This is a genomic window from Erwinia phyllosphaerae (assembly GCF_019132875.1).
Taxonomy (GTDB): Bacteria; Pseudomonadota; Gammaproteobacteria; order Enterobacterales; family Enterobacteriaceae; genus Erwinia; species Erwinia phyllosphaerae.
The window spans coordinates 517,907-633,249 of record NZ_JAHSPF010000001.1 but is presented as its reverse complement, the minus strand read 5'-3'; the positions used below and the strand labels follow the sequence as shown (position 1 = coordinate 633,249).

General features: G+C 55.0%; 77 protein-coding genes, 1 tRNA gene and 4 pseudogenes (2 of these 82 running past the window's edge). 48 read left to right on the top strand and 34 right to left on the bottom strand.

What is annotated here, in order from left to right:
• Together KUE00_RS02660 and rcsC are read left to right on the top strand one after the other, a co-directional pair.
• Positions 1-281 carry the 3' end of a hypothetical protein gene (locus tag KUE00_RS02660; protein ID WP_246757934.1) on the top strand. Its footprint begins 283 nt before the window's first position, so 281 of the gene's 564 nt are visible here — the last part of the coding sequence; the start codon falls outside the window, past its left edge; the stop codon is at positions 279-281.
• A 217-nt stretch (positions 282-498) separates the two neighbouring features.
• Positions 499-3,351 carry a two-component system sensor histidine kinase RcsC gene (rcsC, locus tag KUE00_RS02655; RefSeq protein WP_246757933.1) on the top strand — a complete coding sequence of 951 codons (2,853 nt, stop codon included), beginning with the start codon at positions 499-501 and terminating at the stop codon, positions 3,349-3,351.
• A 203-nt stretch (positions 3,352-3,554) separates the two neighbouring features.
• Here the strand turns inward: rcsC and rcsB are convergent, their stop codons facing one another.
• Together rcsB and rcsD are read right to left on the bottom strand one after the other, a co-directional pair.
• Positions 3,555-4,205: a response regulator transcription factor RcsB gene (gene rcsB / locus KUE00_RS02650; protein ID WP_034938033.1), complete on the bottom strand. Its 651-nt coding sequence runs from the start codon at positions 4,203-4,205 to the stop codon at positions 3,555-3,557.
• A 1-nt stretch (position 4,206) separates the two neighbouring features.
• Positions 4,207-6,855: a phosphotransferase RcsD gene (gene rcsD, locus KUE00_RS02645; protein WP_246757932.1), complete on the bottom strand. Its 2,649-nt coding sequence runs from the start codon at positions 6,853-6,855 to the stop codon at positions 4,207-4,209.
• Between the two features lie 1,008 nt (positions 6,856-7,863).
• Here rcsD and KUE00_RS02640 point away from each other — a divergent pair.
• The 9 genes from KUE00_RS02640 (at position 7,864) to KUE00_RS02600 (ending at position 41,194) form a co-directional block, all read left to right on the top strand.
• The gene (locus tag KUE00_RS02640) at positions 7,864-26,643 is read left to right on the top strand and encodes an Ig-like domain-containing protein (RefSeq protein ID WP_246757931.1); all 18,780 of its coding nucleotides are present in this window, start codon (positions 7,864-7,866) and stop codon (positions 26,641-26,643) included.
• A gap of 556 nt (positions 26,644-27,199) precedes the next feature.
• A complete protein-coding gene (locus tag KUE00_RS02635) occupies positions 27,200-30,895 on the top strand; it encodes an Ig-like domain-containing protein (RefSeq protein WP_246757930.1) in 3,696 nt (1,231 codons plus the stop codon).
• 75 nt (positions 30,896-30,970) lie between these two features.
• A complete protein-coding gene (locus tag KUE00_RS02630; RefSeq protein ID WP_246757929.1) occupies positions 30,971-32,329 on the top strand; it encodes a TolC family outer membrane protein in 1,359 nt (452 codons plus the stop codon).
• 17 nt (positions 32,330-32,346) lie between these two features.
• Complete coding sequence (locus KUE00_RS02625; protein WP_246757928.1) at positions 32,347-34,497, top strand: type I secretion system permease/ATPase; 2,151 nt, start codon at positions 32,347-32,349, stop codon at positions 34,495-34,497.
• A complete protein-coding gene (locus KUE00_RS02620) occupies positions 34,494-35,663 on the top strand; it encodes an HlyD family type I secretion periplasmic adaptor subunit (protein ID WP_246757927.1) in 1,170 nt (389 codons plus the stop codon). Before KUE00_RS02625 ends, KUE00_RS02620 begins: the two co-directional genes overlap by 4 nt.
• A gap of 562 nt (positions 35,664-36,225) precedes the next feature.
• On the top strand, positions 36,226-37,332 hold the full coding sequence (ompC, locus tag KUE00_RS02615) for a porin OmpC (protein ID WP_246757926.1): 1,107 nt from the start codon (positions 36,226-36,228) through the stop codon (positions 37,330-37,332).
• Positions 37,333-37,669: 337 nt separating this feature from the next.
• Positions 37,670-38,716, top strand: a complete 1,047-nt coding sequence (gene apbE, locus KUE00_RS02610; RefSeq protein ID WP_246757925.1) for an FAD:protein FMN transferase ApbE — start codon at positions 37,670-37,672, stop codon at positions 38,714-38,716.
• Between the two features lie 105 nt (positions 38,717-38,821).
• Entirely contained in the window at positions 38,822-39,466 is a 645-nt protein-coding gene (gene alkB / locus KUE00_RS02605) for a DNA oxidative demethylase AlkB (protein ID WP_246757924.1), read from the top strand.
• Positions 39,467-39,544: 78 nt separating this feature from the next.
• The gene (locus tag KUE00_RS02600; RefSeq protein WP_246757923.1) at positions 39,545-41,194 is read left to right on the top strand and encodes a multidrug ABC transporter permease/ATP-binding protein; all 1,650 of its coding nucleotides are present in this window, start codon (positions 39,545-39,547) and stop codon (positions 41,192-41,194) included.
• A 138-nt stretch (positions 41,195-41,332) separates the two neighbouring features.
• Here the strand turns inward: KUE00_RS02600 and KUE00_RS02595 are convergent, their stop codons facing one another.
• From KUE00_RS02595 to KUE00_RS02585, 3 genes are all read right to left on the bottom strand, one after another.
• On the bottom strand, positions 41,333-42,097 hold the full coding sequence (locus KUE00_RS02595; RefSeq protein WP_246757922.1) for a 4'-phosphopantetheinyl transferase family protein: 765 nt from the start codon (positions 42,095-42,097) through the stop codon (positions 41,333-41,335).
• A gap of 68 nt (positions 42,098-42,165) precedes the next feature.
• Positions 42,166-42,372, bottom strand: coding sequence for a hypothetical protein (locus KUE00_RS02590; protein ID WP_246757921.1), 207 nt, complete (start codon positions 42,370-42,372; stop codon positions 42,166-42,168).
• A gap of 367 nt (positions 42,373-42,739) precedes the next feature.
• Positions 42,740-43,954: a sugar transporter gene (locus KUE00_RS02585; protein WP_246757920.1), complete on the bottom strand. Its 1,215-nt coding sequence runs from the start codon at positions 43,952-43,954 to the stop codon at positions 42,740-42,742.
• 485 nt (positions 43,955-44,439) lie between these two features.
• Between KUE00_RS02585 and KUE00_RS02580 the strand changes: the two genes are divergently transcribed.
• Genes KUE00_RS02580 through KUE00_RS02565 form a run of 4 tightly spaced genes read left to right on the top strand, consistent with a single transcriptional unit; the run spans position 44,440 to position 49,337 of the window.
• Positions 44,440-45,336, top strand: a complete 897-nt coding sequence (locus tag KUE00_RS02580; protein ID WP_246757919.1) for an ABC transporter substrate-binding protein — start codon at positions 44,440-44,442, stop codon at positions 45,334-45,336.
• On the top strand, positions 45,333-46,256 hold the full coding sequence (locus tag KUE00_RS02575; RefSeq protein ID WP_246757918.1) for an amino acid ABC transporter permease: 924 nt from the start codon (positions 45,333-45,335) through the stop codon (positions 46,254-46,256). Before KUE00_RS02580 ends, KUE00_RS02575 begins: the two co-directional genes overlap by 4 nt.
• Positions 46,249-47,010, top strand: a complete 762-nt coding sequence (locus KUE00_RS02570; protein WP_246757917.1) for an amino acid ABC transporter ATP-binding protein — start codon at positions 46,249-46,251, stop codon at positions 47,008-47,010. Before KUE00_RS02575 ends, KUE00_RS02570 begins: the two co-directional genes overlap by 8 nt.
• 29 nt (positions 47,011-47,039) lie before the next feature.
• Positions 47,040-49,337, top strand: a complete 2,298-nt coding sequence (locus KUE00_RS02565) for a molybdopterin-dependent oxidoreductase (RefSeq protein ID WP_246757916.1) — start codon at positions 47,040-47,042, stop codon at positions 49,335-49,337.
• A 13-nt stretch (positions 49,338-49,350) separates the two neighbouring features.
• Here KUE00_RS02565 and KUE00_RS02560 read toward each other — a convergent pair whose 3' ends face one another.
• A complete protein-coding gene (locus tag KUE00_RS02560) occupies positions 49,351-50,670 on the bottom strand; it encodes an MmgE/PrpD family protein (RefSeq protein WP_246757915.1) in 1,320 nt (439 codons plus the stop codon).
• A gap of 40 nt (positions 50,671-50,710) precedes the next feature.
• Complete coding sequence (locus tag KUE00_RS02555) at positions 50,711-51,256, bottom strand: GNAT family N-acetyltransferase (protein ID WP_246757914.1); 546 nt, start codon at positions 51,254-51,256, stop codon at positions 50,711-50,713.
• A gap of 263 nt (positions 51,257-51,519) precedes the next feature.
• Between KUE00_RS02555 and KUE00_RS02550 the strand changes: the two genes are divergently transcribed.
• Together KUE00_RS02550 and KUE00_RS02545 are read left to right on the top strand one after the other, a co-directional pair.
• Entirely contained in the window at positions 51,520-52,590 is a 1,071-nt protein-coding gene (locus KUE00_RS02550; protein ID WP_246757913.1) for an iron-containing alcohol dehydrogenase family protein, read from the top strand.
• Between the two features lie 48 nt (positions 52,591-52,638).
• Positions 52,639-53,940 (top strand): LLM class flavin-dependent oxidoreductase, encoded by a 1,302-nt coding sequence (locus KUE00_RS02545; protein ID WP_246757912.1) that lies wholly within the window; start codon positions 52,639-52,641, stop codon positions 53,938-53,940.
• A gap of 160 nt (positions 53,941-54,100) precedes the next feature.
• On the opposite strand, the gene KUE00_RS02540 is transcribed toward KUE00_RS02545, so the two are convergent.
• The 5 genes from KUE00_RS02540 to KUE00_RS02520 all read right to left on the bottom strand — a co-directional run bounded on the left by KUE00_RS02540 (position 54,101) and on the right by KUE00_RS02520 (position 58,035).
• Complete coding sequence (locus KUE00_RS02540) at positions 54,101-54,439, bottom strand: contact-dependent growth inhibition system immunity protein (RefSeq protein WP_246757911.1); 339 nt, start codon at positions 54,437-54,439, stop codon at positions 54,101-54,103.
• A 9-nt stretch (positions 54,440-54,448) separates the two neighbouring features.
• Complete coding sequence (locus KUE00_RS02535) at positions 54,449-55,264, bottom strand: RNase A-like domain-containing protein (protein WP_246757910.1); 816 nt, start codon at positions 55,262-55,264, stop codon at positions 54,449-54,451.
• 616 nt (positions 55,265-55,880) lie between these two features.
• Positions 55,881-55,957: transfer RNA gene (locus tag KUE00_RS02530), tRNA-Pro, on the bottom strand.
• Between the two features lie 89 nt (positions 55,958-56,046).
• Positions 56,047-57,795 carry an LPS biosynthesis-modulating metalloenzyme YejM gene (yejM, locus tag KUE00_RS02525; protein WP_246757909.1) on the bottom strand — a complete coding sequence of 583 codons (1,749 nt, stop codon included), beginning with the start codon at positions 57,793-57,795 and terminating at the stop codon, positions 56,047-56,049.
• Positions 57,796-57,807: 12 nt separating this feature from the next.
• Positions 57,808-58,035 (bottom strand): YejL family protein, encoded by a 228-nt coding sequence (locus KUE00_RS02520; protein ID WP_246757908.1) that lies wholly within the window; start codon positions 58,033-58,035, stop codon positions 57,808-57,810.
• A gap of 156 nt (positions 58,036-58,191) precedes the next feature.
• Here KUE00_RS02520 and yejK point away from each other — a divergent pair, with 156 nt between their 5' ends.
• Entirely contained in the window at positions 58,192-59,196 is a 1,005-nt protein-coding gene (yejK, locus tag KUE00_RS02515; RefSeq protein WP_246757907.1) for a nucleoid-associated protein YejK, read from the top strand.
• 89 nt (positions 59,197-59,285) lie between these two features.
• Here yejK and rplY read toward each other — a convergent pair whose 3' ends face one another.
• On the bottom strand, positions 59,286-59,570 hold the full coding sequence (rplY, locus tag KUE00_RS02510; RefSeq protein WP_246757906.1) for a 50S ribosomal protein L25: 285 nt from the start codon (positions 59,568-59,570) through the stop codon (positions 59,286-59,288).
• 184 nt (positions 59,571-59,754) lie between these two features.
• The gene (locus KUE00_RS21805; RefSeq protein ID WP_281434439.1) at positions 59,755-60,393 is read right to left on the bottom strand and encodes a TetR/AcrR family transcriptional regulator; all 639 of its coding nucleotides are present in this window, start codon (positions 60,391-60,393) and stop codon (positions 59,755-59,757) included.
• Positions 60,394-60,505: 112 nt separating this feature from the next.
• Between KUE00_RS21805 and KUE00_RS02495 the strand changes: the two genes are divergently transcribed.
• The 5 genes from KUE00_RS02495 to KUE00_RS02475 are packed head-to-tail and all read left to right on the top strand — an operon-like array spanning position 60,506 to position 67,027.
• Positions 60,506-61,528: an HlyD family secretion protein gene (locus KUE00_RS02495; protein WP_246757905.1), complete on the top strand. Its 1,023-nt coding sequence runs from the start codon at positions 60,506-60,508 to the stop codon at positions 61,526-61,528.
• Positions 61,515-63,287 (top strand): ATP-binding cassette domain-containing protein, encoded by a 1,773-nt coding sequence (locus KUE00_RS02490; protein ID WP_246757904.1) that lies wholly within the window; start codon positions 61,515-61,517, stop codon positions 63,285-63,287. The genes KUE00_RS02495 and KUE00_RS02490 overlap by 14 nt, the downstream gene beginning before the upstream one ends.
• Entirely contained in the window at positions 63,280-64,404 is a 1,125-nt protein-coding gene (locus KUE00_RS02485; RefSeq protein WP_246757903.1) for an ABC transporter permease, read from the top strand. Before KUE00_RS02490 ends, KUE00_RS02485 begins: the two co-directional genes overlap by 8 nt.
• Positions 64,405-64,407: 3 nt before the next feature.
• On the top strand, positions 64,408-65,526 hold the full coding sequence (locus KUE00_RS02480; RefSeq protein WP_246757902.1) for an ABC transporter permease: 1,119 nt from the start codon (positions 64,408-64,410) through the stop codon (positions 65,524-65,526).
• 13 nt (positions 65,527-65,539) lie between these two features.
• Positions 65,540-67,027 (top strand): efflux transporter outer membrane subunit, encoded by a 1,488-nt coding sequence (locus tag KUE00_RS02475; RefSeq protein WP_246757901.1) that lies wholly within the window; start codon positions 65,540-65,542, stop codon positions 67,025-67,027.
• A 5-nt stretch (positions 67,028-67,032) separates the two neighbouring features.
• On the opposite strand, the gene radD is transcribed toward KUE00_RS02475, so the two are convergent.
• Entirely contained in the window at positions 67,033-68,784 is a 1,752-nt protein-coding gene (radD, locus tag KUE00_RS02470) for a DNA repair helicase RadD (protein ID WP_246757900.1), read from the bottom strand.
• 166 nt (positions 68,785-68,950) lie between these two features.
• Here radD and rsuA point away from each other — a divergent pair, with 166 nt between their 5' ends.
• From rsuA to KUE00_RS02455, 3 genes are all read left to right on the top strand, one after another.
• A complete protein-coding gene (gene rsuA, locus KUE00_RS02465) occupies positions 68,951-69,664 on the top strand; it encodes a 16S rRNA pseudouridine(516) synthase RsuA (protein ID WP_246757899.1) in 714 nt (237 codons plus the stop codon).
• A gap of 10 nt (positions 69,665-69,674) precedes the next feature.
• Entirely contained in the window at positions 69,675-70,874 is a 1,200-nt protein-coding gene (locus KUE00_RS02460; RefSeq protein WP_246757898.1) for a Bcr/CflA family multidrug efflux MFS transporter, read from the top strand.
• A gap of 257 nt (positions 70,875-71,131) precedes the next feature.
• Entirely contained in the window at positions 71,132-71,464 is a 333-nt protein-coding gene (locus KUE00_RS02455) for a YejG family protein (RefSeq protein ID WP_246757897.1), read from the top strand.
• Between the two features lie 64 nt (positions 71,465-71,528).
• Here KUE00_RS02455 and yejF read toward each other — a convergent pair whose 3' ends face one another.
• The 8 genes from yejF to KUE00_RS02415 all read right to left on the bottom strand — a co-directional run bounded on the left by yejF (position 71,529) and on the right by KUE00_RS02415 (position 81,872).
• A complete protein-coding gene (yejF, locus tag KUE00_RS02450) occupies positions 71,529-73,112 on the bottom strand; it encodes a microcin C ABC transporter ATP-binding protein YejF (RefSeq protein WP_246757896.1) in 1,584 nt (527 codons plus the stop codon).
• Positions 73,112-74,137 (bottom strand): microcin C ABC transporter permease, encoded by a 1,026-nt coding sequence (locus KUE00_RS02445; RefSeq protein ID WP_246757895.1) that lies wholly within the window; start codon positions 74,135-74,137, stop codon positions 73,112-73,114. Before KUE00_RS02445 ends, yejF begins: the two co-directional genes overlap by 1 nt.
• Positions 74,137-75,228: a microcin C ABC transporter permease YejB gene (locus KUE00_RS02440; RefSeq protein ID WP_246757894.1), complete on the bottom strand. Its 1,092-nt coding sequence runs from the start codon at positions 75,226-75,228 to the stop codon at positions 74,137-74,139. The genes KUE00_RS02445 and KUE00_RS02440 overlap by 1 nt, the downstream gene beginning before the upstream one ends.
• Positions 75,229-75,239: 11 nt before the next feature.
• Positions 75,240-77,048: an extracellular solute-binding protein gene (locus KUE00_RS02435; protein ID WP_246757893.1), complete on the bottom strand. Its 1,809-nt coding sequence runs from the start codon at positions 77,046-77,048 to the stop codon at positions 75,240-75,242.
• 107 nt (positions 77,049-77,155) lie between these two features.
• Positions 77,156-78,727 carry a cyclic di-GMP phosphodiesterase gene (locus tag KUE00_RS02430; RefSeq protein ID WP_246757892.1) on the bottom strand — a complete coding sequence of 524 codons (1,572 nt, stop codon included), beginning with the start codon at positions 78,725-78,727 and terminating at the stop codon, positions 77,156-77,158.
• A 324-nt stretch (positions 78,728-79,051) separates the two neighbouring features.
• Positions 79,052-79,627: a bifunctional murein DD-endopeptidase/murein LD-carboxypeptidase gene (gene mepS, locus KUE00_RS02425; protein WP_246757891.1), complete on the bottom strand. Its 576-nt coding sequence runs from the start codon at positions 79,625-79,627 to the stop codon at positions 79,052-79,054.
• 520 nt (positions 79,628-80,147) lie between these two features.
• Positions 80,148-80,852, bottom strand: a complete 705-nt coding sequence (locus tag KUE00_RS02420) for a phosphatase PAP2 family protein (RefSeq protein WP_246757890.1) — start codon at positions 80,850-80,852, stop codon at positions 80,148-80,150.
• Positions 80,853-80,891: 39 nt separating this feature from the next.
• Entirely contained in the window at positions 80,892-81,872 is a 981-nt protein-coding gene (locus tag KUE00_RS02415) for a CobW family GTP-binding protein (protein WP_246757889.1), read from the bottom strand.
• 97 nt (positions 81,873-81,969) lie between these two features.
• On the opposite strand from KUE00_RS02415, the gene KUE00_RS02410 reads away from it, so the two are divergent.
• Entirely contained in the window at positions 81,970-82,263 is a 294-nt protein-coding gene (locus tag KUE00_RS02410; RefSeq protein WP_246757888.1) for a hypothetical protein, read from the top strand.
• A 57-nt stretch (positions 82,264-82,320) separates the two neighbouring features.
• Here KUE00_RS02410 and yeiP read toward each other — a convergent pair whose 3' ends face one another.
• Complete coding sequence (yeiP, locus tag KUE00_RS02405) at positions 82,321-82,893, bottom strand: elongation factor P-like protein YeiP (protein WP_246757887.1); 573 nt, start codon at positions 82,891-82,893, stop codon at positions 82,321-82,323.
• Between the two features lie 170 nt (positions 82,894-83,063).
• Between yeiP and KUE00_RS02400 the strand changes: the two genes are divergently transcribed.
• From KUE00_RS02400 to KUE00_RS02375, 6 genes are all read left to right on the top strand, one after another.
• Positions 83,064-83,318 carry a YkgJ family cysteine cluster protein gene (locus KUE00_RS02400; protein ID WP_246757886.1) on the top strand — a complete coding sequence of 85 codons (255 nt, stop codon included), beginning with the start codon at positions 83,064-83,066 and terminating at the stop codon, positions 83,316-83,318.
• 242 nt (positions 83,319-83,560) lie between these two features.
• On the top strand, positions 83,561-84,694 hold the full coding sequence (gene fruB / locus KUE00_RS02395; RefSeq protein WP_246757885.1) for a fused PTS fructose transporter subunit IIA/HPr protein: 1,134 nt from the start codon (positions 83,561-83,563) through the stop codon (positions 84,692-84,694).
• Positions 84,691-85,629 (top strand): 1-phosphofructokinase, encoded by a 939-nt coding sequence (gene fruK / locus KUE00_RS02390; RefSeq protein ID WP_246757884.1) that lies wholly within the window; start codon positions 84,691-84,693, stop codon positions 85,627-85,629. Before fruB ends, fruK begins: the two co-directional genes overlap by 4 nt.
• A 16-nt stretch (positions 85,630-85,645) precedes the next feature.
• Positions 85,646-87,352: a PTS fructose transporter subunit IIBC gene (gene fruA / locus KUE00_RS02385; protein ID WP_246757883.1), complete on the top strand. Its 1,707-nt coding sequence runs from the start codon at positions 85,646-85,648 to the stop codon at positions 87,350-87,352.
• Positions 87,353-87,695: 343 nt separating this feature from the next.
• Positions 87,696-88,529: an RNase A-like domain-containing protein gene (locus tag KUE00_RS02380; RefSeq protein WP_246757882.1), complete on the top strand. Its 834-nt coding sequence runs from the start codon at positions 87,696-87,698 to the stop codon at positions 88,527-88,529.
• Between the two features lie 2 nt (positions 88,530-88,531).
• Entirely contained in the window at positions 88,532-88,843 is a 312-nt protein-coding gene (locus KUE00_RS02375) for a contact-dependent growth inhibition system immunity protein (RefSeq protein ID WP_246757881.1), read from the top strand.
• Positions 88,844-89,053: 210 nt separating this feature from the next.
• Here KUE00_RS02375 and nfo read toward each other — a convergent pair whose 3' ends face one another.
• Both nfo and KUE00_RS02365 read right to left on the bottom strand, forming a co-directional pair.
• The gene (gene nfo / locus KUE00_RS02370; protein ID WP_246757880.1) at positions 89,054-89,896 is read right to left on the bottom strand and encodes a deoxyribonuclease IV; all 843 of its coding nucleotides are present in this window, start codon (positions 89,894-89,896) and stop codon (positions 89,054-89,056) included.
• A 56-nt stretch (positions 89,897-89,952) separates the two neighbouring features.
• Positions 89,953-90,999, bottom strand: coding sequence for a YeiH family putative sulfate export transporter (locus KUE00_RS02365; RefSeq protein WP_246757879.1), 1,047 nt, complete (start codon positions 90,997-90,999; stop codon positions 89,953-89,955).
• A 108-nt stretch (positions 91,000-91,107) separates the two neighbouring features.
• Here KUE00_RS02365 and KUE00_RS02360 point away from each other — a divergent pair, with 108 nt between their 5' ends.
• The 6 genes and pseudogenes from KUE00_RS02360 to KUE00_RS02335 all read left to right on the top strand — a co-directional run.
• Positions 91,108-91,479, top strand: a complete 372-nt coding sequence (locus KUE00_RS02360; protein ID WP_246757878.1) for a YkvA family protein — start codon at positions 91,108-91,110, stop codon at positions 91,477-91,479.
• Between the two features lie 9 nt (positions 91,480-91,488).
• A complete protein-coding gene (gene yieE, locus KUE00_RS02355; RefSeq protein WP_246757877.1) occupies positions 91,489-92,355 on the top strand; it encodes a DNA-binding transcriptional regulator YeiE in 867 nt (288 codons plus the stop codon).
• A gap of 210 nt (positions 92,356-92,565) precedes the next feature.
• On the top strand, positions 92,566-94,032 hold the full coding sequence (locus KUE00_RS02350; protein WP_246757876.1) for an amino acid permease: 1,467 nt from the start codon (positions 92,566-92,568) through the stop codon (positions 94,030-94,032).
• Positions 94,033-94,205: 173 nt separating this feature from the next.
• A complete protein-coding gene (locus KUE00_RS02345; protein ID WP_246757875.1) occupies positions 94,206-95,288 on the top strand; it encodes a FecCD family ABC transporter permease in 1,083 nt (360 codons plus the stop codon).
• Positions 95,285-96,073 (top strand): ABC transporter ATP-binding protein, encoded by a 789-nt coding sequence (locus KUE00_RS02340; protein ID WP_246758077.1) that lies wholly within the window; start codon positions 95,285-95,287, stop codon positions 96,071-96,073. The genes KUE00_RS02345 and KUE00_RS02340 overlap by 4 nt, the downstream gene beginning before the upstream one ends.
• Positions 96,074-96,154: 81 nt before the next feature.
• Positions 96,155-96,631 (top strand): annotated as a pseudogene (locus tag KUE00_RS02335) (hypothetical protein); the annotation flags it as partial.
• A 107-nt stretch (positions 96,632-96,738) separates the two neighbouring features.
• Here the strand turns inward: KUE00_RS02335 and KUE00_RS02330 are convergent.
• Positions 96,739-97,077 carry a helix-turn-helix domain-containing protein gene (locus KUE00_RS02330; protein ID WP_246757873.1) on the bottom strand — a complete coding sequence of 113 codons (339 nt, stop codon included), beginning with the start codon at positions 97,075-97,077 and terminating at the stop codon, positions 96,739-96,741.
• 460 nt (positions 97,078-97,537) lie between these two features.
• Here KUE00_RS02330 and KUE00_RS02325 point away from each other — a divergent pair, with 460 nt between their 5' ends.
• The gene (locus KUE00_RS02325; RefSeq protein WP_246757872.1) at positions 97,538-98,425 is read left to right on the top strand and encodes a LysR family transcriptional regulator; all 888 of its coding nucleotides are present in this window, start codon (positions 97,538-97,540) and stop codon (positions 98,423-98,425) included.
• 32 nt (positions 98,426-98,457) lie between these two features.
• Here the strand turns inward: KUE00_RS02325 and KUE00_RS02320 are convergent, their stop codons facing one another.
• The 3 genes from KUE00_RS02320 to KUE00_RS02310 form a co-directional block, all read right to left on the bottom strand.
• Positions 98,458-99,417 carry a DMT family transporter gene (locus tag KUE00_RS02320; protein WP_246757871.1) on the bottom strand — a complete coding sequence of 320 codons (960 nt, stop codon included), beginning with the start codon at positions 99,415-99,417 and terminating at the stop codon, positions 98,458-98,460.
• Between the two features lie 254 nt (positions 99,418-99,671).
• Positions 99,672-101,036, bottom strand: a complete 1,365-nt coding sequence (locus KUE00_RS02315; RefSeq protein ID WP_246757870.1) for an AMP-binding protein — start codon at positions 101,034-101,036, stop codon at positions 99,672-99,674.
• A gap of 32 nt (positions 101,037-101,068) precedes the next feature.
• The gene (locus KUE00_RS02310; protein WP_246757869.1) at positions 101,069-102,454 is read right to left on the bottom strand and encodes an aminotransferase class I/II-fold pyridoxal phosphate-dependent enzyme; all 1,386 of its coding nucleotides are present in this window, start codon (positions 102,452-102,454) and stop codon (positions 101,069-101,071) included.
• A gap of 516 nt (positions 102,455-102,970) precedes the next feature.
• On the opposite strand from KUE00_RS02310, the pseudogene KUE00_RS02305 reads away from it, so the two are divergent.
• Positions 102,971-103,137, top strand: a pseudogene (locus KUE00_RS02305) (IS6 family transposase); the annotation flags it as partial.
• A gap of 199 nt (positions 103,138-103,336) precedes the next feature.
• On the opposite strand, the gene fghA reads toward KUE00_RS02305, so the two are convergent.
• From fghA to ptrR, 3 genes are all read right to left on the bottom strand, one after another.
• Complete coding sequence (gene fghA, locus KUE00_RS02300) at positions 103,337-104,179, bottom strand: S-formylglutathione hydrolase (RefSeq protein WP_246757868.1); 843 nt, start codon at positions 104,177-104,179, stop codon at positions 103,337-103,339.
• A gap of 10 nt (positions 104,180-104,189) precedes the next feature.
• Positions 104,190-105,314, bottom strand: a complete 1,125-nt coding sequence (locus KUE00_RS02295) for an S-(hydroxymethyl)glutathione dehydrogenase/class III alcohol dehydrogenase (RefSeq protein ID WP_246757867.1) — start codon at positions 105,312-105,314, stop codon at positions 104,190-104,192.
• A gap of 74 nt (positions 105,315-105,388) precedes the next feature.
• The gene (gene ptrR, locus KUE00_RS02290) at positions 105,389-106,270 is read right to left on the bottom strand and encodes a putrescine utilization regulator PtrR (protein WP_246757866.1); all 882 of its coding nucleotides are present in this window, start codon (positions 106,268-106,270) and stop codon (positions 105,389-105,391) included.
• Positions 106,271-106,379: 109 nt separating this feature from the next.
• On the opposite strand from ptrR, the pseudogene KUE00_RS02285 reads away from it, so the two are divergent.
• The 7 genes and pseudogenes from KUE00_RS02285 to mglC all read left to right on the top strand — a co-directional run bounded on the left by KUE00_RS02285 (position 106,380) and on the right by mglC (position 114,207).
• A pseudogene (locus tag KUE00_RS02285) lies at positions 106,380-107,220 on the top strand (YbfB/YjiJ family MFS transporter).
• Between the two features lie 126 nt (positions 107,221-107,346).
• The gene (folE, locus tag KUE00_RS02280) at positions 107,347-108,012 is read left to right on the top strand and encodes a GTP cyclohydrolase I FolE (RefSeq protein WP_246757865.1); all 666 of its coding nucleotides are present in this window, start codon (positions 107,347-107,349) and stop codon (positions 108,010-108,012) included.
• A gap of 93 nt (positions 108,013-108,105) precedes the next feature.
• A complete protein-coding gene (gene yeiB, locus KUE00_RS02275) occupies positions 108,106-109,257 on the top strand; it encodes a DUF418 domain-containing protein YeiB (protein WP_246757864.1) in 1,152 nt (383 codons plus the stop codon).
• Between the two features lie 152 nt (positions 109,258-109,409).
• Positions 109,410-110,450 (top strand): HTH-type transcriptional regulator GalS, encoded by a 1,041-nt coding sequence (gene galS, locus KUE00_RS02270; protein WP_246757863.1) that lies wholly within the window; start codon positions 109,410-109,412, stop codon positions 110,448-110,450.
• A 146-nt stretch (positions 110,451-110,596) separates the two neighbouring features.
• On the top strand, positions 110,597-111,589 hold the full coding sequence (gene mglB, locus KUE00_RS02265) for a galactose/glucose ABC transporter substrate-binding protein MglB (RefSeq protein WP_246757862.1): 993 nt from the start codon (positions 110,597-110,599) through the stop codon (positions 111,587-111,589).
• A gap of 79 nt (positions 111,590-111,668) precedes the next feature.
• The gene (mglA, locus tag KUE00_RS02260; protein WP_281434438.1) at positions 111,669-113,177 is read left to right on the top strand and encodes a galactose/methyl galactoside ABC transporter ATP-binding protein MglA; all 1,509 of its coding nucleotides are present in this window, start codon (positions 111,669-111,671) and stop codon (positions 113,175-113,177) included.
• Between the two features lie 19 nt (positions 113,178-113,196).
• On the top strand, positions 113,197-114,207 hold the full coding sequence (gene mglC / locus KUE00_RS02255) for a galactose/methyl galactoside ABC transporter permease MglC (protein WP_246757861.1): 1,011 nt from the start codon (positions 113,197-113,199) through the stop codon (positions 114,205-114,207).
• Positions 114,208-114,711: 504 nt separating this feature from the next.
• On the opposite strand, the pseudogene sanA reads toward mglC, so the two are convergent.
• Positions 114,712-115,343: pseudogene (gene sanA, locus KUE00_RS02250) on the bottom strand (outer membrane permeability protein SanA) (its annotated part continues 76 nt past the right edge of the window); the annotation flags it as partial.

Sequence of the window (115,343 nt, the reverse complement as noted above, 5' to 3'; positions counted from 1 at the left end):
AGCTGCTGGTTCAGGGCATTGGCGCAGTCATTGTCGACTTCTCGCGGCATCGTCAGCCCATGATGCTGACCGCGGTAGCCATCCGGAAAAATCTGGGCAGGCTGTACTATCGTCTTTTTCTGCGGCACGCCAGAGCAGCGGGCTATTTTTATCATCAAAGCTATGCGCAGGAGGCGCTCTATGTCATCGAAAAGCAGTGGAAAAACACCGAGTCCGCAAAAACCGTCAGGCAGGCCGTCCAGAGACGAAATTGTCGCCCTGGCACTCGGCTGTATGTGTGAAAATGCGGAAAAGCTGGCCCGGCAGGTCCGTCAGAACGGCGGGACCGGCGGATACATCTGCCTGAATCGGCGCGGTTCGGAAAAATCTTAAGCGAAGAGGCTATTTTAAGCATAAAACCGTCCTTTAAACCGACAGGTAACTGGCTTTTTTAGCCCTGTGGCGGTACTGTAGCGGGATCGAAATTGTCATCAGACCAGTCGCTACTGTAGGTTCCGCTTGAAATACTTAGTCTCGTTCAGAACAACGTTAAGGATCTCCCGTTACCTGTTCCGGGCATTAGCACTGATGCTCTGGACATTGGGCGCGCTGCTGACCACGTTTTACATCATTAACGTTCTGCATGAAAAAGAAACCCAGGTTCGCCAGGAGTTTAATACGGATTTCGAGCAGGCGCAGTGGTACATTCGCCATTCCGCTGACGTTACGCGCGAGCTGAAGTACATTGCGGAAAATCGCCTCAACGCTTCGGCCAACGGCCTGGACGTGCTGAACGGCGTTTTTACTGGCAAAACTACGCCGCCGCAGTTTTATCCGCTTTACTCGGACTCGGACTGTAGCGCCATGAGCGGCACCTGGCGTAATTCGCTGGAATCGCTCAGCTATTTCCTTCATTACTGGAAGACGAACTTTGCCTCTGCCTACGAGCTTAACCGCGTATTTTTTATCGGTGGGAAAAGCCTGTGTCTGGCGGACTTTGGCATAGGTAATGCCTCCAGCCGTGAACGCGCGCTAAAGTCGCTGCACGAACGCGTGCTTAAGTATCGCAACGGCAATGAAGAAGAGCGGAAAAACAGCTTTTTCTGGGTGGCCTCCACGGGGCAGCCGGGCTCAGGCTATTACTACATGGTGACGCCTGTTTATACGGGGAGCAAAATGACCGCGCTGCTGGGCATTGAGCAAGTCATCCGGCTGGACGAATTTATTATTCCCGGCAGCTTCCCGGTTAATACCACGCTGCTGGATGCTAATGGCCAGCGCGTTCTCTCCTCTTCATCGACCGGCAGCCGCATTTCGCTTGACGATTTGCCTGATGACAGTAACTGGTTTGGCTATATCAACGGCTATAAGCAGCTGGTAATGAAGAAAAAGCTGACGCCGTCTACGCTCAGCGTTGTCTATTCGGTACAGACCGACGAGATGGTTGAAAAGCTAAAGATGCTGATCATCAACTCGATTCTACTGAACGTAATCAGCGCTATTATCCTGTTTTCGCTGGCCTGGCTGTTTGAACGGCGCATGTTTTTACCGGCGGAAGACAACGCTCACCGGCTGGAAGAGCACGAGCAGTTCAACCGTAAAATCGTGGCTTCCGCGCCGGTAGGTATCTGTATCTTACGCACCAGCGACGGCACTAACATTCTGAGTAACGAGCTGGCGCATAACTACCTCAGCATGCTGACGCAGGAAGACAGGCAGCGGCTGACGGAGATTATCTGCGGCCAGCAGGTCAATTTTGTTGATGTGCTGACCGGCAGCAATACCAACCTGCAAATCAGCTTTGTGCATTCACGCTATCGCAATGAAAACGTGGCGATTTGCGTACTGGTCGACGTCAGCGCCCGCGTTAAAATGGAAGAGTCGCTGCAGGAGATGGCGCAGGCGGCCGAGCAGGCGAGCCAGTCGAAGTCGATGTTCCTGGCCACCGTCAGCCACGAGCTGCGTACGCCGCTGTATGGCATTATCGGCAACCTGGATCTGCTGCAAACCCGCGCGCTGCCTAAAGGCGTCGAGTCGCTGGTGACGGCAATGAATAACTCTTCCAGCCTGCTGCTAAAAATTATCAGCGATATTCTCGACTTCTCTAAAATTGAGTCGGAGCAGCTGCGTATTGAACCGCGTGAGTTTGCACCGCGTGAGGTAATCACGCATATCGCCTCTAATTATCTGGCGATGGTAGTGAAGAAGCGGCTGACGCTCTGGTGCTTTATCAACAGCGACGTACCGGTGACGCTGGAAGGCGATCCTATTCGTTTACAGCAGGTCATTTCAAACCTGCTCAATAACGCGATTAAATTTACCCATACCGGCGGCATTATTCTCCAGGCCTGGGTTAAAGATGGCTATCTGGCTTTTCGCGTGCGCGACACCGGGGTAGGCATTCCGGCAAAAGAGATTACTCGTCTGTTCGATCCTTTCTTCCAGGTGGGCAGCGGCGTTCAGCGCAATTTCCAGGGAACCGGGCTGGGCCTGGCAATCTGCGAAAAGCTTATCAACATGATGGATGGCGATATTGAGGTGGATTCCGAGCCCGGGATGGGCAGCCAGTTTATCGTGCGCATTCCGCTCTATAACAGCAAGGTGAAAAAGCCGTTACGCCACGATGGCCTGCAGGGGAAAAAATGCTGGCTGGAGCTGCGCAACGAGGAGCTGGCCAGCTTCCTTGTAAAGCTGCTGGATGAGCATGGCCTGATCGTTGAACGTTTGCAGGAGCAAAGCCGCTGCGAAGCGGATGACGTTATCGTCACGGATTACGATTTTACTACTCAGCAGCCGCACCGCGCGACGATTCGCTTTGACGGTAGCCATAACGACGGCCCGCAGGAGCTGTCTACGGGGCGCTGGGTATACGGCACCACGACGCCGCACGAGCTGCCCGCGCTGCTGGGAAGGATCTATCGCGTTGAGGTAGAAATGCCGAATGCGCCATCGGGGCTGCCGGAAACGGAAGAGAAAAGCGTCAGCAACGAAGATATTCTTATTCTGGTGGTGGATGACCATCCTATTAACCGCATGCTGCTTTCCGATCAGCTTGGCTCGCTGGGTTACAGGGTCAAGACCGCACAGGATGGCGTAGACGCGTTGAACGTGTTGAGCCGCAACGACATTGATATCGTCCTGACCGACGTAAATATGCCGAATATGGACGGCTATCGCCTTGCACAGCGGCTGCGCCAGCTGGGGCTGACCTTCCCGGTGGTGGGCGTCACGGCTAACGCGCTGGCAGAAGAGAAGCAGCGCTGTATGGAAGCGGGCATGGATAACTGTCTGTCGAAGCCGGTGACGCTGGATACGCTACAGCAAACGCTGGCGTTCTATGCCGAGCGGGTGAGAAAAGGGCGGGAGGGATAACTGTCTGTCGAAGCCGGTGACGCTGAATACGCTACAGCAAACGCTGGCGTTCTATGCCGGGCGGGTGAGAAAAGGGCGGGAGGGATAACGGCTATCTGCCCGTTGTAATCTGCTTTGAGGGCAGAGTAACGCCCATAAAAAAACGGGCCTGACGCGATGTCAGGCCCGTTGTCGATCGGCCGCAGGGGCAACCGCGCGTTTGCTTAGTCCTTGTCTACCGGCATGGTGCTGACGGAAGAGAGGTAGTTCAGCAGCGCAATATCGTTGTCCACGCCCAGCTTCATCATCGCTGACTTCTTCTGGCTACTGATGGTTTTGATGCTGCGGTTTAACTTCTTGGCGATTTCAGTTACCAGGAAGCCTTCAGCGAACAAACGCAGTACTTCACTTTCCTTTGGTGAAAGGCGTTTGTCGCCGTAGCCGCCAGCGCTGATTTTCTCCAGCAGCTTAGCCACGCTTTCCGGCGTGTATTTTTTCCCTTTTTGCAGTGCGGCCAGCGCTTTTGGCAAATCGGTTGGCGCGCCTTGCTTCAGCACGATCCCCTCAATGTCCAGATCCAGCACGGCGCTGAGGATTGCCGGGTTATTGTTCATGGTCAGAACGATAATTGACAGGTCCGGATAGTGGCGCTTGATATATTTGATTAGCGTAATGCCGTCGCCATACTTTTCGCCCGGCATTGACAGATCGGTAATCAGAACGTTGGCGTCCAGCTTGGAGAGACTGTTGATTAATGCTGTGGAATCTTCGAACTCACCGACAACATTGACCCATTCAATCTGTTCGAGTGACTTACGAATGCCGAACAGAACAATAGGATGGTCGTCGGCAATAATTACATTCAGGTTGTTCATATTATTGGTTACCTTGCTGCAGCAGCTCATTGACGTAGCGGTCGATGTCGCTGGTGGTATTTTTAATGTTTGAATTGTCACACTCGGTTATGTGCTGTTCTAACGTTTCACAAAGCTGCTTGCCCGGTGTCAAATTAAGCATGGCAAACACGCCCTTCAGGCGATGTGCAGTCTGAGCAAGCGAACTTAAGTCCCTTTCCGCCGCCTCATTATACAATCTCTTTACATCATCTGGTACTGTCTCAACAAACAGTTGGAAGTAGCCTGGCGCAAACAGCTGCGCAGGTTGTTCCTCTTCTTCGGGTTCGTCCAGGGCCAGCTGAAGCTCAATAAGCTGTAGCAACGCATCCTGCATTGCGCTGCTGATATTGAAGTTCACCCTGAAGCGATCGCGAGAAAGTGCCGTATAGCCCGCCTCATCATCCGTAAGCAGCAGCGACCACGCGGTCATACTGGCCGGATCGTCCGTGACCAGCACATCGTGATCCTGACCAGAAAAACGCTCATCAGGAGTGATACAGCTGGCTCCCCAGTTTTCCAGTTGGTGAACCACTATTTTTCTTATTTCATCCACGTTGATATCAATCAGCGCGGTCAGGCCTTCCAGCAGCTTCTCTTCCCGATCCTGCTGGTGCTCCTGCGGCGCATGTACCTGAATGCTGTAGCGCGTGCCGATATCGGGGCGTGCAACAATTTCCAGATGACCGCCAAGCTGTTTACATAACTGTTTACACAGGAAGAAAGCCAGACCGGAAGCCTGCCCAAAGCGATCCTGACTGGTTTCGCCAAGGAACGGGAAATCGGTATTGCCCATTTCGTCTACCGTCAGGCCAGCGCCGGTATCGACCATCTCAATAGCCAGCCGATCGGGCCTGTCGGCAGGATGGCTGACCTCAATAGAGATCCTGCCCCAGCTGGTGCTGGTGATAGAGTAGTGCAGCAACGTGGTCAAAATTTTGAAAATGGCCCGCCGATCGCCAAAGCGGTTTTCATCGCTGCTAAGGCGGTTACTGACCACCAGCCTGAGTCCTTTGCGGCGCAGCGAGGGGAGGGCTTCCGTTACCAGCTCGTCAAGCACGCTCTGTAGATTGAAAGCGCCCGCATCCGGTGCCCAGTCGTGGGTTTCCAGCCGGTTCAGCAGCACGATATCATCCACCAGGCGTCGCAGCGCCTGTGACTCCTGCAGCGCATCATCCAGCTTCTCGCCGGGCTGAGCCGTTTCGATAGCCTGCAGCTGGTCGATAATGCTGCTTAATGGCCGGTTCAGCGCGTGCCCCAGATTTTGCAGCAGCTGCTGGCGCGTCTGGTGGCTCTTATCCAGCACCTGCTGGGCCTTCTGTAATTTTTTGTTGACCAGCAGTTCACGATCCTGGTCACGCATCATAAACAGCTGGGTATTGGCGGCCAGCATGCTGCGCGCATGGCGAATTTCGTACACTTCGTTATTCACCGTGGCCTGCAACACGCCCTGGTGCTGGTCGGACATGTTAATGATTTTTTGTAAATTAAGATGCGGCAAAAGATGCTCAGCAATCTTATTGCTGATGATGGTGCGGTTGCTGGCAAAGTCATACACCAGCAGGCCAACGGGCAGGCTTGCCACAATTTCATCATTCAGGATACGCAGAGAGTCCAGTTCGGCGCTCTGGTTTTCGTTAGGACGTAGCGATTGCTGGCGTAATAAAAAGAGACCGGCCAGCGACAGCAGCAGCAGCACAAAGTTTGCCAACAGCGGCCACATCAGATTGCGCAGCGTATCCACCACCAGGCCCACCAGCGGCACGCGATAGACCAGCTGTAGCGGCGTGCTGGTCAACGAGGCGGCGATCTCAATGTTAGGATTGAGTAGCGTAACCTTGGTACTGTGGGTGCCGTCATCATTATCTGCCGTGCTGCCGGTGCCGCTCATATCCTGCTTCAGCTGAAAGTTTTCCAGCGGCATGTTGAGCGGGATAAGATCGTTGATTGGCAGATCGAAAGCGACAACCGTTGCCAGATGTCCTGGCTGGTTGAAGGTGGTGCGCACGGTAAAGTAGTGATCGTTTTGCCAGGTAAACCGACGCAGCGGCGAAAAACTCTCCCGCTCGTCCAGCGCGTTGGCCTGTTGCAGCATCTCTGCGCGCCGCGCGTCGACAATCGTGCTGATGGCACTTTCTTTATAACGCGTCGCCATATCTTTCAGCGGCAGGGTAGAGATTAAAATCAGGCTGTTATCCTGACCATTCAGGAAGTACATCGACCAGGTGCTGTTTTCCGCGCCCCACAGCGTGTCCAGATAGTTGGACATACGCAGCGTCATATCCAGCGTACTGCCGTCGTGTGAACCAAAAATCAACGATTCGGTTTTGCGCCGGGTTTTTTCAAGATAGTAAACGTCCGGACGCAGGCGGGTTTCCTGCAGGCTATTGGGCGTTGCACCAGCGGCGCTGGCCGCAAGATTTTCATAAATCTGCCAGGTAGCGAAACGGTAGGTGTCAATGCGCTTCTGCATGGCGTGGGCGATATCCGCCATCGCGTAACGTTTATCGGTCAGCCAGGCGTTAACGGCGTTATGGATCATAAATCCTGATGCCAGCAGCAGCACCAGAATAAATATCGCAAAAAAGCGGGTAACGTTGCCCGAAGTCAGTGGAAATTTATAAGGCATCATATAGCCAGGCCCCAGTTAACGAGTCAGCCGGGCGCTGCGGAACAGCGCCAGCGAGCGGGCAAGCGGTAAAACAGACGTCAGGTACCGTTTCCGCCGCAAACGGTTCGGGATTACCTTGCGCTAAATTTACGCCCAAAGGCCGTAATATTCTCGCAGAAAAAGCGTACTGGGTGGCCAGCGCGCTGGCGGTCGGTCTGGCGTCCTGAGTCGTCATAGTTTCCGTTAAAAGCTTGTCGCAGTAAGCGCTACTTTTTATCACATTTCGTAAAATTAAAGAAGAACAGGCGGTGCAAAGCGTGGCGGATAACCTGTTGCAAACCCAGAGTCATGCTGACCTTTGTGTTAATAACCTGAAAAAACGGCGCTGTTAATCAAATATTGCAGCTAAAGGGTATTTTACAGACAACTCCTGGCTTGCCAGGTTTTATGCTGGCTTAACTCAAATCATTGGTGCAGGGTAAAAAATAGCCAGAACCAGAGGGAATACCCTCGTTTTTGCCGGACGTTATTTGCACAGCCCGATAACCTCAGGCCTGCGCGGATTTTTGGCAATTGATAGCATTATTTTTCATTCTCCATAACAAATATCACGCAGGAATTTCCCTCTTACCTGCCAAATATTTTCATTATTTTTACATTTTCGTAAAAATATTCCTTAAGTTAAATCAAAATTTTAACCCAAACCGGACGAGTATTTTTGCCTCTCTTTGACAATCTGAGCCAGCATAGGCTAAACGATTTGATTAAAAATTTTTATCGTTTGGATAAGTATTAATCAAGCCGACCGGCTAAATTTTTCTTACTATCAAAAAAAGAAAAGTTAAAAAAAATAGTTAATCAGCGCGTTATTTTAGGTTGTTTTTAACACGCCGACCCGTTAGTCCCCCTTTTTCACCAGGTAAATCAGTCAGCCACAAGGCATGACGACCATTTACGTTGCGCGCGAAAGTAAAGTTTTATTGATGCTTTCGCGCGGGACACTCAATGTTTGGTGTACAAGAGGTTACTATGGCTCAGCTTACCGACGGCAGCGTGGAGATCCTTTCCCGCGATAATGGCAATGTCCTTTCCCAAATCGCTGCTGGCAGTTCGAATAATACCGTTCTCCTGAATCAACCCAGCGTGGTACGTATCCACGGCACCCGTGCAATGGTGACCGAGTTTGAGCGCCAGGGTAACGACCTCATTGTGCATATGCGCGACGGCAGCGTAAAACGCTACCAGCAGTTCTTCTTTGACGATGTTGATGGCGACCACAGCGAGCTGGTTTTTGACGATGGCGTCCATCCTCCTGAACACGCTCTGTTTCCGGTAACGACAGAGTTTACCGATGCGCAAGCGGTAATGGCTCTGACGCCACAGTATGAATCCCTTGGCTCGCTCGATCCGCTGCTGCTGGCCGATACCGGTGCGACTACGGGGGTTGTCACCGCGGCGGGTATTGGCGCGCTGGGCCTGGGCGCGGCAGGCGTTGCCGCTCTGGCTAACGGCGGTGGCGGCGGTGGCGGTGGCGGGAGCGATACGACCGCACCGGTTACACCAGCCATTACCATCAATCCTTTTACCGGCGACAACGTGATCGCGGTAGCGGAAAAAAGCTCAGCCCAGACGCTGAACGGGACCACCACCGGGACGGAAGCAGGCAATACCGTAACCATCGTACTGAACGGCGTTACCTACACCACCACGACAAACGCAGACGGCAGCTGGAGTATCACCGTTCCCGCCGCCGCGCTGGCCGCCTTGCCGGATGGCAGTAACACGCTGACCGTAAGCGTCACCAACAACGAGGGCGTCACCAGCACGGCCAACGATACCTTCACCGTGGAAGCCGGGACGGTTACGCCGACCACGCCGACCATCGCCATTGCTACCTTTGCAGGCGATGACGTACTGGATAATGGCGAACAGCAGCTTGCCCAAACCGTTAGCGGCACCACCACCAACGTGCAGCAGGGCCAGACCGTCACCGTTACGCTGAACGGTCAGACCTATACGGCAACCGTTGACGCTAACGGCGCCTGGAGCGTAGCCGTCCCGGCCACGGCATTGCAGGCGCTGGCGGCCGGTACGACGACAATTACCGCCACCGTGACCGATACGGCGGGGACCGCGGCCACCACCACGCATGACTTTACCGTTGACGCAGCAGCTGCCGTGCCAACGCTGACCATCGCTGCCTTCGCGGGCGACGACGTTCTGGATAACGGCGAACAGCAGCTTGCCCAGGCCATCAGCGGCACCACCACCAACGTGCAGCAGGGCCAAACCGTTACCGTTACGCTGAACGGCCAGACCTATACGACTACCGTAGATGCCAACGGCGCCTGGAGCGTAGCCGTGCCGGCCACGGCATTGCAGGCGCTGGCGGCCGGTACAGCGACCATTACCGCCACCGTGACCGATGCGGCGGGTACGGCAGCAACGGCCACCCACGACTTTACGGTAGCGGCGGCTGGCGTACCGACCCTTGCCATTGCTGCTTTTGCCGGTGACGACGTGCTCGACGGCGCAGAGCAGCAGCTGGCGCAAACCATCAGCGGTACCACCACCAACGTGCAGGAAGGCCAGATCGTTACCGTTACGCTGAACGGCCAGACCTATACGGCAGCCGTCGACGCTAACGGTGCCTGGAGCGTAGCCGTACCAACGACCGCCTTGCAGGCGCTGGCAGCGGGGACGGCGACCATCAGCGCCACGGTGACCGATACGGCAGGCACGGCGGCAACGGCAACCCATGACTTTACCGTAGAATCTCCTGCCGTCAGCAGCATCAGCGTTAGCCAGCTGAGCGATGACGGCTATCTGAGCATTGCGGACGCGCAGTCTGACCTGACCGTTTCCGGCTTTTCTACCGGCCTCACTGCCGGAACCGTTATCCGCGTAACGCTGGGTGGTCGTTCTTATAACGCTACCGTAGCGAGCGACGGGAGCTGGAGCACCACGGTTCCGGCTGCCGACCTCCAGCAGCTGTCGCAAGGATCGAACCTGCTCATTGCTTCCGCCACGCTGGCAGATGGCACCGTAGTTCAGAACAGCTCTGCCGCTTCGCTTAACGTCATCACCACGGAACCCGATGCCGGAATCAATACGCCTTTTGGCGACAGCGTACTCAGCGGTAGTGAAACGACAACGGATCAGACTCTGTCAGGAAATACCGGCGTAACGGGAGCCGGGCAGGCGGTTGTGGTCACGCTGGGCAGCGTCGACTATACCGGAACGGTAAACAACGACGGTAGCTGGACCGTTTCTATTCCCGCCAACGCGCTGCAAAACCTGCCGCAGGGCAGCAATGAGATTAGCGTAGCGGTAACCGATCCTGCCGGTAACACCAATACTTCCACCACGCCGGTCAACGTCGTTACCGCAGCGCCAGCGCTCACCATCACGCCGTCCGATACCACGCTGAACCAAAGCGATATCACTCAGCCGCTGGTGGTTAGCGGGGTCAGCAGCGGAAGCCAGGATATTGCCGTCACGCTGAATGGCGTAACCTATACCACCACCGTTAATCCGGACGGCAGCTGGAGCGTCAACATTCCCGCTTCCGATCTCCAGCAGATCCCTAACGGCGATTACACCGCCAGCGTGGTCTCTACCGACAGCTACGGCAACAGCAATACGCAAACGCTGCCGGTAACTATTGATGCCGCGTCGCCAACGGTTACGGTTAATACGCTGAGCGATGACGGCTATGTTAACGCCAGCGAGGCCACTCAGCCGCTGGAAATCACCGGTACCACCCAGCCAGGCACCTCGGTGCTGGTTCGTTTCGATAGCGTTGATCTGACGGCCACTGTTGATCCTGTCACGGGCAACTGGACTGCAACCTTAAGCGCAGACGATCAGGCGGGCATTGCAGATGGCTCCTACGTCGTTACCGTTATCGCGACCGACGCGGCAGGAAATATCGGCCAGACCTACACCACGGTAACTTTTGCTACCACCACGCCGGTTATCACCGTTAATGATTTAACCGCCGACGGAAGCCTTGACGGCGCCGAAGTGGCGGTTGACCAGGTTCTGACCGGCACCGTCACTCATGTTTCAGCGGGCCAGCCAATTACGCTGACGCTGTCAGACGGCACTACCTTTAGCGGCACCGTAGAATCTGGCGGCGGCTGGAGCGTTACGCTGCCCGCCGCCACGCTGTCGGCGCTGGCTAACGGTACGCAAAGCTATACCGTAACCGTCAGCGATACGGCGGGAAATAGCGGCACGGCTACCGGTTCCTTTGACGTTGCGGTAGATAACAGCGTCGCTACGCTTGCCGTTTCCCCGGTCAGCGGTGACAACGCGCTGAACGCCACCGAAGCGCAGTCGGATTTGGTTATCAGCGGCAGCAGCGCCGGTCTGGCCGCCACGACGCCGCTAACCGTTACCTTTAACGGCGTTGACTATGCGACATCCGTCAATGCCGATGGCACCTGGACCGTGACCGTACCGGCCTCGGCGCTGACGGGGATCGCCAACGGTAGCTATACCATCGCCGTAACCGGAACCGACGCGGACAACAATGCGGTCACCAGCAGCAGCGACCTGACCGTTCGCACCTCTTTCCCGGCAGATATCATCGTTAATTCGCCGTTTGGCGACGGCATTCTGAACGCGGCTGAAAGCACCACGGCGCAAACGCTGACCGGCAACAGCGGCGTAAATTTTGCCGATCAGGCGGTGACGGTGACCGTTGATGGCATTTCTTACGCGGCAACCGTCGATACTTTTAGCGGCAACTGGAGCGTGGCCCTGCTGCCTCCGGCGCTGGCATCCTTGCAGGACGGCACGGCCACCATTGTCGTTACGGTAACCGATTCACTGGGCAATACGGCATCAGGCTCTACGCCGTTTACGGTGGACACTGCCACTCCTGCGTTAAACGTCACCGTGCCGGGCGATAACGGCACGATTAATAGCCAGGCGCAAAACCAGCCGCTGGCGGTCAGCGGGACGGCGGAAGCGGGCAGCACTATCCAGGTGGCGCTGGACGGCGTCTCTTATGTGACGGCGGCCGATGCTAACGGTGCCTGGAGCGTAAATATCGCGCCATCCACGCTGCAAACGCTGGGCGACGGCAAATACGATATCACCGTAACCGCGACGGACGCAGGCGGCAATCAGACCACCTCGCTGACGCCGCTGATCATTGATACCACCGCGCCTGCCCTGGCGGTTGCGCCGATTTCCGGCGACGGTTATCTCAATGCGGCAGAGCACGCCGCCGCGCTTGACGTAACGGGCACGGCCGAAGCGGGCTCTGCCGTGGCGGTATTGCTAAACGGCGTAACCTATAACGGGACGGCGGACGCTAACGGCAGCTGGAGCGTCAGCGTACCGGCCAGCGACGTCAGCGCGCTGACGGACGGAAATTACAGCGTCACCGTGCAGGCGACGGACAGCGCAGGCAACGTCGCTTCTGCTCAGCAGCCGTTAACGGTTGTTGCCTCAGCGTCCGCGCAGCCTACGATCACCGTTGATGCCTTTACCGGCGACGGCGTACTGGACGGTGCCGAACAGGATCTTAACCAGCTGGTTACCGGCACCACGACCAACGTGCAGGCCGGGCAAATTGTGACGATGACGCTGAACGGCGCGCAATATACCGGCGCGGTACAGGCGGACGGCACCTATAGCATACTGGTTCCCGCCACGGCCTATTATGGCGTAGCTAACGGCGCGCAAACCTTTACCGTAAGCGTGGCCGATACCGCCGGAAATACCGCCACGGCCGCCAGCGGTTTCACTATTGATAACACCTTCAGCGCCATCGCTATTGGCGTGATCAGCGATGACAATGCGATTAACGCTACCGAAGCGCAAAGCCCGCTGGTGATCCACGGCAGCACGCGCTTTGTCTCTTTCGGCGCGCGTATTCTGGTGCGCTTTAACAATACGAATTATGAAACTACCGCCAACAGCGACGGCAGCTGGAGCGTTACCGTTCCTGCCAGCGCGCTGAGTACTCTGACCAACGGTAACCAGACGGTAACGGCAACGGCAACCGATGAGAACGGCAATCAGGTCACCACCACGCAGAGCCTGGATTCCGCCGTTAATCCTGATTTTACCGTCACGCTGAATGAGCCATTTACGGACGGCGCGCTGAACGGCAGTGAAGCGGCGGTCGATCAGCAGCTCACCGGCACCACGGGTATCACCGGCAGCGGCCAGGCGGTTAGCGTTGTACTGAACGGGGTCACCTACGCCGCTACCGTTGACGCAAACGGCAACTGGTCAGTGCAGCTGCCAACTGCGGTATTGCAGGGGCTGCCGCAGGGCGATAACACGCTGACCGTTACCGCTACCGATCCCGCAGGCAATACTTCTTCACTGACCAACACCTTTACCGTTGATACTTCTACACCAACGCTGACTTTGGATCCTATCGCAGATGATAATCGCCTGAATCTGGCGGAGCAGAGCCAGGGCGTCACCCTGACCGGCAATGGCGCAGAGGGCGACGTGGTCACGCTGGTGCTGAATAACATCACCTATACCGCGACGGCCGATGGCACCGGCACCTGGAGCATCGACCTGCCAACCTCAGCGCTGCTGGCGCTAACCGACGGTAGCTACAACGTATCGGTCAGCATCACGGATGCCGTAGGCAATGTTTCCTCACTGGTGCGCACCCTGGATGTCGATCTGACGCCGCCAGCGGTAACGGTAAATACGGTCGCCACCAATGGTTACCTGAACGCTGCCGATGCCAGCCAGCCGCTGGTCATTAGCGGGACGGGCGAAACCGGCAACACGATTAACGTCGAACTGAATGACACCACCTATAACGTGGTAGTTGGCGCGAACGGCCAGTGGACGCTTACCGTTCCCAATACGGCCGTTAACGCGCTGGCAGACGGAAACTATACGCTGAACGTGACCGCTGCCGATCCGGCCGGCAATACGACAGCCACCAGCACGTCGCTGACAGTAGATACCAGCGCGCCGACCATCACCATCAACAACGTTACCAGCAACAACATTATTGATGGTGCCGAACAGCAGACCGATCAGCTGCTCACCGGGACGGTAGCGAATGCGGAGGCGGGACAGCCGCTGACGGTCACGCTAAACGGCGTGGAATACACCACCACGCTACAAAGCGGCGGCGCCTGGCAGGTTACCATTCCTTCCACAGATCTGGTTGGGCTGGCAAACGGGACGCAAACGCTTAGCGTCACCATCACGGATGTGGCAGGTAACGCCGCCACCACCACCAAAACCTTTACCGTTGATAATACGCTCAGCAGCGTCGCCTTCGATCCGCTTAGCACGGACGGTTATCTGAACGCCACCGAAGCGCAGACCGACCTGACGGTAACCGGTTCCACGGCCAACGTAGCGGAAGGCAGCACGGTCACCTTCACGCTTGGCGGACAGGACTATACGGGCACCGTTGCCGCTAACGGTAGCTGGACGGTCACCGTTCCGGCCACGGCATTGCAGGCGCTGGGCGAAGGGCCACAAACGGCCACGGCCAGCGTGCTGGCAGCAAATGGCGACACGGTTACCAGCGAAAATACGCTGAACGTCTATATCGATCGCGTTCCGGATCCTTCGCTGCAAACGCCATTTACCGACGGCGTGCTGACTAACGATGAAGCGGCGGTAGCGCAGACGCTATCGGGCGCTACGGGTGAACAGGGCGATGGCCAGACCGTGACCGTGACTCTGGGCGGCACGGACTATACCGCCACCGTTAACAGCGCCGGCAACTGGACGCTGAACCTGACGCCAGCCGAGCTACAGGCGCTGCCGCAAGGGCAGTCGGAAGTTACGGTGACCGTTACTGATGTGGCGGGCAACACTTCGACTATTACGCCTGCGCCAGTCATTACCGTCGCGACGGCGCTGCCAACGCTGACGCTAAATCCGCTGGCGGGCGGTGATAATGTTATTAATGCCGATGAGCAAGGCAATCCGCTGGACGTCAGCGGAACGGGCGCGGCAGGCGACAGCATTACCGTTGCGCTCAATGGCGAAACCTATACCACCACGGTGGCGACGGACGGCAGCTGGAGCGTGACCGTTCCGGCTACCGCTCTGGCGGCGCTTGCCGATGGCTCATATGCGCTACAGGTTAGCGCCAGCGATGCCTATGGCAACACTTCTACGCAAAACGTAGGGCTTGCCGTTGATACCGCCGTGCCGACCTTTACGGTCGATCCGGTAACGGGCGATGACACCATCGATCGCGCCGAGCAGACCCAGGCGCAAAATATTACCGGGACGGGCAGCGAAGGCGACACCATCGCGGTAACGCTGGGCGGGGATACCTATACGACGACGGTTGGCGCAGGTGGCCAGTGGACGGTAAGCGTACCGGCCAGCACGCTGGCAAACCTGACGGAAGGCGACAATACGCTGACCGTTACGGCGACATCGCCAGCGGGCAATGCCACCACCCAGGATACGACTATCACGCTGGATACGGCGGTAGCTACCACGCTGATCGTTAATCCGATTACCGGCGACGACCTTATCAATGCTACCGAAGCCGCGCAGGGCTTCAGCGTGACCGGCAGCGTGCCGGACGATACTACCGCCGTCGTCGTAACCTTCAACGGCACGGATTATCCTGCCACCGTCGCCGCCAACGGTTTATGGAGCGCGGCGATTCCGGCGACGGCGCTGGCAGGCGTGGCGGACGGCGATTATCAGCTGACCGTGACGGCAACACCAGCCAGCGGCGGCAGTCTTGCCCAGCCTTATACCCTTACCCTGGATACCACCGCGCCAGCCTTAACCGTCAACGCTATTGCCGACGATAATTTCCTGAACGCTGCCGAACAGGTGCAGCCGCTGGATATCACGGGAACGGGCGAAGCGGGCGACAGCGTGCGCGTGACGCTGAACGGCATCGTTTATACCGCCACCGTGGCCAACGACGGCAGCTGGACGGTCACCGTTCCGGCCACGGATACCCTTGCGTTAACCAACGGCAGCTATCCGGTGGCCGTCAGCGCCAGCGACCCGGCAGGCAATATCACCACGCAAACCAGCACGCTTGCGGTCGATCTGAGCGCGCCAGCGCTGACCGTCAATCCGCTTAGCGGCGACGGAATATTAAACGCGGTGGAGCAAACCCAGCCGCTAACCGTCAGCGGGACGGCGGAAAATGGCGCGGCCATTACCGTCACGCTGGAAGGCACCGACTACACCACCACCGTTGGCGCTAACGGCCAGTGGACGCTGGATATTCCTTCTGCCGACCTGGCCGGACTCACTAACGGTGACTATCAGCTGACCGTAGCGGTGGCCGATGCGGCGGGCAACGTCACTTCCCGCGCGAGTACGCTGACCGTGGTAGCGGATGCCGACACGTTGCCGACGCTGACGCTGGACAACTTTGCGGGCAACAATATCCTTGATGGCGCAGAGCAGCAGGTTAACCAGACGATTAGCGGCACCACGACCAACGTTCAGGCGGGCCAGGTGGTCACCGTCACGCTAAACGGAACGATTTATAACGGCATCGTGCAGGACAGCGGCGCCTGGAGCGTGACCATTCCTTCATCCGTGCTGGAACAGCTGTCCACGGGCACGCAGACCTATAGCGTTTCCGTTGGTGATACGGCAGGGAATTCCGCCAGCGTTACCGGCAGCTTTGATATCAATACGGACATCAGTTCCGTCGCTATCAATACGATCAGTGATGACGGCTATCTGAATGCCGCCGAAGCGCAGAACGATCTGACCGTCAGCGGTGCCGTTTCTAACATCCCGGAAGGCAATACCGTGACCGTCACGCTGAACGGCGTGGACTATACAACGCAGGTCGCCAACGGTAGCTGGACGCTGACGGTGCCAGCGGCGGATCTGGCGGCATTGCCTGAAGGGGCTGCAACCGTCAGCGCCAGCGTGAACGATATTGACGGCAATGCCGTAACCAGCAATGCCACGCTAAACGTTGCCATTACCACGCTGCCAGCGGTGACCACGGATACGCCATTTACCGACGGCACGCTGAACGCCGACGAGGCCGCCGTGGCGCAAACGCTGACCGGCACCACTGGCGTCACCGGCGACGGCCAGAATGCCAGCGTAGTGATTAATGGCGTCACCTATACCGGTACGGTCGACGGCGACGGTAACTGGAGCGTTATTGTTCCGGCCAACGTCTTGCAGACGCTGCCGCAGGGCGACACTGTCGCTATCGTTACGGTTAGCGATGCGGCAGGCAACATTGCATCGTCCAGTCTGACGTTGAGCGTAGACACGCAGGCACCCGCCGTTAGCGTTAACGATATTGCCGGAGACAGCGTCCTTAACGCGACTGAGCAGGCCAGCGATCTGCCTGTCAGCGGTACGGGCGAAGCGAATTCCGCCATCGTCGTCACGCTTAACAATGTTAACTACACCACCACGGTTGGCACAGACGGTAACTGGACGTTGAGCATTCCGTCCGCCGATCTGGGGAATCTGGCGGACGGTAGCTACGTCGTCACCACCACCGCAACCGATGCGGCGGGCAACACCACTACCACCGACAGCCCGCTCACCGTCAAAGCGAGCCCTGCCGGACAGCCGACCATTACCGTTGACGCTTTTGCCAGCAACGACACGGTAAACGGCGCTGACCAGCAAACCACGCAATATCTGAGCGGCACCACGACCAATGTAGAAGCGGGCCAGCAGGTGACCGCGACGCTGAACGGCGTAGCGTACTTCACCCGCGTGCTCGCCAGCGGCGCATGGCGCATTGCTATTCCATCCTCGGCGCTGGCCTCGCTGGCTGACGGCACGGCTACCTTCAGCGTGGCGGTCAGCGATGCGGCGGGCAACGCCATCACCACCAGCCACGAGGTTACCGTCGATGCCACTGCGGCGGGCGTCAGCATCGATCCGCTGAGCACCGACGGCTATCTGAACGCGGCGGAAGCGCAGGATTCATTAATTGTTACCGGCACCACCACTGGCGTAACGCAGGGCGCGACGGTCACGGTCACCTTTAACGGCCAGACCTTTACCGGCGTCGTGGGAACCGGCGGCGCATGGAATGCGGTTATTCCGGCAGCGAGCCTGGCCGGACTGGCGGATGGCGCTAATACGTTGACCGCCAGCGTCACCGACGCGACGGGCGCGACCACCACCAGCACGGCAACGCTAAACGTACAGGTTAACAGCTTGCCGGCGGCCACGGCCGACGCGCCGTTTAACGATGGCACGCTTAACGGCACCGAGGCGGCGACCGCGCAGACGCTGACCGGTACAACGGGCGTTACGGGCGACGGTCAAACCGTGACCGTTGTGGTTGGGACAACAACCTATACCGGCATAGTGGATGCGGCGGGTAACTGGAGCATCAGCGTACCGGCAGCCGAACTTCAGGCACTACCGCAGGGCGCGAATACGTTACAGGTCACGGTTGCGGATGCGGCTGGCAATACCAGTACGCTGGCAGTTCCGGTCACTGTAGATACCGTTGCGCCAACGGTAACGCTTAATACCATAGCGGGCGACGGCGTGGTGAACGCTACCGAGGCGGCGGCCGATATTACCGTCAGCGGCGGCAGCACCGGTGCGGAAGAGGGCCAGCTCGTTACCGTAACGCTGAGCGGACAAAACTATACCACCACCGTGGCGGCCGACGGCAACTGGAGCCTGGCTCTGCCTGCCGGGCTGCTGCAGGCTTCGCCAGACGGGACTTATCCGCTGACCGTCAGCCTGACCGATGCGGCGGGCAACGTTGGTACGGCCGCGACGGCCGTCACCCTGGTGACCGTTGCGCTGCAGCCGACCATCAATACACCGTTTGTCGATAACTATCTGAACATTGCTGAATCGCAGAGCGATCAGACGCTAAGCGGTACCACTGGCGTAACCGGCGCAGGCCAGACGGTCACGGTTAACCTTGGCGGCACGGATTACACGGCCACCGTGGATGCTAACGGTGGCTGGACGCTGCCGGTAACGGCGGCCACGCTACAGGCGCTGGGTGAAGGCATCCAGACGGTGACCGTCACCGCCGCAGATGCGCAAGGCAATACGGGGGTGATTGCTACTTCTGTTAACGTCGACTTTACGGCACCGACGCTGGCCATCGCTCCGGTTGCGGGCGATAACATTATCAACGCGGCGGAAAGCGTCGGGCCGGTGGCCATCACGGGAACCGCTTCGGCGAGCGAAGCAGGCCAGCTGGTTACCGTCACCTTTAACGGCGTCAACTATCAGCAGACGGTGCAGGACGACGGTAGCTGGACGGTTAACCTGCCATCCAGCGTGACGCAAGGGATTGCCGACGGCGCGTACCCGGTCAGCGTCAGCCTGACCGATGCGGCTGGCAACGTCACCACCCAGGCCCTGACGGTAACGGTTGACGCCAGCGTCGCCAGCCAGCCGACTATCGCGCTGGATCCCGTCAGCGGCGACAGCTATATCAACCAGGCCGAGGCGGCGCAGGATCTTACTTTGACCGGCACCACCACCAACGTTACCGAAGGCCAGACCGTGACCGTCACGCTTAACAGCCTGACCTATACGGCGCTGGTGCAGGCGGACGGTAGCTGGACGGCCACGGTTCCGGCTGCGGACGTCAGCGCACTGCCGGACGGCGCGCAAACGCTCACCGTAGCGGTAGCCGACGTGGCGGGCAATACGGGCAGCGCTTCCGCCGACTTTACCGTGGTGGCGCAGGCCGCCGATCTGCCGACCATTACCATCGATCCGGTGACCAGTGACGACACGGTTAACCTTGATGAAGCGCAAAACGACGTGCAGATCACCGGCACCAGCCAGAGTATTGCGGCAGGCGATAACGTGACGGTAACGCTGAATGGTGCCACCTATATCGGCACCGTAGACGTGGACGGCAACTGGACGGCCACGGTTCCGGCAGCGGCCATACAGGCGCTTTCACAGGGAACCAATACGGTTACCGCCAGCGGCAATGACGTGGCGGGCAACACGGCAACGGCCTCTTCTGACTTTACCGTTGATACCACGCCGCCGCTGCTGGACCTCACGTTAAGCTCCGGCACCGACAATATATTGAACGCGGCGGATGCGGCGGCTGGCCTGGTGGTAAGCGGCACCACTGACGCGGGTCTGCCGGTCAGCATCACGTTAAATAACAAAGTCTATGCGGCGACGGCAGATGCTAACGGTGCATGGAGCACGACGATTGCCAGCGGCGATCTGCAGGCGCTGAGCGATGGTTCCAACCTGCTTATCGTGGTGGTGACGGATGCCAGCGGCAACGTGGCGACCAATATCACCGACCTCACCGTTGCCGTTAACGTGCTGCCAACGCTGACCCTGGATACGCCGTTCGTCGACGGTCTGGTCAACGCCACCGAGGCGGCCACAGAGCAAACGCTAACCGGTACAGCCACCAACCTGGCGGAAGGCTTGGCGGTAACGGTGACTGTCGGAGACCAGACCTTTAACGGCACGGTGGCGGCAGACGGCACCTGGAGCGCCACCGTCCCGGCGGGTTCTCTGGCCGCGCTGGCCGATGGCACTTATCAGCTAACGGTTGCCAGTGCGGATGCCGCAGGCAACCCGGCCACGGCTCAGGCCAGCGTCGAAGTGCTGGCGACCACGCTGCCAGCCGTCACTATTGCCACTCCGTTTGTGGATGGTTTGCTGAATGCTACCGAGGCGGGGGTCGATCAGGTTATCAGCGGCACCACCGGCACCACTGGCGCTGGCCAGACCGTAACCTTAACCATTGATGGCAATGCGGTTGCAACCACCGTAGACGCCAGCGGCAACTGGACGGCGACGCTGACGCCAGCCCTGGCCGCCACGCTGGGTAATGGCGAGCATACTATTAACGTTACCGCTGCCGATGTGGCGGGTAACACGGCAACGAACGCGTTGACCTATACCGCTATCGTCACCGGTCTACCAGCGCCAACGCTGACGCAGCCTTTTGTCGACGGCACCCTGAATGCGGCAGAAGCAGCGGCGGGACAGACGCTGGATGGCTCAACGGGCATCACCGGCGCGCAAACGGTCACCGTGGATATCAACGGCACGGCTTATCAGGCCACGGTCGATACCGCTACCGGAGCATGGACGCTGCCTTTAGGCGCGGACGTACTCACCGCGCTGCCGGACGGTACTTTGCCGGTAACGGTAACGGTGACGGATGCGGTAGGTAACGTAGCCACGGCCACCGATTCAGCCGTGGTAGTGGTCAATACGCTGCCTGCGGTCACCATCGATCTGCCGTTTACCGACGGTCAGCTCAACGTGGCCGAAGCGGCAACCACGCAGACGCTAAGCGGTAATACGGGACTGACGGCGGCTGGCCAGACCGTGACCGTAGCCATTGACGGCGGTACGCCATTGACGGCCACGGTAAACGACAACGGTAACTGGACGCTGGATCTCACTTCTGCCCAGCTGACGGCGCTGGGCAGCGGCACGCACACCTTTGCGGTAACGGCGACGGACAGCGCGGGCAACGCCGATACGGCTACGCTGGATGTTAATGCGCTACTGGCATTGCCGCAGCCAACCATTGGATCCCCGTTGTTTACCGATGATATTTTGAATATCGCGGAGGCTGGCTCGGCGATCACGCTGACCGGTACGACTGGCGTAACGGGGGCTAACCAGGGCGTACAGCTGCAAATTGACGTGGCGGGCATCGTCTATACCGGTACGGTTGACGCCAACGGTAACTGGGCGGTTGCTTTACCGGCAGGCGCATTAAGCTCGCTGGATAACGGTACTCATTCAGTTAGCGTCACCGTGATCGACGCGGCAGGCAACACCAATACCAGTACGCTTGACTTTACCGCGGCGCTGACCGCACCGACGCCGACGCTGGATGTACCTTTTGACAACAGCTATCTCAGCGCGGCTGACGTAGCGGCAGGGGCGGCGCTGACCGGCGCAACCGGCTTAACGGGCGACGGCCAGACGGTCACGGTCACGCTGGGCGGCAACAATTATGCTGCTGCGGTAGACACGGACGGCAACTGGACGCTGGCGCTAACGACGGCGCAGCTGACTGCCCTGGGCCAGGGCTTGCAGAACTATACGGTGGTCGCGGCGGACGTGGGCGGTAATACCGCTACGGCGGCGGGCAGCTTCACGGTGGATACCGATATCCCGACCATCACTATTGCCGCATTAACGGGCGACGGCGCGCTGGATTACCAGGAAAGCCTGACCACGCAGACGCTGAGCGGGACCACTACCGGCGCACAGGAAGGTCAGCTGGTGACGGTAACTATCGGCACGGCCACCGTTAACGGCGTGGTCGCCGCAAACGGCAGCTGGTCGGTCAACCTGACGCCGGAAATCCTGGCGCAGCTCGGCACCACTGGCGATACCGGTACGATTACCGCCTCGGTAGCGGATGTGGCGGGTAATACCGGCACGGCAACCGCCAGCGTGGCGGTCGATCTGACGCCGCCAGCCACGCCGCTGCTGATACTGGATCCGATTTCCGGTGACAACATTATTAACAGTACCGACGGCGCGACGCTGACGCTGACCGGCAGCTTCGCCAATCTGCCGACCACCGGCGGTGCGGTGGCGGGAACGGTAACCGTCAGCATCAACGGCGTGGCGCAAACCGGCACGGCAACGGTCAACAGTCAGGATGGCACCTGGACGCTGACGGTGCCGAATACCACGGCCAATATTGCCGAGGGCACGGCTACCGTCACAGCGACGCTGACCACCGATCAGGGCACCACGCTGAACAGCACCAGCCAGGTGCTGGTTGACCGCATTGTACCAACGGTGACCATTAACGCCTTTGCCGATGACAATGTGCTTAACAGTGCGGAAGCGGCGACCACCCAGACCATCAGCGGTACGGCTTCTGCCAGCGAGGCGGGCAGGGCAATCACGCTGACGCTGAATGACAAAACCTACAGCGCAGTAGTGCAGGCGGACGGCAGCTGGTCAACGACGGTAGCGTCGGGCGATTTGCAGGCGCTGGCCCAAAGCAGCCAGACCATCAGCGCCAGCCTGACCGATGCGGCGGGCAACACCGGCACGGCGGCGCTCAATTTTGCGGTAGATACCGCCGCGCCGTTGATTCAGGTGAACGCGCTGCTGGGTGACAATCTGCTTAACGCCACGGATATTCTTGCTACCCAGACCGTGACCGGGACAGCGACCGGAGCCGAAGGCCAGACGATTGGCCTCTATCTTGGCGACGGCTCGCCAATTGCGACGGCCGTGGTTAACGCTGACGGCACCTTCAGCCTTAACCTCACGCCAGAAGTCCTTGGCAGTCTGGCGGACGGCGCGCTGGTCTTCGGCCTGCGCGTTAGCGATGCGGCGGGTAACGCCACCGACGCCACGCTGACGGTTAACAAAGTTGTCAACGCCGCGCTAAACCTGGTGGTGGATTCTGTCTTCGGCGATGGCTTCCTGAACGCGACGGATACTACGGTGGCGCAAACTATCACCGGCCTGGCTTCTTCTGCCGGCACGGGCGCTACGGTTTCGCTGACGCTGGGTGGCACCACGCTCACCGCTAACGTAGGTCAGGATGGCCGCTTTGCGCTGGTCGTGCCGCCGAGCCTGCTTGGTTTACTGAGCGACGGCGACACCACGTTAAACCTGACGCTGACCGATGCGGCGGGCAACACGCGTACCGTGGGCGAAACGGTCACCGCGATTCTGGAAGCGCCAACGATTAGCGCGCTCACCGGACTGTTTGGCGGCGATAATCTGCTGAATATTGCGGAAGCCGCCGTGGCGCAGACGGTCGGCGGGACGATTAACGGCACGGCTGGCTCCGCCGTCACCGTCACGCTGGGCAGTAAATCCTATCAGACCACCTTACAGGCTAACGGTGCCTGGAGCGTCAGCATTCCGGCGCTGGATCTGGCGGCGTTAACCACCGGCAACCAGACGCTGGGCGTTTCGGTCACCGATGCGGCGGGGAATACGGCTTCTACCTCAACCACTATTGGTATCTTCACCGCGCAGCCGACTATCACGCTTAACCCTGTTTTCGGCGACGGCGTCCTGAATATTGCCGATGCGCTGGTTAACCAGACCATCAGCGGTACGGTGAGTAACGTAGCGGCAGGCTCGACTATTAACCTGACGCTGGGCAGCTCTACCATTCAGGCTACCGTAGGGCAAAACGGCACCTTTACCGCGACGGTTACGCCGGACATTCTGGGTACGCTGACCAGCGGTAACCTTACCGTGGGTGCCAGCGTTACCGATGCGGCAGGCAACACCGCGACCACAACCGGTAACCTGGTGGCGAAACTGACCGCGCCGGTAATCAATATCGCCGAACTGTTTGGCGACGGCCTGCTGAACGTGGCGGACGCGGCGCTTGGACAAACGGTGAGCGGCACCATTGCTAATGCCGAAGCGGGCGATCGCGTGGTAGTGACCGTGGGTGGGACTCAGCTTGTTACCACTACCGCGGCAAACGGTGCGTTTAGCGTGACGCTGACGCCAGCAATACTGCAAGGTCTGGCAGACGGTAATTTAACGGTAGGCGTCAGCGTTACGGACAGCGCGGGCAATACCAGTTCCGCCACCGCTGGCGCGGTCGTGGGCATTAACGCGCTGCCGACAATTACGCTGAACCCGGTGTTCGGCGGCGATGGCGTGCTGAACCTGGTCGAATCGCTGTCAACGCAAACCATTAGCGGGACGGTCAGCAACGTTGCGCAAGGGTCAACGGTCACCATTAATCTGGGCGATACCGTTGTCACGGCGACAGTGGGTGCAAACGGCGCTTATAGTGCCCAGGTCACGCCAGCTATTCTGAGTACGCTGCTGGACGGCAACCTTACCGTTGGCGTGTCGGTTACCGATGCGGTTGGCAACGTTGCCAGCGTCAGCACTGGCGTTAAGGTGGGTATTCATACCACGCCAACCCTGACGGTCAACACTGTGTTTGGGGATAGCGTACTCAGCGCGAACGATATCAATACCGTGCAGACGATCAGCGGTACGGCCCGCAACGCCGCGACCGGATCGATTGTTACCGTAACGCTGAACAGTAAAACCTATACCGCCACGGTTAACAGCAGCGGCGGCTGGACGCTCAACGTGCCGAAAGCCGATCTCAGCGCATTGCCTAACGGCGTGCTGACGGTCAACGCCTCGGTGACCGACAGCGCCTATGGCAACACCGCCACCAGTACCGGAACGCTGGTCGTTATCGCCCAGACGCCGCCATCGGTGACTATCTCTTCCATCTTTGGCGATGGCTTGTTAAGCGCGGTGGATGCGCAGTCTGCGCAAACTATTACTGGTTCGTCAACCAACGCCGAGGGGTCGATCCTGACCGTTCGCGTAGGGACTTCGACTACCTTAACTACCACTATCAGTGCCAACGGTACGTGGAGCGTATCGGTTCCGGCTACGGTGCTGGCCGCGCTGGCGGATGGCACGACTACCGTGACTGCGAGCGTTACCAACGCCGTAGGCAATACGGGTTCAGGTACGGATACGGCAGTGGTTAAAACCCACTCGCTGCCCACTATTACCATTACCAACAGTACGGTATTTGGTGGCGACCACTATCTAAACCTTAGCGAAGCCAACATTGCAGAAACCATCAGCGGCACATCAACCAATGCGGTCGGCAGTACGGTAACGGTCAGCATTGCGGGTAATACCTATACCACTACGGTGGGCACGGGCGGCGCGTGGAGCGTCTCCATTCCTTCCGCTACCTTAAAAGGCATTGCCGACGGCAATTACACTATCACCGCGACCGTCACCGATGCCGTAGGCAACACGTCAACCGGCAGCGATACCTTTACCGCAGTCACGCATAACCTGCCGGCGATTGGCGTCGATCCGGTGCTCAGCCTGGTTAACGTCTTAGTGTCTGGTTTAACCGTCACGGGCGGCACGCTGAACCTGGCGGCGGGCACCACGCTACACGTCACGCTGAACGGCACCACGCTAAACGTTGTTACCGACGCAACTGGTCGTTACAGCGCGAAGTTCACCGGTACGGTGTTAACCGCGCTGAGTCTGAATTCGATTGTTACCGTGACCGCCGTGGATGCGGCAGGCAACCCGGCGTCGACCAGCAATACGCTGCTGCTGGGGTCCGTGCTGCCCTCCAGCGCTACCTCAACGGTAACCGCAACGGCAGCCACGACGCTGCTGGCCGTCGCGGCGGATGACTCCACCGCCGTTGCCGCAACGGATACCAGCGACTCAACGACGGCTACGGCGGCCACGGTCACGGTCACGGCAAAAGTTGCCGTAGCCGCCGCGAGCACCGACACCAGCCATACCGATAGCGCCACCGCGACCGCCAGCAGTACGGACAGCACCGCGACCACGACGACGTCAGAAGATACGACTACGGCTACTGCCGTCGCCGATGACAGCAGCTACACCATCGGCGGCCTGGTGGTGACGCTGGCGGATGGCCATACCGAGGAGGGCGCTTCGGTGACGGGCGGCAGCGGCAACGACACGGTCACGCTGAACACGCTGAACTTTACCCATATCGACGGCGGGGCGGGCACCGATACGCTGGTGCTCAGCGGCGATAACATGACGCTGGATCTCACTACCCTGGGCCTGAAAGTAGAGCATATCGAAATCATCAACCTTGGCAGTAGCGGCACCAACAGCGTCAAGCTTAACCTTAACGAGGCGCTGAATATTACCGACAAACAGACTGACGATCTGATGATCAAAGGGGTAACGGGCGATCAGGTTACGTTGGCTAACGGCGACGGCGGCACCTGGGCAGCCACGGCGCAGCGTACGGTTGACGGTCAGGTTTTCGACGTTTACCACAACTCCGCGCTGGCCTCGACCAACACGCTGGGTGATGTGCTGGTGCAGCATAATCTCCAGGTACACGTTGTGTAACAAAGGTTTCCCTGCGCAAGGGCGGTTGTTCTTGCGTAGGGCGTCTACAGTTAAGAAGGAATTATGCTTTATGCTGACAGGGTGTCATATACAAAAAATTACAATGTAAAGATTTAGTTATCTTTGAGTAAAGTGATGTAAACGGCACTAATAAGAAAAAGTTGTCTTTTTAGGCAACTTTCCAGATTTACGCCAGTAGTAAAGTGTGCAGCCGAAGATTAGCTTATGCCTATCCAGCGTCGACTGTTCACTTTTCTTTGACGGGTAAGTCATTGAGGTTAATGGTGGTATATTGAGCCGGCGCTCGGGCTCTGGCAAAGAGTGGTCCTGTTTTATCTTGCCGACAGACAAAATCTGCGTTTAGCACTGAGCGTTATATTTGGCTTTTAATTTTAACCATTATCCTTGTTGCGGATGAAATTCAATCCGATGAGCACCGGGTCAGGCTCAGCGCCTTTTTGGGCCGCTGGCCGCTGCATGCCTGTAATAAGTAAAGATTTTCTTTACTTTTTTGCGGCATTGCTTTACTCATTATCTGGTGTACAAGGGGAAGATCATGGCGTATTCAGGCACAGGCCACGTCACTATTCTATCGCTGGCAAGCGGTAAACCATTGAGTCAGCCTGCCACGGACAGTTCATCTTTGACGCTTAGCGAACCCGCGATTATTACGCTGCAAGGCGCGCCGTCTCAGGTCTCTTCTTATCAGAAGCAGGGTGAGGATCTCATCCTGCGAATGCAGGATGGCCGTGTTGTAAGCTATAAACATTTTTTCACGGCGGTAGACGGAAAACAGAGCGAGCTACTGTTTCAGGAAGAGCATTCGCTGCAGCAGGCGCTTTTTTCAGAAGCGCTGCAAAGCGATCCGCAGGCCATCACATCATTAACGCCAGCCTGGCATTCGCTTGACGATGCGGCCTCTTTAACCACGGCGTCGGTATCCGCCCCCGCGGCCGAGGCCAGCGATTCCACGACTGCCGTCGGTATCGGACTGCTTGGCCTGCTGGGCGCAGGCGCGGGCGTGGCCGCAGCCAATAGCGGAGGAGGCGGACATAAATCTTCCTCTACAGCACAAACTGCCACCACTGAGAATGCGGCAGCGTCAGAAGCAGCGGTTCCCGTTAGCGAAACGACCGCCGCTTCAACCTTAACCGCAGCGACGACCGATCCAACCGCTGCAACAACCACAACAACGGCAACAACCGGCGACAGCAGCACATCCGGCAGCAGCGCCGTGGTAGAGGCTCCGGCTACGGCTTCCACGCTACCGGAACTGACCCTCGATCCCGTTACCGGTGACAACGCGGTAAATTATAAAGAGGGGATTTACGGCATTGAGCTGACCGGTACGGCGACAAACCTGCCGAACGACACGCTGGTTCAGGTCACCCTGGACGGCAAAACCTGGACAGGCAGCGTCTATAATGGCCAGTGGCAGGTACAAATCCTTGACGATGAAGTTGCCGCCATTAAAGACGGCAGCTACAAAATCACGGTCAGCGCGACCGACGCAAGCGGCAACGGCACCAGCATTAGCCAGGATCTGCTGCTGATAACCCATTATGACAGCAGTAATCCGACGGTCACGCCAAACGACATTACGCTTGCCAATGCCGTACAGCACGCCGACGGCACTACCTGGTACACGCTCAGCGGCACAATGGAAACGCCTCTCCCGCTGAAATCGTTCGCGGTACAAAGTTCTGAGACGATGAGCTGGCGCGACGGTGTGATTAATGCGGACGGCAGCTGGAGCGTAGAAGTCAGCGCGGACGATCTGCGAGACGGTTTTAATAACCTGACGTTTGGCGTGCAGGACGGCGCGGGCAACTGGTTTGAGCAAAGTATTAGCGTGAACGCCGATCTGAGCACGCCAGTGGCGGCCGGTGGCGGCAGCGAAGTGACGCCGCCGGTGACGGAAGATAACCCAACGGACGGCGATAGTAGCGATCCGGGCACCGCTACGCCTGGCGAAACGCCGACGCCGACCGGTTCGCCTTCACTGACCATCAACAGCCTGACCGGCGATGGCATTATCACCGCCGATGAAAAACAGACCGCGCAGACGCTGAGCGGCACCACACAAAACCTGGCGGCGGACAGTACGCTGACCGTTACGCTGAATGAGAAAACCTATACCACGACGCTGGCGGCGGACGGTAGCTGGAGCGTAGCGATTCCGGCGGCAGATTTACAGGTTCTGCCGGTGGGCAGCAACCGTATCAGCGTCAGTTTTGACAATAGCGCGGGTGGCACTACCACGCTAAGTAAAGCCCTTACCGTCGAGGCTTCCGCTCCGCCAGCGGACGCCCCGCAGCCCCATCCGACTATCGATACACCCTTTGTCGACGGCATCATCAATGAGCAAGAGGATTCTCAGGCCTATACGCTGACCGGCAATACTGGCATCACCGGGGCAGGTCAGAAAATTGCCTTAACTATCGACGGCGTAAGCTACGCAGGTACGGTAGACAGCGATGGCAACTGGAGCGTACCGCTGTCAACGGATGACATGTACAACGCTGCGTTTTACCAGGCGCAGGGCGACCACACCATTTCGGTGACCATTACGGATGTTTATGGTCAAACCGGGACGGTAACCAGCACCTTTGCCGTCGATACGCAGGCCCCGTCCGTTACTATTAACACGCTGGCAGGCGACGGCCTGATCGACGCCACGGAAATTAATAGTCCACTGGTGATTTCCGGCACGGGCGAGGCAGGCAGTGCTGTTGTCGTCACTTTTGGCACTACTACTCTTAGCGGCACCGTCGACGAGAACGGTCACTGGCAGTTCAGCGTACCGGCCGAAACGCTGCAAAGCATGGACGAAGGTAGCTACAACGTTGTTGCCAAAGTAACCGATGCGGCGGGAAACAGCGACTTTGACTCAACAACGGTACAGATTTTTGCCACCGACGCGCTGCCCGAGCTGACCATCGATCCCATTACCGGTGACAACGCCGTTAGCTATCAGGAAGGGATTTACGGCATTCTGTTTACCGGCACCGCGGCACATCTGCCGGACGGTACGCCGATTACGCTGACCATAGACGGCAAAACCTATGGCGGCAGCGTAGGTGGCGAGGGCGGGGAGTGGCAGGTACAAATCGGCGACGACGACGTCGCTGCGATCAAAGACGGTACTTACAAAGTGACGGTCAGCGCCACCGACGCAAACGGCAACGGCACCAGCGCCAGCCAGGATCTGCTGCTGATCACCCACTACAACAGCAGTAATCCGACGGTCACCGTTAACGCCGTTACGCTTGCCAATGCAGTACAGCACGACGATGGCAGCACCTGGTACACGCTTAGCGGCACCGCAGAGACGCCGCTACCGGTGAAATCATTCGCTATACAAAGTTCCGAAATGATGACCTGGCATGACGGGGTGATTAATGCGGACGGCAGCTGGAGCGTTGAAGTTAACGCGGAAGATCTGCGCGAAGGCACCAGCACACTGACGTTTGGCGTCTCGGACGGTGCCGGAAACTGGTTCGAGCAGGATATTAATGTGCCTGTCGATCTGACCACGCCGGTTGATACCAGCGGCAGCAGCGCGGAAACGCCCGCGCCCGTGACGGACGATAACCCAACGGATGGCGACTCCAGCACTGACACCAGCGCTACGCATGACGACGCCAGCGCAGCAGCAGCTATCAGCGCAGCCGCCATCAGCGCGGACAGTAGCACCTCCTCTACGGACAGCAGTACTTCCTCTACGGACAGTAGCACTTCCTCTACGGACAGCAGCACTGCCACTACGGACAGCGCCGCAACCAGCAGCCACGTGCAGAACATCGACGGTGAAACCACGGTCGTCGGCACGGAAAGCAACGACACCTTTACGCTCAGCTCGCTGAACTTCCTGAGTAATCTGACAGGTGGCGGCGGTCACGACACGCTGGCGTTAAGCGGTTCGCACGAGGCGCTGGACTTTGCCTCGCTGGGCCTGAAAGCAAGCGGCATTGAAACCATCGACCTGGGCACGCTCGGCAGCAACAGCATCACGCTGGGCCAGAAAGATCTCCTGGCGCTGACCGACAACGCCAGCGACGCGCTGACCATTAAAGGCACGGACGGCAATGCGGTCACGCTAAGCACGACGGAAGGCGGCGTCTGGAGCGACGCGGGCCAGCGCACGGTCAATGGCCAGCTTTTCGATCTTTATCACAACTCATCCGCCAGCCATGAAGGCACGCTGGCCGATGTTCTGATCCAACATAACTTACAGGTACAAACCGCCTGACCCGACTGGCCGGGGCGGGCTTGTCGTCCCCGGCCATTTTTCTGACAAAGGATGAAGATGGAAAGTGGTGCCAAGATGAAGAGAGTCTGGCTTTCCCTGTGTCTGGCTGCGGCATGCAGCGCATCGGGACAGCACGCGCTCGCAGCAAAGCAGCAAAAGGTCGAGTTTAACTGGCGAGCCGCACCGACCGAGGAGCAGGTCTCCACGTTGACGTTACGCGAGGCCATTTTAAGAGCCTTTGCCCGCAATCCAAAAATCTCTCAGGCCGCCGCGCAAATCCGCGTAGGCGAAGCGGATCTGGACGCCGCAGAAAGCGCCTGGTATCCGCAAATCTCTCTTAATGCCACCGGCGGCAGTTCACAGCAAACCTACTCCTCCGGCACGGTGAACAATAAAGGCTCCGGCGGCATTACCCTCAGCCAGCTGCTGTGGGACTTTGGCCGTACCAGCGGCGCAATCGACGAGCAGCACCAGCTGTCCGATGCCTACCGCTTTGCCCTTTACGACACGATGACCACCGTCGCGCAGGATACGCTCCAGGCTTATCTACAGGTCAAGCGTTACCGTACGCTGGTGGAAGCGGCGCGTAATAACGTCGCCTCGCTGGAACACGTTAAGGAAATCGCCCACTATCGCGCCGACGCCGGGCTTAGCTCGCAGTCTGACGTCTTGCAGGCGGAAACCCGCATCGCCGGTATGCGCGCCACAATGGAGCAGTACCGTGCTTCGGAACGCTCGGCGCAGGCGCAGTTGACAGTGCTGACTGGCGTCGTCTCCGGCGACTTACCCGATCTGCCGCAGTCGCTACTTAAGCAGCAGGTCACGCTCGATAAAATTTCCTACGAGAACAGCGCCGCCGTTCGCAGCGCGCAGGCCAAGCAGGAAGCCGCAAGAGAACGTGTTCGCCAGGCTTCGTCTAACCACTGGCCGACCATCAAGGTAGTGGCGGGACGCACCCGCTACGAAGGCAACAGCACGACCAACTCCTACTGGGACAATGAGCTACAGCTTCAGGTTGAAGCCCCGCTTTATCAGGGCGGGCTGGTCAACGCCAAAACCCGCGCGGCGGAAGGTGACCGCGAAGCGGCCGAAGCCGCTATTGATCAGTCGAAGCTGGATATCAACCAGCACGCTTCTACCGCCTATGCCGACATGATCGGCGCGCAGCAGCGCCAGGCGGCCGGAGAGCAGCAGCTCAGCAGCGCCGAGCATACCCGTTCGGTTTACGCCGACGAGTACAAACTTAACAAGCGCAGCCTCAACGATCTGCTGAGCGTTGAACAGGACGTCTTTCAGGCTGACAGCAGCCGTCTGACCGCGCTTTACGACGGCTGGGACGCCACCGTGCGCTATGCCGCCGCCGTCGACAATCTGCTGGATATTATGGGCATCGATCGTGAAGCCACCAGCGGCCAAACCTTGCCATCGCTTTAAAATAAAAGGCTGTATTTATGACCAAAACCGCTAGCACCGAGAACTGGATCGACGCCATGCTGCGCGTAGCGGCGCGCTTCGGTAAACCGGCGGACGGCTCCACGCTGCGCCAGCAGATGCGCTGGTTTGAACACCTGACCCCCGCACAGCAGCTGGAAAGACTGGCGGGCCTGCTGGGCCTGCATCTGACCATGATGCCGCGCGATAAGATCCGTTGGCGGCAGGAAGTAACGCCGGTCGTGCTGATTATGGAAAACGGCAGCGTGGTGGTGGTTGAAACCATCGATGCCGAAGGCAAAGCCCGCTACTGGCTAAGCGACGGCGGCGACGTGGTGCGGGAAAGCGAGCTGGCGACGCTGCTTTCGCAAAGCAAAGAGCAGGTTGGCATTATCGGCGTGGCGGCGCGCGGGCGCGATGCGCGTATCGATGAGTTTGTGAAGCCCTATAAAAAGCACTGGTTCTGGGAAAACTTTCGCGGCATGGGCCGCCGGATTATGGAAATCTCGCTGGCTTCCGTGGTCGGCAACGTGCTGGCGCTGGCGGGCATTCTCTTTTCAATGCAGGTGTATGACCGCGTTATTCCGGCGCAGTCGCAGCCAACGCTGTGGGTGCTGTTTACCGGCGTGCTGATCGCCGCCGCCATCGAATATCTGATCCGCCTGATGCGTACCCAGGTTTCCGATCTGATGGGCAAGCGCATCGACTTAAAAGTTTCCTCTATGCTGTTTGCCCGCGCGATGAATATTCGTAACGAGGCGCGGCCCAAATCGACTGGCTCGTTTATTTCGCAGCTGCGTGAAATCGATCAGGTGCGCGAGCTACTGACCTCGACGACCGTTGGCGCAGCGGCGGACATGCCTTTTGTTATTCTCTTTCTGTTTTTAATGGGCTTTATCGGCGGGCCGCTGGTGATTATTCCGCTGCTGGCCATTCCGCTGATCGTCATCCCCGGCCTGCTGGTGCAGATCCCGATGGCGAAGCTGGCAAAAGAGGGACTGCGTGAAGGCGCGCTGCGCAACGCGGTGCTGGTGGAAACCATTGAAGGCATCGAAGACATCAAGTCGCTTCAGGCGGAACCCTATTTTCAGCGGCAGTGGGAGCAAACGCACGAGGTCAGCGCCACTATCGGTATGCAGCAAAGGCTGTGGGGTGCAAGGCTGACCGGCTGGGCTTCGACGGTGCAGCAGCTGACCTATGCAGGCATGCTGGTGTTTGGGGTCTATCTGGTACTGAATGGCGATATCACTACGGGTACGCTGGTCGCCAGCAGCCTGCTCTCCTCACGCACTATTGCGCCACTGATGCAGCTGACGATGGTTTTTTCGCGCTGGCAGCATGCCAAAACCGCCATGACGGGCCTGGACGAGCTGCTGAAAAAGCCGCTGGACCAGCCGGAAGAGGGCGAAATGGCGCACTGCCCAACGCTGACCGGCCATTACGATCTGCGCAACGTGCAGTACAGCTACGATGAAGAAAACGTCAAAAACGTGGTGACGGTTGGCCAGCTACAAATCAAACCGGGTGAAAGGGTGGCGATTTTAGGCAAGGTTGGCGCAGGAAAATCGACGCTGCTTAAGCTGCTGGCCGGCCAGGCGAGGGCGACACAGGGCAAAGTTATCGTGGACGGCGTGGATATTAAACGTATCGATCCGGTGGATTTACGGCGTCAGCTGGGCTGGCTTTCGCAGGATTCACGGCTGTTCTTCGGCACGCTGCGCCAGAATCTGATGCTGGGCAACCCGCACGCCAGCGAACAGGAGATGCTACAGGCGTTACGCGTCAGCGGTGCGCTAAGCCTGGTGCAGCAGGATGCGTCCAGTCTTGACCGCATTATCAACGAAGGCGGGCGCGGGCTTTCCGGCGGCCAGCGCCAGATGGTGATGCTTAGCCGCATGATCCTGCGCCAGCCGCAGGTCGTGCTGATGGATGAGCCGACCGCCTCTATGGATGAGTCGCTGGAAGAGTACGTTATCGGCCAGATGAAGGGCTGGCTTTCGGGCCGCACGCTGGTGCTGGTTACCCATCGACCCGCGCTGCTGAAGCTGGTGGACAGAATCGTGGTAATGGACAATGGCCGCATTGTGGCTGACGGCGCGCGCGATGAGATCCTGCGCGCGGCAGCGGCACAGTCGGCGAAACAGAGCGCCGGACAAGGGGACGCCGCATGAGCCTGATATTAATTGACCGCAGCCTGAAACGTAACGAAACGCGCACCTCAGCCATTATCTGGCTTTGCGCCGCCGCGCTGGTGGTGTTCTTTATCTGGGCGCATTTTGCCATCCTGGATGAGGTAACCGTAGGTACGGGCAAAGTCACGCCCTCCAGCCGCGCGCAGGTGATTGAAAGCCTGGACGGCGGCATCGTCGATCAGCTTAACGTTCACGAAGGCGACATCGTTGAGAAAGGCGAGATACTGGCGCGCCTCGATCCGACGCGCTTCCAGTCCAACTTTGGCGAAGCGGCGGCCAAAGCCCGAACGCTGCGCGCTTCCGCCGAACGACTGCGCGCTGAACTGACTGGTGCGCCGCTGGCTTTCAGTGCGGAAACCCTGAAGGAGCCCGAGCTGGTCGCGCGTGAAACGCAGCTGTACCAGTCGCGCCGCCGCAACCTGACGGAAACGGTCAGCAATCTCCAGCAGTCAATGAAGCTGGTGCAGGACGAGCTGCGCATGACCCAGCCGCTGGTAGCAAAAGGCGCGGCGGGCGAAGTCGAGGTTATCCGCTTAAAACGTCAGATCAGCGACCTGCGCGGAAAGATCGACGAAGCAAAGAATGACTATGCGGTACGAGCGCGTGAGGAGCAGGTGAAAAACAACGCCGATCTGGACGCGCAGCTACAGGTGTTGACCGGCAAAGAGGATCAGCTGACGCGAGCCACGATTTACTCGCCGGTTCGCGGCATCGTCAAAGATATTCAGGTAACGACGGTCGGCGGCGTGCTGCAACCGGGCGGCAAGCTGATGGAGATAGTGCCGCTGGAAGATCAGCTGCTGATTGAAACCCGCATCAACCCTCGGGATATCGCCTATATCCGGCCAGGCCTGCCTGCCGTGGTAAAGATCACTGCCTACGACTCTTCTATCTATGGCAATCTGGATGGCGAAGTAGAGACCGTTTCGCCAGATACGATCCAGGATGAGGTTAAGCGCGACCAGTACTACTACCGGGTTTACGTGCGTACGCAGAAGGCGGAGCTGGTCAACAAGGCCGGCAGAAAGTTTCCTATCGTGCCCGGTATGGTGGCGAATGTTGAGATTAAAACCGGTCAGAAATCGGTCATGGATTATCTGATTAAGCCGCTGAATAAAGTTAAAGAATCACTGCGCGAAAGGTAATAAACAACGCCACTGAATAGCCGATTAAATTCCTCTCTCCCGCCATAATGAATTTTTATTCAGTGGCGTTTCTGGCGCTGATTGTTCCCCCACCGAAGACTGTTTGCCACCCCATTATTCCTTCCGGACATTCACTTTATTTTTCGCAAAAAAAAGCCGAACACAAGGTTCGGCGGGAAATAGGGTAAAACAACACATTCGGGGATGAATGAAGGTAATAATGAAATAAAATGATGATAGCGCGGATATTATATAACCTGATGGTGGCTTCTTTTTATCATTCAGTGCTCAGATGGGCAACATTACATAACTTTATGTATTATAAAAATTTTCCTGTTTCTTTACATTACGTGCGCTATTTTTTACTGATATGTGCGCTCGAAAAGTTCCGCTATATTTATATTTAGACATATTTAATTTACACAATGAAACATATTCGGATATTTAGTATCATATTCTTTATAGATTATTACTGACCGGCCACTAACATGTGGGTGCCGGCTGAATTTTCGACTTTCAGCACGCAGTGGTAATAAAGCACATAACAAGAGGGTAATAAAAAATGAAGCTTCGCGTTCTCTCCCTGATGGTTCCGGCTTTGCTGGTTGCCGGTTCTGCAGGCGCTGCAGAAATCTATAACAAAGATGGCAACAAGCTTGACCTCTTTGGCAAAGTAGATGGCCTGCACTACTTCTCCAACGACGACAGCTCTGATGGCGACCAGTCCTATATGCGCTTCGGCTTTAAGGGCGAAACCCAGATCAGCAATCAGCTGACCGGTTACGGCCAGTGGGAATATCAGGTTGCGCTGAACAACTCTGAAGATGAAGGCAGCTCTGACAACCACACTCGCGTAGGCTTTGCTGGTCTGAAATTCGGCGACGCTGGCTCTCTGGACTATGGCCGTAACTACGGCGTGGCTTACGATATCGGCGCATGGACCGACGTACTGCCAGAGTTCGGCGGCGACACCTATGGCGCGGACAACTTTATGTTCCAGCGTTCAAGCGGCCTGGCGACCTACCGCAACAACAACTTCTTCGGCATGGTTGACGGCCTCAATTTTGCCTTACAGTACCAGGGCAAAAACAACAGCGGCACCGAGCTGAGCGGACGTGACGTGCTGGCGCGTAACGGCGACGGCTGGGGCATGTCGACCACTTATGATATCGGTTCCGGCTTTGGTATCGGTGCGGCCATGTTCAGCTCCGACCGTACCAACGAGCAGAACAACCGTACTAACGGCATTCTGGGCAACGGCGACAAGGCGACAGCCTATACCGGCGGCCTGAAATATGACGCCAACAACATCTACCTGGCTGCGATGTACACCCGTTCTTACAACGCGACCCGTTTCGGCGACAGCGACAGCGATGCTTACGGTTTTGCGGATAAAGCGGATAACTGGGAGCTGGTTGCACAGTACCAGTTTGACTTCGGCCTGCGCCCATCACTGGCCTTCGTCAGCTCTCGCGGCACCGATATTGAAGGTTACGGTTCACAGAACCTGAAGAAATACGTTGATGTGGGTACGACTTACTACTTTAACAAAAACATGTCTACCTACGTTGACTACCAGATCAACCTGCTGGACGACAACGACTTCACCCGAGCTGCCGGTATCAACACCGATAACGTTGTAGCACTGGGTCTGGTTTACCAGTTCTGATTTTAGTGGGAGCGCATCTTGCGCTCCCGCATCCTCCCTTGCTTTACTCTCCCTTCTGTTTTTCCACGCGATCAACGGTGACGTGGACGATGGAGCTGTTTAATGTTTGTTTGCTTGTAATGCTTGTAGCCGGAAAAGATAATCAGGCCCAGGCAGATAAAAGGCAGCAAATAGTAGATCATAACGACCTCCATTCTTGCGGCAACAGCACCGCGTTCGTTAAACCTGGATGATATTTTGTGCAGCCTCTGACGGAAGGTCAAGTGCGTCCGGCCCGGCTTTACGCTGCTTTTTTACGCTTTCAGGGCCGGAATTTAATAAAGGTATTTAGTCAAAGATGAAGAAGAACTGGTTGTATTTCCCTGTTGTGGCAGCATTTTTTATGGTTTCCGGCTGTGACCAGCATAACCAGAGTGCAGGCGATTCCGCGCTGGTACTGGAGGGACGCACAATGGGAACATTCTGGCGAATTAGCCTGGCCGGGGTAGACGAAAGTCGAAAAGAAAGCCTGCAAAAAGCGGCACAGCAGCTGCTGGACAGCGACGATCGGGAGCTCTCCACGTGGAAAGATGACTCGGTTATTTCCCGGTTCAATCAGTATCGCGGCAGCGAGCCGCAGCCGATAAGCGACAACATGGCGGATATCGTAACCATGTCATTGCGCATCGGACAGAAAACCGCAGGCAAAATGGATATCACCGTCGGGCCGCTGGTTAACCTGTGGGGCTTTGGGCCAGCAAAGCAGCCGCTGGCGACGCCGAGTCAGGCACAGATTGACGCGGCGCGTGCGTTAACCGGCTTACAGCATCTGCGCGTTATCCAGCGTAGCGAGGGCGCTTATCTGCAAAAAGATCTGCCCGGGCTTTATGTCGATCTCTCTACGATGGGAGAAGGCTTTGCCACCGATCACCTGGCGCGCCTGATGGAAAAAGAGGGCATCAATAACTATCTGGTTTCCGTTGGCGGCGCGGTGCTGACGCGTGGCAAAAATGCCGAAGACAAGCCGTGGAAAGTGGCTATCCAGAAGCCGACCGATAAAGAAAATGCGGTACAGGCCGTGGTGGATTTACAGGGGCACGGCATCAGTACCTCCGGTAGCTACCGCAACTATTATGAGCTGGACGGCAAACGTATCTCGCATATTATCGACCCGACCACCGGACGGCCCATCCAGCACAAGCTGGTTTCCGCAACGGTTATCGCCACCACGGCGCTGGAAGCGGACGGCTGGGATACCGGCCTGATGGTGCTGGGTGAAGAGCAGGCCAAAGCGCTGGCGCTGCGCGAAAATCTGGCGGTCTACCTGATTGAAAAGCAGGGCGATGGTTTTAGCAGCTGGATGTCGCCGCAGTTCAAAGCCTTTATTCTGCCGCAGCAGGAATAGCTACAATTAAGGTAACTGTTCCAGCTTAAAGCGCTGGTGCCTGTAAACCACGTTGGCGTCGGCGGTTGCCCGATTGGCCAAATGCTTTCCGTACAGGGGGACGTCATGCTGGATTTATTTAGTGAAGAAACGCCCTGGTCAGAACCGCTGGCCGAAGGCGCGGTGATCCTGCGGCGGCGCGCGCGGGAAGAGTCGCCTGCGCTGCTGGAGCTGATCCAGCAGATTGCCGCGCTGAATCCTTTTGCGCATCGTATTACGCCTGGCGGTCATCGCATGTCGGTAGCGATGACCAACTGCGGCGATTTCGGCTGGTCTACGGATTCACGCGGCTATCAGTACAGCGAATATGACAACGCCAGCGGACAGTGCTGGCCCGCCATGCCGGATCGCTTTCGCCAGCTGGCCGTGGCCTGCGCCCGCGAGGCCGGTTTCGCGCATTTCCAGCCTGACGCCTGTTTAATCAACCGCTACGCGCCGGAAGCGAAGCTGAGCCTGCATCAGGATAAAGACGAGCAGGATATGCAGCAGCCGATCGTCTCCGTTTCGCTCGGCCTGCCTGCCGTATTTCAGTTTGGCGGCTTTGAGCGAGGCGACGCGGTGCAGCGCGTGCTGCTGGAACATGGCGATGTAGTGGTCTGGGGCGGCCCGTCGCGCCTGCGCTATCACGGCATTTTGCCGCTTAAGCACGGCAGTCATCCTGCCACCGGCGCGTTTCGCTACAATCTGACCTTCCGGCGAGCCTTTCGCTGAGGCCCAGTTGAGAATTATTATTGATATCGTCCCGCTTCTCATTAAACTGCAGGCTGCTCAGTTTAACGGGATGGTGTCATGGAGTTGCTGCACGTCGTTTATCGACAGTATCGCTGGCCTTTTGTCGGGGTTATCTGCCTTAGCCTGCTCAGCGCCGCGCTCGGCATCGGGCTAATCGCCTTTATCAACCGTGAGCTCATTACCTCACTTAACGCCTCCTTGCTGATCCTGCCGGAATTCTTAGGGCTGCTGCTGCTGCTGATGGCCGTGACGCTGGCCTCGCAGCTGGCGCTGACGCTGCTGGGACACCACTTTGTTTACCGGCTGCGCGGCGAATTTATCAAGCGCATTCTGGACACGCAGATCGAGCGCATTGAACAGATTGGCAGCGCCCAGCTGCTGGCGGCGCTGACCAGCGACGTTCGCAATATCACTATCGCCTTTGTGCGCCTGCCGGAGCTGATTCAGGGCATTATCCTGACGGTGGGATCGGCGGCTTACCTGGCGTGGCTGTCGCCAAAGATGCTGCTGGTAACCACCGTCTGGCTGACGATAACTATCGTAGGCGGCTGGCTGCTGGTGGCAAAAGTTTATCGCCATATGGCCAGCCTGCGCGAAGTGGAAGACGCGCTTTACGCCGACTATCAAACCATCATTGAAGGACGTAAAGAGCTGGCGCTCAATCGCCAGCGCGCGCAGCTGATTTATGACACGGTTTATCAGGAAGACGCCCGCTCTTATCGCCATCATATTGTGCGGGCGGATACCTTTCACCTTAGCGCCGTAAACTGGTCAAACATTATGATGCTGGGCGCGATTGGCCTGGTGTTCTTTATGGCTAACAGCCTTGGCTGGGCGGATACGGCGATAGCGGCGACCTATTCGCTGACGCTGCTGTTTCTGCGCACGCCGTTGCTCTCTGCCGTTGGCGCTTTGCCGACGCTATTAAGCGCGCAGGTTGCCTTTAACAAGCTCAATACCTTTAAGCTTGCCAGCTATCGCGAAGAGTTTGACGCCGCGCCCGCTAAGCAAAACTGGCAGACGCTGGAGCTGCGCGATCTGCTGTTTCATTATGGCGACGGTGGCTTTGCCGTTGGCCCGATTAACCTGACCTTAAAGCGCGGCGAGCTGGTCTTTCTGATTGGCGGCAACGGCAGCGGGAAATCGACGCTGGCAATGCTGCTGACCGGCCTTTACCAGCCGGTTTCCGGGCAGATCCTGCTGGATGGCAAAGCGCTGGACGTGGCCGGGATGGCAGGCTATCGCCGCCTGTTTTCCGCCGTGTTCACCGATGTCCATCTGTTCGATCGGCTGATTGATAACCACGGCGCGCCCGCCGATCCGGCACAGGTACAGCGCTGGCTCGAACGGTTGCAGATGCAGGACAAACTCCGCCTGGAAGGTAACAAGGTGCTGAACCTGAAGCTATCGAAAGGGCAAAGCAAGCGGCTGGCGCTGCTGCTGGCCACGGCAGAACAGCGCGATATTCTGCTGCTGGATGAGTGGGCCGCCGATCAGGATCCGCATTTTCGGCGTATCTTCTATCGCGAACTGCTGCCGTGGCTGAAAGAGATGGGGAAAACGGTCTTTGCCATCAGCCATGACGACCACTATTTCCTGCATGCCGACAGGCTGCTGGAGATGCGGGAAGGGCATTTGAGCGAGCTGACGGGCGAAGAGCGCGAGCTGGCGACGCTGGACGCGGTGAAAAGAACCGGCTCTGATTAACCGCCCGGCGCATATGCTGTGCATAAATAGTCAGTAGTCAGCGCCCTGGCGAATAAGTAAGGTGAAGCTGACGGTTGCATGCCGTCACGGACTTTCCCGTCGTTTACCGTATATGGTCAATACCGGACTGGTTGCATATCAGTCCGGTTTTTTTATGCGCGGCGTAATAATCCAGCTGGTCAGTGAATCGCTTTCGTGCTCTACGCGCCCGCTAAAGAGCCTGCCCGCCGGAAAGTCAGTGGATAAGGTTCGATTGAGACGCAGCGTCACGTTGGTTATGGCGCTATCGCAGGCCGTTATCTCGGCTTCGTTAAAGTTCATAAACTGGCGAAAGGCCGGGAACAGCGTTTTATAAAGACTCTCTTTTAAAGAAAAAGCGGCGGTCAATGCGGTAGCAAAAGGCTGGTGGCTGGTGGCGAGCACGGCTTTTTCCCGTGCGCTGATAACCATGCTCTGCATTTCCTCTGCCGTCTCTGGCTGCATAAACTCTTCACAATCGACGCCCAGCAGCTTGCCGCTGGCCTCGCGAGTCAGCAGCAAGCCGATCCGCTGGCGAGTATGTGAAAGTGAACCAGCCATGCCTTGCGGCCAGACGGGTGCGCGATCCGCATCGTTTGCCAGAACGAAATCAGTAAAACCAAACAGCGTCAGGGCATACCGGGCGCAAACGCGGCTGGCAAGATATTCAGCGCGGCGCTTTGCCACGGCTTTACCCAGATGAGCAGGGAAAGGCAGCTGATACGTCATAAAAAGAGCGTTGCTGTACAAGGCGAGGTGATAGCGAGCCTGTAGCAGCAGGACATCAGCATGTCCTGCCGGAGAAGAGCAGCTGATGTCGGTGAGAAACGGCCCCAGGGACGGCGTGCAGGCCGGGTACCGGAAGCTTATCTGTTCAGAACTCATCGCTGCTCCTGCTTAATCGCCAAAGCGGTGATTAAAGCAGGTCAGAACCACAATCGTAAAGCGTGGCATTATTTATTGGGCGGAATATTCATCCCTTTTAGTGAAACAACAAAGTGCTCGTTGCCGCGGGAGATTTTTGCGCCACGATCGCACCAGTGGCTCGCAAACCGGAAAAAATCATCGCTGTCAATGTCATAGGCCAGTTCAACCTTGCTGATACCGGACTGCAGCATCTCGTTAGCGTCCCTGTAATTCTTTGCCTTAATCGTTGCCATTTTGATTACCCGTGGTGAATTTACTGCCTCAAAAAGTGTAATGACAGCCTATGTCAACAATATGACATTTTTGTTTCAGCGGCTCGCTTTGAGAATATCGCCATGTTTTATAAGACATTGTTATTTGTACTGTCGAGATGGGAAATTTCCGTAACCTGATATAAACAAAGGGGATGCTGATTGTTATGGCCGGCGTTCTCTGTTTTTGGCTGGAACAGAAGGTAAGCATATGATTTTTTAATTACTTACTGTAATTAAGCAGGGGAATTAACTAAAGGCGGGGGCAGGGTAATATCGGCACAGCGTTTTTAAAGACCAGAAAGCAGATTTACAGGCAACCGCCGTGCGCCAGCGGTTGCCTGAGGACCTATTTCACTTCGGTGATCACGCTGCTTTCAGGTTCAGCCTGTTTGCTGCGGTATTTGCGGAAAATCGTCACGGCCAGCAGCAAGCCTGCCAGGGCTGGTACGGCACCCACATAGCCCACCGAGGACATAGAGAGATCCAGGCTCACTTTGTTCCCCAGCAGCGCGCCCGCGCCGATACCAATGTTAAAGATGCCTGAAAACATCGCCATGGCAACGTCGGTAGCGTCTGGCGCCAGCGTCAGGACTTTCATCTGCATGCCCATGCCGATCATCATAAACGCCATGCCCCAGAACAGGCTCAGCACAACCAATCCCGTTTTGCTAACGGCAACCGGCGACAGCAGCAGCAGGCACAGCGCAAGCACGCCAATGGAGCCAACCAGCAGTGGCGTAAGGCGCTTTTCACCGCTCTTGCCAAAAATGATGCTGCCGGTAATACCCGCCACGCCAAAAATCAGCAGCAGCAGCGTAGCGAAGCCCTGATCGAAACCAGACACCTTCTGCACAAAAGGTTCGATGTAGGTGAAGGCGGTAAAGTGCGCGGTCACCACCGCTACGGCCAGCACGTACAGCCCAACCAGCGCTGGACGGCGCAGCAAATCCGGCAGGCTCTTCAATGAGCCAGTATGTTCAGACGGCACGCGCGGCATGATTTTTAAAATCAGACCCAACAGCACGAAAGCGCTGGCGCCGATAGCCAGGAAAGTACTCCGCCAGCCAAAGGCCTGACCGATGATTCTGCCCAGCGGCAGGCCCAGTACCGAAGCCAGAGCGGTAGCCGTCGCAATCAGGCTTAACGCCTGGGCTCTTTTACCCGGCGGCGCAAGCCGAACCGCCAGTGAGGCAGTTATCGACCAGAACAGCGCGTGGGCGAGGGCGACACCGGCGCGGCTGAGCAGCAGCACGTCAAAGCTCCAGGCGAAAAACGCCAGCACGTGGCTAAAGGTAAACAGGCTGAAAATGGCAATCAGCAGCAGACGCCGGTCGGTATTGCTGGTCATCAGCATCAGCGGCAGCGACATCAGCGCCACGATCCAGGCGTAGATAGTCAGCATAATGCCCGCCTGCGCGGACTCCATGCCAAAGCTCTGGCCGATGTTCGAAAGCAGACCGACCGGCATATATTCTGTGGTGTTGAAAATAAAGGCAGCGACAGCCAGAGCCAGAACGCGTGACCAGGCAACTTTGCGTGAAACGATGTTCATCTCAGACATAGGCTTCTGCTCCGTATCAAATCCCAAAGCGCGTAATTCTAGTGGCGGCTGTTTAAAATTCAATGGATAAGTGATCCGCATCACACTTTTTACATAGTTTGAAGATTTAGACGAGGCTAAATTTCTGGATAAAGTATTTAAATTCAAATCATTAAAGGGAAGCGGCGGCAGAACGAAACGAGGATGTTTTAAGGCACTGAAACATGCTTCTATGACCTATCAACCCGATCAGGCGCAGGTGTCCAAAAAAACGCGGTTTTAGTCAGGAGGAGAAGAGAGCCCTTTCCCTTGAAATCTGGCAATAGATAGCTGTTTTTCGCATTTGTGATCGAAGCCTTTATTCCCTGAAAATAGCATTGGGACATTTTGAGGATGAAAAAACTATAAGGCTATAAATGGTTACGCCTTATTGCGTTAAAAACACATCGCTACCTCAATGCCTTTCCCTTGCAGGGAAATTTTTAAATATCAGGAGAAAGGTTCCAGTGAAATTCGCAAAAGGCATGACTCTTTTAGCACTAGCTCTGAGCGCACACACAACGTTTGCTGCCGAACAATCTGTTGCCACCGACAGTACTCTTCATGTTCGGGCCGATCCGACACTGAAAACGCTATTGCCTGCGGACATAATAAAGCGCGGCTATATAGTTGCCGGTACCAACCCTAATACCCCGCCGACGACCTTCTTTAAGGAAGATAACAAAACGCTGGCTGGCCGTGAGATTGATATCATGAACGCCGTCGGTGAACGTCTGGGTCTTAACGTGCAGTGGCGCGATACCGGAGGTTTTGACAATATCATTCCTGGCCTGAAAACCGGGCGTTACGATGTTGCCTTATCAAATATCAACGCCACGCCAGCTCGTCTGAAACAGATTGATTTTGTCGGCTATTACAATGCCAGTTTGCTGGGCGTTATTTCCCGAAAAGATGCCGGGATCGCGCCATTTAAATCCCTCAACGATCTTTGCGGCAAAGAAGTGGGCGCGGGTTCCGGTACCACGCAGGTAACACGGCTGGAAGAAGCCAGCAAAGCTTGTGAAGCCGCAGGTAAAAAGCCAGTCAAGGTTGCTGTTTTCCCGGACCGTCCAGCGGGCGTACAGGCAGTGGTCAGCGGCCGCGTGCCGATGTTCCTTGGACCCTATGAAGGGTTACTGTGGCAGGTCAAAGTGATTAAGCCTCTCACCCTGGCTGGTGAAATTACCGTTAATGATGCCCCGGTTTCGGTTGCCTTCCCGAAAGATTCCGCACTTGAACCTGCCGTTCAGGCCGCTCTGAACTCGCTTATTAAAGACGGTAGCTATAAAAAAATCCTCGATCACTGGGGAATTGGCTTTGGTGCGGTGACTGAAGCTAAACGTAATGAAGAGATCTTCAAATGAGTGAAGTTCGGGACCACACCGACGAGTTGAAAATCGTCAGTAAACGTTATTACGGACGCTGGCTAAGCGCGCTGGTTGTTCTGTTGTGCGTCGTGGCGATGGCGCACTCAATGATGAACAATCCCCGCTTTGAGTGGGGAGTCATCGCGGAGAACTTTACCGGTCCCTCTATTTTGCAGGGGGTGCTCATGACCCTGCAGCTTACCGCGATTTCTGTGATATTTGGCTTCGCTTTTGGCACCGTACTGGCGCTTATGCGTTTGTCTTCCAACCCGGTATTAGTCGCCGTTAGCTGGGCCTACACCTGGTTTTTCCGTGGCGTACCGATGCTGGTGCAGCTGTTTCTCTGGTACAACATTGCCGCGCTCTATCCCAAAGTTGCGCTGTCGATTCCGGGTATAGGTGAGATCTGGAGTGCTCAGTCCAATGCTTTAATTAGCCCCTTTAGCGCGGCGGCGATCGCGTTGGTAATGCATCAGTCAGCCTATGCAGCAGAAATTGTTCGCGCCGGCATCCAGAGCGTAGGGAATGGTCAGATTGAAGCCGCGCGGGCGCTTGGTTATCGCCCCTCGCAGATTTTCTGCCATACCGTGTTGCCTCAGGCGATGCGCGCCATTATGCCGCCAGCGGGTAATGAAATTATTGGTCAGCTAAAAACCACCGCGGTAGTTTCGGTCATTTCTCTCCAGGATGTGTTGTTCTCAGCGCAAATTATCTATCAGCGCACCTATGAGGTGATCCCTCTGCTTCTGGTTGCCACCTTATGGTATCTGCTGATGACCTCGGTACTCTCGGTAGGGCAGTTTTACGTTGAACGCTATTTTGGCCGGGGCATCTCTCGCCGGGAAAAAAGTCGTTTCTGGCAAGCTGCGTCGCCTGTTTCAACGCCCGAAGCGAAAAGGAGCATCAGTAATGGCTGAAGCGATTGCACTACGTAAAGTCACTAAACGTTTTTCTGGCGTGACCATCCTTGATGAGGTGAATCTGGATATCCCGGCAGGTTCCGTCACCGTCATTCTCGGGCCTTCAGGTTCAGGGAAATCAACGCTACTACGCTGCATCAACCATCTGGAGAAGCTGGATGGGGGAACCATTCGCATCGGCGGCGAGATGGTGGGCTACAAACAAAAGGGGCTCGCCCTCCATGAATTGAACAGCAGCGCCATCGCGCGCCAGCGTGCCGAGATTGGCATGGTGTTCCAGCAATTTAATCTGTTCCCACACCGGACCGTGTTGCAGAACATCGTGGATGCGCCGATACGCGTAAAAAAACAGAGCCGCCAGCAGGCTACCAACAAAGCGCTGGCGTTGCTAAAGCAGGTGGGGCTTGCCGGGCGTGAGAATGAATGGCCGCAAAATCTGTCTGGCGGTCAGCAGCAACGAGTGGCTATCGCCCGTGCCCTGGCGATGGATCCTGGGGTAATGCTGTTTGATGAGCCTACGTCTGCGCTTGACCCGGAGCTGGTGGGTGAGGTTTTGCAGGTGATCAAACAGCTGGCGCACTCCGGCATCACTATGGTGATTGTTACCCATGAGATCGGTTTTGCCCGCGAGGTGGCGGACAACATTGTGTTTATGGAAAGCGGCAGGATCATTGCCGCCGGGCCTGGCCGGCAGGTTCTTGACGATCCCGAAAACGGACGTGTAAGAAACTTTATTGCTACGGTGCTTTAGGCACCGTTTTTTTAAACCAGGAAAAAATAATGTCCCAGAAACCGGTAATGCACAGTTCCCACTGGGGAGCATTTCATGCCCGGCAGCAGGATGGCCAACTCAGCATAGAGCCTTTCAGCGGCGATCCCAATCCCAGCCCCCTTTTAAAGAATTTTCGGCACGCGCTTAACCATCCCGCGCGGGTGGCCAGACCGATGGTTCGCCGTGGCTGGCTGGAGCAGGGACCGGGACCAGACCAGCGTCGTGGCAATGATGACTATATCGCTGTCAGCTGGGACGAAGCCTGTGAACTGGTCGCTAATGAGCTATCCCGTGTCGGTAAATCTTATGGCCCACAAGGCATTTTTGGCGGCTCTTATGGCTGGTCAAGCGCCGGGCGTTTCCATCATGCCCAAAGTCAGGTTCATCGTTTTCTGAACACGACTATGGGCGGCTATGTGCGTTCGGTAAACAGTTACAGCTCCGGCTCTGCCTCCGTGCTTTTGCCGCATATTGTCGGCGATATGAATGAAATTGCCCGTCGCGGCGTCAGCTGGGAAGAGATTGCGCAGCATAGCGACATCGTGCTGGCGTTCGGTGGCCTGGCGTTAAAAAACTCGCAGGTTGCCAGCGGTGGACTGAGTGAACACACCGAGCGTGGCTTTATGCAACAGGCGTCACAACGTGGGACGCAGTTTATCTCTGTCAGTCCCCTTAAAAGCGATCTGCCTGACGAAGCCCGTGGAGAATGGCTTGCGCTTCGGCCGGGTACCGATGCCGCTTTTATACTGGGTTTACTGGCAGTATTGATTGAAGAGGGGTCAACGGATGAGGCTTTCCTCGCCCGCTATACCGTAGGCTGGCCGCAGATGGTGGCCTATATTGACGGTGAGGAAGATGGCACAAAGCGCGATGCTGCCTGGGCGGCGGACATTTGCGGCGTCAGCGCGGCTGTTATCACTGATTTTGCACGGCAGCTGCACGGTAAACGCGTGCTGGTAACGGTAGCTCATGCATTACAGCGTGCGGAACATGGCGAGCAACCCGTCTGGCTCGGCCTGGTGCTGGCCTCCGCGCTCGGGCAACCCGGTTTGCCCGGCGGAGGTTACACCTATGCCTTAGGCGCGCTTGGCCATTATGGAAAACATCATAACCGGGTGAGTTTCCCGGCATTGCCTCAGGGCAGGAACGGCATCGACCGTTTGATCCCGGTGGCGCGTATCGCCGATATGCTGCTTAATCCCGGCACGCAGTTTGACTACAATGGCCGAAGACTTACCTATCCCCACATCAGGCTGGCTTACTGGGCGGGTGGCAATCCCTTTCATCATCACCAGGATCTGGCCAGATTGCGCCAGGCGTTTTGCCAGTTAGACACCTTCATCGTGCATGAGATTGCATGGACTTCTACCGCCCGCCACGCTGATATCGTTCTGCCTGCCACCATGACGCTGGAGCGGGAGGATATCGGCGGCGCGCCTACCGACAGGCATCTGTTTGCCATGCAGCCCGTGGCGCAGCCTTACGCCGAAGCGAAAGATGATTACGCTATCTTCAGCGAGCTGGCCCGTCGGCTGGGGCATGAGGAGGCTTTTACTGAAGGACTGGATACGCGTGGCTGGTTAGAGCGGCATTATCACCAGCTTCAGCAAAAACTCGCCGCGCAGCAAGTTACGATCCCTGCGTTCGAACAGTTCTGGCAGCAGGGGGTGATTGAATTGCCGCAGTTGAAGGACGGGGGAAGAATTATCAACGCATTTCGCGCCGATCCGGATGCGGCACCTTTGCCCACGCCCAGTGGAAAGATTGAAATTTTCTCGGCCACGATTGCCAGCTTTAATTATGAAAACTGCCCCGGACATCCGGTGTGGCGCGAGCCGCAGCAAAAGCCGGATGCAGCACAGCCGTTCTGGCTGATCGCCAATCAGCCTGCCACGCGACTTCACAGCCAGCTCGATTTTGGCGATTACAGCCTCAGTGGCAAACGCGACGGGCGGGAAGCGTGCAGTCTGAACCCTAAAGATGCCGTGGCGCTGAACATTACGGATGGCGATATCATTGAGCTTTATAACCAGCGCGGCCACGTTCTTGCCAGCGCCCGGGTCACCGATACCATTATGGCGGGCGTGGTACAGTTACCGACCGGTGCCTGGTATGACCCGGTCGATCCCACCGCTGTACGTCCGCTATGCCGTCACGGGAACCCCAACGTACTGACTCTGGATATTGGTACATCGTCATTAACGCAGGGATGTAGCGGTCAGATAACCGTGGTGCAGGTACGCAAGTACACCGGGGAGCTTACCCCGGTGCAGGCATTTATCCCGCCTGCACACCAGAAAAGATAATCGCGTAGCTTTGTCAGGGGACCAGGTGCTGACTCAGCGTCAGCAAGTCTGCCGTTGTCAGAAGTTTGCTGCTTTGCCAGAGCTGCTGCTGCCGTTGTTCCGTTTCCTGCTTTAACGCGGCATGCAGCTTGGCCGACACGTCCACCGCATCCGCCAGCGACTGCTGGCGGGTACGACGCTGCCGTAACTTTTGACCATTTTTTAATGACAGCGTTACCTCATGGAAACGTAATGCCGGATTAACCGTATCGGGCGGGGCATTTTCATCGGGTGTACGGTGTACCCTGGCCGCCAGCGGGAGCACCTCACGATTGAGATCGCCCTCCGCGAAATCCTCCAGACGCAAATCGTTGTAGATCAGCATCGCGGCGATAACATACTCCAGGCTAAAGCGCGCCTCAATCCCGTTGACCGGTTCTCTGACTGACGCGGCGATGTCACCACCCGGTGGAAAGGCAACGGTGATATCAACAATCTCATGCAGCAAACTCTCCACAGACTGCCCGGTTGCCAGCCACTGCTGACGCAACGTTCGTGCCGCTTCCGCCGCGCTGTGCGTACCCGCGCAGGTGGGGAAAGGCTTGAACTCCAGGCCCGGCGCGCTGATCCGCCATGGCGAACCCCAATCTTTCAGTAAGTTATCTGGCTGCGCCTGACCGTTGCTGCTGGCCGTCAGAAATGCCTCAAAGACGCCCTCCGGTTTGCCATCGAAACCGGCTAACGCCAGCTGAGCCGCGCTTACCGCCCGTTCCGCAGCAAACCCGGCGTGCAATGGCTTAACAGCCGAACCGAACTGTGCACGCAACCCGCTGGCCTGGGTACAGGCAATGCCCAGCAACACCGCCGTTTTACTCTCATCCAGAGACAAAAACCTTGCCAGCGCCGCCGCCGCCGCGACAGTCCCTAACGTCGCCGTATTGTGATAGCCCAGAGCATAATGTTGCTGGCTGGCGGCCAGCCCGAGACGGCCCGCCATTTCAACCCCGATGATATAAGCGTCAAGAAACTGTTCTACGTCAGCAGTCGGCTGACTCTGGTGCCAGGCAAAAAGCGCAGGCAGGATCACCACGCTCGGGTGACCACGAAAATCGGCATGAAAGTCATCGTAATCAAGGGCATGGCCGGCATAGCCAAGCAGTAGCGCCTGCGAGCGTACGCTGCCATCCCCATAAACACTGCGAAGCGCAGGTAACCCGCTATCCGGCACCTGGCTACGCAGCACTGGCCAGCTTACGGCCAAAAAATCACGAATGCCTTGCCGTGCTTTTTCACGCGCCAGAGCGTCAGGCTGGCTTTTGACAATGCGTTCGGCCAGCGCCGATGTACAGGTCATTCGTGGTGCTCCTGATTGTTCAGCGCGGCGTTAACTGTACTCAAGAATGGATCTCCGTTTGGGTATTCTGTCGCGTCAGCCAGGCCGCATGGGCGGTTTCATCCAGGATCTTTTTCATATAAAGAGTGATATGGCCTTTCCCGAGATCGGTGGTATGCATTGGCTGGTAACCCCGCTTTGAATACATCTCTTTTAACCAGGGGTGACTGACAGCGGTTCCCAACGAGACCGCCGGTGCATGTAGCTGGCCAATAAGGATCTCTTTCTCGAGCCTGTCCTGTATTTGTCGGCCAAAATGCATTCCGGCACGGGCAGGATGCGCGCCAAACCAGCCTATATGCGGCAGGCCAAAAGGGCCGGGTAGAGTGCCCCAGGGATAGCGAACGGTGATTGACGCAACCATCTCGCCACTGGCGTAAAGAGCATAGACGCCATGGCTTTGCAGATGCTGCAAGGTTTTTTCCAGGCTGGCGCTGGCCGCATCAAACTGGATGCCCAGCGCTTTGACGGGAGCATAAGCGGCGTGCATAAGCGCCTGGTAAGTTTCTACTTCGTCCGGGCTGACCTGACGGAAATCAAGCTGCATAATTTTTCTCAAAGAGGCGCTGTGATGGCTAATAATAAAGGCATATCCAGGCCTGTGAGACTAACAGCAAAGGGGGCAGACGCTATATCTGAAATATAAATAAAGTAATGCAAATTTGAGAAAATGAAACGGCGGTTTTTTGATTGCTTAAATTATTGCATTCCGTAGTATGCAAAACTCTCTCAGGTTAAAAGAAGCTATTAATAATATTAAAAAAACGATGATGGGATTGTTATAGCTTCTCTATTTTACAGGGAACAGCCGTGTTAGCGATTAAATCTCCGCGTGCCTATGCACATGAAGCAGGCCTGCGTAAACGTGCGGGCGAATTTATTAAACCTTATGCCTCACGCATTCGTATTTTTACCTCGCCACGGGCGTGGCTGGCCGTCAATCCAGAATTAAGCCACAGCCTGGAAGCTAGCGGGATTAGCTGGGAGCTTGACTATCTGCACGGAGAGTGTACTGATGAAGCAATTGAAAATTTAAAACAAAATATCGAACAGCAGGGCGTCGATGTTTTATTTGCCGTCGGAGGTGGGCGGGTACTGGATACGGCCAAATCCGTTGGTAATTTGCTCCCGGCTTTAAGAGTCATCAATTTTGCTACCGTGGCTGCCACCTGCGCGGCCTGGTCTCCGGTTGCCATTATCTATAATGCACAAGGCGGCCACGTGCGCAGTCAGCCGATGGCAAAAATGCCGGAGCTTGTGCTGGTGGATAGCGAAATCATCGCGCGCAGTAATGTACGTTACCTGCAAGCCGGTATTGTCGATGCCCTGGCAAAATATTTTGAATTTCGACCCTACCAGCGCCACAACCCTGCTGACCTTGCGCTGGATTTAAAAGTGATGGCTGCCCTGCATGCGCTGGATAGCTATCGCCAGTTCGGCGCTGCGGCCGTTCTCGCTAATCAGCAGCAGCAAGTCACGCCAGAGCTGATCAAGGTCATCGATGCCAATATCGTGCTGGCTGGCTTAGCAAATAGCGTGCGCGACGTTTTACCCACGCCAGGTTTCGCCCATGCCATTCACAATCGACTGACCGATCAACCCGAGTTACATCAGTGGTTGCACGGCGAGAAAGTAGGTTACAGCTTGCTGGTGCAGTCGCTGATTGAACACGACGGCGTTCCCGATGCCGAACTGCTGAGCCTGCTCAGGCAATACGCTATGCCATTGCAGCTTCCTGCATTAGAAGGGGAGCGAGCACAACGGATCCGTAAGATCGCACAGCAGATTAAATTTCCTGCGGCCAGCGCGGCACGCCTGCCTTTTGCTATCTCTGCTACGGCGCTGGAACAGGCTTTGCTGGCAACCGAAAACATATTTTAAGCACGCTCTGAAACAAATATCTCACTTTTACAGACCAGGACAATTTTAATGGACAGCGCAACCACCCAGCGTCGCCTTCGACTCGGCCTTTTTGTGCAACCGGTTGGACAACATGTCAGCGGCTGGCGGCTAACGCAGCAGTCAGGGGATCCTACCGACATTGACTGGCTCATCACCATAGCCAAAAGAGCAGAAGCAGGTAAATTTGACCTGTTCTTTGTTGGTGACGCTCTGGCAACAAGTATGTACCGTCTGCCTTCCACCATGGCGCGCCTTGAGCCGTTGACCATGCTTTCTGCACTGGCGGTAAACACTAAGCGCATCGGTCTGGCGGGCACCGCATCAACAACCTTTAGCGATCCCTTCACGATGGCGCGCAGTTTCTCGTCACTGGATCATATCAGCCGTGGTCGTGCGGCCTGGAACGTGGTGACGTCATTTTCTACTGATGTGGCACGCAACTTCAGCCGTAGCGATATGCCTGACCACGCAGAGCGTTATGCACGCGCACGCGAATTCCTCGAAGTCACTAACAAACTCTGGCAGGGCTGGGAAGCGGATGCCGTACAGCCGAACAAAGCAACGGGTGCTTATTTTGTTGATGATAAAATCAAACCAATCAATCATCAGGGCAAGCATTTTCAGGTGCAGGGGCCGCTGAATATCACGCGTTCACCCCAGGGCCGCCCGGTGATTATCGAGGCGGGTTCTTCAGCCGATGGTCAAAAACTGGCTGCTGAAACGGCCGAGGTGATTTTTACCGCTGCTGCCAGCCTGGAAGAGGCACAGGCTTTTTACCGTAGCCAGAAAGAGCAGGTCATTGCCGCTGGCCGCAATCCGGACCACGTGGTCATCATGCCTGGCGTGATGCCCATCATCGGCCATACGCGTGAAGAAGCCGCTACACTATGGAAAGAGCTGAATACCCTGGTGGATATTGATAATGGTCTGCGTCAGCTGTCGCTTCGTTTTAATATGGATCTCAGCCAGTACCCGCTGGATGGTCCTGTACCAGAGGTGCCGCTGGGCGAAGGGAATCAGAGCCGCGTCAAGCTGATGACCGATATGGCGAAACGCGAAAATCTGACGCTTCGCGAGCTGGCCGCCGTTGCCGCTGGTTCCCGTGGACACCGCGTAATAGTAGGGACGGCCGCAGACGTGGCGGATGATTTCCAGCTATGGCTGGAGCAGGGCGGAGCGGACGGTTTTAATATTATGCCGGCCATTATGCCTGAGCAGCTCGATCTGTTTATCGACCTGGTTATCCCGGAACTCCGTCGCCGTGGTCTGTTTCGTGAAGATTATGAATTTACCACGCTGCGCGAAAACCTTGGCCTGCCGGTTCTGTGATTGCTGAAGTGGTTATATGCAGGATAAATATCATTATGAGCTGGAGAACCAGATAACATCGAGCGCTTAGACGGCGTTAAACGAAGCGCCGGGCATACCAGACCATGCATCTTTCCCATGCATGGTCTGTAAGCAGTGAAGGAAAAGCAAAGGAAGAAAGTTAAAAATGGGATAGCTCCGTCGAGTAGCCTTTCTTACTCATGTAATCAACGAGGCGCTGGTTAACAATATCAAGCCACTCCTGAACAGTCAGATCCCAGCGATCCGGGGCAAACTCGCCACCATAGCGGGCCAGTAACACCTCACATCTGTCTGGCTGGTTGTTCAGTTCAGCCAAATTAGCCAGAAGCATTCTGAGAGAAAAAGCAGAAGAGGTGTTCAAATATTCGTTAAGCAAGTTATCAAAATCGCAGTCCTCATCAAAGATATCGCAGTCCTGGCCAAAATATATCATTACCAGGTTATCCAGCTCACATTGCTTTTCAATATTAGTATCCATTTTCACTCCTTATGGTACCGGATATGCGGTTACGATATAGTAAGTTTTATTATTAAATTTCCTGGCCTCGATAATTATTCTTAAACCGTAAGCTTTTTTTACGACTGTAGATCCTTTGTCAATATATCGACCTGTGGAAAAATAAAAGCGATGGTCAAGGCGAAGCCTGGAGCCTGACTGCATATATTTTAAAGCACTTTCGATTTGGTAACGTTTGGCTGACAGGACTTCTGATATCAACAACTCTGCATGCCGAGTATTAAGAAAGGTGCTGGCACGGGCAGGCGCTTTTGGGGCTGTCAGTCGGGCTATCATTTGTGCCTGAGACAGGCCAATGTGACGTGCGATAGTATGTCCCAGCGCCGCGCTTTCGTGATCTACCAACCTTATCCGACCAGAGTACACTGAGGCGATCCTGACGGCGCCTGCGGCACTTGCAAAAGCAAGTGGTACCAGTAAATCAACGGTAACACCAACTTTGTAGGCCGTTGCTGTATCGGCTCCAAATTGCTCTGCGGCTAACTTAGCTAACTGAGCCGTGGCTGTTTGCGATTTACGACCGGTAATAACTTGATCTAAAGATGTTTTGATCGTATCGAGACTATGCGTGCCAACAATCACACATCCCGCTTTGGATAACATTGTAGGTTCAGGCACGATGCAAAGCGCACCAGCGCCGAACGACTCAATGACTCCGCCAACCACACCCAGACCGCCCCAAAGGCGATTACTCCATGTTTCGCCTTCACTCACCGTTTTTCTGTGCAGAATAGCTACCATTTGCACGGGCGAAATAGCAACGGCTACTCCTTCTTCATCATTCATACAAAGTCCTTTTCATCAATGAAAAATCTTTATAAGGCTATTCTTTGTGGATAGTAAGGTCAATACCTTGTACTTCCGCTTAAATGATGACAAAAACGTATAAAATTGTATGGGTAAATAATTTTTACACCGTAGCGGGCGAATAATTGTTATACATTTCGAATAAAAACTTCCTTAATTTATTCAGATGAACTAAGTCAGGATGAAAAAATTATTTCGGCTGCATAGAAGCTTTAATATTGCTCTGATAGTCAGAAAAACCGCGTTTTGTAGTAAGCTCGTAATGGCTTTATCCGGCAACATTTTCCAGAAATATGAGGTTGCTACATTAGCTTATTGAACAACGGAACAAGACTCCGCTATCAGTGAAAGTAATTTCTTTTCCTGTGGGTTTGGCGTTTTTAATCTGTGTGACGGTAAGCGGCCTGGTTTTGATCGGCATTTGGGACCAGCGCGTTTGGGACTACAGATCGCCAGGTCCCAGATTAAGTTCTGAAAAATTCGCCTGTGATATGCAATCCCGAGAACTACAGGCAACAAAAAACCCGCAAACTCAGGGAGTATGCGGGTTCTTGTAGGGCTTCCGTCAGTAAGCGGTACTGACAGGGAATAGATTTGGTCGGCACGAGAGGATTTGAACCTCCGACCCCCGACACCCCATGACGGTGCGCTACCAGGCTGCGCTACGTGCCGACGCGTGAGCTAATAGTACGCAAATTAACTGCAATTGCAAGCGGCTAACACGTTGACTGCTATGAAATTAACCAGGCCTGCCGTCGCGCTTAGTTAGCGATAAACCGCTTCTCGTCCGTCAGCACCTGTAGCAACAGCGTCAGCTGCGGCTTATGGTCTTTCAGACGCTCACCTTTACTATCCCAGGCGTGATAGCTGCCGTTGTTATCCAGCTCCAGCGTGACGTTTGGCGTAGTGACAACCAGCTGACTGCCGTTCAGGCTGGAAATCCAGTCATGGTTACGACGCGCGGCAAACAGATCTTCGCCCTGAGAATAGTCAGAAGCTGGCGTGCGCACATGCAGCAAGCGCTGCATCAGCGTCGTCATAATATCTTCGTGGTTAGTCAGCTTATCGATCTGCTGCGGTGGCGTATCAGGCCAGTGGATCACCAGCGGCACCTGAAGATTAGCGCGGTTACCCATGCTGCTGTCGTCATTCAGGGTGACGCCGTGCTGGGCCGTAATCACTACCACGGTATTAGCCAGCAGGCCTTTTTCCTGAAGCGTACTCAGCACGGTTTGAATCTGCTTATCGACATCGCCAGCCGCTCGCGTGTAACGACGCGCTATCTCTTTCGGCGAACCTTCCATCTTGCCGGTCGAAAGGGATAGATAGGAGAACCACGGCGCGTTTTTAGCTTTCTGACCGTCTACCCAGCGCTGCCACTGCGACACGGTTTGGGTATTAGGCTGACTGCCTGACTCCGGCAGCGAGTAGTCCGTCAGCAGCGCCTGACGATAAAGCGGTGAAGCAAAACCGTCGCTGGCAAACAGGCCAAACTGGTAGCCTTGTTTGGCCAGCGCGTCGGTGAGGGCAGAAGGAACGCGGGACGACAGCACGCCATCCATATAGGAAGGCGAAATGCCGTAAAACAGGCCAAACAGGCCGCCGTCCGCGCTGCTGCCGGTGCTGAAATGCTGCGTAAAGCGCACGTTATTATTAGCAAACTGCGTCAGGTTTGGCAGCGATGCGGGCATCGTCGCCTCGTTCAGGCCGTCGACGGTAACGATCAGCAAATTGTTACGCGTGCCGCCATCGCGGAAAGTAATATCGTTCAGCGGATAAGCGACCGAAACGGCTTCCGGATTGCCCTGATGCACCAGCCTGCGCTGATATTCCTGCGCATCCAGCAGGCCGTGACGCTCCAGAAAGCGTCGCGCGGTCATTGGATAAGAAAGCGGCAGGTTGGCACGCTGCATGGTAACAGGGCGATAGAAGTTGGCGTCGGCCCAGATATACATTAAATGACTGGTAAAGAAAGCCGCAATAAACAGCACGGCCAGCGGCTTGCCAAAGCTACGGCGGTTCAGGCTGCGCAGCTTCTGCCAGCTCCAGGTGGCAAACAGCATCTCGACAAGGAAAATGGCGGGCACGCTGATAAACATCAGCTGCCAGTCTCGCGCCATCTCGCTTTGATCGGGGTTGATCACCAGCTCCCAGACCACGGGATTTAAATGCAGGTGAAAGCGTTCGAATACCGTGCTGTCCACCAGAATCAGGGTAAGTCCGGCGGTGGCAATAATGGCGGAAAGAAAGCGCAGCAGCCGCTGCGACATCACCACAAAGGTCAGCGGAAAGATGATCAGCAGATAAGCCGCGAAAACGATAAAGCTAAAGTGACCTGTCCAGCTGGTAAACGCGTAAATACGTCCCACCAGCGAGGCAGGCCAGTCGGCAACAAACAGGTAGCGGCTACCCAGAATCAGGGCAAAGATAATGTTGAAAAGGGCGAACCAGTGCCCCCAGCCAATCATCTGGGAGACTTTATCACGGTAGCGCGGCTGATTTGTTACCATAGCAAAATCACATCAATGCGCTTTATCTTCACGTACCGAAGCCTGCAGGGCATCGGCAAACGAACGCGCCAGTGCGCGGCGCTGCTCCGGAGAGACGCTGGTATTCAGCAGATTTGTTACCATATTTCCCAGTACCATCAGGGAAAGATCGGTAGGAGCTTTATCTTTTTCAAGCACGTTGACCATTTCGGCGAGGAGTTTTTCCACGCGGTCGTCGCTGTAGCGGGATGATTGTGGCATAGCGTCAAATTTATCGATTATTAAAGGGCGGCATCTTACCGTAAAAGCGCAATTTTTTCTGCACTTTTATCGTCAGACAACGGTTAATGTTGTTGCCTGTTGATCCGGACATCGCTCGGTGATTGAATACGCGCTTGAGATTAAAGGAGAGTTAACATGAGTCTGGATATCGAGCAGATTGCCCTTCATCAGATGATTAAGCGCGACGAACAGACGCTGGAACTGGTGTTGCGGGAGTCGCTGCTGCCGGCCAATGGCCCGGTCACGGCGATGATGGAGGAGCTGCATCGCGTCTACAGCGCCAAAAGCAAGGCTTATGGCCTGTTTAATGAAGAGAGCGAGCTGGCCGACGCGCTGCGCAACTGCCGTAAAGGCCAGGATGATTTTCTGGCGTTTAGCCGCGCGGCAACCGGACGCCTGCGCGACGAGCTGGCGAAATATCCCTTTGCGGATGGCGGCGTCGTGCTGTTTGCCCACTACCGTTATCTGGCGGTGGAATATCTGCTGGTGGCCGTGCTAAACAGCCAGAACAGCATGCGCGTTAACGAAGAGCTGGATATCAGCACCACGCACTATCTGGATATCAATCATGCCGATATCGTGGCGCGCATCGATCTGACGGAATGGGAAACCAATCCGGAGTCTACCCGCTATCTGACCTTTTTACGCGGTCGGGTAGGGCGTAAAGTTGCCGACTTCTTTATGGACTTTCTTGGCGCGAGCGTCGGGCTGGATACCAAAGCGCAAAACCGCGGCCTGCTACAGGCGGTAGACGACTACTGCGCGGAAGCGGCGCTGGATAAAAACGAACGTCAGAATTATCGCCAGCAGGTTTACAGCTACTGCAACGAGCAGCTTCAGTCCGGCGAAGAGATAGAGCTGGAAGGATTGTCAAAAGAGCTGGCGCCGCTGGGCGAAAAAACCTTTCAGGATTTTACCCAGGAACAGGGCTATGAACTGGAAGAGAGCTTTCCGGCCGACCGCAGCACGCTGCGCCAGCTGACAAAATTTGCCGGTAGCGGCGGTGGGCTGACCATCAATTTTGACGCCATGCTGTTAGGCGAAAGGATTTTTTGGGATGCGGCCACCGATACGCTGACTATTAAAGGCACGCCGCCTAACCTGCGCGACCAGCTACAGCGCCGCAGCGGCGGAAAATAATCGACGGCAGGGATGCCGTTTTTAACTACCGCGCCCATAAAAAAACGCCGCATTAAGCGGCGTTCTTTTCACAGCGGTTTCGTCAGCGATTAAGCGCGAACGAAGTCGATGTGGTGCAGTTTTGGCTTGAACGGGTGACGCTGAACAGCCTGCACTTTTACTTTGATTTCTTTGCCATCAACAACCAGGGTCAGAACATCGGTGTAGAAACCAGGTTTAGCCTGAGTATTCATCACGCTGTCGTGATCCAGTTCGATAGCTACAGCTGCTTCGTTACCGCCATAAATGATAGCCGGGAACTTGTTAGCTGTACGCAGGCGGCGGCTCGCACCCTTACCCTGCTCTTTACGTTCTTCTGCATTGATAGTGAACATTGTTCAGTCTCTTTAAGTGATTATCCTGCTACAGGCGACCCAGCAGCAGGTTGGAGTGTTCAGCTTCTGCAACAGCAAAAGCGGGGCGCATTATAGCAGGCACGGCCCGCGCGGGCAACGCATTAAAAATCGGGCAAAAAAACGTCACCATCGGCATAAGCTGACCCCGTGGAGGCTGATTGAATTATTTATCAGCCGTGCCGCCCACCGCTTTTAATCCCGCGAGCGCAAACAGTTTAAAATGCGCGGTCAGCGCTTTTGTCTGCATCGCAACAACTTGCTGTACCGGGCCCGGCATGCGATTACCGGCCACTATCAGCATCACGCAGGGCGCAACCACGCTCAGCATGCAGGGAAGGATGCGCGGATCGTCTTCCGGGATGCCTGCGGCTTCGCTGATAATGCGGCGCACCGCCTGAATCTTTACTGCCCCTTCGCTGTTTAAAAACTGCTCCAGCTGTACGGAAGGCGACAGCAGTTCTCTGGCAAACACCCGTCCATGCCAGGAGTTGGGATTGTTCAGATTCGATAAAAACGTTTCGAGAAACATCCCCAGCTTTTCTTCCGCGGCCAGCCCGGAAGCAGCCAGCGCCACCAGCTGTTGGCCATCCAGATGGTGATGGTGGGCCAGCGCGAGCACCGCCAGATATAAACCATCACGACCGCCAAAGTGGTAGTTAATTGCCGCCAGGTCGACACCGGCTTTTTTGGCAATCTCTTTACTGGGCGTTTGTGCAAATCCCTTTTCGGCAATCAGTTCTCCTGCCGCTTCCAGAATGCTTTCCCGCGTGATATCGCCATCGCTTCGACGCGCTCTGCCCATAATTCTCGCTTTCCAGATGATTCTTTTACCAGTAAGGGGTTTATTATTGCACAATTAAAGTTTAAATTAAATTTAAACTAGCTCTCTGAGGTATCCGCAGGACGGGTTTACGATGAATAAAAAAATCATTGCTGGCGGCGTTATCGTCGTTGCCATAGCGGCGGCAGGCCTTTTCTGGCTGACGGGAAAAAACGACGGGGATAAGAACGTGCTGACGCTCCACGGCAACGTCGATATTCGGCAAGTTTCGTTAGCGTTTGAAGATAATGGGCGCATCAGTTCGCTCGCCGTTGAGGAAGGCGACCGCGTTCGGGCCGGGCAGCTGCTGGCCACGCTGGACACGCGTGCGCTGAAGATTCAGGAGCAGCAGGCGCAGGCGCAGCTGGATGCGCAAACGCAAACGGTACGTGAACAGCAGGCTGGTGCGCGGCCTGAAGAGCTGGTGCAGGCAAAGGCGCAGCTGTTATCCGCTCAGGCTCAGCTGCAAAAAGCGAACGAGGATGTCAGCCGTATTCAGCATATTTCGGCCAATACGGCAGGAAAGGGCGTCAGCAGGCAGGAGCTGGATATGGCCCGGAGCAATCTACGCATTGCCCAGGCCAGCGTGACAGAGCGCCAGGCTAACCTCGCGTTAATGCAAAAAGGCGTGCGTAGCGAGCAGCGGGTGGCTTCAGCCGCACAGGTTCGGGCTACCCAGGCCCAGCTGGCGCTGTTGCAGTACCATCTTTCGCAGGCAGAGTTACGTTCCCCGGTCGATGCCGTGGTTCGCGCCCGTCTTCAGGAGCCTGGCGATATGACCGGCCCGCAGAAGGCGGTCTATACCCTGGCGCTGAGCAAGCCCAAATGGGTTCGGGTATGGCTCAACGAAAGCGATCTGGGACGAGTGAAGTCCGGTATGGCCGCCCGGGTTGTTACCGACTCTTTTCCCAACAAACCGGTAAGTGGAAAGGTGGGTTTTATCTCCTCAGTAGCGGAGTTCACGCCTAAATCCGTACAGACGGAAGAGCTACGCACTAACCTGGTGTATGAAGTGCGTATTGTCGTTGACGATCCGAACGACGTGTTACGCATGGGGCAGCCCGCGACCGTTACCCTTAACACGCAGACAGAGAAAGCCTCCGATGTCGGCCAGTAATAAGCAGGACATCGTCATCGCCCGCGATCTGGTAAAGCGTTTTCCGGGTGTTGGCAAAAATGCGCCAGAAATTCACGCGCTGGATGGCTTAACCTTGGCCATCGGTAAAGGTGAGCTGACGGCGCTGGTCGGGCCTGACGGCGCGGGGAAAACCACTTTCCAGCGGCTGATTGCCGGACTGTATGTGCCGGACAGCGGCAGCCTGACGGTTTTAGACACCGATGTGGTGGCGGACCCGCAATCGATCCAGAACCGGATTAGCTATATGCCGCAGCGTTTCGGCCTGTATGAGGATCTGAGCGTGCAGGAAAACCTTGATCTGTATGCAGATTTACACGGTGTTCCCTCTTCCGAAAGGCAAACACGCTTTGCCCGTTTGCTGGCGGTCACCGATCTTGCGCGGTTTACCGATCGTCCGGCAGGCAAGCTGTCCGGCGGGATGAAACAGAAGCTCGGCCTGGCCTGCACGCTGGTGCGCTCCCCGGATTTACTGCTGCTTGATGAACCCAGCGTGGGTGTCGATCCGCTTTCCCGGCGCGATCTGTGGAACATTATTGAGCAGCTGGTTCGGGACGAAAGCCTGAGTGTGATCATCAGTACGGCGTACATGGATGAAGCAGAACGCTGCGCCAGGGTATACGTCATGGATAAAGGAAGGATCCTTGCCAGCGGCACGCCGGAAGAGCTGCGTCAGAAAGCGGCAGGAAAAACGTGGCTGGCCGTCCCGCCGCAGGGCGTAAAATCACGCACTTTGCAGGCGCGGCTGCTGGAAAAACGCGATACCGTTGCCGATGCGGTGCCCAAAGGCGATGCCGTAAGGTTTATCTGCCAGTCGGCGGATGATAAGGCGACGCCGCAGGAGGTCAATGCCACGCCGCGTGAGCCAGAACTGGAAGATGGATTTATGCTGCTGCTGCATCAGGCGCAGCCAAAAGCCAGCGCTTCCGCTCCCGTTAAAGCCGAAATGGTTGCGGCGCAGCACAATGATGAGGATGCCAATAAACCCGCCATCGCCGTTAAAAATCTTGTGCGGCAGTTTGGTGACTTTACCGCCGTCGCCAGTACGTCATTCGACGTCAGGCGTGGGGAAATTTTTGGCCTGCTGGGGCCAAACGGCGCGGGAAAAACCACCACTTTCCGTATGCTGTGCGGCCTGCTTCCTGCCAGTGGCGGACAGCTTGAGGTTGCCGGAATGAATCTGCGCACCGCAACAGCGAAGGCCCGCGCGCGCATCGGCTACGTCTCGCAAAAATTTGCCCTGTACGGCAACCTGAGCGTCAGGGAAAACCTGAGCTTTTTTGGCGGCGCTTATGGGCTGACGGGCAAAAAGTTGTCCAGCCAGATTGCAGCCTCGCTGGAGCAGTTCGAACTCAGTCCCGACGCCATCAGCGGCGAACTGCCGGGCGGGTTTAAGCAGCGTTTGTCAATGGCGGTAGCGCTGCTGCATGAGCCGGAAATCGTCTTTCTGGATGAGCCAACCAGCGGCATCGATCCGCTGGCCAGACGGCTGTTCTGGTACACCATTGGTGAGCTGGCAAACAAGGGCATCACCATTATTGTCACCACCCACTTTATGGAAGAAGCGGAGTACTGCGATCGCATTGCCATCCAGGATGCAGGCAAGCTGCTGGCGCTGGGCACGCCAAAAGAAGTGCGCCAGCTGGCGGGGCTTGATCACACCGCAGACATGAACAGCGCCTTTATTGCCATTGTTGAAAACGCGCGGGCAAAAACGAACGGGACGCCTGCCCATGCATAACTCCACTTTTTTGAGCCGTTTGCTTTCGCTGACGCGCAAAGAGACCCGCCAGCTGGTACGCGACAGAAGCAACCTGGCGGTAGGTTTTTTGCTTCCCATCGTGCTGATTTTGCTGTTTGGCTATGGCATCTCTTTCGATCTGACCAGCGCCCGCGTCGCGGTGGTACAGGAGCAGCATACCGTGCAGAGCCAGCAGGTCATCACTGCTTTGCAGGGCAGCCGTTATCTTTCTCTACAGGAGTATCCCAGCCTGGTCGCGGCGCAAAAAGCGCTGCAACAGGGAAAAATGGATGCCATCTTGCGCATTCCTTCTGACTACGCCGAAAGCGCGGCGGCCGGCAAGAAAAGCTTGCAGCTTCTGCTAAACGGCGCCGTTACCAGCGTCGCTTCAACTGCCCAGAGCTATATCACGGGCGCGCTGGGCGTGCAGACGGCCATTGAATCAGACAGGCAGGGCGCTGCAACAGCAGGCGCTGTATCCGTCGAGCAACGGATGTGGTTTAACGAAGCGGCTAACAGCACCTGGTTTATCGTGCCGGGGATTATTGTGCTTATCCTGACGCTAATTGGTGCGTTTTTGACCGGGTTGCTGATTGCTCGCGAACGAGAACGCGGCACGCTTGAGGCCCTGTTTGTCACGCCGGTGCGGCCGCTGGAGCTGGTGCTGGCCAAGCTGGCACCGTACATGGTGATTGGCATTGTTGACCTTGTGATGTGCCTGTTGGCGGCACACTATCTTTTTGAGGTGCCGATCAGAGGCTCTCTGGTGGCGATAGTTATCGCCTCAATGCTTTATCTGCTGGTGGCGCTTGGCCTGGGACTGGCGATATCGGGTTTTGCGCCCAGCCAGTTTATGGCGAGCCAGATAGCGCTGATCGCCAGCTTTATGCCCGCAATGATGCTCTCCGGTTTCGTTTTTGATATCCGCAACCTGCCGCTGGTAGTGCAGGTAGTCAGCCAGCTTTTGCCAGCGACGCATTTTATGTCCCTTATCAAGACGCTGTTTCTGGGCGGTAACGACTGGCCGCTATTTTTCCGCCAGTGCGGCATTCTGCTGCTGTATGCCGTCGTTCTGATTAATGCCTCAAGACTTTCACTTCGTAAGCGGCTGAGATAACGCATGATAAATCAACTACGGCAGTGGCTACGCCATATCAGCTTCCTGATTAAGAAAGAGATCCTCACTATTGTCAAAGAGCCTGCCAATCGGGTCATCCTGATTGTGCCTGCGTTAATACAGGCATTGCTGTTTGGCTATGCGGCAACATATGACGTTAATCGCGTGGATTACGCGGTGCTGGATCAGAGCCGCGGGCAGGCTTCCGCGCAAATTTTGTCGCATCTTGACGGCACGGGCGTGTTTAACCGTACCGCAACGCTCACTTCAGCGTCGCAAATCAAAGACGTGATTATGGAAGGAAAGGCATTGATGACGCTGACTTTTCCGCCTGACTTTGAAAATAAACTCAATAAGGGCGAAGCTTCGCCGCTACAGGTTATCCTCGATGGCCGTAATTCGTCGACTGCCAGCGCGGCGGCAGGTTACATCAGCGCGGTGGTGAGTGATTTTAACCAGCGGCAGTCGGGAACCCAGCCAGCGCTGACCGTCGATGTCCGCGCCTGGTATAATCCAAACCTGGAGTCACGCTGGGGGATTATGCCCACGCTGATCGCCGCCCTCAGCATGATCCAGACGCTGTTACTGTCGGCGCTTTCGGTCGCCAGAGAACGGGAGCAGGGCACCTTTGATCAGCTTCTGGTTACGCCCTTTACCCCGATGCAATTGCTGGTCGGTAAGGCTATCCCTCCCGTGCTGGTCGGCCTGGTCCAGTCGACGATCATTTTGCTGATCATCCTGTTCTGGTTTCGTATTCCGATGAATGGCTCGCTGCTGGTGCTTTATATCGGGCTGTTCAGCTTCAACGTGGCGGCGGTGGGGCTTGGGCTGTCGATTTCCGCCATCTCCGCCAATATGCAGCAGGCCATGCTCTACACCTTTCTGCTGATCATGCCGTTGATGCTGCTTTCCGGGCTGCTGACGCCGTTGCAAACCATGCCGCAGCTCCTTGATACCCTGACCTACGCTAATCCGCTGCGCTTTGCGATTGACCTTGTGCGCAGGGTTTATCTCGAAGGGGCAGGGTTGCGAGATGTGGCCTTCGATTTTGTTCCCATGCTGGTGATGGCCGTCATCACGATGCCTTTGGCCGCATGGCTGTTCCGTAACCGACTGTACTGATGCAGGAATAAAGATGAATAACCCTCTTTCCTTTTTTAATCGTCATTCATTATCCGCCGTGGCGATGGTGCTGACGATGTCCCTTATCAGTGGTTGTACCGTCGGCCCTGATTTTAAAAAGCCTGCACAGACCGCGCCCGCTGACTGGACAAGCTGGCGCAGCGCTGATGCGGCCTTACTCAATGTGCCTGGCTCTGGCGCTATCCTCGATAAGCAGTGGTGGCTGCGCTATGACGATCCCGTTTTGAATGCGCTGGTCGAAAAAGCCGTAACCGCCAGCCCGGATCTGCGTAGCGCAACCTTGAGGTTTGCCAGCGCCCGTGTGCAGCAGCGCATTACCACATCACAGCAGACGCCTTCTATCAATGCCACAGCCAGCGCGACTCGTACTCAGCAAAGCGAAAACAGCCCTTCGACCAGAGCGCTGAAAGAGGTAGTGCCGGACTCCAGCGAGTTGAGCAAACTGATGGCCGATCCCTATAACTGGTATCAGGGCGGGCTGGATTTCTCGTGGGAGATTGACCTGTGGGGCCACGTACGCCGGGCTGTTGAAGCGGCAAAAGCGGATACCGCGCAGCAGCAGGCGCTGCTGGAATACGCCAGGCGGAGCATTGTTGGCGATGTCGTTAACAGCTACTGGAACCTGCGCGGCATACAGCAGCAGATCGCGCTGGCACAAGAGGATATTAAAGCCATTGATGAGCGTATGTCGCTGATTGCAGCCCGTGCTGAGGGAGGTCAGGTTGACGATACCGATCTGGAAAGAGAGCGCGGCGAACTGGCCGCGACGCGGGCAAACCTTATTGATTTGCAAATGCAGGAGGGCGTAGCAACGAACCAGCTGCTTTTGCTGCTGGATGAACATCCCGGCTCGCTGAAAACGATGTTGCAGTTTAAACCAGACGGCTTACCGCTAAACAAGCTGCCGCCGTTGCAGTTAGGTATTCCCTCTGAGGTGGCTTTAAACCGGCCGGACATCCGCGCTGCCGAAGCAAAACTGCATGCGGCCACGGCAAGGATCGGCGTGGCTGAAGCAGAGCTTTATCCCGGCATCACGCTGGGTGCAAAGATCGGCATGGATACCTATAGCGCCAACACCTTTACCGAATGGGGTAGCCGTAGCTGGTCGGTCGGGCCGAGTCTTACTCTGCCACTGTTTGACCGGGGACGGCGCAAGGCAACGGTCGTACTGCGCGAAACAGATCTGCAGCAGGCTGCCGTCGATTATCATAAAACGGTGCTGAAAGCCTGGCAGGAAATCGACGATGCCCTCAGTCGTTATGCAGCCGCACAGCAAAAACTTGCGGAACAGCAGAGGCGGGCAGAAAGCGCCGCAAAAGCGTTAACCTTAATTGAGGCACGCTACAATGGCGGCGTTATCAATTTCATCAACGTGCTTGACGCGCAGCGCAGCGATATTCAGGCCAGACAGGCGCTGGCCATGAGCAAACGGGATGTCAGAACAGCCTGGGCCGCGGTAAACCGTGCCGTGGGGCAGTAACCCTTTTAAAGCTCGTTAGCGCGACGATAGCGGCCCTGATAGTCGAAAACTTTCTCGCGTATCTGCCAGAAATGCCGCTGTTTGCGCGCCACCACAAAATCGGGGTGGCGCAGCAGCGGCTGCATAGCGACAATGTCCGCCGCGTTTTCCCAACCCAGCGGCACGCCAGGCGCGCGCTGGTGAGGGCGCATAAACAGCTGCTCGAAAGCTTTACGCTGCGCTGGCGTACTCAGACGAAAGCGCTCGCTAACTTCCGTCGCGTCCTCATCGAAATAGCGCGCTTTCAGCCATTCGCCTTTATCATCTTTGCCGTTTTCCAGCACCATCCCGGCACAGCGCAGTACCAGCGCATCTTTCAGCTTGAGCGCCGCTTTTAACATATCGTCAGGATCGACCAGCACCGCGTCGCAGTGATGACAGCGGCGGGCGGCAATATCGTTTTCGGCATTGCAGTGTGGACAGCTTTTAAAACGAAAGCGGAAGTCGCACTGTTCCCGCTCGCCGTCGTCATCCTCCAGCACGCCCTGACAGCGGCGGCCAAAATGCTCGATAATCGTGCCGTCAGCGGTGGTTTTACCCCAGAAGGTATTGGCAAAGCCGCAGGCCGGACAGAAAACCTGCACCGGTTTGTTGTCGCTTTTGCCTTTGGGCGCGCCTACTTCCGGCGTGAAAATATCGTGCGGGTTGCCTGCGTAATCCAGAATCAGACAGTCGGTTTTTCCGGGACACAGGCGCAGCCCGCGCCCGACAATCTGCTGATACAGGCTAACGGATTCCGTCGGACGCAAAATGGCAATTAAATCGACGTGCGGCGCGTCAAAACCCGTGGTCAGTACGGCGACGTTAACCATATAGCGCAGCTCGCGCGCTTTAAAAGCGTTAATCAGCGCGTCGCGTTCTGCGGCTGGCGTACCGGCGCTGATCAGCGCTTTACTGCCCGGCAACAGCTTCAGCACTTCTTTGGCGTGTTCTACCGTGGCGGCAAAAATCATCACGCCCTGACGGTCCTGGGCAAACTCAACGATCTGTTGAATAATATGCGGGGTAATGCGCTGCTGCTGCTTTAGCTCAAGGTTGAGATCCGCTTCGCTAAACAGGCCGTTTTCCCTGGCCGTCAGGCGGCTGAAATCATACTGTACTACCGGCATATCCAGCCTTTCCGGCGGCACCAGAAAGCCGTGTTTGATCATATAGCGCAGCGGCAGTTCATAGATGCAGTCGCGAAACAGCGCGCGCTCGTCGCCGCGTACCATGCCGTGGTAGTGAAACTGATAGATCCAGCCTTTGCCCAGCCGGTAGGGCGTGGCGGTCAGGCCCAGCAGGCGCAGCTGGGGATTACGCTGCCGCAAATGATTCAGGATTTGCTGATACTGGCTGTCTTCGGCATCGCCAATGCGGTGGCACTCGTCGACAATCAGCAGCGAAAACTCGCTGTCAAACTGCGCCAGGTTGCGCGCCACCGACTGCACGCTGCCAAACACCACTTTGCTGCGGCTCTCTTTTTTTTGCAGACCGGCGGCAAATATATCGGCCTGCAGGCCATAGGCCTGATATTTACTGTGGTTTTGCGCCACCAGCTCTTTGACGTGCGCCAGCACCAGCACGCGCCCGCGCGCCACTCTTGCCAGTTCGGCAATCACCAGGCTTTTACCCGCGCCAGTGGGCAGAACAATCACGGCTGGCTGGTGGGAACGGCGGAAGTAGCTGAGCGTGGCGTCAACCGCTTCCTGCTGATAGGGGCGAAGTGTAAAGGACATGGCAAAATCCGCGAGCAAAGCCGCATTATGCCACGAAAGCACGATCCATGCGCGTGCGCCTCTGTGCCTGAGGCGCAACTCCCGATATACTCTCGCCGATACTCTCTTCAAACGTTCCTTTAAGGAACGACGAATTCATTTCATTCAAACAGGCAGTGCAGATTTAATGCGACTCGACAAATTTTTATCTCAGCAACTGGAAGTCAGCCGGGCGATTGCCGCTCGCGAGCTGCGCGCGCGTAAAGTAACGGTAGACGGCGAAGTGGTACGCGACGGCTCTTTTAAGCTTGGCCCGGAAAGCGAAGTGGAATATGACGGCAATCTGCTGCAGCTGCAGCTCGGCCCGCGCTATTTTATGCTGAACAAGCCGCAGGGCTACGTCTGCTCAACGGACGATCCGGATCACCCGACGGTGCTCTACTTTCTGGCAGAACCCACCGCCTATAAGCTACACGCGGCCGGGCGGCTGGATATCGACACCACGGGCCTGGTGCTGATGACCGATGATGGCCAATGGTCGCATCGCATTACGTCGCCTCGCCACCATTGTGAAAAAACCTATCTGGTGACGCTGGAAAATCCGCTGGCGGACGACACGGCGCAGCAGTTTGCCGCTGGCGTGCAGCTGCATAATGAAAAAGATCTCACCAAACCCGCCACGCTGGAAGTCGTCAGCGAAAACCAGGTGCGTCTGACCATCAGCGAAGGGCGTTACCATCAGGTAAAACGTATGTTTGCTGCGGTAGGCAACCACGTGGTGGCGCTGCATCGTGAACGTATCGGCGAGATCGCGCTGGATGAGGATCTGGAGCCAGGCGAGTACCGCGCGCTGACGGCGGAAGAGATTGCCAGCGTTGGCCTGCCTGCTGAATTAAAATAAGGAATTTCGGGTGCGTAAGGAAAAAAACTCTTCGATGGGGCTGGTGGTTATCCTTGGGCTGCTGGCCATGTTGATGCCACTGTCGATTGATATGTATTTGCCTGCGCTCCCGCAAATTGCCCGCGAGTTTGGCGTGTCGGCCGGCAGCGTGCAGATGACGCTGAATATTTACATTCTGGGCTTCGCGCTGGGCCAGCTGGTTTATGGCCCGCTGGCCGACAGTTTTGGCCGCAAACCGGTCATCGGGGCCGGTACGCTGATTTTTGCCGTGGCGGCGGCGGCCTGCGCCATGTCGCAAACCATTGACCAGCTGATTGCCATGCGTTTGCTGCACGGCCTGTCGGCGGCGGCGGGCAGCGTGGTGATAAGCGCCTTAATGCGTGACAGCTACTCGAAAGAGGAGTTTTCGCGCATGATGTCCTTTGTGATGCTGGTCACCACCATTGCGCCGCTGATGGCACCGATAGTCGGCGGCTGGCTGCTGCTGCTGTGGAGCTGGCACGCCATTTTCTGGACGATTTCGCTGGCCGCCGTGGTAACCACGGTGCTGGTGGTAACGCAAATTAAAGAGACGCTACCGCACGACAAGCGGCAAAAGTTTAATATGCGCACCACGCTGCGTAACTTTCTGTCGCTGTTTCGCCACAAGCGCGTGTTCAGCTACATGCTGGCCAGCGGTTTTTCCTTCGCCGGTCTGTTCTCTTTTCTGAACGTCGGGCCTTTTGTCTATATTGAGCTGAACCATATTTCGCCGCAGGATTTCGGTTATTACTTTGCGCTGAACGTGGTTTTCCTGTTTCTGATGACGCTCATTAACAGCCGTTCAGTACGCCGTTTTGGCCCGCTGGCGATGTTTCGCTGTGGGCTGCTGATACAGTTCACAATGGGCGTCTGGCTGGTAGTGGTCAGCGCGTTGAACCTTGGCTTTATGCCACTGGTGCTGGGCGTGGCCATGTTTATCGGCTGCGTTGCTATGGTTTCCTCAAACGCGATGGCGGTGATTCTGGAAGAGTTTCCGCATATGGCCGGAACAGCTTCTTCGCTGGCGGGCACGCTGCGTTTTGGCGTCGGCGCGTTGGTTGGGGCGCTACTTTCCACCTTCACCTTCAACAGCGCCTGGCCGATGGTCGGCTCGATTTTTATCTGCGCCACGCTCTCAATCATGCTGTTTATCTACGCTACACGCCCGCGCAAAAACGCCGCTGCCTGACCTCTTCTGCTCAAAACCGGAAGGCTATTCTTTCCGGTTTTTTCCCATTAACGCGCTATAATGTTATGTCATTGTAAAAATAGCTTTGCTTAAAATTACTTTTATGCAACAAATGTGAGAGCGATCGCGTTGTCTGTGCGACGATAAGCCGATAAACATAAAAACGCCGGGTACCCCTATAACCTTCGTAGACGGGTAGGGGAAAGGCCACAAGGGCAGCCATGATGATAGCGTCAGATACGGTCTGGGGGGTAGGGGTGAACAGATTACAACATTCAGTGGTACATCGCTTACCACAACACTACCGCTGGGGCGCGGAAAACCGCCCCGAGCCGCACCTGCCTGGCAGTGCGGAAACAGAAAGCGATCTGGTGGGCCTGAGCCTGCTTAGCCATCAGGGCAGACAGGCCTGGGATATTATGCAGATGTTGAAGGAAGCGCTGGCAGAGATTCAGCTCGACTGCTCCGTTGTGGAATGGGAAGGCGAGCCATGCCTTTTTGTTGCACGTAACGACGAGTGCACCACTACCTGCCGCCTGAAAAACTTTGGCGTTGGCATCGCCGAAACCTTTAATAATATACCCGCCTGAGCCTGAGCCTGAGCCTGAGCCTGAGCCTGAGCCTGAGCCTGAGCCTGAGCCTGAGCCAGTCGGCTCAGGCAAGTGCAATCAGCTGCTGCGTGTAAGGTGCCTGCGGCGCGGTAAACACGGCTTCGCAGCTGCCTTGTTCTACCACCTCTCCCTGCTTTAACACCACTAGCTGGTGGCATAAAGATCGCACCACCCGCAAATCGTGGCTGATAAAGATATAGGCAAGGCGATGATCCTGCTGAAGTTTTTTCAGCAGGGCCAGGATCTGCTTCTGCACCGATCGATCCAGAGAGGAGGTCGGCTCGTCCAGTACGATCAGCTTTGGCTGCAAAATTAAGGCGCGGGCGATAGCGATACGCTGCCGCTGGCCGCCGGAAAATTCTGCGGGATAGCGATGGCGCGTAGCGGGATCGAGGCCAACCTCCTGCATAGCTTTGATCACCAGGGCTTCGCGCTGTTCCGCGCCCAGATCGGGCTGATGCACCTGTAATCCTTCGGCAATAATCTGCTGAACATCCAGCCTGGGGTTCAGCGCCGAATTAGGATCCTGAAACACGACCTGGATCTGGCGGCGTACCGGCAGCATTTTCCGGCGATCCCACTGATGCAGCGGCCGACCGTCGAACCAGATTTCACCTTCTGACGCGATAAGCCGCAGCAGTGCCAGCCCGGTGGTACTTTTGCCGGAGCCGGATTCGCCCACCAGCCCCAAACTTTCGCCAGGGCGAAGCTCAAAGCTCAGCGCACGCAGTGCCTGATGGCTATCAACTACGCGTCTGAGCAGGCCTTTCTTAATCGGAAAGGCAACGCTTAAGTTACTGACTCGCAGCAGCGGCGGCGCACTGTCGTCGGCCGGATCGGGGCTGCCTTCCGGCTCTGCATCCAGCAGCGTGCGGGTATAAGGATGCTCGGGCGCGCTGAACAGCTGGCGAGTGGTGTTGCTTTCTACCGCCTGGCCGTTGCGCATCACCAGCACGTTATCCGCCAGCTGCCGCACAATATTCAGGTTATGGGTAATAAACAGCAGGCCCATATTCATCTCTTGCTTCAGCTCTTTCAGCAACACCAGAATCTGCGCCTGCACGGTGACATCCAGCGCGGTCGTCGGCTCGTCGGCAATGAGCAGCTGAGGCTGCGTTAACAGCGCCATCGCAATCATCACCCTCTGGCGTTCACCGCCGGAAAGCTGATGAGGAAAATCGCCTAAGCGCTTTGCTGGCTGCCGGATGCCCACGCGATCCAGACAGCTGATAATTTCCGCTCTGGCCGCCACCGCACGCATGCCGCGGTGCAGGGCCAGTACCTCATACAGTTGCTTTTCGATACTGTGCAGCGGGTTTAGCGACACCATCGGTTCCTGAAAAATCATCGCCATCCGGTTGCCGCGCAGGCCGCGCAGCGTACGCTCATCGGCTTTCAGCACGTCCTGGCCTGCAAACAGGATTTCGCCCTGCGGATAGATTACCGGCGGCGAAGGCAGCAGGCGCATCATCGACAGCGCCGTCACGCTTTTACCCGAACCCGATTCGCCCACCAGCGCCAGCGTTTCGCCAGCATCCACACTCAGCGAAAGATTATCGACAACCTGACGATCGACGCCGGACTGGCGAAAAGCGATGCTTAAATTGTTGACGGTCAGCAGCGACATTAGTGCACCTTACTGGGATCGAAGGCGTCACGCACCGCCTCACCGATAAAAATCAACAGCGACAGCAAAATCGCCAGCGAGAAGAACGCGGCCATGCCCAGCCACGGGGCCTGAAGATTATTTTTGCCTTGCAGCAGCAGCTCGCCCAGCGAGGGCGAACCCAGCGGCAGGCCAAAGCCGAGGAAGTCCAGCGAGGTCAGCGTCGTGATCGACCCGCAGAGAATAAACGGCAGATAGGTCAGCGTCGCGACCATCGCGTTGGGTAAAATATGGCGCAGCATAATGGTTCTGTCGCCAACGCCCAGCGCCTGCGCGGCACGAATATAATCAAAATTGCGCGCGCGCAGAAATTCGGCGCGCACTACGCCAACCAGCTGCATCCAGCCAAACAGCACGCTGATAGCCAGCAGCCACCAGAAGCCGGGCTGGATCACGCTGGACAGCAGGATAATTAAAAACAGCGTCGGCATGCCGGACCAGACTTCGATAAAGCGCTGGCCCCATAAATCGACCCGGCCACCGTAGTAGCCCTGACAGGCACCGACTACGACGCCGACGATGCTGGAAATCAGCGTCAGCATCAGCCCAAACAGCAGCGAAATGCGCGTACCGTACAGGATGCGGGCCAGCACGTCGCCGCCGTTGGCATCGGTGCCCAGCCAGTTCACCGTTGAAGGGGGAGAAGGGAAGGGAACGCTGGAGGCAAAATTGATGGTGCCGTCGCCAAAGCGTACCGGTGCCCAGATAGCCCAGCCTTTTTGCTCAAGACGGGATTTGAGCCACGGATCCTGGTAATCCGCGGCGGTCGCCAGCTGGCCGCCAAAGTCGCTTTCGCTGTAGTTCACCAGCAGCGGAAAATAGAAGCGGTTTTCATAATGCACCAGCAGCGGTTTGTCGTTGGCCAGCAGTTCCGATCCTAAACAGAGCACGAACAGCACGGCAAAAATCCACAGCGACCAATAGCCACGGCGATTATGGCGAAATCGCTGCCAGCGCGCCTGGTTTACGGGGCTTAATCGGCTCATCAGCGTCCCTCAAAATCAATGCGCGGATCGACCAGCGTATAGGTGATGTCGCTGAGGATATTCAGCAGCAGGCCAATCAGGGTAAAGATATAAAGCGTGCCAAACATCACCGGATAATCACGCTGAATAGTGGAGTCATAGCCCAGCAGGCCCAGGCCATTTAAGGAAAACATCACCTCGATCAGCAGCGAACCGGTAAAAAACATGCTGATAAAGGTGGCCGGAAAACCAGCAATCACTAACAGCATGGCGTTACGAAAAACGTGCCGATAAAGAATTTTCTTCTCGTCCAGCCCCTTGGCGCGCGCCGTCACCACATACTGTTTACGAATCTCATCCAGAAACGAGTTTTTGGTCAGCATGGTTAAGGTGGCAAAACCGCCGATCACCGTCGCCAGCACGGGCAGCGTAATATGCCAGAGATAATCGGTGATTTTGTCGTACCACGGCAGCGTGTCGAACTGCGGGGAGACCAGGCCGCGCAGCGGAAACCAGTCCAGATAGCTGCCGCCAGCGAACAGCACAATCAGCAGCGTGGCGAACAGAAACGAGGGAATAGCGTAGCCGATAATAATTAGCGAGCTGCTCCAGATATCGAAAGCGCTACCGTTATGAATGGCTTTGCGGATGCCGAGCGGAATCGACACCAGATAAATGATCAGCGTGCTCCACAGCCCAAGCGAAACCGAAACCGGCAGGCTTTCTTTAATCAGCTGCACTACCGAGCTGCTGCGAAACAGGCTGTCGCCGAAGTCAAAGCGGACATAGTTCCACAGCATATCCAGATAGCGCTGATACATCGGCTTATCGAAACCGTAGCGCTTAGTGATTTCGGCTACCACTTCCGGATCCAGACCGCGCGACCCGCGATACTGGCTGTCGCCCGGCTGCGCGTTAAGCGTATTGCGCCCCTGGTGCTGCGGCGTATTGCCAGAGCCGGGCATGCCGGTGGACTGGCCAAATTCGATATTGGCCAGCGCCTGGTCGACCGGGCCGCCCGGCGCAATCTGCACAATAAAAAAGTTAATGGTAATGATCGCCCACAGCGTAGGGATCACCAGTAAAAGTCTGCGTAGCAGGTAAGCGCCCAAAACCTGACTCCTTAACGACGCTGGGCCGGCAAACGCGCGGCCTTGTTGACGTCATACCACCAGCTGTCAAAACCCAGCGAATAGGCTGGCCGCGCGGCAGGCATAGAAAATTTATCCCAGTAGGCGTAGCGATCGTTCGCGCTGTACCACATTGGGATCATGTAATAGTTCCATAGCAGCACTCGGTCGAGCGCGCGGCCCAGCGGCAGCAATGCCGTTTTATCGCCCTGGTGCTGATTGATTTGCTCAATCAGCTGGTCGAGCACCGGGCTGGAAACGTGCGGACGGTTATAGCTGGAATTCAGATAGGCGCTTGACCAGTAAATTTGTAGGTTAGTATCAGGATAAGGCATTGCCGGATAAGGCGATGTCAGCATATCGAAGTCGCTCTTACGCAGCCGCGCCAGATATTGAGAACTGTCTACCTGGCGAATCACCAGATTGATGCCCAGACGGGCCAGGTTGTGCTGAAAAGGCAGTACCCACTGGTCGCTGCCGCCGCTGCGTAGCAGCAGTTCAAAGGTAAAAGGCTTGCCGCTGGCCACGTTGACCAGCCGCTGATTTTTCAGCTCCCAGCCTGCCTGCTTCAGCAGGTCGGTGGCCTTAAGCAGGCTGGCGCGATCGTAGCCGCTGCCGTCGGTGTGGGAAGGCTGAAAGCGCTGTGAGAAAACGTCGTCGGGAATTTTGCCTTTAAACGGCGCCAGGATCTCCAGCTCTTTCGCATCCGGATAGCCGGTTGCCGCATAGTCGGTATTCTGGAAATAGCTCTGGGTTCGCTTGTAGGCACCGTAAAACAGCGCCTTATTCATCCATTCAAAATCGAACGCCAGCGACAGCGCTTCACGCACTCGCCGATCGGCAAACTGCGGTTTTTGAACGTTGAAAGCGAGCCAGCTGGTTGCCGTTGCCACGGTGTTTGGCTTTTCATCTTTCACAATATAATGATTTTCAAAGTTTTTACCGCGATACTGCGTGGCCCATTTTTTTGCCGAACCCTCGGCGCGGAAATCAAAAGACCCCGCTTTAAAAGCTTCAAACGCCACGTTGTCATCAAGATAATAGTCGTAACGCAGCGTATCGAAATTAAAACGCCCTTTGTTCACCGGCAGGTTGGCGGCCCAGTAATCCTTAACGCGCGACCAGGTAACGGACTGGCCCATCTTGTAAGCACTGATGCGGTAAGGCCCGCTGCCTAACGGCGGCTGTGCCAGGGGTTCACCAAGGTTATGATCTTTCCAGAACTTCTTTGGGAATACGGGCAGCGACAGCAGCGACAGCATCATGTCTTTATTACTGGCGGGCAGTTCAAGGCGTACCGTCAGCCGAGAGATAGCCTTTGCCGTTACGCCCTTATAAAACACGCGAAACTGCGGCACGCCTTCCGTCATAAATTTATGAAAGGTAAAGGCGACATCTTCTGCGGCGATCGGCGAGCCATCCTGGAAACGGGCCTGCGGGTTAAGCGTGATTTCTACCCAGCGGTAACTGTCCGGATAGCGAGCAAATTCGGCAATCAGCGGGTAATAGCTGCCCGCCTCATCGTCAGAATTGACAAACAGCGTGTCGTAAAGCGTATCCGTTCCCATGGCGGGATTGCCGCGTGAGGCGAAGCGGTTGAAATTATCAAAGGTACCGATAGCGGAAAGCGTAATGTTACCGCCTTTTGGCGCGGCCGGATTGACGTAATCATAATGCGTAAAGTTGACGGCATATTTCGGCTCGCCAAGCTGGGCAAAAGCATAGCTTTCATTAATATTCTCAGCTTGTGCCGCCGTCGCGGTTAAACAGAACAGTAGCAAACCAAAGCAGCGGAAAATCATGTCGTTAACCTACTCCAGACAAAATGCAGCGCCGTGCCCGGAGCAGCACGGCAAAAATAATGCGCCCAAACGGCTTTTTACGCTTTCAGGCAGCGTAGCGCAATCTTTTAACTCTCGACCGGGGCAGGGGGCCGCTGAAAATACTCAATCAGCTGCGCTACCGTGCGCGGTCGGCTGAACAAAAAACCCTGGAAATGACAGACGCCGCGATGGCGGAGCCAGCGGGCCTGCTCGCCCGTTTCCACCCCTTCCGCCACGGTATGCAGATTGAGTTTTTTAGCCAGCGCCAGTACGGCATCCAATACCGGGGAAGTAAACGACTCTCTGGCAATGTTCTTCACAAAGCCACGGTCAATTTTAAGATAGTCAAAGCGGAATTTTTCGAGATAGATCAGGGCACTGTGGCCGGTGCCAAAATCATCCAGCGCAATGCGGATATTTTTGCTGCGCAGCCAGTCAAAAATGTCCTGGGCGTTGCGCGTCTCCACCATGGTTCGTTCGGTAATCTCAAAAACGTAGCTGAAGTGATTTTGCGGCATCGCTTCCAGCCAGCGGGTAACGTCATGGTAAAACTCTTTATCGCTCAGATGCGCGGGTGAAAGATTGAGATTCAGGCCGGTTCCGGCTGGGATCTCATGGCGCAGCTCGTGGCAGTCGCGCGCCACCAGTTCAAACAGGTGGCGAGTTAGCGGCACGATCAAATTTTTATTTTCGGCATAGCGGATAAAGCTATCGGGAGGAATGGCACCCGCAACGGGATGCGTCCAGCGCAATAGCGCTTCCAGCCCGCAAACGTCGCCGCTGACCGCCGCGATGACCGGCTGATACTCGACGTGAAACTCGCCGCGCCGGATACCCTGTAAAATTTCCCGGCCTGGCCGCCAGTACTGCGTCATAACCAGCAGGCTACTGAAACCGCCCGTCAGGCCAAGCAGTAGACCCACCAGCAGGACAATATTGATATCGCCGACGGATAACCTGTCGCCGTAGATTGCCAGCTGGAAGGGATAGCCGGGCAGCATAATCGTTCTGAGCGGGTTGGCAGGCAGCGAATGGCTGCTAACAAAGCGCTGCTCCCAGCTGGTAATCGCTTTATCGCCGGTGATAATAGCCATGCCGTTTATTTCATGCTGTCCGGCGGTATAGAGCAGGTAGGGCGTAAGGTTAATACCCAGCGTTACCAGCACACCTTTTCCTGCTTCATCACCTTTTAGCCAGAGCTCCAGAGCCGGTTTTTCGGGGGCCAGCGGCGTGGCGGCCACCAGGCGAATATCAATCGCTTTTCGCGTATCCGTCTCGGGTGAAAGCCGGTGGATATCCTGCTGCATCTCATCGGTCGTAGAAGAACACCAGGCCTGATTATTATCTACCAGCCAGATAGTCTGGATATTTTCATTAACAGCGGTATGGCGGGTCAGCGTGTCTTTAACTGCGTCGCAGGAAAGATGGGGCAACGTTTGCAGCGGCAAGAGGTTTTGTTTTAGCTCATCAAACAGGTTCTGGACATAGTCCTGACTTCTTTTAGCCAGCTTGTCGTGATTATTAGCGCGGTGCTGGGCAACAAGCAGCAGAGCGATAAGGGCAGATAACAGAAAAAAGAGTAAGCCAAGGGTCGCACTGAAGCAGGCAATCTTGCGAGGATTGAGAAGGGGCCGCGTAAGGCTTGATGAGAGTGGCATGGGGTTTGTCTCCCGTGAGTGCCCGTTTAGTTATTGCGCTGTCCTGCACAACAGACGCCCGTTTCAATATGGCAGGATATACCGGGAAAGCGTCATTTGTCTTCATATTATTATGATTAGGTTCGGTTTTTTAATAGTTTGTTTCTGCACAGGCGGTTATGCGCCCTGTTAAGGGAAAGACGAATAATTTACCGACAGAGAATAAGCGAGTTTATTCTGCGCGAAAAAAGCCGCAGACAAAGAAAAACCCCGTACAGGACGGGGTTTGTCATAGCGAAAGGCAAGCGCCTTTCTTTCTCGTTTTGCACAGTCTTCAGGGATCGATCAGCTTTGCGTACGGCTCAGAACTCGTCGCGCTTCGCGGTAGCGATTTTTCCAGTAAACATCATTAAGGCTGGAAATCATCACGCCGCTGCTGGTGGATGCATGAACAAAGTTATCGTTGCCCAGGTAAATGCCGACGTGGCGACCGGTAGAACCGGCGCGAAACAGCACTAAATCACCCGGACGCAGCTTGTTACGCTGAATGCTTTTGCCGGTATCTTCCTGCTCATAGGTGGAGCGGGGCAGATCCAGGCCAAACTGTTCACGGAACGTGGTCTGAACAAAGGCGGAGCAATCAATGCCGCGTTTACTGGTACCGCCAAGACGGTAACGAACGCCCTTCCAGTCCGAATATTGATCCATCAGGCGGGATTTAATATCCACATTCTGAACCATCTGTTCGAATTCATCCTGAGACGCCTGAAGTAAAAAGCCGTTATGGCCATTAACTGCATGCGTATCAGTTTGTGCATTGTTACTGGTATTCGTCGAGCTACAGGCTGAAAGCAGCGTGGCCAGAGCCACTGCGGGTAACACCCGCCAGATATATCTCAGAATCGGTTGAGACTTGACCATTATGTTTGTGATCCCTTGAAGTCCTTAACGACAGAAGTCGCTAGCTATGCGAAACGGAACGAGATTAATTAGCGCACTAAGGTAAAATCCTTTCCCTGCATCTGAAATGTGCTCGAACGCACAATTTAAAATGTAAATAATGGAAATATTTTACGGCTTTGTCCTAATCGAAAATGAGATTACCCGATTAACCGCCGGCTGGCGAGGGGTTTTAACGACTTTTTTCCGGGTTTTTATTACGGGAAACAGTAAGATCGCAAGATGGCTACTTTATCGGCCAAAAGGGCAAAAACATGAGGGTTGAAATAGCACTACAGTATAAAAAATGGCCTTTTTTTTGCGATTCAGTTTAAACCTGCTGAACCTTTACCAAAGCCAGAGTATTTCGCTACCCCCTAAACATCACAATTTCTTTTGCTTTTCGTGGGATTTTGGGATGTAGATCTCAAAATAAAAGCCATGAAGCGCGCCATAATTTGGCGATCCATGGCTTTTTATTATGACCAAAGCTTATTATTTACTAAGCAGGCTTATATTTACCCGGCAAATGACGATATAAAGCATTGACCAGATAATCGCTGCCTGGCGTCATTAACCACCAGCTCATGCCCACCAGCACCACAGAAAGCGATCCTACCATTACATCTGTAAACCAGTGCGCGCCAATCATGATGCGCGGCGTGGCAAATATCAGCACAATGGCCAGCGCAATTAAAAAGGCCCGGCGGCCAAAATAACGCAGCATAAAGCAGGCAAAAATCATCAGCATCATGCCGTGATCGCCCGGGAAGCTATCGGAAGAAGCGTCTTTGGTTGGAATGCCGGTTAAGGTAGTGACGTGATTAACGTCCGGGAAGAACTTTGTTGGGCTGGGATGCGAGACCGGAATCAAATGGCCCAGCTGGTTCAGCACGACAGCCGTCAACAGCATAGCAATGCCGATAGCCAGCATGCGCCTGCGGCCCTGCGGCGTCTCCCGGCGCCAGAAGCTATAGTAGAGCGCGCCCATTGCCAGCAGTGAAACCGCATCAAAAGGACGGAAATTGGTGATAGCCACCAGCCACAGCAGCGCTTTATTGGTCACCAGCCGCTCGTTAAACCAGTAAAAAATGGTCTTATCCAGCGTAAACCAGAACCCATGGTGCGCAGGTAAATACCAGGAGAAAAACAATGCAAGGCCCAGCACGTTAAGCACCAGGATAGAAATTAAATTATTTGCGCGCATTTTATTAAAATTAGGTTAAGAAAAAAGTAACGGAGTAGATTATACAGCGTTAGTTAAACGAAGCTTCAACAAAGATGCCTGGAGCCTGTTCCAGTCAGCCTCTTCTTCATGAATGATTTCAATCCGGCTGTCCGGCGGCGTTGCCTGCCGCGTTTCAATGTTAAAATCTTCGCCCTGACGGTTAACACTCAGCAAACCTTCCGGAATACGCATGACGCCTTTAACCCGGCTAACCGGAGCCAGCCGCGCCCACTCAAGCAGGCCAACGGTATCGAACACGGTGTCGGCATCAAATACCCAGCCGCAGGAAAAGTAGCCCTGGCCCTGGTTAAGCGAACGCCGCCAGCGGGTGTTCTGGACAGGGGCAAGCGCCGCCAGCCGGGAAGCGGGTGCGGTATGATGATGGGCCGCCCGAGGCAACGCGCGCAGGTTAGTTCTGGGACGGCTCAGCAGCTCAACGGCAATTTCACCAAAGCGCGCAGGAATAATCGGACGCGCCGGGTCGTCCTGCAACTGCCAGAGCTGTAGGGCAGCAAGCGTCGCCTCATCCCAGCGATCTTCTTTATTGGCTACGATAATATCGGCTGCCGCCAGCTGGTCGCGGAAGTTTTCGTTTTCCACCACGCGAGCGTCATTTAACTGACGGGGATCGAGCAGACAAAGCGTGGCGTCCAGCGACAGCCACGGCTGATAAACTTCTGCGCCCAGCAAATCGAGGATCTGTTTAGGATGGCCCAGCCCGGTTGGTTCAATCAGCAGGCGATCGGGCCTGGCCTGCTTCAGCAGCATATTCAGACCAACCTGCATCGGCAGACCGTTAACGCAGCACATGCAGCCGCCGGGGATCTCTTTTAACACCGCGCCGCTTTCCGCCAGCAGCGCGCCATCAATACCCACTTCACCAAATTCATTGACCAGTACCGCCCATTTCTCGCCTTCTGGCTTTTGTGCCAGCAGATGCAGGAGCGTGGTGGTTTTACCGCTGCCCAGAAAACCAGTGATGAGATTGACCCGCGTCATATTTTTTTCCTTAAAACCAGGCTGATTACGCTGACAGGCCGCTAAAAATTAGCTGGCGGCTATGGTTAACAGGCTGAAGTTAATAAATGAGGTATGTATGAGCAATGTTAAATTTGCCCTTGCCCTGTTTCTGTCCGCATGGATAAGCCCTGTTCTGGCCGCCAGCGCAACCGGCACCGTTAGTTTTCAGGGCAGCCTGATGGGCGAAAGCTGCGGGATGTCGCTCAACCAGTCGCAGGTCAGCGCTTCTTGCTATCAAAACGGGCAGACGATCGTTCTGCCCGTTTCGCTGCGTTCAGGGAGTCAACCCCTGGCCGGCATCGGCACGACCAACGTTCGCTGGCTGGACAGCAGGCAGGCTAAAGGGATTGTTACGATTAACTATCGCTAGTTAAATTGTTATAACATAACAATTGTGGCGGTGCATCTGTTGACCGCCATCGGAAAACTATTCTGCGCGGCCCATATAGCGGCGCTCGGCGATATGAATGCGGATGCGTTCGCCGCTGCTGAGATATTCCGGCACCTGGATCACCAGACCCGTGCTCATCGTAGCGGGTTTGGTTCTGGCGCTGGCGGAAGCACCTTTAATACCGGGCGTGGTTTCGATAATTTCCATATCCAGCGTTTGCGGTAGCTCCAGCGCCAGGATCTGGCCATCCATCGTCAATACCTGAAGGCCAGGAATGCCGCCTTCGGGAATAAACAGCAGCTCTTCTTCAATCTGCTCCTGTTTAAAGACGTAAGGCGTGTAGTCTTCGTCATCCATAAAGACATACTCATCGCCGTCCTTATAAGAAAAGGTAACCTGACGACGGCTTAGCGAAATAGCGTCGATAATATCGTCGCCTTTAAAACGTTCTTCGACTTTCAGGCCGGTACGGATATCCGTAAAGCGCATTTTATACAGCGTGGAAGCGCCGCGTGCGCTGGGGCTTTGCACGTCAATATCTTTTACTAACAGCAGCTTACCGTTATAGCTGACGGCCATGCCTTTTTTAATTTCATTCGCTCTTGGCATTTTCTTATCTCAATAAAAGGGGCGGTGGAAATTCTCGCGACAACTTACTCTTGCCGACGGTTTCAGGCAAGTGCTTAACGGTGACGAAAAGCCAGCAGCGGCGCGCTCTGAAAGCATAGTATTCCCCGCACGCGCCTGCTATTGTCGCGCTTTCAGTATGAGGATAAGTAATGCAGTGTCGATCGAACTGTGGTGCCTGCTGTACCGCGCCCTCTATTTCTACCCCCATTCCCGGTATGCCGCATGGCAAGCCCGCCAACACGCCCTGTATTCAGCTGGACGAGCAGCAACGCTGCAAAATTTTCACCTCGCCGTTAAGACCAGCGGTTTGCGCCAGCCTTAAACCCGATGCTGACATGTGCAAAACCAACCGCGAAGAAGCGATAACGTGGTTACTGTTGCTGGAAGAGCAGACGGCACCTTAAAAGGCTTCAGCAAGTATCAGCATATCCCGCGAAGAAAAAGATTTTTTTCTGCAAAGAGAAGTGAAGTGTGCGTCGCTTCAAAAATCTGCTACGCCGTTAACGGTAATACTTGCAACATCGGGACAACAAAGCTCAAAATGATTGAAACGTTTCAGCGTTGCGCTGTCAGGCAGTTAGTCATGGGGAGCCGCTTTTTTCCCGGTGATAGCTGAAACGATTCAAATGAAGCAGCGAGGAGAACTATGTTCCAGCTTGAACTGAACGCCATTCATCCCGGTGCCACGGCCGGGAACAAAGAAGAGGCCATTCGCCAGGTGGCGGCGGCCTTAACCTCTGCCGGTAACGTTGGCGAAGGCTACGTTAACGGTATGCTGGCCCGCGAGCAGCAGACGTCGACCTATCTTGGCAACGGCATCGCTATTCCCCACGGGACAACCGACACGCGCGACCTGGTACTGAAAACCGGCGTGCAGGTTTATCAGTTCCCACAGGGCATTGCCTGGGGCGAAGACCAGACGGCCTATGTTGTCATCGGCATCGCAGCCAAATCGGACGAGCATCTGGCGCTGCTGCGTCAGTTAACGCACGTGCTGAGTGATGACAGTGTAGCAGAGCAGCTGAAAACCACGGATTCCGCAGAAACGCTGCGCGCTCTGTTGATGGGCGAAAAGCAGGGCACGGAATTTAAATTTGATACCTCGCTGATTTCCACTGACGTTGCCGCCAGCGATCTGATGACGCTACAGGCGTTAAACGCTGGCCGTCTGCAACAGGCTGGCGCGGTAGATGCCGGCTTTGTTAGCCACGTTATCGCCTCCCGCCCGCTGAATCTGGGGCAGGGTATCTGGCTGAACGACAGCGCTACGGGCAATCTGGGCAGCGCCGTCGCGGTCAGCCGCAGCGCCACGCCGTTTGAAGTGGAAGGTGAGAAAGCCGCGCTGCTGGTCACCGTTGCCGTCGTCGACGAGCAGCCGCTGAACGTGCTGAACTATTTAAGCGATCTGCTGATCAAGCAGCAGGCGGAACGTCTGCTGAGCGCGGATGCTGCCGGGATTCTGGCGCTGCTGACCAGCGAAGTTTCTGAACAGGCGGACGTGCTGACGGAAGAATTTACCATCCGCAACGAACACGGCTTACATGCTCGTCCGGGCACGGCGCTGGTCAGCGTTATCAAGAAGTTTAACTGCGACGTTACCGTCACTAACCTGGACGGCAGCGGCAAGCCTGCCAACGGCCGCAGCCTGATGAAAGTCGTCGCGCTTGGCGTGAAGAAAGGGCACCGCCTGCGCTTCACTGCCAGCGGTGAAGATGCACGCGCGGCACTGGCCGCGATTGGCGAAGCGATAAGCGCCGGTCTGGGCGAGGGTGCAGCATGAGCAGACGCGTAGCAACTATTACGCTGAATCCGGCCTACGATCTGGTGGGCTATACGCCGGAAATCGAGCGTGGCGAAGTTAACCTGGTGAAAACCACCGGCCTGCACGCCGCTGGTAAAGGCATTAACGTAGCGAAGGTCCTGAAAGATTTAGGCATCGACGTCACCGTTGGCGGTTTCCTGGGCAAAGAGAACCAGGATGGCTTTCAGCATCTGTTCAGCGATTTGGGCATTGCCAACCGTTTTCAGGTGGTAGAAGGCCGTACCCGCATCAACGTAAAGCTGACCGAAAAAGATGGTGAAGTGACCGACCTTAACTTTTCTGGTTTTGAAGTCACGCCGCAGGACTGGGAGCGTTTTACCACTGATTCCCTGACCTGGCTGGGCCAGTTCGATATGGTCTGCGTGAGCGGCAGCTTACCCAGCGGCGTAGACCCGGACGCGTTTACCGAATGGATGAGCGCGCTACGCACGCACTGTCCCTGCATTATTTTTGACAGCAGCCGCGAAGCGCTGGTTGCCGGTCTGAAAGCGGCACCGTGGCTGGTCAAGCCTAATCGCCGCGAGCTGGAAATCTGGGCCGGACGCAAGTTACCGACTCTGCAGGATGTTATTGAAGCCGCGCATGCGCTGCGCGAACAGGGCATCGCCCACGTGGTGATCTCTCTGGGTGCAGAAGGCGCGCTGTGGGTTAACGCTTCAGGCGAATGGATCGCCAAACCACCGGCCTGTGAGGTGGTGAGTACCGTGGGTGCCGGAGATTCTATGGTCGGCGGGCTGATTTACGGCCTGCTGATGCGTGAATCCAGCGAACACACGCTGCGTCTTGCCACGGCCGTGGCGGCGCTGGCCGTCAGCCAGAGCAACGTGGGCGTGACCGATCGTACCCAGTTGGCCGCAATGATGGCGCGCGTCGACCTGAAACCCTTTAACTGACAGCAGGAGAGGCATAATGAAAACGCTGCTGATATTTGATCCTTCGCTGGGGCTGGCTACCAGCCATCTGGCAAAAAATATTCTTAAAGCGAGCGCGGCGGCAAAAGGGCTGACGCTGACGGAAAACCTGGCTGAAGCCGAACAGATCATCGTGGTGGGTAAATCGCTGCCTGCCAGTATCGATCTGCATGGCAAAACCGTTTACCAGACGGATATCGAATCGCTGCTGCGTCAGCCGGAAACTGAACTGGCAAAAGCGCAAACCGATGCCAAAACCTGGCAGGCACCCGCCGTGGCTAAACCGGCAGCTGTTACCACTGCTACCGATGTGGTCGCCAGCGGCCCTAAGCGTATTGTGGCCGTCACCGCCTGTCCGACCGGCGTGGCGCATACCTTCATGGCTGCAGAAGCCATTGATACCGAAGCGAAAAAACGCGGCTGGTGGGTGAAGGTAGAAACCCGTGGTTCCGTGGGCGCAGGCAATGCGATTACGCCAGAAGAAGTCGCTGAAGCCGACCTGGTCATTATTGCGGCGGATATTGAAGTGGATCTGGCAAAATTTGCCGGTAAACCGATGTACCGTACTTCTACTGGTCTGGCGCTGAAGAAAACCGCGCAGGAATTCGACAAGGCGCTGGCGCAGGCTAAACCTTATCAGCCGCAGGGCGGCAACCAGCCTGCGGCACAGGGTGAGAAAAAAGAGGGCGCAGGCGCCTATCGTCATCTGCTGACCGGCGTTTCCTATATGCTGCCGATGGTCGTAGCGGGCGGCCTGAGTATCGCGCTCTCCTTCGCTTTTGGTATTACCGCATTTAAAGAGCAGGGCACGCTGGCGGCCGCGCTGATGCAGATTGGTGGCGGCAGTGCATTTGCGCTAATGGTACCGGTGCTGGCTGGCTTTATTGCCTTCTCCATCGCTGACCGTCCTGGCCTGACGCCGGGTTTGATTGGCGGTATGATCGCTACCAGCATTAATGCAGGTTTCCTTGGCGGTATTATCGCCGGTTTTATCGCCGGTTACGCCGCGAAGCTGATCAGTACAAAGGTGAAGCTGCCGCAAAGTATGGAGGCGCTAAAACCCATTTTGATTATTCCGCTGCTTGCCAGTTTAATTACCGGCCTGCTGATGATCTACGTGGTGGGCGGCCCGGTAGCGAAAATCATGGCTGGCCTGACCCACTGGCTGGCAAACATGGGCACGGCGAACGCGGTACTGCTTGGCGCGATTCTGGGCGGCATGATGTGTACTGATATGGGCGGCCCGGTGAATAAAGTCGCCTATGCGTTTGGTGTTGGCCTGCTCAGTTCGCAGACCTATGCCCCGATGGCCGCGATTATGGCTGGTGGTATGGTACCGCCGCTGGCAATGGGCCTGGCGACGCTGGTAGCGCGTAAGAAATTCAACAAAGGTCAGCAGGAAGGCGGTAAAGCGGCGCTGGTATTGGGTCTGTGCTTTATCTCGGAAGGCGCAATTCCTTTTGCGGCCCGTGACCCGATGCGCGTTCTGCCATGCTGTATTGTTGGCGGCGCGTTGACTGGCGCAATCTCTATGTGGGTTGGCGCGAAGCTGATGGCGCCGCATGGCGGGCTGTTTGTGCTGCTAATCCCTGGCGCTATCACCCCGGTGCTGGGCTATCTGCTGGCGATTATCGCCGGTACGCTGGTAGCGGGTCTCTCTTACGCGGTGCTGAAGCGCCCGGAAGCAGAGCTGGCGAAAGCCTGATTAACGTTTTGAGTAAAGAAAAAAGCGCGGGCGACCGCGCTTTTTTTATTTGCGCAGAATAAAGCAGTGCACAACCTTAGTAAGCGTTACGCTTTGTTTACTTCCAATGCTTTGTATAAGCTGTCGAAGATACAATCGATAGATGAAATCCATATCTACATAAGAATTGAGTGTGTAAAAGCGACAGCTACGGTCACATCACCAAAGCTATTACGTAATTCACTAGCGCGCCTGGCGTATGATTTTTACGTTATGACAGGTAATAGAGTTAAATCATTTTCACTGAATATAGCGTTAAATCGGAGAGCTTAGGTAAAAGATACCTAAAAAGGGAGGATAGCAGATGGATACTGATGACGGGTTGAAAATTATTTTATCACCGGTGCAACTTGCGGCGCTTTTATCTGATAGAAGTGTCAGCGAGGGTGAGACGCTGAGCAACAGACTTTATGGTGGTTTAGGGCTTGCAGGAAGCATTGTTGAGATGTTTGGAGCTGGGGCAATGTGCATTGTGCCTGAACCAACAATGCTCACCAAAGCAGGCTGTGTAATTGTAGGAACACATAGCCTGGATACCTTACAGGCATCACTATGGCAAGTATGGACTGGTAGAGATACTCGGTCAGATACCTATAATTCAGCCGTATTATTGGCCGAATCGTTGGGTGCCGATAAAAGCACAGCAATGAAAGTTGGATTTACAGTCGATTTAGCAATTCCTGTCGCTTTTTCATTTGCAATCGGCGCTGAGCGTGTCATTGCGATCCGTAGCGGCAAGATAAATCTTGCTGCACACGAAGCATTGCCGGGAAGCCGGGTGGGCGGTCATACCATTGATAAGCATGTAGGCCAATCTGCAAAAGAGTTATTTTCCCGGCTTGCAAGCAGCCCGAAACTAAAATCTTCCAGTAGCTTTACGTCTAAAAAAGATGCAGAAATTTTAATCTCAAAAATACTGCGGGATAACAAAAATCAGATTACTGCTTTGGCTAAAGCCGTGCCGTTAAATGCTAATTTAAAAAAGGTATTTGATATGAACTTTGCAAGGCAGGTCGGTATATCTGTTTCCAGAGGTTCAAATGAGGTCAAAGCCTGTTATAAAGTTAGAGTTGTGTTAAAATTTGAGCTCTGGCATGGGAAAGTCTATTTCGTCCTTACAGCTTATCCAATGGTGTAGCAATGAAAAAAATCAACGTAGATAATCTTGATGGCCTGATTTTTACTTATTTCGGCATGGATTACGAGCTACACGGCCCTGGTGACAGTATTGAGTCGCAAGTTAATGCCTGGATAGCAGAAACTCCCGCTGCTTACAGGCAAGGGCTGATTGATGATATTGAGCAATTTTATCGTGAAGCTGATGATTTAGAAAAAGACTTTGAACATCGCTATGGTTTCGAGTTTTCCCCGCAATTGTGGGGGGCAACAACAGCTGAATTTCTTGATATTTTAAAAGTAAAAGTCATTGAGTCGCTTTCAAAGGAAATATAAATTTCAAGCGAGGATATTAAGCCGCCTGGTCACTCGACAGCAACACCGGGTAACTATTTAACAGTTAGTAAATTACGTTAACAGGCCCGGCCTGTGCCATCCCTGGCACCCGTTGCTTTTATTTCCCGCTCGTTTCCAGTTTTTTATAAAAGCTGTTTGTTCGGGGCAGAAATTTTCAGCTGGCGGGAATCAAGACGAACGCATTCCCTTTCAGATCTGCTCTGACTTTAGCCAGGCGATTTCATCTTTCCAGATATCCGGATTAATCGTTTCCAGAATTAGCGGAATGTTGTCAAAGCGGCTGTCCTTCATTAACCAGCTGAACGCCGTTTTACCAATGTTGCCTTCGCCCAGGCTGTGATGGCGGTCAACGCGGCTGGCGAAGGCGCTTTTAGCATCGTTCAGGTGCATACCGCGCAGATACTGGAAGCCTACGATGCGCTCAAACTCGGCAAAAGTTTTGACGCAGTCTTCTTCGGTACGCAGATCGTAGCCGCCTGCAAAAGCGTGGCAGGTATCAATACAGACGCCCACGCGGGATTTATCTTCCACGCCGTCAATAATTGCGGCCAAATGCTCAAAGCGGAAGCCGAGATTGCTGCCCTGACCGGCCGTATTTTCAATCACGGCGGTGACCCCCTGAGTTTTATCCAGCGCAATATTGACCGACTCGGCGATACGTTTCAGGCAGGCTTCTTCATCAATCTGCTGCAAATGGCTGCCGGGATGAAAGTTCAGCAGCGACAGGCCAAGCTGTTCGCAGCGCTGTAGCTCGTCGATAAAAGCACCGCGCGACTTTTCCAGCGCTTCTTCCAGCGGATGGCCCAGATTAATTAAAAAACTGTCGTGCGGCAGGATTTGCGCCGCGCTGTAGTGATATTTCTCGCAGGCGTTGCGAAAGGCGGAAATCACCTCTTTGGTCAGCGGGGCCGCTCGCCACTGGCGCTGGTTTTTGGTAAAAAGCGCAAAAGCCGTCGCCTCGATTTCATGGGCGCGCAGCACCGCCTGATCCACACCGCCAGACGCGCTGACGTGAGCGCCGATAAATTTCATGCCTGCTCTCCTTTATTTTATCAAAGCGGGCCATGATAACCGGAAACGGCCAGAAATTATGCCAGCAAATGCTGTATAGCCAGGTTAATCGCGCCACCGCCCACCATCAGCCACACAAACAGCGCAGCGCCCAGCAGTACCGGCTTTATCCCTGCTTTTTTTAGCTGGCTAAACTGCGTGGTCAGCCCCAGCGCTGCCATCGCCACGGCCAGCAAAAAGTTATCCAGTTTGTTAAATTCGTTGACCAGCGCTGTCGGTAACAGGTGCAGCGAGTTAAAGAGCGCCACGCCGATAAAGCCCAGCGCGAACCAGGGAAAACTAATGCGGCGCAGGTTTCGCTGCCCCGAGCGACCTACGCGAAAAGTGAGGATCAGCAGGAAAGGGGCCAGCAGCATTACTCGCAGCATTTTGGTGATGACCGCGGCATTTTCCGTTTCCGGGCTAACCGCGTGCCCGGCAGCGACCACCTGAGCGACCTCGTGCAGGGTTGAGCCGGTAAAAATACCCCACTGCGCAGGCGTAATGCCGGGTAGCGCGGTAGCGCACCAGTGCCACAGCAAAGGATAAAGGAAAATGCCAATTGTGCCGAACAGCACCACGGTAGCGATAGCGATCGCCACTTTCGGCGCTTCCGCCTTGATGACCGGTTCGGTAGCCATAATTGCCGCCGCGCCGCAAATGCTGCTGCCTGCGCCAATCAGCCAGACGGTATCGCGATCCAGCCCCAGTACGCGACGACCCAGCCAGCATGCCAGCAGAAAAGTCGAACTGAGCAGCAGTAAATCGGTCAACACGCCGCTAAAGCCGATATCGGCAATTTGCTGAAAGGTCAGGCGAAAACCGTAAAGCACGATGCCGGCACGCAATAAGAGCTTTTTCGCCAGCTGTACGCCAGCGTCACAGGAAGCCAGACGGCCATAAAAGGTATTGCCTGCTACGATACCCGCGATCATCGCCAGGGTTAATGCGCCCAGTCCAGACGCTGCTACCGCAGGTTGATTGCTTAACCAAAGCGCGGCGGCTGCCAGTAACATAGCCAGCCCCAGCCCACTAACATAGCGCCGCGGAGAGAAACGAACATGCGTCAGCGATAACTCAGCCATAGCCAGACTCCTTAAGTGAAGAAGCCCAGCATGCGTCAGGGTGGCTTAAAAGAGAAATTGATTATATATTTATAATTAACCAGAATAAGTGATATAAGAGGGCGTATTATGTTCAGGCGTTTAAGAAAGTGGGCAGGGATTATCCGTCGGGATGGATTAACGCTATGGTACGCCTGCCGCGATCCTCGTACGCCATTCTGGCAAAAGGGAATGGCCGTCGCGCTGGCGATATATGCCTTTAGCCCCATCGATCTTATCCCGGACTTTATACCGGTAGTGGGATTAGTGGACGACGCCATTATCGTTCCGGCAGGCATCATGCTGTTGCTGCGGCTGCTGCCAAAAGAAGTTCGGCTTGCCAGCCAGCAGCGCACCGACAGACAATATCAGAAAAAAAAGCGGGCTGGCCTCTGGCTGGCAGTTGTTCTTCTGGCGTGGCTGGCCGTCATTGTATGGCTGATAAGGCATTACGCTGGCTGAGGAAAAGCAATGCATATTACGTTAAGACAGCTTGAAGTCTTTGCCGAAGTGCTGAAAAGCGGTTCGACTACGCAGGCATCGCAGGTACTGGCGCTGTCGCAGTCGGCGGTCAGCGCGGCGCTGGCGGATCTGGAAAACCAGCTCGGCGTGCAGCTGTTCGACAGGGTCGGCAAGCGCCTGGTGGTTAACGAGCACGGTCGTTTACTTTATCCGCGTACGGTCGCGTTACTGGAACAGGCTACGGAAATTGAACGGCTGTTTCGTGAAGATAACGGCGCGCTGCGGGTTTACGCCAGCAGCACCATTGGTAACTACATGTTGCCGGGCATGCTGGCAGGCTGGCGTCGTGATTTCCCCGAGCTGCCGCTGGAGCTAAGCGTGGGTAATAGCCAGGACGTGATCAACGCCGTGATGGATTTTCGCGTTGATATCGGTTTTATTGAAGGCCCTTGTCACGTTAGCGAGCTGATTGGTGAACCCTGGCTGGAAGATGAGCTAGTGGTGTTTGCCGCCGCCGATGCGCCGCTGTTTAATCAGCCAGTGACGCTACAAAGCCTGGCGGAGGCGCACTGGATCTTGCGCGAACATGGCTCCGGCACGCGCGAAATCGTCGATTATCTGCTGCTGTCGCATCTGCCGCAGTTTAGCCTGGCGCTGGAGCTGGGCAATTCCGAAGCGATTAAGCACGCGGTGCGCCACGGTATGGGGATCAGCTGTCTCTCTCGGAGGGTCATCGCTGAGCAGCTGGCGGCAGGATCGCTAAAAGAAGTGCCGATTCCGTTGCCAAAACTGAAGCGCACGCTTTATCGCATCCATCACCGCCAGAAGCATTTATCCAAAGCGCTACAGCGTTTTTTAAGCTATTGCGCCGAGTAGTTGGTCGTAAAAGCGCAGCCTGGCACCAAAGATACGAGCAAGCAGGCAAGCCTAACGCGCTGATATTCGGCAGGATAAACGGGAAATTCCATCGCGCTAATAATCGGCGACGGATCATGAACCTATCTTATAACGTCGCGGAATTACTACTTCTGCCAGAGGAGTTTGTTACAATCGCGCCTCATTTTAGCCAGAGCACAGCATTTAACGATGGATCATGACACAAAAACCACACAACAGCCTGAGTTACAGCGCAAATTAAAGTCGCGTCATCTGACGATGATCGCTATCGGCGGGTCAATCGGTACCGGCCTGTTTGTCGCCTCCGGCGCAACTATCTCTCAGGCCGGGCCGGGTGGCGCACTGCTTTCCTACGCCTTAATCGGGCTGATGGTCTACTTCCTGATGACCAGCCTCGGCGAACTGGCGGCTTTTATGCCGGTTTCCGGCTCTTTCTCTACCTACGGTTCTGACTTTGTTGAAGAAGGCTTCGGCTTCGCGCTGGGGTGGAACTACTGGTACAACTGGGCCGTAACCGTGGCGATTGAGCTGGTTGCCGCGCAGCTGGTAATGACCTACTGGTTCCCGGATACGCCCGGCTGGATCTGGAGCGTTCTCTTCCTGAGCATCATCTTCTTGCTCAACTACATTTCGGTAAAGGGCTTTGGTGAGGCAGAATACTGGTTCTCCCTGATCAAAGTGGTCACTGTGGTGATTTTTATCGTAGTGGGCGTGATGATGATTGTGGGCATTCTGCACGGCAATCAGCCTGTAGCGGGATGGCAGAACTGGCATATTGGTGATGCGCCGTTCTCCGGCGGCTTCTCTGCGATGATTGGCGTGGCGATGATTGCCGGCTTCTCTTTTCAGGGTACGGAGTTGATTGGTATCGCGGCGGGAGAATCGGAAGATCCGGCCAAAAATATTCCGCGCTCGGTTCGCCAGGTTTTCTGGCGCATCCTGCTGTTCTATATTCTGGCGATCCTGGTTATTAGCCTGATTATCCCTTACACCGATCCAAGTCTGCTGCGGAACGACGTAAAAGATATCAGCGTTAGCCCGTTTACGCTGGTGTTTAAGCATGCTGGTCTGCTTTCGGCGGCGGCCATTATGAACGCCGTGATCCTGACCGCTATTCTGTCTGCGGGCAATTCCGGAATGTACGCTTCTACCCGTATGCTGTTTACGCTGGCGCGTGAAGGCAAAGCGCCGCGTATTTTTGGTAAGCTTTCCAAAGGCGGCGTACCGCGTAACGCGCTGTATGCCACGACCGTGGTAGCGGCGCTCTGTTTCCTGACCTCTATGTTTGGCAATCAAACCGTTTATTTGTGGCTGCTTAACACGTCAGGCATGACTGGTTTTATCGCATGGCTGGGGATTGCGATTAGCCACTACCGCTTCCGTCGCGGCTACGTGGCGCAGGGCCACGATCTGGCCGACCTGCCTTACCGTTCGAAGTTTTTCCCGCTGGGGCCCATCTTCGCCTTTGTACTGTGCCTGATTATTACGCTAGGGCAGAACTATCAGGCGTTTCTGGCAGATCGTATCGACTGGTATGGTGCCGCCGCGACCTATATCGGTATTCCGCTGTTTTTGATTATCTGGTTCGGCTACAAGCTGACCAAAGGTACTCGCTTTGTGAAATACAGCGAAATGCGGTTTCCCCACACCAAATAAGTAACTTTAAGCAAAGGCGCGGTTTCCGCGCCTTATCCTGCCTGTAATTCCTTGTTACAAATATGATTGATAACTATTATCATTTCCTTTATTGTTAGCGCCGTAGTTTTTTGCTTTGCTAAATTTTATGAGTTTGCCGGTGAAAGAGGCGAACTTAATGACAGGTAGAGACCATGAGCGTGACCCACAATCCCGAGCACACCTTAGTCCGACGGCAGAAAGAAGGCGCGATGGATCGTTACCATCACCTGCTGCGCCGCCGTCTGTTTTTTATGGGCATCCTGGTGCTGGCGATCCTTGCTTCCCTGCTGTTTGATTTTACGCTGGGGCCATCCGGGCTGACGCTGCATACGCTGTGGCAAACGCTGCTGTCGCCGGAGAGCGTCGACGCCGGTTCGCGCGTTATCGTCTGGGACATTCGCCTGCCTTACGCCCTGATGGCGGTGGTGGTAGGCCTGGCGCTGGGCCTGGCCGGTGCGGAAATGCAAACCATCCTGAATAACCCGCTGGCCAGCCCGTTTACCCTTGGCGTTTCATCTGCTGCGGCCTTTGGCGCCGCGCTGGCGATCGTGCTGGGGATTGGTGTTCCGGGCATCCCCGATCAGTGGTTTATCTCGGCTAACGCCTTTATTTTTGCGCTGCTGGCGGCCCTGATGCTGGATGGCGTTACCCGCTGGACGCGCGTGGCCACCTCTGGCGTGGTACTGTTTGGTATCGCGCTGGTTTTTACCTTTAACGCGCTGGTCTCAATGATGCAGTTTATCGCCAGCGAAGACACGTTACAGGGACTGGTATTCTGGACCATGGGCAGTCTGGCAAGAGCGTCCTGGGACAAGCTGGGCGTGCTGACGCTGGCGCTGCTGGTGATTGTGCCGTTTTCCATGATGAGTTCCTGGAAGCTGACCGCGCTGCGCCTGGGCGAAGATCGCGCCGTCAGCTTTGGTATTGACGTCCGCCGCCTGCGTCTGGGCACGCTGCTGCGTATCAGTATCCTGTCTGCGCTGGCGGTGGCTTTTGTTGGCCCGATAGGCTTTATCGGGCTGGTTGCGCCGCATATCGCCCGCCTGATCTTTGGTGAGGACCACCGCTTTTACCTGCCGGCCAGCGCATTAACCGGTGCCTTAGTGTTATCAATGGCCTCGGTAGTGTCGAAAAATCTGGTGCCCGGCGTAATTATTCCCGTAGGCATCGTAACTTCTCTGGTGGGCGTTCCGTTCTTCCTGAGCATTATCTTGCGTCATCGGGGGAGCGTCTGATGGATGGCCTGAAAATCAGCGGCTTCCATGCCGGTTACCCTAAACGCAAAATTATCAGCAATCTCAACGTGCCGCTGCTGCCGCGCGGAAAGATTACCGTGCTGCTGGGGCCAAACGGCTGCGGAAAATCAACGCTGCTGCGCTCTATTGCCGGGCTTAACCAGGCGCAGGGCGAACTGTGGCTAAACGGCACCGAACTGCTGGCGCAGCCGTTTGCCCGGCGAGCGGAAAAGGTAGTTTATTTGCCGCAGTCGCTGCCTGCTGGCGTGCATCTGCACGTGCTGGAATCGATTATCGTTGCGCAGCGCGCCTCCGGTGGCCGAAGCAGCCCGGATAGCGAGGCAGAAGTGATGGCGCTGCTGGAACAGCTGGGCATTGCACATCTGGCGTTAAGCTATCTGGATCAGCTTTCTGGCGGGCAGAAGCAGCTGGTGGGCCTGGCGCAGTCGCTGATCCGTCGTCCCGAACTGCTGCTGCTGGATGAACCCCTCAGCGCGCTGGATCTCAACTATCAGTTCCACGTTATGGATCTGGTTCGCCGGGAAACCCGCAGGCGCAATATTGTTACGGTGGTAGTTGTTCACGATATCAATATCGCTTTGCGCCACGGTCAGCACGTACTGATGCTGCAAAACGGCGAGCTGATTGCCGACGGCCTGCCGGAAGAGGTGATTACGCCGCAAAGCCTGGCAAAAGTTTACGGCGTGCGCGGACGCATTGAGCGTTGTTCACAAGGTACGCCACAGGTACTGATCGACGGTCTGGTCACTGAACCGGCTTTTTGAAAAGCAGGCCGGGAGCGCTTCCCGGCCTGAATAAGCCATAAAGCCTCTGCTTTCTGCACGGGCTGCAAATTGCTATCCTGCCGTCTTGCTGGCCGAATCAGCCAGAATCATTTTGAACTGGCACTGATTAATGATGTGGCGGAAGACGTTGCTTACTACAATCGCGTAGTTATCCAGCCAGATGCTTTCCTGAACGGCCGGCCCGTTACTCAGGTTCTGGTGTGGCGAACGCAAAAACCTAAACACCGGAAAGAGCTACACGAGCTGGCTGGTATTATTTTCCTGAGTTATCTCCTTAAACATTATGACGTTATTATTTCTGATATGAATCAGACGCATAACGGAATCGCTTTCTGGCAGGCCAGAATGTACGACGCGCTGGCATGGGGCCTGAAAGTTTATGTATACGATATGATTACCTGTGAACTGAATGAGATGAAACCAGACAGTGACGTGGGGCATTATGAACAGTGGTTGTGGGGTGATGTGAACCACTACCAGAACCGTCTGGCAATTATCTCCACGCGTTCGCTCCCTGTTTCTGGCAAGCAGTCCTGAAGCTTTTTGCCTTATTCATGAGTGATAAAAAGGCCGGGGTATCCCGGCCTTCGGCTATTTAGTATAAAACTTCCGCATAAGTTTTAAGCTGGCTATGTATGCGGAACTTAAATGACAAAAATATCCGGGCCTTTTACGGCCAGCGTATTAAGAATACGGAGTACAGGGCCGCTTGGGGTGATCTCGCCACGCTCCCATTTAGAAACGCTATCTACCGTCATGCCCAGCGTATAAGCCAGCGTCGCCTGAGTCAGGCCCCATCGGGCACGAACCGCTTTAATTTCACTGCCTGACATAGCGCGAACCGCCGCAACGCGTTGACGGAACTCCCGCAAGCTTACGCGCGCAGCAATTTCCTGCACATCGTCATCGCTCATCAATCCCAGCGCCTGTAATTCTCTGGCATCTTCAAGCATTTCATGTAGTTCAGCTGGTTTTGTTTTCATTTTTGTTTACCTCTCTGAATGTGCCGCTTGCCGTTAGTCGATCCATCATTTTTGCATCTGCTTTTACCCGCATGCAGCAGTATCCGCTTTTTTTAACGCCGTCGCCTGAGTCTGCTTCAAAAATGGTTTTTATAGGAGAAGAGTAGAGTTTTGATGAATCTGCGTTACCTCCTGTATGGGTACGTTTCGGGTAAAGGGATAAACCGTTTCATACCGTGCATATAGTGAGAACAACTTAGCTATGAACCGCTCAGTATTGATACTGGATTCATATTGTTTGATTGACCGAGGCTTATGTGAAAACCAGTGGATATGTTTATTTTAGGATCCGTTCTTTGAATTTTCAATGAGTTAGGGGAGATGTTGCGAATTCACAAACGTTGCATAAAAGCGTAGGTGAATGTAACCTTATGCTTGATGTATGGGAGGGATATTTCAACCATATAAGGAAGCAAATTAGATGGATCTTAACCAGCTTAAAACTTTTGTTACTGTAGCAGAAACAGCGAACCTTACCCGTGCGGCCAGCCTTCTTTTTTTAAGTCAACCAGCTGTAAGTGCTCACATTAAGTCTCTTGAAACTGAATTTAACGTAAAGCTATTCAGGCGCACGCCACGCGGCATGGAGCTTACTGCTTCTGGACTCGTGATGCGTGATGAAGCACGCCTTGCGCTGGACGCCGCCAGCAAGCTTATAACTCGGGCTCGTTCACTTCAGACAACCGGTACCTGCGCACTCGGTACTATTTCCGTTCCTTTGATCCTTAATCTCCCACGGGTTCTCTCACAACTGCGCCAGCGGCAACAGAACGTCAGCCTGACTATTCGGCAAAATATTTCTGGTCAAATCATTGATGCTCTTCTCAATGGAGAGCTGGATGCTGGTTTTGTTATCGGCGAGGTGGATGAGGAGCGTCTGGGTGTGATTGCCGTATCACCCATTACCTTGTGTATCGTTGGCCCCTGGTCGTGGAAAACGATACTTGACACCGCTGGCTGGCCTCAATTAGAAGAACTTCCCTGGATTTTCACTCCGGAAAAATGTTCTTTCAGCACGATCACGCGAAATTTTTTGGCAAGAAAAAACATCAGTGTTTGTCCAGTTATCATCGCGGATCAGGAAAAAACGCTGGCAGAATTGGTTGCTATGGAGGCAGGAATAACGCTCATGCGTGAGGATATTGCCCTGGTGCTTCAGAACAATAGAGAACTTTATATCTGGCCGGGTGAAAAAACGGTGAGTCAACTCTGTTTTCTTTGGGATCGTGAGAAGGAGAATCTTCCCGTTATTTCCGCACTGATTGCAACCGTGAGAGACATCTGGCAGGTTTTACCTGAATCAACATAGCCCCTCCCCAGGGGAAGGGCTGCACGAATTTACTAACGTGCTGCAGAAGCTTTCATTAGATTGATCGCAGCCTGCTGTGCAAGCTTACGCTGATTAAGGTTGTTAAGCACGAGTGCTATAGCTGTGATAGCAGCACCGGCAATCTGCATTTGCGTTGGTACAACGTCATTCAGTGCTGAAACGATAAACGCTGTAACTGGAACGACATCCATAAAGAGTACACCGTTGGTTGGTGTCACAATCCGGTTGCCGATGTTCCAGCAGAGTACAGCCATCAGACCTGCAACAAGTGCCATGTACAATAAATGGGGTATAACCGCTGTAACTGAGGCTACGTCTGGTACAGAAATTATGTCTGTCGCCATTAACGCCAGATCAATTGCAGTGATGCTTATCATGCCTAGTAGAGTTGTAATAGTTGTATAACGCAACGGGCTCCATGAAGTAAAATAGCTCCCTCCGATAGTGTATAACACCCAGCACAGTGCACCTGCAATGAGCAGCAGGTTAGCTGTAAGGCTGACGGGAGAATGCAAAATGGTAGTCAGGTTTCCGTTGGTGATCACCAGGACTACTCCGCTGAAAGACAACAGGATGAAACAGAATGTACTGGCATGAGGACGGACTTTTTTCAAAGCCCAGATGGTCAGTAGTCCTAACATTGGCATGGTTGCCATCATGATTGATGCAGTGAGCGCGCCGCCCTGACCAGCAAGGTGCTGACCAAGGAAAACCAGAAAGCCAAATCCGGCAAACCCCAAAGTACCAAACAACCATGCCAGTCCCCAGCGCTCACCCTGTAGGCTGAATGCGCATCTTCCTTCACGAGACAACAGCAACAGTGCGAAAGCCAGACCGGCGATCCCGTAACGGATAGTAGTAAAGTTAAACGGATCAATATGGGTAAGAGCATGCGTCATGACGGGAAACATAGCTCCCCATGATACTGTCGCCAGCAAGCAGCAAATTAGTCCTTTCAGATATAAATTCATTATGGCTACCTTTATTTTATATACAGGAATACATTGAAGGTTTTTTATATTTTCACGAGCCCCTAAGAAAGACTATTCGTGAATTTTTATTTCATTATCAATAATTCTGATGCCGGATATTTAGGCAGCATTCAGGGTCCTAATTATTTCTCCAAAGCGAACCTTTCCGCTCGGACTGTAAGGAATTTTATCTACCCTGTACGCGGAAAAATTAATGATATCAGTCATGGCAGCCTGCTCATTTATTTTTTCAATCAGACGAAAAAATTATCCTGGCCTTTCTGGACAGTACTAAAAATACACCGGACATGATTTTCCCCCTGCATCTGAACAGTGAGCAGTGCCACATCCCTTATACAAGGCAGGGCGCGAATATTCTCCTCCACGCGATAAATATCGTGTTCGCTGCAAATTTCACCGTTACGATTCATCAGGAAAAGTCTGCCATTATCATCAAGGTAACCATAATCTGCCATCAAGAAATAACGTTCTTTACCGATCGTGATAAACGGTTTACTTCCATCACCATATTCATCCATAAGCATATAGCTGGATATGGCGATTCTTCCTTTTTCATAAGGGGAAAGAGGTCTGTTTTCCGTATCCAGGATCAATACCTTATTGCCGTCGAATGCAACGCCCACACTCTCCGGGTATGCAAGCATATCTACCGGCGTCGACAGGATGTTCACCCCGGTTTCAGTGCACCCGTAATATTCGCAGAAAATGTTACCGAACGTGGCTCTGGCAGCCAGCTTGCTTTTTACCGGGAAATAACTGCCACCTACTAATACCCATCGCAGATGATGGTGTAGCAATTTTCTTCCTGCGAGTCCTGTCAGCCGTGCAACCAGGTTTGGAGTCATAACAGTGGCCGTAACTGTGCTGACGGCCAGTGTATATTCGAGAGCTGTCTCGTCGTCCTGGTCCACCAGATATAGCGGGGCACCCAGTCCCATAAACATCCGGGCCCAGCTGTTTCCGGCTGCGTGATATAAAGGAAGTAACAGAAGGAAGCCATCGTTATCATTGAAGCTAAAGCGCTCTGTAAACCATGCGAAGCGGCGAGCATCAAACGAGCGATAACGTAGGGCAATTTTGGGTACTGAACTGGTGCCAGAAGTCATAGAAATTGCGCGGAACGGTGGGCGTACATATGTGGACAGCAGCTTATCAAGCTCGAGATGATGAAAATCCCCGATACTTTTGATCACCGGATCGGTGGGCGCATCAACGGCCAGCATGCTTGTTCCACTGATATTAAGGTCACTAAGTTCCTCGGGTGAATAAAGGTTAAAAGATACGAGCAACAAGCCAGGTTTTATCCGGCTGAGCAGTTCCCTCAGTGTCTCTGTTGTAAGCGAGTAATCAAGCCCATTAGCCGGGATACCCAGTGTAGTGAATGCAGCCAGCCAGCAGACAAGCTCTGAGCTGTTTTTTGACAGATAGCATGCTGAGCGGAGCTGCTCCTGATTGAAGGCGCGGCTAAGGAAAACTATTCGGGATGCTGTTTGTCGGGCGATTTCATGCCATGTATATTGCCCGTTCTTATCAGTAATGCAGATTTCGCTGCCACGTCCAGCGGCAATTTCATTCAGTCTGCTGAGAGTGATCATCATGTATTTCCTCGAATTATAAATATTATGCAAATTCAGGCTGAAATAATTAGAAGCCCTGCTTTTCTAAATTTATTAATTTTATCTTTTAGTTCTTTGTTGATAATATCCCCCGGAAAAACAAGTGGCACGCCGGGGGGGTATGGAATAATAAATTTATCTGAAATAAGGCTTTCAAAATGGTTTTCTTTATTCTTATTTAAAGATATTTTCTCAAATGCTTTTAGCAGTGTAGATACAGCCTCATTGTTTATTCCAATGTGGAAATTAAAAACAACTGAGTTATTAATAAATCTTTTGGCGTAAATTTTCTCCTCAGAGAGCATGTTTTTTATTTCTGCACCAGTTCCAATAGATGATACATCAACTATCACTTTTGTGGGGTCATAATGAATATGCCATTGTGAACTAAAAATACCTCGATAGATCGCATCGTCACCCAAACCATTTATTAAAGAAATCCCGGTAATGAACTTCTCTACCAACGTACGGGAATGCGCGGCAAGAGCCTTTCCATACTCTGTCATCATTGCCTGGGCCGCATCTAGCGAGGCCAGTATGGGATAACTTGGCGAAGTAGTGTGTATCCTGTATTTAGCCGTCTCAATCTTTCTGGGCAGCGTTGTGGTTCCACGGCAGTGAATAACAGAGGCCTGTCTTAGACAGAAAAGAGATTTATGGGATGAATGTGTGCATATGATATCTATATCCGGATATTTCTCCAGTAATGGGCTGATGTTCATTGCAGTTAGCGGCTGCGTATCATCACTGAAATAATTCAGGCTACCCCATGCTTCATCAATGAAGAACCTACGTGTACTGACGCCAGCAGCCATAAGGCGTTCCAGAACTCCAGGAATATCATAGATAATACCTTCATAGGACTGGGCGGTAAGAATTACCACATCGCAGGCTTTTCCACTCTGCTGCATAGATAAAAGAGTCTGCTCAAGGTGATTATAGGACCAGGCACTGAGCCCACCGTCTTCCGTATAGAGATCCGGGCAGAGATAATTAACGTCTGCACCGATTGACTGCGTGTGGAAATGAACTGACTGATGGCAGTTTCGGTCTACAAGAATACGCTGCCCCTTTTCATAGAGAGCTGTAATAGCTATCTGGTTAGCAATGCTGGTTCCGCCTGTAATATAGAATGAGGCGTCTGCTTTATAAAGCTTTGCTGTCAGGGTTTGTGATTCTGAAATAATTCCTGTGGGGAAGAAAAAATTATCAAAAAGTTCACCTGTGACTGAACTTTCCAGACATTCTGATAACTTATCACGAGGGTTACCCACGACATCACTGTTTCCATAGCTGGAAATAGGCAGGGCATGGAAAGAATAGATATTTTTATGCCTAAGTTCTTTTAATTTATTCAGGACGGGGGTTACCCCGGCTTTGTTAATAATACTGGTGCCCATTCTTATACCAACCTGTCATAATGCTTGTGTGCAAATAAATATGCCTCTTTTAATGTGCGATGAATATTTTTATTTTCTGATTAAGCTATCAGTGAAGGTGATACCCAAATTGCAGTTTTTAGCATAAAATTATTAATTTTGGTTCTCAGCATTCCCTTAGTAGCCGTTTGTCCCAATCAGGTATTCATTAATCAGGGTTTGATTGCACATCAATGTATAGGCGATCGCGTCTTTACTACGGTAGAAGTATTTACGCGAATGTTGAGCCTTTGTTGTCGACCTCTCAACTCTCAACGTCAAATTTCTGCCTGTTAATGACACCATAAAGGGTTTCCGAATCAATTGAATAGAGCGGGAAAACCGGCACCGATTGTTAATAAAGCGGAAACCTCGGCCACATCACATAATGGCAACTGCTTATGAAAACGCATTTTCTGTGCCTTATGACGACTGACCACGAATTTATGCCAGGTTAGCTTTTGTGTTTCTTTAGCGTATTCCAGGTGTTTCAGCTTTCATGGCAAGCTAAAAAGGATAGCCAGCGCTTAAACCCATTAAGGCGGCTTACGTCATAATCAAAGGCATTGAGGTGATACGTGCACTACGCAAAGGCCAGGCCTCATTGTATTGTTATGGCGATCCCGGGGAAGATGTGTTTTTTAAGCAGAGTCTTTGAAATGTAGGCCCTTCTAATAACACAAAAAGCCGTCTCATCGCGAACTTTGCAACAGTGGCTGATGAAGAGCAAAGTATGCCACGCCACGAACGACGCGGCTCAAACTGGTATGGATGCCGCTTTTTATGTCTTTGCGAAGAGCGCACACTAGCTGTGCCAGCTCGTTGTCAACGACCTGAAGGCCGGGATATCCCGGCCTTCAGCTGCTATGCCAGCAGATACTTCGCGTGAAAGCGCAGATGATCTTCCACAAAGCTGGCGATAAAGAAGTAGCTGTGATCGTATCCGGGCTGAATACGTACGGTAAGCGGATACTCTTTTTCGCGGGCGATGCTTTCCAGTCGCTCCGGACGGAGCTGATCGGCCAGAAACTGGTCGCTGTCGCCCTGATCCAACAGCATTGGCACCTGCTGCGTCGCACGCTGCATCAGCGTACAGCTGTCATACTCTTCCCAACTGTGACGATCTTTACCCAGATAAGCAGTAAAGGCTTTTTCGCCCCACGGCACCTGGGCAGGGTTAACGATGGGCGCAAACGCGGATGCGGAAACAAAACGCTGCGGATTACGTAACGCCAGCATTAGCGCGCCGTGTCCGCCCATCGAGTGGCCCATAATCGCCTGTTTGTCGCTGACGTTGAAGTTCCCGGCTATCAGCGCGGGCAGTTCTTCGTTCAGGTAGTCGTACATGCGAAAATGTGCGTCCCACGGTGCCTGCGTGGCGTTAAGATAGAACCCCGCACCCTGACCCAGATCGTAGCTTTCATTATTGGGTACTACTTCGCCGCGCGGGCTGGTGTCCGGCATGACCAGCACCAGACCCAGCTCCGCCGCCACGCGCTGCGCCCCCGATTTCGTTGAGAAGTTCTCGTCGGTGCAGGTCAGCCCCGCCAGAAACCACAGGACCGGCGGCGCGGTTTCGCCCTTAGGCCCCGGCAGAAAAATGCTGAAGATCATTGAGCAGTTTAACGTGGCCGACAGATGGCGGTAGCGCTGCTGCCAGCCGCCAAATAACCGATGTTCTTCAAGTAGCTCCAGGCTGGATGCCATTCCTCTCTCCTTATTTAGTGAAATGCACCACGGAACGGATCGATTTCCCTTCGTGCATCAGATCAAACGCGTCGTTAATCTCTTCCAGCGGCATGTTATGGGTAATGAAGTCGTTAAGCTGGAACTCGCCGTCCAGATAGCGCTGAACGATGCCCGGCAGCTGAGAACGACCCTTGACGCCGCCAAAAGCTGAACCGCGCCACACGCGTCCGGTAACCAGCTGGAATGGACGAGTAGAAATCTCTTCGCCCGCGCCGGCCACGCCGATAATCACGGATTCGCCCCAGCCCTTATGGCAACACTCCAGCGCAGAACGCATAACGTTAACGTTGCCGATACATTCAAAGGAGAAATCGACGCCGCCGTCGGTCATCTCCACAATCACATCCTGAATCGGCTTGTCGAAATCTTTTGGATTGATTAAATCGGTCGCGCCCAGTTTGGTCGCCAGATCGAACTTGCTGGTGTTCAGATCGATACCGATGATGCGGCCGGCTTTTGCCATCTTCGCGCCGATAATTGCCGACAGGCCAATGCCGCCCAGGCCGAAAATCGCCACGGTATCGCCTTCTTTGACCTTCGCCGTATTCATTACCGCGCCCATGCCGGTAGTGACGCCGCAGCCCAGCAGGCAAACTTCTTCCAGCGGCGCTTCTTTGCTGATTTTTGCCAGTGAGATTTCCGGAATAACGGTGTATTCAGAGAAGGTCGAGGTGCCCATATAGTGGAAAATAGGCTTGCCGTCTTTAAAGAAACGGGTGGTGCCGTCCGGCATCAGGCCCTTGCCCTGGGTGGCGCGGATGGCCTGACAAAGGTTAGTTTTGCCCGACAAACAGAATTTACATTTGCCGCATTCTGGCGTGTACAGTGGGATAACGTGATCGCCAACCTCAACGCTGGTAACGCCTTCGCCGACCGCTTCTACAATGCCGCCGCCTTCGTGCCCTAAAATCGCCGGGAAAACGCCTTCAGGGTCTTTTCCGGACAGCGTATAGGCGTCCGTATGGCAAACGCCGGTCGCTACGATGCGCACCAGCACTTCACCTTTCTGCGGCGGCATCAGATCCACTTCTTCAATCGACAGAGGTTCGCCAGCGGCCCATGCGACGGCGGCGCGAGTTTTAATCATTTGCATATCAGTGTATTCCTTATCGAAGGCTGCCATTCGGCAATGTCGGGAGAACGGGCTGTTGCGCTCAAACCCATTAATTATGGCTGAATTTCGTCGTCTGGCGTCTGCTCTATAATCAGATACTTCAGCGCCTTTACATTGGGCGTGAAAGCGTCGCGCCGCCAGATTAAATAAGTGTCGGTATGACTGATTTCTTCGGGCAGGGGATACTGTTGCACCTGACCCGGCGTCGCTATCCGCGCCAGCACCGATTCTGGCAGAATGGCCAGACCCGCACCGCTGGCTACGCAGGCCAGCATGGCGTGATAGGACTGAATTTCCATAAACTGGCCGGGCGCTATCCCTGCCTGGCGAAACCAGTTTTCTAAACGCAGGCGGTAAGAGCAGCCGGGGCGAAAGGCGAACAGGGTATCGCCAGCCGCATCGGCAGGATGGTTAACCGGTGGATGACTCAGATTGCCGATCAGCACCATCCGTTCGGCAAAGGTTTTGCAGCTGTTAAGCTCATCCGCCACTATCGGACCTTCAACCAGCGCGGCCGCCAGCGTGCCCTTGCGCACTTGCTCAATAAGCTCACCGGAGGTGCCGGTAATCAACGTGAGTGCTACCTCTGGATAGCGCTGATGATAGGTCGATAGCAGAGAAGGCAGATGTACGGCTGCGGTACTTTCCATTGAGCCCAGCGCAAAATTGCCGCCCGGTTCGCCACTGTGTGCCATATTTAGCGCTTCTTCACTCAGCGCCAGGATACGCTGCGCGTAGCACAGAAAATTGTGCCCCATCGGTGACAGGCGCAGGCGCTGTTTTTCACGAATAAACAGATCGATGCCCGTTTCCTGCTCCAGCTGGCGTAACCTGGTTGTCAGGTTCGACGGCACACGGTGCAACTGCTCGGCGGCGCGTACCAGCGACCCGGTCTCCGCCACCGCACAGAACATTTTTAGCTGGGTCAGATCCATTTATTCTCTTTTTGTAAGCAAGTTAGTGACTATTATTCATTTTTTGTAAGTCTAATCGTGGTACACACTGTTAGCAACATTTTCATTACCCCGGCAGCAGGAAAAGAACATGGCACTACGCGTGGCGCTAAGCGCCTTTATCGCTCTTATTGTGGCGATGGGAATTGGACGGTTTACTTTTACGCCTCAGGTGCCGTTGATGATTGCGGAACACCAGCTGACGCTAACCAGCGCGGCGGTCGTGGCAGCTTTTAACTATCTGGGTTATCTCTGCGGTTCATGGAACGCGATGCGGACAACCAGCCATGTAGAAACGCGGCTAAAGGCAGGAATTGGCGGAGCGGTGGTGCTGACGCTGCTTTCCGCCTGCGTCGCCGGGCCGTGGCTGCACGGCGTTATTCGTTTTGTTATCGGCTGGGCCAGCGGCTGGACGATGGTGCTGGTGGCGGCCTGGAGCAACGAGCAGCTGCATAAGTATGGTCGTCCCGGCCTGAGCGCCGCCGTTTTTGCCGGGCCGGGAACGGGTATTTTCCTGAGCGGGCTGCTGGCCGTGTTCCTGCACGGGGAACAGGTCAGCGCCGCCCAGGCCTGGATAGCCTACGGCGTGCTGGCGCTGGTGCTGGTTTTACCCATCGCACGCTATTTACCGCGCAAAGGCGAGTTGCATCGGCCCGAAACGGCACCGGAACCGCTGGTATTGACGGCGGCGCTGAAAAAGCTGGTCTGGAGCTATAGCCTGGCGGGCTTCGGCTATATTATTCCCGCCACTCAGTCGTTATATGGCAGGCTTGTTGACCACGGGATATGCCGTCGGGCAACTTGTCGGGCCGCTGGTTTCTGCCGTTTCTACCACGCTTACACATCGGCTGGAGCCTGCGCTTTATCTGGCAGGCGCAGGACTGATCGTGGCCGGGCTACTGGTCTGGCGACGCGATTTGGTTACCGCGTGAAACAGTTTCGGGCGTAATACGGCGTGATTTGCTGGATTAACGGCGCGTTGTGTACGAAAATACCGCCTCTGAAATTGTACCGGTCCCGTCGGGGCCGGCGTTACACCTGCTGGAGAAAAGATCGCCATGGCTACGTTAAGTCAGGAAGCCACACTTGTTCACGAAGCGCTGCTCGCGCGTGGACTGGAAACCCCGTTACGCTCGCCTGCGCGTGAAATGGATGACGAAACCCGCAGACGCCTGATTGCCGGTCACATGACCGAAGTCATGCAGTTGCTTAATCTTGATTTAGAAGACGACAGCCTGATGGAAACGCCGCATCGCATCGCCAAAATGTATGTGAATGAGGTTTTCTCCGGTCTGGACTACGCCAACTTCCCAAAAATCACCCTGATTGAAAACAAAATGAAGGTAGATGAAATGGTGACGGTACGCGATATCACGCTGACCAGCACCTGCGAACACCATTTTGTTATCATCGACGGTAAAGCGACGGTAGCCTACATCCCGAAAGACAAGGTGATTGGCCTGTCAAAGATTAACCGCATCGTGCAGTTTTTCTCTTCCCGTCCACAGGTGCAGGAACGTCTGACCCAGCAGGTGCTGATCGCGCTGCAAACGCTGCTTGGCACCAATAACGTGGCTGTTTCTATCGACGCGGTGCATTACTGCGTGAAAGCGCGCGGGATCCGTGACGCCACCAGCGCGACCACCACCACATCGCTGGGCGGCCTGTTTAAGTCCAGCCAGAATACCCGCCAGGAATTTCTGCGCGCCGTTCGCCACAGCTAATACTTTTTGCCTGCGGCGGGTTAATAGCCGCAGGCTGACGTTTACTGCACCAAACCTTCTTTTGCCGCAGGTCGCTACAGCAGGAACCCGGACATGCCCCGCATACAGACGCTGGATTTTCTTCGAGGCATCGCCATTCTGGGGATCCTGTTGCTTAACATCAACGCGTTCGGGCTGCCGGGCGCGGCCTATCTGAATCCGAACTGGCAAGGTTCCGTTGCGCTGCACGACGCCTGGACGTGGGCAGTCGTCGATTTTTTTGCCCAGCTTAAATTCCTTGCGCTGTTTGCGCTGCTGTTTGGCGGTGGTTTGCAGCTGCTGCTGCCGCGCGGCAAGCGCTGGCTACAGGCCCGGCTGAGCTGGCTGGTGCTGTTTGGTTTTTTGCACTGCCTGCTGTTCTGGGAAGGCGATATTCTGATGGATTACGGTCTGATTGGGCTGGTGGCGTGGCGGATGATCCGTGATGTGGCCTCAAGCCGCCAGCTGTTCAATACGGGCGTGATGCTTTATGTGGTCGGATGCGGCGCGCTGATTGTGCTGGGTTTGCTCTCGGGTCACCAGCCTAATAACTCCTGGCTACCGGGCGCGGCGGATATACAGTATGAAACCTTCTGGAAAACCCACGGCGGCTGGGAAGCAGTGCGCAACCGCCTCGATCTGCTCTCTTCAGGGCTGCTGTCGCTGGCGGCGCAGTATGGCTGGCAGCTGGCCGGACTGATGCTAACCGGCGCGGCCCTGATGCGCAGCGGCTGGCTAAAAGGTAGCTGGAGCCTGGCGCACTATCGGCGTACCGCGCTGATTTTGCTACTGGTGTCAGCCGCTATTGAGCTTCCCGGCGTCTATTTTCAGTGGGCCAGCGGCTGGACTTTCTATCCGGCAGGCTTCTTTCTCCAGTTGCCGCGCGAGATAAGCGCGCCGCTACAGGCAGTCGGCTATGCCGCACTTTGCTTTGGCTACTGGCCCACGCTGGCACCTCTTAAAATAACCCGCGCCGTCAGCTGCGTGGGTAAAATGGCGCTAAGCAATTACCTGCTGCAAACGCTGCTTTGTACGCTCTTCTTTAATCATTTTGGCTGGTTTAATCGCCTCGATCGCCTGCACTTGCTGCTGGTAGTCGTTGTGGTCTGGCTAATCAATCTCTCCTTTTCCCTGCTGTGGCTGCGCTATTTCCGTCAGGGGCCGGTCGAATGGCTGTGGCGTCGGCTAACGCGCCTGAGCGGCGGCGATCCCTTGTTACAAAAATGATAACCGTCACAAATGTGACGGAAAGATATGTAACCGCTTTCATCCCTGTGACCTGATTCACGCAGTCCTCCTTCTCCCTTTGTCAGAATAGCCTCCGCAAACAAGGCGTCCGGGAGGGCTATGCAAATTTTAACTTCCACAGGTATTCAGCCATGATCACCATTCGTGATGTGGCGCGCGAAGCGGGCGTATCGGTGGCAACGGTTTCACGCGTGCTGAACCACAGCGCCTCGGTGACGCAGGAAACGCGTGAAAGGGTGCTGGGCATTGTCGAGCAGCTGGGCTATCGGCCTAACGCTAACGCTCAGGCGCTGGCTTCGCAGGTTAGCGATACCATTGGCGTTGTGGTGATGGACGTCTCCGACCCCTTTTTTGGCGCGCTGGTCAAGGCGGTTGATACCGTCGCGCAGCGTATGCATAAACACGTGCTTATCAACAACTCCTATCACCAGGCCGACAAAGAGCGGCACGCTATTGAAGTGCTGATCCGTCAGCGCTGCGGCGCGCTGATTGTGCATGCCAAAGCGCTGGCCGATGCGGAACTGGCTTCGCTGATGGAGCAGGTGCCGGGTATGGTGCTGATTAACCGCGTCGTGGCGGGCTACGAGCATCGCTGCGTTTGCCTTGATAACGTTAGCGGTGCGTTGATGGCGACCAGGATGTTGCAGCAGCAGGGCCATCAGCGCATCGGCTACCTGGGGTCCAGCCATCCGATTGAGGATATGGATCAGCGGCGTACCGGCTGGCAACGGGCGTTGCTGGAGCAGAACATTATTCCTGCTGAAAGCTGGATGGCCAGCGCCGAACCGGATATGCAGGGCGGTGAAGCAGCGATGGTAGAGCTACTGGGCCGTAATCTGCAGCTGAGCGCCGTTTTTGCCTATAACGACAGCATGGCTGCGGGCGCGCTTGCTGCATTGAAAGACAATGGCATTGCGGTACCGCAACGGCTGTCGGTCGTGGGCTTTGACGATATTCCCATGTCGCGTTACACCGATCCACAGCTGACGACGGTACGTTATCCCATTGTTTCTATGGCGAAACTGGCCACTGAACTGGCACTAAAAGGCGCCGCCGGGCTGCTGGATACCACGGCCAGGCACTGCTTTATGCCAACGCTGGTGCGCCGTCACTCCGTTGCCGTCTGCCAAAGTGTGGCGGCGATCACTATCCGCAACGATACCCCTATGTAACCGTTTTCAATCTGTGAGTAAATTCACAGTTAATTAACATCTGCTTCACTAAGATGGCCGTGCCTGGCCGGGAGATAACGAAAAAAAACGCCAGGCCTGCCTGTGGACGACACGCAAACCGACCCTACAAAGAACCGGAGAGAACAATGAAGAAGGTATTTACCCTCACTACCCTGGTTGCCAGCATGATGTTTGGCGCAACGGCGCACGCTGCCGATACCCGCATTGGCGTGACTATCTACAAATATGACGACAACTTTATGTCTGTCGTGCGCAAAGATATCGAGAAAGAAGCAAAAAACAGCAGCGGCGTTCAGCTGCTGATGAACGACTCGCAGAACAGTCAGTCAACGCAGAACGACCAGATTGACGTCATGGTAGCCAAAGGCGTTAAGGCGCTGGCAATTAACCTCGTCGACCCTTCTGCCGCTGCGGTCGTGATCAGCAAAGCAAAAGCTAACGATATCCCTATTGTTTTCTTTAACAAAGAACCGTCTGCCAAAGCGCTGGCCAGCTACGACAAAGCTTACTATGTCGGCACCGACTCCAAAGAGTCTGGCGTTAAGCAGGGCGAGCTGATTGAGAAACACTGGAAGGCGAATGCTAACTGGGATCTGAACAAAGATGGCGTTGTGCAGTTTGTACTGCTGAAGGGCGAGCCAGGACATCCGGATGCGGAAGCACGTACCAAATATGTCATCGAGACGTTGAACAAAGATGGTCTGAAAACGCAGCAGCTGCACATGGATACCGCCATGTGGGATACCGCCCAGGCTAAAGACAAAATGGACGCCTGGCTCTCTGGTCCAAACGGCAACAAAATCGAAGTGGTCATTGCCAACAACGACGCGATGGCAATGGGCGCGGTAGAAGCGCTGAAGGCGCATAACAAATCTTCCGTTCCAGTCTTCGGCGTGGATGCGCTGCCGGAAGCGCTGGCAATGGTGAAGTCGGGCGCAATGGCGGGTACCGTGCTGAACGATGCCGAAAACCAGGCGAAGGCCACCTTTGATATGGCGAAAAACCTGGCGGCGGGCAAACCGGCCACAGAAGGTACTAACTATAAGCTGGATGGCAAAGTAGTGCGCGTGGCGTACGTGCCGGTTGATAAAGACAACCTCGCCCAGATCAGTAAATAAACAGCCGGGCGCAACCGCGCCTGTTACCGGGTCTGCCAGCGGGCAGGCCCGACCGGACAACGATCGGTCAGGTAGAATTATGAGCAGCGATCAGGGGCAGTACCTGCTGGAAATGACTAACGTCAGCAAATCCTTCCCGGGCGTCAAGGCATTAGATAACGTTAATTTGAAAATCCGTCCCCATTCCGTGCATGCGCTGATGGGAGAAAACGGTGCAGGAAAATCGACGCTATTAAAATGCCTGTTCGGTATTTACAGCAAAGACACGGGAAATATCGTTTTTCAGGGCAAGGAAATAGATTTTAAAAGCTCGAAAGAAGCGCTGGAAAACGGCGTTTCTATGGTGCATCAGGAATTAAACCTGGTCCTGCAACGTACGGTAATGGATAACATGTGGCTGGGACGTTATCCGCGTAAAGGTTTTTTCGTCGATCACGAAAAGATGTATCAGGATACCAAAGCCATATTTGACGAGCTGGATATCGATATCGATCCACGCGATAAGGTGATTTCGCTTTCCGTTTCACAAATGCAGATGATAGAAATCGCCAAGGCGTTCTCCTATGATGCAAAAATTGTCATTATGGACGAGCCGACGTCATCATTAACGGAAAAAGAGGTGAACCATCTGTTCACTATTATCCGGAAATTAAAAGATCGCGGCTGCGGTATCGTTTATATTTCGCATAAAATGGAAGAGATCTTCCAGCTTTGCGATGAAATTACTATCCTGCGCGACGGCCAGTGGATCGCCACCCAGCCGCTTGAAGGGCTGGATATGGATAAGATCATCGCCATGATGGTAGGCCGTTCGCTGAACCAGCGTTTTCCGGACAAAACCAACGTGCCGGGCGAAACCATTCTGGAGGTGCGTAATCTGACCTCGCTGCGCCAGCCGTCTATCCGCGACATCTCCTTCGATCTGCGCAAAGGCGAAATCCTTGGCGTGGCGGGCCTGGTAGGCGCAAAGCGTACCGATATCGTTGAAACGCTGTTTGGCATTCGCGAAAAGTCAGGCGGCACTATTAAGCTGCACGGCAAAAAAATTAACAACAATTCGGCAAACGAAGCCATTAATCACGGCTTTGCGCTGGTGACGGAAGAGCGGCGCGCGACAGGGATCTACGCCTTTCTGGATATCGGCTTTAACTCGCTAATTTCTAATATTCGTAAATATAAAAACTCTATCGGCCTGTTAGATAATAACCGGATGAAAAGCGATACCCAGTGGGTGATTGACGCGATGCGGGTAAAAACGCCGGGTCATGCAACTTCTATCGGTTCTTTATCTGGCGGTAACCAGCAAAAAGTTATTATTGGCCGCTGGCTGTTAACCCAGCCGGAAATACTGATGCTGGATGAGCCAACACGCGGCATCGACGTTGGCGCAAAATTCGAAATTTACCAGCTTATTTCCGATCTGGCGAAGAAAGAGAAGGGTATTATTATTATCTCCTCTGAAATGCCTGAGCTGTTGGGTATTACCGACAGGATTCTGGTCATGAGCAACGGGATGGTTGCCGGTATTGTCGACACAAAAACCACCACGCAAAACGAAATATTACGTTTAGCATCGAAGCACCTTTAATGAGGTAAGGGCAGTTATCATGAAAGCTGTGAATAAAAAGAATGCGCTCACCTGGCTAAAAGAAGGTGGAATCTATGTGGTATTGCTGGTACTGCTGGCGATTATTATTTTCCAGGACCCAACGTTTTTAAGTTTAATGAACCTGAGTAATATTTTAACCCAGTCTTCCGTGCGCATTATTATTGCGCTTGGCGTGGCCGGGCTTATCGTCACTCAGGGTACCGACCTTTCTGCCGGACGCCAGGTTGGCTTAGCCGCGGTTGTAGCCGCGACGCTGCTGCAGGCAATGGATAACGCGAATAAAGTGTTTCCACATCTGGATACCGTGCCTATTCCACTGGTGATTTTGATTGTTTGCGTGGTGGGTGGTCTGATTGGCCTGGTGAACGGCCTGATTATTGCCTACCTGAAGGTAACGCCTTTTATTACCACGCTGGGCACGATGATTATCGTTTACGGTATCAACTCGCTCTATTACGATTACGTTGGCGCTTCGCCGATTGCCGGTTTTGATGAGAAATTCTCGACGTTTGCCCAGGGCTTTATTCGCATGGGCGACTTCAAGCTTTCTTACATTACCTTCTATGCGCTGATCGCTATCTTCTTCGTGTGGGTTCTGTGGAATAAAACCCGCTTTGGCAAAAACATTTTTGCCATCGGCGGTAACCCGGAAGCGGCTAAGGTTTCAGGTGTAAACGTTAACTTCAACCTGATCCTGATCTATGCGCTTTCCGGCGTGTTCTATGCCTTCGGCGGTATGCTGGAGGCGGGACGCATCGGCTCGGCCACCAACAACCTGGGCTTTATGTATGAGCTGGACGCTATCGCGGCCTGCGTAGTCGGCGGCGTCTCCTTTGCTGGCGGTGTCGGCACCGTAGCGGGCGTGGTGACCGGCGTTATCATCTTTACCGTCATCAACTACGGCCTGACCTACATCGGCGTGAACCCTTACTGGCAGTACATTATCAAAGGCGGCATTATTATCTTCGCCGTAGCGCTGGATTCACTGAAATACGCGCGTAAGAAGTAACGTTTTATGCAATGAACCGGGCCAGACGGCAAACCGTCTGGCCTTTTTTACGTCTGGTGCCAGCATAACGGGATTCTTGCTGATGGCGCGCACGCCCGCTGTAGGTTTATAGAAAAGAGGATGAAGAATAATAACGGCAGGATGGTCTGTTAATTGCTGTTGCTGTTGCTGTTGCTGCTACTGTTGTTGCTGTTGTTGCTGTTGTTGCTGTTGTTGCTGTTGTTGCTGTTGTTGCTGTTGTTGCTGTTGTTGCTGTTGTTGCTGCTGTTGCTGTTGCTGCTGTTGCTGTTGCTGTTGTTGCTATTGCTGTTGTTGCTATTGTTATTGCTATTGCTATTGCTATTGCTATTGCTATTGCTATTGCTGTTGTTACTGCTGTTGCTGCTGTTGCTGCTGTTGCTGCTGTTGCTGCTGTTGCTGCTGTTGCTGCTGTTGCTGCTGTTGCTGCTGCTGTTGCTGTTGCTGCGGCTCGGGTGGTTTTTGCTGACGGGCGTCAGCCTTCATTTTTTGTTCCAGCTCCAGCAGCTGTTCCGGGGTAACGGCCGGATAGCTTTGCGCATCTTCCGGCACCTCGTGCCGCGCCGGAATCGGCACCAGCGGCCCTAAAAATCGTGGTTCGCGCTTCATCAGGTACAGGTCAGCCAGCGCGCCCAGGCGAGCTGCCACTTCTCTTATACGAATATTCAGCATGTTTTTGGGCGAAGGCACCGCGTAGCACTGCGCCTGGATGCCCATATGCAGCGCAATAAACAGCGCGCGCTCACAGTGGAAACGCTGGGTAATAATAATGAAATCGTTAGTATCAAACACTTTACGCGTGCGCACGATGGAATCCAGCGTGCGGAAACCCGCATAGTCCAGCACGATATCGGCCGGTGCTACGCCTGCGGCAATCAGATCGCGGCGCATGGTCATCGGCTCATTGTAGCTCTGCTGCGCATTGTCGCCGCTCAGCAGCAGATAGTTAATCTTGCCGCTGTTATAGGCGTTAAGCGCGCCCTGCATGCGGTACAGATAATACTGGTTGATGACGCCGGTACGGTAATATTTGGCGGTGCCGAGCACCACGCCTACCTGGCGGTGCGGCAGCGAGCGCAGATTATCATAGACGTAGGGTGCCGTTTTTACGCTTATCC

Bases quoted from the DNA above. Each gene is read 5' to 3' on its own strand.
- KUE00_RS02630 (WP_246757929.1), top strand. From the start codon at position 30,971: ATGAAGAGAGTCTGGCTTTCCCTGTGTCTGGCTGCGGCATGCAGCGCA.
- KUE00_RS02585 (WP_246757920.1), bottom strand. From the start codon at position 43,954: ATGTCTGAGATGAACATCGTTTCACGCAAAGTTGCCTGGTCACGCGTT.
- KUE00_RS02565 (WP_246757916.1), top strand. From the start codon at position 47,040: ATGTCCCAGAAACCGGTAATGCACAGTTCCCACTGGGGAGCATTTCAT.
- KUE00_RS02570 (WP_246757917.1), top strand. From the start codon at position 46,249: ATGGCTGAAGCGATTGCACTACGTAAAGTCACTAAACGTTTTTCTGGC.
- KUE00_RS02590 (WP_246757921.1), bottom strand. From the start codon at position 42,372: ATGGCAACGATTAAGGCAAAGAATTACAGGGACGCTAACGAGATGCTG.
- KUE00_RS02445 (WP_246757895.1), bottom strand. From the start codon at position 74,137: ATGAGCCGATTAAGCCCCGTAAACCAGGCGCGCTGGCAGCGATTTCGC.
- KUE00_RS02640 (WP_246757931.1), top strand. From the start codon at position 7,864: ATGGCTCAGCTTACCGACGGCAGCGTGGAGATCCTTTCCCGCGATAAT.
- KUE00_RS02310 (WP_246757869.1), bottom strand. From the start codon at position 102,454: ATGGGCACCAGTATTATTAACAAAGCCGGGGTAACCCCCGTCCTGAAT.
- apbE (WP_246757925.1), top strand. From the start codon at position 37,670: ATGAAGAAGAACTGGTTGTATTTCCCTGTTGTGGCAGCATTTTTTATG.
- KUE00_RS02625 (WP_246757928.1), top strand. From the start codon at position 32,347: ATGACCAAAACCGCTAGCACCGAGAACTGGATCGACGCCATGCTGCGC.
- KUE00_RS02360 (WP_246757878.1), top strand. From the start codon at position 91,108: ATGTTCAGGCGTTTAAGAAAGTGGGCAGGGATTATCCGTCGGGATGGA.
- KUE00_RS02535 (WP_246757910.1), bottom strand. From the start codon at position 55,264: ATGAATGATGAAGAAGGAGTAGCCGTTGCTATTTCGCCCGTGCAAATG.
- KUE00_RS02480 (WP_246757902.1), top strand. From the start codon at position 64,408: ATGATAAATCAACTACGGCAGTGGCTACGCCATATCAGCTTCCTGATT.
- ompC (WP_246757926.1), top strand. From the start codon at position 36,226: ATGAAGCTTCGCGTTCTCTCCCTGATGGTTCCGGCTTTGCTGGTTGCC.
- KUE00_RS02485 (WP_246757903.1), top strand. From the start codon at position 63,280: ATGCATAACTCCACTTTTTTGAGCCGTTTGCTTTCGCTGACGCGCAAA.
- KUE00_RS02575 (WP_246757918.1), top strand. From the start codon at position 45,333: ATGAGTGAAGTTCGGGACCACACCGACGAGTTGAAAATCGTCAGTAAA.
- fruA (WP_246757883.1), top strand. From the start codon at position 85,646: ATGAAAACGCTGCTGATATTTGATCCTTCGCTGGGGCTGGCTACCAGC.
- folE (WP_246757865.1), top strand. From the start codon at position 107,347: ATGGCTACGTTAAGTCAGGAAGCCACACTTGTTCACGAAGCGCTGCTC.
- radD (WP_246757900.1), bottom strand. From the start codon at position 68,784: ATGTCCTTTACACTTCGCCCCTATCAGCAGGAAGCGGTTGACGCCACG.
- mglB (WP_246757862.1), top strand. From the start codon at position 110,597: ATGAAGAAGGTATTTACCCTCACTACCCTGGTTGCCAGCATGATGTTT.
- yejF (WP_246757896.1), bottom strand. From the start codon at position 73,112: ATGTCGCTGCTGACCGTCAACAATTTAAGCATCGCTTTTCGCCAGTCC.
- yejM (WP_246757909.1), bottom strand. From the start codon at position 57,795: ATGGTAACAAATCAGCCGCGCTACCGTGATAAAGTCTCCCAGATGATT.
- KUE00_RS02600 (WP_246757923.1), top strand. From the start codon at position 39,545: ATGGAGTTGCTGCACGTCGTTTATCGACAGTATCGCTGGCCTTTTGTC.
- KUE00_RS02345 (WP_246757875.1), top strand. From the start codon at position 94,206: ATGAGCGTGACCCACAATCCCGAGCACACCTTAGTCCGACGGCAGAAA.
- KUE00_RS02490 (WP_246757904.1), top strand. From the start codon at position 61,515: ATGTCGGCCAGTAATAAGCAGGACATCGTCATCGCCCGCGATCTGGTA.
- nfo (WP_246757880.1), bottom strand. From the start codon at position 89,896: ATGAAATTTATCGGCGCTCACGTCAGCGCGTCTGGCGGTGTGGATCAG.
- ptrR (WP_246757866.1), bottom strand. From the start codon at position 106,270: ATGGATCTGACCCAGCTAAAAATGTTCTGTGCGGTGGCGGAGACCGGG.
- yeiB (WP_246757864.1), top strand. From the start codon at position 108,106: ATGCCCCGCATACAGACGCTGGATTTTCTTCGAGGCATCGCCATTCTG.
- KUE00_RS02375 (WP_246757881.1), top strand. From the start codon at position 88,532: ATGAAAAAAATCAACGTAGATAATCTTGATGGCCTGATTTTTACTTAT.
- fghA (WP_246757868.1), bottom strand. From the start codon at position 104,179: ATGGCATCCAGCCTGGAGCTACTTGAAGAACATCGGTTATTTGGCGGC.
- KUE00_RS02410 (WP_246757888.1), top strand. From the start codon at position 81,970: ATGAGCAATGTTAAATTTGCCCTTGCCCTGTTTCTGTCCGCATGGATA.
- KUE00_RS02620 (WP_246757927.1), top strand. From the start codon at position 34,494: ATGAGCCTGATATTAATTGACCGCAGCCTGAAACGTAACGAAACGCGC.
- rsuA (WP_246757899.1), top strand. From the start codon at position 68,951: ATGCGACTCGACAAATTTTTATCTCAGCAACTGGAAGTCAGCCGGGCG.
- KUE00_RS02415 (WP_246757889.1), bottom strand. From the start codon at position 81,872: ATGACGCGGGTCAATCTCATCACTGGTTTTCTGGGCAGCGGTAAAACC.
- KUE00_RS02315 (WP_246757870.1), bottom strand. From the start codon at position 101,036: ATGATGATCACTCTCAGCAGACTGAATGAAATTGCCGCTGGACGTGGC.
- rcsB (WP_034938033.1), bottom strand. From the start codon at position 4,205: ATGAACAACCTGAATGTAATTATTGCCGACGACCATCCTATTGTTCTG.
- rcsD (WP_246757932.1), bottom strand. From the start codon at position 6,855: ATGATGCCTTATAAATTTCCACTGACTTCGGGCAACGTTACCCGCTTT.
- KUE00_RS02420 (WP_246757890.1), bottom strand. From the start codon at position 80,852: ATGCGCGCAAATAATTTAATTTCTATCCTGGTGCTTAACGTGCTGGGC.
- KUE00_RS02495 (WP_246757905.1), top strand. From the start codon at position 60,506: ATGAATAAAAAAATCATTGCTGGCGGCGTTATCGTCGTTGCCATAGCG.
- KUE00_RS02520 (WP_246757908.1), bottom strand. From the start codon at position 58,035: ATGCCACAATCATCCCGCTACAGCGACGACCGCGTGGAAAAACTCCTC.
- galS (WP_246757863.1), top strand. From the start codon at position 109,410: ATGATCACCATTCGTGATGTGGCGCGCGAAGCGGGCGTATCGGTGGCA.
- alkB (WP_246757924.1), top strand. From the start codon at position 38,822: ATGCTGGATTTATTTAGTGAAGAAACGCCCTGGTCAGAACCGCTGGCC.
- KUE00_RS02635 (WP_246757930.1), top strand. From the start codon at position 27,200: ATGGCGTATTCAGGCACAGGCCACGTCACTATTCTATCGCTGGCAAGC.
- mglC (WP_246757861.1), top strand. From the start codon at position 113,197: ATGAAAGCTGTGAATAAAAAGAATGCGCTCACCTGGCTAAAAGAAGGT.
- KUE00_RS02295 (WP_246757867.1), bottom strand. From the start codon at position 105,314: ATGCAAATGATTAAAACTCGCGCCGCCGTCGCATGGGCCGCTGGCGAA.
- KUE00_RS02540 (WP_246757911.1), bottom strand. From the start codon at position 54,439: ATGGATACTAATATTGAAAAGCAATGTGAGCTGGATAACCTGGTAATG.
- yieE (WP_246757877.1), top strand. From the start codon at position 91,489: ATGCATATTACGTTAAGACAGCTTGAAGTCTTTGCCGAAGTGCTGAAA.
- KUE00_RS02555 (WP_246757914.1), bottom strand. From the start codon at position 51,256: ATGCAGCTTGATTTCCGTCAGGTCAGCCCGGACGAAGTAGAAACTTAC.
- KUE00_RS02545 (WP_246757912.1), top strand. From the start codon at position 52,639: ATGGACAGCGCAACCACCCAGCGTCGCCTTCGACTCGGCCTTTTTGTG.
- fruB (WP_246757885.1), top strand. From the start codon at position 83,561: ATGTTCCAGCTTGAACTGAACGCCATTCATCCCGGTGCCACGGCCGGG.
- KUE00_RS02320 (WP_246757871.1), bottom strand. From the start codon at position 99,417: ATGAATTTATATCTGAAAGGACTAATTTGCTGCTTGCTGGCGACAGTA.
- KUE00_RS21805 (WP_281434439.1), bottom strand. From the start codon at position 60,393: ATGGGCAGAGCGCGTCGAAGCGATGGCGATATCACGCGGGAAAGCATT.
- KUE00_RS02475 (WP_246757901.1), top strand. From the start codon at position 65,540: ATGAATAACCCTCTTTCCTTTTTTAATCGTCATTCATTATCCGCCGTG.
- fruK (WP_246757884.1), top strand. From the start codon at position 84,691: ATGAGCAGACGCGTAGCAACTATTACGCTGAATCCGGCCTACGATCTG.
- KUE00_RS02325 (WP_246757872.1), top strand. From the start codon at position 97,538: ATGGATCTTAACCAGCTTAAAACTTTTGTTACTGTAGCAGAAACAGCG.
- KUE00_RS02595 (WP_246757922.1), bottom strand. From the start codon at position 42,097: ATGAGTTCTGAACAGATAAGCTTCCGGTACCCGGCCTGCACGCCGTCC.
- yeiP (WP_246757887.1), bottom strand. From the start codon at position 82,893: ATGCCAAGAGCGAATGAAATTAAAAAAGGCATGGCCGTCAGCTATAAC.
- yejK (WP_246757907.1), top strand. From the start codon at position 58,192: ATGAGTCTGGATATCGAGCAGATTGCCCTTCATCAGATGATTAAGCGC.
- mglA (WP_281434438.1), top strand. From the start codon at position 111,669: ATGAGCAGCGATCAGGGGCAGTACCTGCTGGAAATGACTAACGTCAGC.
- mepS (WP_246757891.1), bottom strand. From the start codon at position 79,627: ATGGTCAAGTCTCAACCGATTCTGAGATATATCTGGCGGGTGTTACCC.
- KUE00_RS02365 (WP_246757879.1), bottom strand. From the start codon at position 90,999: ATGGCTGAGTTATCGCTGACGCATGTTCGTTTCTCTCCGCGGCGCTAT.
- KUE00_RS02350 (WP_246757876.1), top strand. From the start codon at position 92,566: ATGGATCATGACACAAAAACCACACAACAGCCTGAGTTACAGCGCAAA.
- KUE00_RS02380 (WP_246757882.1), top strand. From the start codon at position 87,696: ATGGATACTGATGACGGGTTGAAAATTATTTTATCACCGGTGCAACTT.
- rplY (WP_246757906.1), bottom strand. From the start codon at position 59,570: ATGTTCACTATCAATGCAGAAGAACGTAAAGAGCAGGGTAAGGGTGCG.
- KUE00_RS02330 (WP_246757873.1), bottom strand. From the start codon at position 97,077: ATGAAAACAAAACCAGCTGAACTACATGAAATGCTTGAAGATGCCAGA.
- KUE00_RS02400 (WP_246757886.1), top strand. From the start codon at position 83,064: ATGCAGTGTCGATCGAACTGTGGTGCCTGCTGTACCGCGCCCTCTATT.
- KUE00_RS02430 (WP_246757892.1), bottom strand. From the start codon at position 78,727: ATGCCACTCTCATCAAGCCTTACGCGGCCCCTTCTCAATCCTCGCAAG.
- KUE00_RS02560 (WP_246757915.1), bottom strand. From the start codon at position 50,670: ATGACCTGTACATCGGCGCTGGCCGAACGCATTGTCAAAAGCCAGCCT.
- KUE00_RS02435 (WP_246757893.1), bottom strand. From the start codon at position 77,048: ATGATTTTCCGCTGCTTTGGTTTGCTACTGTTCTGTTTAACCGCGACG.